Here is a 115,343-nt window from a genome sequence, read left to right as displayed (position 1 = left end):
CACCACGTCGCCGCTGTCGCGACCGGCCTCGATGACCGCGACGGCCGCATCCACACCGATGCGATGGTCGACCCCTCGGCGCGGGCACAACAGCGCGAGACCCGGGGCGGCGTGCGGCACGGCCGCGTGGAGGCTGTCGGCGAACACCGCGCCGCCGTCGAGGGTGAGATCGGGCCATCTGAGCCCGGCGGAATCCTCGACCCCGAAGATCAGGTCGATGCCGCCGCCGAGCTCGTCGAGGTCGAGCAGCAGCGCCGATCCGGACAGGTCATCGACCGCCCGCGTGGCGACCGCGGCCGCCAGCACCGAGGCACCGGCCCCGCCGTGGCCACCCAGGACCGCGACGGCCGCGCCCGCGCGACGTCGTGGCGCTCGATACCGGCTGAGCGCACCGACGACGGCGTGCTCGTCGGCCGGCAGGACCAGTCCGTCCTCGGCGCCGAGGGTGAGCGCGGCGCGCCAGAGCCCGGGATCGACCTCGGCGGGTCCCACGACCAGTACCGATCGCCGTCGTGGCCACCCCAGCGCGATCAGCTCGCGGGCCGCCGCCGCGTCGACGACCACGGCCGCCGACTCCGACCACGCACGACGCGCGGTCGCGGCAGTGGCGTCGACCACCTGGTAGCCGGCCGCCGCGGCGCAGCGCGCGACGTCGTCGCGCAGCTCCACGCCGACGAGCGCGAGGAGTTGATCGGTCCCGAGTCGTCGATCGGGGATGGGCGAGTGATCGGTCATGGCGACGATGATCGCTGTGCACACCCATGCACCGAGCCCGTCGACCCCGAGAACAGGGCGACTGTGTGGATGAGTCGACATCTGTGCACAACTGTGTCGAACAATCGGTACACCTGTGCACTGGACATCACGAGAAAACGCAGCATGACAGATGTTGAGAAAAAGAGATCTGCACCAGCGGCAATGCTCGAAAAAGGGCCGCAAATAGAGGACGACCCCGGCCAGGGGGGGAGGAGGCCAGGGTCGTCGCGTTTCAGCCCCGGGGGGTCGGGCTGAAAGCCCCGGATGAACCGGGTAAGAACAACTATACACACCGCCGCGCGGTGTAATGCAAGTTACCGACGGTTGTTACCCCCGGGTAGTTTTCGGCGCCTGACCAGACGAAACCTCGAGGTGTGCCCCACCAGCACCGCGCCGTGAGGCCGCCGGGGACGTACGCTCGGCTGGTGACCGTGACCCCGCCCGGCCGAGACGGTGTCCCGAGGTCGGCAGGCGCCGCCGACACCTCGGTCGCCGCATTTTTCGACCTCGACAAAACAATCATCGCGAAGTCGAGCACGCTCGCATTTTCTCGCCCATTCTTCGACGAAGGACTGATCAATCGTCGGGCGGTTCTGAAATCCAGTTATGCGCAGTTCTTGTTCCTGCTGACCGCCGCCGATCGTGACCAGGTGGAGCGGCTGCGCAGGCACGTCACCCAGATGTGCGCCGGGTGGGACGTCGATCAGGTGCGGGGCATCGTCGCCGAGACGCTGCACGACATCGTCGACCCGCTGGTGTTCGCCGAGGCCACCGACCTCATCGCCGGCCACCGCGCCCGCGGACACGACGTGGTGATCGTGTCGGCGTCGGGCAGCGAGATCGTGGAGCCCATCGGCGAGATGCTCGGCGTCGACACCACCGTGGCCAGTCGCATGGAGGTCGTCGACGGGCACTACTCCGGTGAGGTGGAGTTCTACTGCTACGGCGACGGCAAGGTGACAGCGATGGAGGAACTCGCCGCGCGACGCGGATACGACCTCGAGGCGTGTTTCGCGTACTCCGACTCCATCACCGACCTCCCGATGCTCGCCGCGGTCGGTCACCCCACCGCGGTCAACCCCGATCGCCAGTTGCGCAGGGCCGCAGCGACTCACGGCTGGCCCGTGCTCACGTTCTCCCGCCCGGTGTCGCTGCGCGAGCGCATCCCCGGCGCGCCGTCGCGCGGCACGCTCACGGGTGCCGCGGCCGTCGGTGTCGGCGCCGTCGTGGCCGGCGGACTCACCTACGCCGCGCTACACAAGGGCCGAAACCGCAAGTCCCGCTGACGATTCGGGCCTTCTGACCCCGACTGGGGTGACGACGGTGAAATCGCAACCATCGAACCCTTGATGTGACGGCCATCACGGTGTAGAACTGAGGCACGGGATCGACGAGCGGCAACGTCCACTTCGGAAGAGAAGGAGCGGACCCCCGAACGTCGTGACCCAGCACGGATATCGAGCACCCACGCGGAGCACGCCGCGACAGGCAGAAGTGTTGCGGGCCTGCGACATCGCGATCAGCGAGAACCACGACGACCCTTGGGTGGGCGTCGCGGATCCTCGCATCGCGGTCCATCGCCGAGGCCACCCACGCAACCCACCGCGCACGCTTGGTAACCCGGATCCGTGCTGACGGGCGGCCAGGATGATCCACCTCGGATCACCCCGGCCGCCCGTAATACTTTGTGGGACAGGATTCTCTGCATCGACGGCTTTCGCCGGGGATCGATCAGCGACGCGCCTCGGCGATCGACCTGGCCTCCACCGCACCGGCCGACAACGCCTCGCAGTGCAACAGCACCCATTCACGCACACCGTCACCGGTACCGGCGCCGAATGCCATTGCCGCCGAGCGGTACTGGTCGACGCGGCGCAGCCACGTCACCTCGGGGACGCCGAGACTGTGCGGATCGAGGCCGGTCGATGCCGCGACCAGACGGGCCGCTGCGCGTGCCACCACACCGTTCGCGACCGGGAACGGCGCAAGAGTCATCAGGTCGCCGTGCACCACAGCGGCGAGGACGGGGGCGGCGACCGTGGTGGCTCCGGTGACGAGTTGGGCGAGCATCTCGAGGCGCTCGGACACCTCGGCGTCGACACGGGGACGCCCCAGGGTGTCGGGGTCGGTCACGATGTCGGTCGCGGCCAGCAGGTGCAATCGGGCGAGTGCCTGCAACGGTGCCCGCGTCCACACCGACACCAGCGCGTCGAGGGAGTCGCCGGTGAGCGCGAGTGCCACCCGCAGCGCGCCGGCCAACACCGGATCGTCGACGTCGTCGGACCGATCGAACGATGCACTCACGCCGTCGATGGCGGCCGAGGAGTGCGCAGCCCGCCAGGACGCCTCGGTGGAGGTGTCGAGCCATCCCCGCAGGTTCACCGGGTGGCGGTGGACGGCACTGAGCGCCTCGCGCGCGGCATCGGCGGCCTCCGCGACGCCCGGGAGATCGAGGAGGGGCGCAAGCGGGTCGGTCACCACCCGAACTCTAGTGCGCGGGTTCGCGTCCCCCTTGCGGCCGGTCGGCAGACTCCGTCGTGAGGCGGCGTGACGAGCGCCACCGCGAGCGGTCCGACCAATGCGACAAATCGTCGATTTCGGGGGTCGAATGTTTCGTTCGTGTTGAAAGTGAATTCCCGGGTAATGCCGCCGGGGGTGTGTGTGGTTCGCTAACGTTCGGCCACGATTCGTCCACATTCAACGAACTCGTCGCAAGGCCGTCACCCGTTCACAAGCAAGAGGGAAACGATGAAGTCCAGAAGACTCATATCCGCGGTCGTCGGCATCGCCGTCGCCAGCATGGTCGCCACAGCGTGCACCAGTTCCGATGACGACACGGGTGACTCCGGTGGCGCATCCTCGAGCGCAGCGGGCAACCAGAACCAGATCAGCTACGCCTACGAGCAGGAGTTCTCGGCGTACAACAACGACAACGCCGCGGCCAACGCCGTCGCCAACGCGGTCGTCACCAACCAGACCTTCGGCTTCTTCTCGCACGTCGACCCCAAGGGCAACGTCGCGCGCGACACCGACTACGGCACCTTCGAGAAGGTCTCCGACAATCCGCTGACGGTCAAGTACACGATCAACGACAAGGCCGTCTGGTCCGACGGCGTGCCGGTCACCACGTCGGACTGGTACCTGTTCTGGCTGTCCCACAAGGGGCAGTACAGCGAGTTCCAGCCGGTCTCGACCACGGGTATCTCCGACATCAACAAGCCGACCGACGATCCGAACGGCAAGACCTTCACCGTCACCTACTCCAAGCCGTTCGGTGACTGGCAGACCGCTCTGGGCACCCAGAACCAGCCGCTCCTGCCCGCGCATGTGATCGAGAAGGCCACCGGCACCAACGTCGCCGAGGCCGTCAAGAACGACGACAAGGCGGCCATCGCGAAGATCGCCGACTACTGGAACAACAAGTGGGTCGGTTTCGCGCCCGGACAGCTGCCCTCGGCCGATCAGATCCCGTCGTCGGGTCCGTACAAGCTCGGCGAGTGGAAGGCCGGTCAGTCGATCACCGTCGTCCCCAACGACAAGTGGTGGGGCACCAAGCCGAAGAACGGCGGGATCACCATCAAGTTCATCCCGCAGGAGCAGCAGGTCCAGGCGCTGCAGAACGGTGACGCCGACGTCATCGAGCCGCAGCCGAACGTGGACCTCATCTCGTCGCTCAAGGGACTCGGCGACGCGGCCAAGATCAACACCGGCCCCGGCTTCTCGTATGACCACCTGGACTTCAACTTCCGCGGCAAGTTCGCCAACCCGCTGCTGCGCTCGGCGATCGCCAAGTGCCTTCCGCGCCAGGAGATCGTCAACAAGCTGATCAAGCCGGTGGAGCCGAGTGCGGATCTGATGCAGACCCGCATCATCTACCCGGTCCAGGACGGCTACTCCACCGTGGCCGACGCCGACGGCGGCAAGGCCTACGACTCGGTCGACATCGCCGGCGCCAAGGCCGACATCGCCAAGTCCGGAGTCACCGACCTCACGGTCAACGCGATCTACCTGGGCAACCCGAACCAGCGTCGTCAGCAGACCCAGCAGCTGATCGCCGACTCGTGCGGCCAGGCCGGGTTCAAGTACAACGTGAAGGCGCTCACCCCCAAGGAGTGGGGCGTGGCCACCACCAGCGGTGCCTACGACGTGGCCCAGTTCGCCTGGAGCGGCAGCGGTCTCGTGTCGGAGAACCCGCCTCTGTTCACCTCCACGAGTGATCAGAACTACGGCAAGTACAACAACCCGGAGGTCGACAAGCTGCTGGCCACGCTGGCCCAGACGAGCGACAAGTCGCAGCAGCTGGACCTGACCAAGCAGATCGAGACGATCCTGTGGAAGGACCTGGCGACCATCCCGGTGTTCGCCTGGCCGCTGTTGAACGCCTACAGCCCGAGGGTGTCCGGCGTGGTGCTCAACACCACCCAGACGCAGGCCACCTTCGACGCTGCGAGCTGGGTCAAGTCCTGACCTGACCTCTCACCCCGGGTGGTGCGGGCCGACACGGTCCGCGCCACCCGGTTCGGTGGCGTTCGCCCTCCGCCGGTCGATGACCGGCCCCATTCCTCGAGAGTTCACACACCATGTCGACAGCAACGTCGGATCCCGCAGACACCACCGCCGGGATCTCGCCCACATCGGCGCGTTGGTCGCCGAGGCGACTCCTTCGCAGTCCAGCGTTCTACTTCGTCGTCCGCCGACTCGTCACGAGCTTCTTCGTGCTGCTCGGCGCGACGTTCCTGATGTACATGCTCACCGTGTGGTCGGGCGACCCGCGTCAGAACTTCGAGAGCTTCCCCGCCGCCATCCGCGACAACAAGATCGCGGCGGTCACCCGGGCGTTGGATCTGGATCAGAACGTGATCCTGCGGTATCTCAATTGGTTACGCGGCGCGGGTGGCTGTTTCGTCCCCGGTGTGTCGTGTGACCTGGGCAAGACCATCGACGGCACGCAGGTGACCGCGGTGCTCGGCAACGCGATCAGCACCACGCTCCGCCTGGTGATCCTGGCGCTGTTCCTGGCCGTGGTGCTCGGTGTGATCGTCGGCATCCTCTCGGCGCTGCGTCAGTACAGCGGCTTCGACTACACGATCACCTTCGCCTCGTTCCTCTTCTACTCGCTGCCCATCTTCTGGGTCGCGGTGCTGCTCAAAGAGTTCGGCGCGATCAAGTTCAACAACTGGCTCGCCAGCCCCACCATCCCGATCTGGGTGAGCGTGGTGGCGGGCGTGCTGGTCGGGTTGGTGCTGTCCGGGGTGATCGGCGGCAACGGACGCAAACGCGCCATCGCCTTCGGCGGGTCGCTCGTGGTCGTCGTCGCGGTCCTGCAGTACTTCTCGGCTGTCGACTGGTTCGCGCGCCCCGCTCTCGGTGTCGGATTGATCCTGGTGCTGTCGCTGCTCATCGCGCTGGCGGCGACATCGCTGACGGCCGGCCTGGGCGCCCGTCCGGTCCTCTCGTCGGCGGTGATGACTGCCGTTCTCGGGACGATCATCGGGCTGGTCCTGCAACCGGTGCTGCGCAATCCCGCGATCAGTTTCCTGGTGGTCCTGCTGATCATCACCGTGATCGTCTCGGCGGCCGTCGGATGGTTCGTCGGTGGCGAGGAGTACCGCAGCCCCACGGTGCGCGCGGCGGTGTTCACCGGGATCGGTACGGGCCTGATGGTGCTTCTCGACCGGGTGCTCAGCAACTTCGCCCGGTTCTCCGACAAGAAGTTCGGTCGCCCCATCCCGACCGTGGGTGACTCCACCCCCAACTTCAGCGGCAACACCTGGCAGCACTTCCTCGACCTCACCACGTCGCTGCTGCTGCCGACCACGGCACTGATCCTCATCAGCTTCGCGAGCTACACCCGCTACACGCGCGCGTCGATGCTGGAGGTGATGAACCAGGACTACATCCGCACCGCACGCGCCAAGGGCCTCACCGAGCGAACCGTGGTGATGCGCCACGCCTTCCGCAACGCGCTCATCCCGCTGACGACCGTCGTCGCCTACGACTTCGCCGCCGTCCTCGGCGGCGCGGTCATCACCGAGAACGTCTTCGGGTGGAAAGGGATGGGCACGCTGTTCATCTCCGGGCTCAAGGACGTGAACCCGAACGTGGTCATGGCGTTCTTCCTCGTCACCGGCACCGCGGCCGTGGTCTTCAACCTGCTCGCCGACTTGCTGTACACCGCACTCGATCCGAGGATCCGGCTCCAATGACGACTCCGATCACCCCGTTCGACCCATCGGTGCCCGCCCACACCGGGCCGCCGACACCCGAGGCCGACGAACCGACCACCGCCGCACAATCGCAGAGCTCATTGGTCTACCGACGTTTCGTCCGCCACCGCGGTGCGATGGTGGGCGTCGCCATCCTCGTCCTGACGATCGTCCTGGTCTACAGCTCGATCGGGTGGGCAGGCATCCCCGGATGGTGGAAGTGGGACTACACGAGTCCGTCGCCGACGGTGAACGGCGGACACCCCACCTATCGCTTCCCGTTCCACTTCGGTTCGCATCCGTTCGGGCAGAACTCGATCGGCATCGACTACTTCGCGCTCACGATGCGCGGTGCCCAGCAGTCGATCGTGGTCGCCTTCGTGGCCGGTCTCACCTCGACCATCGTCGGCACCGTCATCGGTGCCGTCGCCGGCTACTTCCGCGGCTGGACCGAGGCGATCCTCATGCGCTCGACCGACGTCGTCATCACGATCCCCGTGATCGCGATCGCAGCGACCCTCGGCGCGAAGTTCGGTCAGTCCGGCGTCGTCATCATCGGACTGGTCATCGGACTCGTCGGGTGGACGTCTCTGGCACGTGTCGTGCGCGGCGAGTTCCTGCTGCTGCGCGAGCGCGAGTTCGTCGACGCCGCCCGCGTCGGCGGCGCGTCGTCGATGCGCATCATCTTCCGGCACATCCTGCCCAACACCGTGGGCGTCATCGTCGTCTCGGCGACCTTGATGACCGCCACGGCCATCCTGTTGGAGACGTCGCTGTCGTATCTCGGGGTCGGCGTCCGGAGTCCGGACACCTCCCTGGGGCTGCTCATCACCGAGAACCAGGCCGCGTTCACCACGCGGCCGTGGCTGTTCTGGTGGCCCGGTCTGTTCATCGTGATCATCGCGTTGACCGTCAACTTCATCGGTGACGGCCTGCGCGACGCCTACGACCCGCGTCAGCGCGACATCCCGAAGGTGCGCTGGTACGAACGCCTCCTCGGACGGACGGCCAAGCCGCGACTCGACGACCCGTCCGATGTCACGTCAGCAGAACAGAACCCACCGTTGTGACGATTCCCGCCACCACCAGGAGAATCGACGCGGCGTTCCAGTGCGCTCTCACCCCGGTGATCGGGAGATCGTCGAGAACGCCTGAGGCCCGGGCCGACTCCCATCTCCTCCGGAGGACCGCGGCGGCGTCGCCGGATCCCGAACCCGGCAGGTCACCGGGTGCCACCGTGCCGTCGGCACGGATCGCCGAGCGAGGGACGGCGCCCGCCTCGGGACGTCGACGGCCTTCCCTGGCCCCGAGAACGTGGTCACGCCCACCCGGCGCGGGGGCCGACCACGCCACGACGGTCTCGTTCGCCGTCTGGACGGTCAGCGCGAACTTGGTCGCGACATCGACGATCGACTGCAGGTCGACGACGAAGGTTCGTAGTGGGTTGACGACCGCGATCGCGGAATCATCAACGCGCACATGCGGATTGGCCAGCAGCAGCCACGCGGCCGTCGCCACGAGGACCATGGGTCCCGCCACCGACAGACCGGGCAGCACGCCGAGGGTGAACCCGTACACCGTCGAAGCCGCCGCGATGACCCACAACACGCACGCCGTCACCAGCGCACCGCGCGGCCGGATGGTCACCGTATCCATCCGACCATGCTCTCACCGGGCACGCCACCAGCACACCAGCGAGGATCTCCCATGTTCGATCTGACCACCCTGCTCCGCGGCAGACCCGCAGAATCCGCGGACATCCTCGCCGGCGGCGCGGGCGCCGACGGTCCGATCCTCGAGGTCAGCGGACTCACCGTCGACTTCTGGACGCAGAAGGACTGGTTCCGCGCCGTCGACACCATCGACTTCACCCTCGCCCGGCGCGAGGTGCTGGCGATCGTGGGCGAATCCGGCTCGGGGAAGTCGACCACCGCGATGGCGATGCTCGGCCTGCTCCCGGCGAACGCGCGCGTGGGCGGGAGCATCTCGCTGCGCGGACACGAGCTGGTGGGCGCCAAGCCGTCCACGGTCCGTTCCGTTCGCGGCAACGACATCGCCGTCATCTTCCAGGAGCCGATGACCGCGCTGAACCCGGTGTACACCATCGGTTTCCAGATCGCCGAGGTCATCCGCAGCCACCGGCAGATGACACCGAAGGCCGCGCGGGTCCGCGCGATCGAGCTGCTCGACATGGTGGACATCCCCGAACCCGGTCGACGGGTCGACTCCTTCCCGCACCAGCTCTCCGGTGGGCAGCGGCAGCGCGCGATGATCGCGATGGCCCTGGCGAACGAGCCGGGCCTGCTGATCGCCGACGAACCGACGACCGCGCTCGACGTGACCGTGCAGGCCGAGATCCTGGAGTTGATGCGCGATCTCCGCGACCGCATCGACGCGGGCATCCTGCTGATCACCCACGACATGGGTGTCGTCGCCGACATCGCCGACCGGATGCTGGTGATGAAGGACGGTGTGGTCGTCGAGTCGGGGACCGCGCTCGACATCTACCAGTCCGCGTCCGACCCGTACACGGTCTCGCTGCTCGAGGCCGTCCCCCACCTCGGCACCCACACCGACACCGATGGTGTCGCGACAGAGCCTGATCCATCGGTGACGGGGACGCCGGGCGCTGTGGGCGCCACCACCGAGACCGCCGCCACGGGCGCCGACCGTGTGCTCGACATGCGGGCCACCGTCATCGAGTACCCCGGCCGCGGCAGCGCCCCCGCGTTCCGCGCCGTCGACGAGGTCACGCTCCACATCGACCGATCCGAGGTGGTGGGTCTGGTCGGGGAATCCGGTTCGGGCAAGTCCACGATCGGCCGCGCCGTCGTCGGGTTGCTCGCACCGACCGGCGGGGAGATGGACGTCGTCGGGACGTCGATGATCGATCCCGACCGCCGTCGCCTGCAGGCCATCCGCGACGACGTCGCCATCGTCTTCCAGGACCCGGGTTCGTCGTTGAACCCACGATTCCCCGTGGGCGACTCCATCGGCGAGCCACTCCGACTCAAGCGCAAGATGCGGGGCGGGGCACTGGATCGGAAGGTCGAGGAACTCCTCGACCAGGTGCGGTTGTCCTCGACGATGCGCAACCGCTATCCCCACGAGCTGTCCGGCGGCCAGCGCCAGCGTGTCGGTATCGCACGGGCACTGGCGCTCGAGCCCACCCTGCTGGTGGCCGACGAACCGACCTCGGCACTCGACGTCTCGGTGCAGGCGACGGTCCTCGAACTCTTCGCCCAACTGCAGCGTGAACACGGTTTCGCGTGCCTGTTCATCAGCCACGACCTCGCCGTCGTCGAGCAGGTGTCCGACCGCATCGCGGTCATGCGCAACGGGCGGCTCGTGGAGGTCGGCACCACCGAGCAGGTGTTGACCTCGCCGCAGGCCGACTACACGAAAAAGTTGCTGGCCGCGGTGCCCGTACCGGATCCGGTCGCGCAGGCGCAACGCCGCGAGCGCTGGCTCGCCGACGGCGCCGGCGGGCGCTGACGCAGGTCATCACCACCGCCTGCAACGCGATCCCAACGTGACTACCCTCACCATGGAAGACGCGAGGAGCACCGACGACGGGGTCACCTCCCCTGCGCGGTGGAAGAGAAAGGTGATCGACACACCATGTCCAGCGCTACCGATCAGTCCACTGCAGCAGGCGAGCCCGAACATCAGGCCGCCTACCCGCCGCCCGCGGAGTTCGCCGCGAACGCGATCGCGCAGGCCGGTCTCTACGACGAGGCCGACGCCGATCGGCTGGCGTTCTGGGCCAAGCAGGCGCGTGAGCTGCAGTGGGAGACCGACTTCGCCGACACGCTCGACTGGTCGAACGCGCCGTTCGCGAAGTGGTTCGTCGGCGGCGAGCTGAACGTCGCCGCCAACTGCATCGACCGTCACGTCGACGCCGGCAACGGCGACCGCGTCGCGATCCACTGGATCGGTGAGCCCGGCGACAGCCGCGACATCACGTATTCCGACCTGCTCGCCGAGGTGAGCAAGGCCGCCAACTACTTCACCGAGATCGGCCTGGAGCCGGGCGACCGCGTCGCGGTGTACATGCCGATGGTCCCCGAGGCCATCGTCACGATCCTCGCCTGCGCACGCCTGGGCCTGCCGCACTCGGTGGTGTTCGCCGGGTTCTCCGCCGGCGCCCTGCGTTCCCGGGTCGACGACGCGTCGGCCAAGCTCGTCGTCACCACCGACGGCCAGTACCGCCGCGGCGAGCCTGCACCGCTGAAGTCCGCGGTCGACGAGGCACTCGGCACCGGCGACGACGCCGCGAAGTCGGTCGAGAAGGTGTTGGTGGTCAAGCGGACCGGCCACGACCCCGACCTCAACTGGGTCGACGGCCGCGACGTGTGGTGGCACGATACGGTCGCCGAGGCCGCAGACACGCACTCCTACAAGGCTTTCGACGCCGAGCATCCGCTGTTCCTGCTCTACACCTCGGGCACCACCGGCAAGCCCAAGGGCATCCTGCACACCTCCGGCGGCTACCTCACCCAGATCAACTACACGTTCCGCAACGTCTTCGACCATCGCCCCGAGAGCGATGTCTTCTGGTGTGGCGCCGACATCGGCTGGGTGACCGGGCACAGCTATCTCGTCTACGGCCCGCTGTCGAACGGCGCGACCGAGATCGTCTACGAGGGCACCCCGAACTCGCCGAACGAGCACCGGCACTTCGAGATCATCGAGAAGTACAAGGTCACAACGTATTACATCGCGCCGACGCTGATCCGTACGTTCATGAAGTGGGGTCGCGAGATCCCCGACGCGCACGATCTGACCTCGATCCGCCTGCTGGGCAGCGTCGGTGAGCCGATCAACCCCGAGGCGTGGCGCTGGTACCGCGACGTGATCGGCGCGAACCGCAGCCCCATCGTCGACACCTGGTGGCAGACCGAGACCGGCGCGATGATGATCTCGCCGCTGCCGGGTGTCACCGAGACCAAGCCGGGTTCGGCGATGCGTCCGTTGCCGGGCATCAGCGCCAAGATCGTCGACGACGACGGCAACGCGGTGGCCGACGGCGAGCAGGGGTACCTCGTGCTCGACGAGCCGTGGCCGGCGATGCTGCGCGGCATCTGGGGTGATGACGAGCGGTTCAAGGAGACCTACTGGTCCCGCTTCGCCAAGCAGGGGTGGTACTTCGCCGGTGACGGCGCGCGCTACGACTCCGACGGCGCCCTGTGGGTGCTCGGCCGCATCGACGACGTGATGAACGTGTCGGGGCACCGCATCTCGACCTCCGAGGTCGAGTCGGCATTGGTGAACCATCACGGTGTCGCCGAGGCCGCGGTGATCGGTGCCTCCGACGAGACCACCGGTCAGGGCATCGTCGCGTTCGTGATCCTGCGCGGCAGCACCACCGACACCGGTGACGAGCTGATCAAGGAGCTCAAGGCGCAGGTGTCGAAGGACATCTCGCCTATCGCCAAGCCCCGCGAGATCTACGTGGTGCCCGAGCTACCGAAGACCCGCAGCGGCAAGATCATGCGGCGGCTGCTCAAGGACGTGGCCGAGGGCCGCGAACTCGGCGACACCTCGACGCTGGTCGATCCGACGGTGTTCGAGAACATCCGCAAGAAGAAGTAGCTCAGCCGTCGTCCACGCCCCCGGGATCGGGTCAGGGGGCGTGTTCGGCGAGTTGAGCGGTGAGTTCGCGGGCGTAGTCGAGCTGGGTGGACAACTTCTCGCACGCCTGCGTGGCCCGGGCGTGACAGTCGGCGAGATACGTTCGCGCGACGCCCCTCTCGGCCTCGGTGGACGCCGGGTCGTCGAGGACGGCCAGCGACCGCAACAGCTCCCCCATCTCGTCGAGGGTGAACCCGAGGGGTTTCATGCGGCGGATCGCGAACAGTCGGTCGACGTCGACGTCGGTGTAGAGCCGGAAGCCACCGGCCGACCGCGCCGACGGTGCGACGAGACCCACCTCGTCGTAGTGGCGAATGGTCTTGATCGACAGTCCCGTACGGTCGGCGACCTCGCCGATCTGCAGGTGCGTCCCCGACATCAGTGGGCGCCGCTCAACGTGCCGGTGAGCCGCGAATGTCGCTGTGCGCTTGCGGCGTCGAGACCGACGATCGTCACATCGGTGCCCTTCGCCGCGTATCTGGTGGTGATGGCGTCGAGGGTCGCGACCGTGGACGCGTCCCAGATGTGGGCGTCGGCGAGATCGATCACGACGTTCGCGGGATCGCCGACGTAGTCGAACTGATAGATCAGGTCGTTGCTGGAGGCGAAGAACAGCTCGCCGCGCACCGCGTAGACGCGGGTGTCGGGGGCGGCGTCGGGGCCGGTCACGTCGACGACCTCGGTGAGGTGAGCGACACGGCGGGCGAAGAGCACCATGGCCGTGAGGGTCCCGGCGCCGACGCCGTAGGCGAGGTTGCCCGTCGGGACGGTGACGGCGACGGTCAGCAGCATCACCAGGGTCTCGCTCTTCGGCATCCGCTTCAGCGTCGACGGCGTGATGCTGTGCCAGTCGAAGGTGCCGACCGAGACCATCACCATCACCGCGACGAGCGCCGCCATGGGTATCAGGGCGACGATGTCGCCGAGCCCGACGACGAGGATCAGCAGGAAGACGCCGGCGAGGAACGTCGATATGCGGGTGCGGGCACCGGAGACCTTCACGTTGATCATCGTCTGGCCGATCATCGCGCAGCCGCCGAGCCCGCCGAAGAAGCCGGTGACGATGTTGGCCACACCCTGCCCGGTGCTCTCCCGCGTCTTGTCGGAGTGCGTGTCGGTGATGTCGTCGACGAACTTCGCCGTCATCAGCGATTCCAGCAGGCCGACGATCGCCATGGTCACCGCGTACGGCGCGATGATCGACAGCGTGTGCCAGGTGAAGGGCACGTCGGGGATCAGGAACGCGGGCAGGCTCGAGGGCAGGTCACCCTCGTCGCCGACGTTCGGCACCTGGTTCCATCCGAAGGCCACCGTCGCCGCGGTCAGCAGCACGATCGCCACCAGCGGAGCGGGGACGATCGCGTTCAGTCGCGGCAGGAACACCATGATCGCGAGCCCGACCGCGACCATCGGGTAGACCAGCCACGGCACCCCGAAAAGGTGCGTGAGCTGCGCGATGAAGATGAGGATCGCCAGGGCGTTCACGAACCCGACCATCACGCTGCGGGGGATGAAACGCATCAGCTTCGCCACACCGAGCAGCGCGAGGACGATCTGTACGACACCCGCGAGGATCACCGCGGCGATCAGGTAGTCCAGACCGTGGTCGGCGACCAGGGGTGCGACCACCAGGGCCACCGCGCCGGTCGCGGCGGAGATCATCGCGGGGCGGCCACCCACGATCGAGATGGTCACCGCCATGGTGAACGACGCGAACAGCCCGACGCGCGGATCGACGCCGGCGATGATCGAGAACGAGATGGCCTCGGGGATCAACGCGAGCGCGACGACGAGTCCGGCGAGGACCTCGGTGCGCAGTCGCGACGGCGAGCGCAGCGCGGCGAGCACCGACTGGTCGCGGGCGGGATCGGAGACGGTCGACGTGGGCATTGCGCGAACCCTACCCTCCCCGAAGGGGAGAGTGTGAATGCCCGGCTGTCGTCATGATCGCGTTAAGATCCTCGACAGGTGCGCCGGGAAGTCTGGTCGGCAACAGTGTCGTCGACCCCGCGAACGGTTAGGATTCCCGCCATCTCTGCGCCCCGCCTCTCCCCTCCCTCCCCGAGCGATTTCGCCCGCTACCTGCGCACCGAGACCTTCGGCGGCCTGATCCTGCTCGGCGCGGCGGCCGTCGCGTTGATCTGGGCGAACTCGCCCTGGGCCGATGCGTACCTGTCGTTACGCGACGCCCACGTCGGGACCGATGTCCTGGGGCTCGACCTCACCATCGGACACTGGGCGCAGGAGGGACTGCTCGCGGTGTTCTTCTTCGTCGCGGGCCTCGAACTGAAACGCGAGATCGTCCTCGGGGAGCTGTCGAGCCTCAAACAGGCGATCCTCCCGGTGCTCGCAGCAGTGGGTGGTGTGGTGGTCCCCATCGTGATCTGCATCGCGATCGGTTGGGGCACAGCGGGAATCGAGAAGGCCTGGGCGATCCCCGCGGCCACCGACATCGCGTTCGCCCTCGGCGTGCTGGCCTTGGTCGGGTCACGGATCCCGTCGAGCGCGCGGGTGTTCCTCCTCGCGCTCGCCGTGGTCGACGACCTCATCGCGATCGCGATCATCGCCGCGGTCTTCACCGACTCCCTCGACCTCGTCGCACTGGCGGTGGCCGCCGCGGCGATGGCGCTGTACTGGTGGTGCCAACGGCGCCGCATCACCACCCGGTTCGTCTACATCCCGTTGGCGATCATCACCTGGGTCGCGGTCTACAACGCCGGCATCCACGCGACCATCGCCGGCGTCGCGCTCGGTCTGCTGACCCGGGTGCGACCCGACCCGGGCGAGGACTGTGCGCCGGGGTCGCGGCTCGAGCACCGCATCCAACCGATCTCGGCGGCGATCTGCGTGCCGCTGTTCGCACTGTTCGCGGCCGGGGTGCCGATCAGCGCCCCGATCGTCGGCGACCTGTTCTCCGACCGCATCGCGATCGGGATCATGCTGGGCCTCGTGGTCGGCAAGACGATCGGGATCTTCGGCACGAGCTGGCTGTGCATCCGGCTGCGTCTGGCGGCCAAACCCGAGGGGTTCTTCGTCCGCGACCTTCTCGCGGTGGCCATCCTCGGTGGCATCGGGTTCACGGTGAGCCTGCTCATCGCCGACCTCGCGTTACCGCCCGCCGAGGCCGAACTGGCCAAGGCCGCAGTCCTTCTGAGCTCGATGGTCGCGTCGCTGCTCGGCGCCGCGGCACTCATCCGACGCGGACGGGTGCACAGTCGCCTGCTCGACGACGACTGAGCCGGCGCGGCTCCTCAGGCGAGCTTCGAGAAGTACTTCACCGTGTCGGCGCGGAAGGTGCCCAGCGCGGGCTTGCTCACGACCGACAGCCCCGGCAGCTTGGCCAGTGGGCCCGCCGGTTCGATGGCGAAGGCCCATGTGAGCCGCGATCCGAGTCCGGAGGGGACCACCTCGGTCAGCTCGCCGAAGCGGCGCAGTCCGGGGACGTTCGCCGAGACGACGGTGAACGCGTTGCGGTAGGTGCCCGCCTCGGCGTCGGCCTCCCAGACGAAGAAGCGCTCGTTGATCTTCACGAACCCGGGCGCGAGTTCCGCGGTGCGGGTGGCCCCCACACCGTGGGGCTCGGGCGAGGTGAACGTCACCTTCTTGATCATCCGACACCAGTCCAGGGTGTTCTGGCGCGTGAGCTCGGCCCACGCGACATCGGGCGTCACCGGGAGGTCGACGGTGAACCGGTAGGCCACCGGCGCCCGGTGGAAGAAGGAGACGTCGTCGATCGGTTCCAACTGATGCTCGGCCATCGGGCGAGCCTAACCTCAGCGGTGTGCCGAACAACCACTACCACCACCTCGTCTTCGGGCCCCGCACCCTCGCCCGACAGCGCGCGACGGGCAGCTACACCGCCTACGGCTCGGAGATGGAGCGTGGCGACGACGGGCCGCCGGAACTCTCCGGCCGCGAGATAGCGATGCTGACCGACGCGTTCCAGATCCACCTCGGAACGGTCGCCGAGACCGGGTGGCCCTATGTGCAGTACCGCAGCGGGCCCCGCGGTTTCATCCACCACCTGGGTGGCTCGCGTTTCGGTTTCGCCGATCACCACGGCAACTCGCAGTTCACGTCGTTGGCGAACATCGACACCGACGGCCGCGTGGCGATCTTCGTCGCCGACTTCCCGATGCGCACCCGGCTGAAGCTGTACGGGCGCGCCCAGGTGATCGACGCCGCCGCCGACCCGGATCTGCACGCCACGCTGATGACCGTGGCCGACGGCCGGATGACGGCGCGCAGCGAGCGGTCGATCGTCATCGACATCGAGGCCTTCGACTGGAACTGCTCCCGCAGCATCGTCCCGCAGTACGACCGCGAGTACGTCAAGGAGCTCAACGTCGCCCACGCCGAACAGCTTCGGGCGATGCAGGAGGAGATCGACTCCCTCAGGGCGCGTCTGGAGAGCTGACCTCTTCCCGCCGGTTCGCGTGTCGCGGCCGCAGCAGCAGGTGGACCCCGATGCCGACGAGCAGCGCCCAGAAGGCCGACCCGATACCGGCGAACGCCGTTCCCGATGCGGCGACGACGAACGTCGCCACGGCGGCGGTCCGTTGTCCCCCGTCACCCGGGGCACCGGCCGCCGCTGACAGAGCACCGGCCAGAGGTGCGAGCAACGCGACACCGGCGACCGCCTGGATGGTGCCCTCGGGGGCCAGCACCACCAGCGTCGCGACGGCCGCCGAGCCCGCACCGATCACCAGGTAGGCCACCCCGGCCGACACCGCGGCCACCCATCGACGGTTGCGGTCGGGATCGGCGTCGGGAGATGCGGCGAGCGCGGCGCTGATGGCCGCGAGGTTCAGCGCATGGACGCCGAAACCCGCACCGACCACGGTCGTGAGGCCGGTGACACCCATCGACGGCCGCCACGGCACCTCGTAGTCGAAGGTCCGCATCACCGCGACGCCGGGGATGTTCTGCGCCGCCATGGTCACGATGTAGAGCGGCAGCGCGATACCGGTCACCGCCGCGACCGTGAGGTGCGGTGTCGTCCACACCACCTGCGGCAGCAACTGGTCGCTGCCGATCGACGCCTCGGAGCGGACGAGGTCGACGACGATCACCACCACGGCGACGGCGAACGCGCCGGGCACCGCCCACCGGGGTGAGAACCGCACCAGCACCACCCACGCCAGCAGGATGGGCGCGATCGCCCACGGGTGGTGCGACAGGGCCGTCACCGGCGCGAGGCACAACGGGAGCAGCACCCCGGCCAGCATCGCCTGGGCCACCGCGGCCGGGATGAGTGCGATGAGTCGCGACAGCCCCGACCACAGACCGGTCGCGACGATGAGCACACCGGTGACCACGAATGCCCCGACCGCGGCGGGCCACCCTCCCTCGACGACGCCGGTCGAGGCGATCAGGGCCGCGCCGGGTGTCGACCACGCCAGCGTGATGGGCATCCGGAACCGGATCGCCAGGGCCAGCATCCCCAGGCCCTGCAGGACACAGGCCGCGAGGAGTCCCGACGCCGCCTGGGCCGGACTCGCGCCCACCGCGCGCAACCCCGTGAGCACCACCGCGAAGGAACTGGTGAACCCGACGACCGCACACACGACGCCCGCGCCGATCGGCACGGACAGACTCACCCGCTGCATCGATGCTCCCGTCGGGGCCTTCGTTCTGCAAAAAGAACGTTCTGTTGACGGAACGATAGCGCCACGGGCACCTAGAGTCGAGATCCATGGACCCGACATCGATCTCGGCCACGGTGGGTGAGCGCGTGCGCGAGCTCCGTGGACGCGCCGGGCTGAGTCTGTCGGAGCTGGCCCGACGGTCCGGGGTGGGAAAGAGCTCGCTGTCCGACCTCGAGGCGGGGCGGCGCAATCCGACCATCGAGACGCTGTACGCACTGTGCACACCACTCGGCGTACCGATGACCGCGTTGACGGCGGCGTCGATCCGCACCGCGAGCGGTGGCATGACGTCGGTGACCCTCGACGTCCGCGAACTCGTCGACGCGGCCGTCGAGGTGTTCCGGCTCGAGTTCGCCGCCGACGCCGACCACACCTCACCCGGCCACGTCACCGGAGTGACCGAACACCTCACCGTGGTCGCGGGAGATCTCCTGGTCGGCCCCCTCGAGAACACCACGCGCCTCGGCCCCGGCGAATCGCACTCCTGGCGCAGCGACACCCCGCACCGGTACGCCACCCGCGGCCCCGCCGAGGCCGTCGTCGTGATCCGCACGCCGCGACTGCCGGGGCGGAGCTGAACAGCACCCGACGGCGAGAGCCCGGGTCCGGACATGTCCGTACCGGACCTGACCACAGAATGAATGATCATTCGTTCTGTCTCCCGAATTCGATAGCGATGATTGGAATCCGACAGCGGTAGGGGCTTTCGGGAAGAAATCGGACACCATTTCAGAAGTTTATGTATCGCACATTTACTGTGGTGAATATCGGTCTCGCGTTCGCGTCTTACGCGCCTCTGATCTGGCGTTATGCCGAAACAACGATGGTTGATTCTGTACAAAATTCTTGTCATTTCACGCGGAATAACCTGCATGACACGCATGTAATTCGGCGGGACCACTTTCTTTTCGCCACAGCGATTTGTTTGACTTGAATTCTTCCGGGGGGTTCACCGGAATGGAGTCCAGAAATGCGAATCGCGCGACAAGTCTCTCTTCGCGACACTGTTCGATCATTGTCGATCGCACTGATCGCGGTACTCGGTCTCGGGGTGATGGCCTTCGGATCGGCGACCATTCATCCCCCGGCGGTCATCACGAACACCGCGACCGTCACCGCCGCGTCGACGACCCTCGGCATCGCCGACAGCGATCTCTACTTCTCCTACAACGACCCGACCGCGGTGGCCAAGCATCTCGACGAGACCGCCGCACTGGGGGTCCGCAACGTCCGACTCGTGGTCCCGTGGGCGTCTGTCGAGACCACCAAGGGCCAGTACACGTGGGGAGGCGTCGACAACATGATCAACGCCGCCGCGGCACGCGGGATGGGGGTGCTCGCCGTCGTCACCACGACGCCCACCTGGGCTCGCCCCGCGAACACCAGCGTCTATCAGCCGCCCACCGCCCCCGCCGATCTCGGCGCCTTCATGGGCACGCTCGCATCGCGCTACTCCTCGGCGATCTCCGCCTACGAGGTCTGGAACGAGCCGAACGGCGCCATCAGCTACGCCCCTGCGCCCGACCCCGTCGGGTACACCAAGCTCCTCGCCGCCGCCTACCCGAAGATCAAGGCGGCGAACCCCTCGGCCGTCGTCATCGGCGGAGTGCTGGGCTCGGTGGTCACCTGGGGCGGCTACACCCTGAACCCGGTCGACTTCGTCTCGCAGATGTACGCCGCGGGCGCCACGGGCACGTTCGACGCCCTGTCGTTCCACCCGTATCAGAACTCCACGAAGTTCTCCCAGGGCGCGACCCTCGCGAACTCACCGTTGAACCAGGTCAACGACATCCGCAGCCTGATGGTCTCCCACGGCGACTCGGCGAAGAAGATCTGGGCCACCGAATACGGACTGTCCACGATGCAGGTCAGCGCGGCCCAGCAGGCCGACTTCATCAACGACTTCGTGACCACCTGGCGCACCCTGTCGTATGCGGGGCCGGCGTTCATCTACACCCTCGTCGACCGCAACTCCGCCGACACCACCGATGCGGAGAGCACGTTCGGCGTCTACACCGACGCGTGGGTCGCCAAGCCCGCCGCCTCCGTCGTCCGCTCCTTCACGGGGGCGAACGCGTGAGGGCCGGCGGCGGGACGCCGTGAACGGTCCGCCGCCGCCGAACACCACAGCTGCATGACACGATGAGGGACATGGCACGATGAGGCCGTAGCCCGACCCGCAATGGAGGAACAGCTGTGAGCCTGGACGACCGTGCATCCGATCACGTCGGCAGAAACGTCTCCTCGATACCGCTGAGCGATCCGCACAACCCGGCCGAGCAGTCCATCGGCGGCCTGGTGAAGGACGCGACCTCGCACATGTCGACGCTGGTGCGCGCCGAGGTCGAGCTGGCCAAGACCGAGATCATCGGCGAGGTCAAGAAGGGCGCGATCGGCGCGGGGCTGTTCATCGTCGCCGCCGTCGTCGCGCTCTACTCCAGCTTCTTCTTTTTCTTCTTCCTCGCCGAACTCCTCGACGAGTGGCTCCCCCGCTGGGCCGCCTTCGGGATCGTGTTCCTGATCCTCCTGGTGGTCGCGATCGTGGTCGGCGTGGTCGGCTTCATCGTGTTCAAGCGGGTGCGGGCCCCGAAGAAGACCATCGACTCGGCCAAGGCGCTCCCGAGCGTGTTGCCCGGTGGCGACAAAGGTGCGCCGGTGGATCTCCCCGGCGGCATCGGCGCCGCCCCGCGCCGCTGATCTGACGATCCCGAGCCGACCGACCCCCAGCCGACCGATTCCGAGCCACCGGTGACCGCTCCCGACCCGTCGACCGCGCGGATCGACGGCCCATGGGTCGACCTGGACGTGCGGGCCAACGGCATCCGGTTCCACGCCGTCGAGTGTGGCCCCGGGCAGGCCGATCGGCCGCTGGTGCTCCTGCTGCACGGGTTCGGGGAGTTCTGGTGGAGCTGGCGACACCAGCTGACCGCCCTCGACGCCGCCGGGTTCCGGGCGGTCGCGCTCGATCTCCGCGGCTACGGCGACACCGACAAACCTCCGCGCGGCTACGACGGGTGGACCCTGGCCGGCGACACCAATGCCCTCGTGCGGGCGCTCGGCCACACCGAGGCCGCGCTGGTCGGCCACGCCGACGGCGGACTCGTCGCCTGGGCCACCGCGACCCTGCATCCGCGGGCCGTCACGTCGATCGCGGTGATCGGCTCGCCCCATCCGCGCGCCCTCCGGCATGCGGTGCTGCGCAACGGCCCTCAGCGGTCGGCGTTCATGGGCGAGTTCCTCGGCAACCAGTTGCCCCGCACCGCGGAGAAGACGTTGACCCGCGACGACGGGGCCTTCATCGAGACCATGTTCACCGAACGCACCACGCCCGCGTTCGCACGCACCGACGAGTTCGCCGAGATGATGCGCCGCAACCGATCCGCGGTGCAGATACCGGGTGTCGCGTTCTGCAGCCTGGAGTACCGCCGCTGGGCGTTCCGGTCGCAGTTCCGTCGCGACGGCGCCAAGTTCATGCGGCTCATGAACCGACGCCTCAACATCCCGGTGCTCGCCGCCCGCGGTCGCGACGACCGGTACATCCACGCCGAGACCCTATCGGCCAGCAGGTATTTCGCGTCGCGGATGACCTACGCCGAGATCGACGGCAGCGGGCACTACGCGCACGAGGAGAACCCCGACCGGGTGATCGAGCTGCTCGACCACCACCTGCGCCTCACGCTCTAGCCGTACCTACGAGTGCACGCACGACTGCGTGTCGACCGCCGCGGTGCGGTTCTCCGACGCACGCAGGTTGGCCTGCACCTGATCGGCCGTGAGCACGAACCCGGTCTCGCTCGCGGTGTCCTCGGCCGCACCGAAGACCACCCCGAGCACCCGGCCGTCGGTGTCGATCAGCGGACCACCGGAGTTGCCCTGACGGATCGATCCGCGCACGGTGTACACCTCGCGCTTGACCTCCCCGGCGCGGTAGATGTCGGGACCCGAGAGGTTCACCACCTCACGGATGCGTTCGGCGCTCGCGGTGAACGGACCGGCCTCGGGGTAGCCGAGCGCGATGGCGTCGGTGCCGGTGGAGGCGTTGCGGTCGGCGAAGCTGAGGGCCGGCGCGGTGAGGCCGGGGACGTCGAGGATGGCGATGTCGTTGTCGGGGTCGAACAGCACGACCTTCGCGTCGAGCGCACCGTCGTTCGACTGCACCCGCAGCGACCGCGTTCCCGCGACCACGTGGGCGTTGGTCATCACGCGCTCGGCCGAGACGACGAACCCGCTGCCCTCCAGCGCCTGGTTGCAGCTGGGGGCCACGCCCTCGATCTTCACCACGCTCGGACGGACCTGCGCGATGACCGGCAGCGTCAGCAGACCCGAATCGGGCGGGTCCACGCTGGTGACCGGCGTGCGGCCGAACGGTCCGATGACCTCGGGCAGCCCCGAGTCGTCGAGCAGGGAGCTGAAGTCACTGGGGAGCTGCCGGAGCCACGCGGGTGCGACGTCGTCGACGCCCCCGAGCACCTTCGACCCGCGCACGGCGTTGGCGATGGTGGGTTCGGCCGAACTGCTCACCGGGATCGCGAGCAACCACGCCGCGATGAGGACGGCGACGGCCTGCAGCAGCGACCCGATGACGCTGTCGGCGCGACGCACCATCAGCGATCGGATTCCACCGCGGGCGGCGCGGCCGAGGATCATCCCCGAGGCCTCACCGATGACGACCAGCACCACCAGCAGCCCGACGCCCACGACCAGACGCCACCGGCGATCGTCGATGTGGTCGATGAGGTGCGGCGCCAACAGGATTCCCGCGATCGCGCCGAGCACGACGCCGACGAACGCGAGCGCCGAGGCGACCGCGCCCTGCCGGAACCCCGAGGCGGCCGCGAGCAACGCGATCGCGATCACCACGAGATCGACCCAACCCGAACCGCTCATCGCTGTCCTGTCTTCTCGAGCATGTCCGCGAGGTCACGCACGTCGTCGGTGTCCCACGGGACGGTCCATCCCGCGGTGTCGAAGATGGCGTCGAGCAGACCGCCGGTGAAACCCCACACGAGCATGTCCGCGACCCAGAACGCCGGCCCCCGGTACACACGGCCACCCATCACCGAGCGCTGCACCTGGAAACGGTGGGCCGGGTCGATCATGTCGGCGATCGGTACGCGCACCACACGCGCGGTCTCGCCGGGATCGACCGCGCGCACCGCGCCGGGATCGGGCGACCACGCGATCACGGGGATCACGTCGAAACCCGAGGGCGGGACCGGAAACGACTGCAGGCGGGCGACGACACGGACCTCGTCCGGGTCGAGGGCGGTCTCCTCCTGCGCCTCGCGCAGCGCGGTGCCCACCGGGTAGTCGTCACCGGGATCACGAGCGCCACCGGGAAAGGCGACCTGCCCGGCGTGGTTGCGCAGGGTCGTCGCGCGCTGGGTGAGCAGCACGTCGGCGTCGGCGGGTGGGGCATGGCCGTCCCTGCTGTCGAAGGCTCCGCCGAACAGGACGAGCACCGACGCCGGCCTCGACCCGCGCCGGAATGCGGCCTGCACCAGTCGGGTCCGGTCGCCACCACGGTTGTTCACGCTGTCGGTGACGCCGTCGACGTTGTCGGTGAGGGGGCGCAGCCACGCCGGGATCTCGTCGGTGCCGACCAGCGGTCCGGCCGCGACGGTCGGGGCGTGGTCACGGTCTGCGGATCGAGGACTCACAGGGCGACACCCAGGTAGCGGTTCACCGCATCGGCGATCGACTTCTCGTCGGTGAACACCGTCGGGAGCACCTTCGCGACGCTGCCGTCGGCCCGCACCAGCACCGACACCGGGTAGGCACGCGGGATGCCCAGGGCCGCGGCGATCTTCGCCTGCGTGTCGACCACCGACGGCAGCCGCACGTCGATCTCGCTCAGCAGACCCAGCGCGAGCACCGGGTTCTCCGACCCCTCCTTGGCCTGCACGGCGAGGACGTCGACCTTGCCCGCCGCCGAGGCGGCGAACGCGGCGACGGTCGGCAGTTCGCGACGACACGGCAGGCACCACGGCGCCCAGAAGTTGACGAGGAGCGGTCGTCCGGCGGTGGCCGCGCCCATGTCGACATCGCCGGCGGCGCCCAGGCACGGCGCGGTCACTCCGGCGAGCACCGAGGTCGACGGCGCCGGACCGGTTCCCGCCGGACACGGTGCGAGCGCGGCACGGGCCCGGGCGGCGTCGAGGTCACCCGGGCTCACCGACGCACTCGCCCCGGGGATGGGACCGGCGGTGGTCTGTGTGCCGGCGCTCAGGGCACCGTCGGGCGACGAGGTGTCGCGAGGCCAGATGGCCACGATCAGCGCGATGACCACCACGAGGGCGGCGATCGACCATCGAGCGGACGCAGGGATACGTTGCAGACCGGATCTCATGGGTCGTCTCAGATCCCGGCCAGGGCGAGCAGATGCGCGGTCTCGGGTCCCTTGACCAGCGACGCGGCCTTCTCGGTCTCGGTCGGTCCCTCACCGAACGACGGGCAGTCCTTCGCCAGCACGCACACGCCGCAGGCCGGCTTCTTGGCGTGGCACACGCGTCGGCCGTGGAAGATCACTCGGTGGGACAGATCGGTCCAGTTCTTGCGCTCGATCAGCTCGCCGACGGCGTGCTCGACCTTCACCGGATCGGTCTCGGTGGTCCAGTTCCAGCGACGCACCAGCCGACCGAAGTGGGTGTCGACGGTGATGCCGGGGATCCCGAAAGCGTTGCCGAGCACCACGTTCGCGGTCTTGCGTCCGAAGCCCGGCAACGTCACCAGGTCCTCGAGACGGCCGGGGACCTCGCCATCGAACCGTTCGAGCAACGCCTGACCGAGACCGATGATCGATGTCGCCTTGTTCCGGTAGAAGCCGGTCGAGCGGATCATCTCCTCGAGTTCGGTGCGGTCGGCGCCGGCGTAGGCGGCGGCATCGGGGTAGCGGGCGAACAGCGCCGGGGTGGTGAGGTTGACGCGGACGTCGGTGCACTGCGCGGAGAGGATCGTCGCGACCGACAGCTCCAGCGGGGTGGTGAAGTCGAGTTCGCAGTACACGTGCGGGAACGCCGTCTGCAGGGTGCGATCCATCCGACGTGCACGACGGACCAGTCCGGTACGGGTCTCGGTACCCCGCGCCGCGGCGGTCGGACGGCGGCGACCGGTCGTGCCGGCCGGTGTCGTCGGGGTTTGATCGCTGCTCACCTGCAACAGACTACTGAGCGCCGATGGGCCCTCGACGGCATCCGCCGTGGTCGCCGATCAGATCTTCAGCCTCCGATCAGCTCCGGACCGAGACGGTCGGGGCGGCTCCGACACGCGCGAGGTAACACTTGTGTTCCACCCGCAGGTTTCGTTGCCCCACCGAGACCTCCGTCGTGTTCACTACTGCACATGCACGGACTCGCGGTACTGCTCTTCCCCGCAGTGCTCATGCTCTTCGCGCTGGCCATGGAGAAGATGGAACACCAGATCGACGACGACAGCGTGACCCGCGACGACGTCGAGGAGTTCCTCGCCGGCGCCGCCCCGGAGCAGGTGGGGACATTGGCCACCGACGGCTTCCCCGCGGCACTCGACGAGTTCCGCGCCCGCCGCGATCCCGTGGAGGACGAGGCACCCGTCGCCGCGGCCCCGACGGTCCGCGCGAGCTGACCTCATCCGGCACACCGTCGGCCCCGCGAACGACGCAGGTGACGGCGTAGTCGACGTTCTCCGGTCCCGTTCACACTCTTGGCCGTAGACTCAGCCGTGGCATGGTGACAAATCCAACACTGCCGAGCAATTTGTCGCGGGCACGACCCGCCGCAGCACCCTAGGAAGGGGCCGTACGTGGAGGAAGTACTGGCGAGGGCCGGCATCTTTCAAGGAGTCGAGCCGAGCGCGGTCGCCGCACTGACCAAGCAACTCCAGCCCGTCGATTTCCCGCGCGGACATGTCATCTTCAACGAGGGCGAACCGGGCGACCGGCTTTACATCATCCTCAGCGGCAAGGTGAAGGTCGGCCGCCGGTCGGGCGACGGACGCGAGAACCTGCTCACCATCATGGGTCCGTCGGACATGTTCGGTGAGCTGTCGATCTTCGATCCCGGCCCCCGCACCTCGTCGGCGACCACGGTCACCGAGGTCCGCGCGGTCTCGATGGACCGTGACGCGCTCAAGGCGTGGATCGCCGACCGCCCCGAGATCGCCGAGCAGCTGCTGCGCGTGCTGGCCCGCCGCCTGCGCCGCACCAACAACAACCTCGCCGACCTCATCTTCACCGACGTCCCCGGTCGTGTCGCCAAGCAGCTTCTCCAGCTCGCCCAGCGGTTCGGCACGCAGGAGGCCGGCGCCTTGCGCGTCACCCACGACCTCACGCAGGAGGAGATCGCCCAGCTCGTCGGCGCCTCCCGCGAGACCGTGAACAAGGCGCTCGCCGACTTCGCGCAGCGCGGCTGGCTGCGGCTCGAGGGCAAGAGCGTCCTCATCGCCGACTCCGAGCGTCTGGCGCGCCGCGCCCGCTGACCCTCCGAGGTCACCTGCTCAACACACCGACTCCCGCGACAGTGACCACTGTCGCAAGAGTCGTTTCATGTCGCGGGTGTCTCGATGACGTCGACGTCCTCGGCGCGGTAGTCGAACCCGTCCTGGCGGGCCGCCTCCCACGCGAACTCGACCCGCGCACCGACCTCCAGCACACGGAATCCGGTCATGCCACGGATCTCGCTGAAGTGGACCCACGCTCCGCCCGGCGCCTCGGGCGCATCCAGGACACCCCATCCCTCGTCGGCGTTCCAGGAGCGGACCGTGCCGACGGTCCGCGGGAGCGGAGCTCTCGGCGGTGGTGCCGGGAGGTCGGCCGGATCCTGCTGGACGAACACGGTGAACTCGCCCCGGCGGCCCGCCGACGACCACAGGCTGGTCTGGAACGCGCCGGACGGCAGTGTGGCGGGCGGCTCGCAGCGGGACGGCCAGACCGCGGTGGCCGCGACCGAGAACTCGTCGTCGTCCCACCGGATCGGACCCCACATGAACGAGACCGGCTCTCCCTCGAGCAGTCCCATGAACAGCATCCCGTCGTCAGTACGGACACCCTCGACCATCACCGCGCCGGCGTCGGCACGGCATCCACCCGGGGTGTCGGGCGAATCGATCACGCCCCACCCCTCGTCGTGATGCCACACGCGGATCACCCCTGAACTGGTCATTCGGCGACGGTAGGGGTTCACGACCGTCTACGCACCCGAATTTCGTCGTCGACGTTGATTGTCACCGTCGCCCCGTGCCGCGCCGGTGTGTCATGGTCAAGGTGTGACACACCCTCGTGCCAGACGCCCTGACACCTCCGCCGCCGTGGACGACGACTGGATCGGCACCGCGTCGGCGTTCGAGCTGGCCGAGGCGATCGCCGACGGTCGCACCACCTCGCGGCGTGTCGTGCAGTTCCACATCGACACGCTGCGTTCCCGCGCCGAGTTCGGCGCGATCGCGCGTGACCGCTTCGACGCCGCGCTCGCCGAGGCCGACGCCGTCGACGCCGCCGGCACGAAAGCCGATCCCGACCGTCCGCTGCTCGGCGTGCCCTGCACCATCAAGGAATCCATCCCGGTAACCGGGATGCCGCACACCGCGGGTCTGTCGAGTCGCGCTGGCATCATCGCCGACGTCGATGCGATTGCGGTGCAACGTCTTCGACGCGCCGGCGCCATCGTCGTCGGTGTCACCAACACCGCCGAACTGTGTCTGGGCATCGAGAGCACCAACAGCGTCTACGGCCGCACCTCCAACCCCTACGACGTGCGACGGGTGTCGGGCGGATCGTCCGGCGGTGAGGGGTCGGCCATCGGCGGCGGTGGCATCCCGTTCGGCGTCGGCGGCGACACCGGCGGATCCATCCGCATCCCGTCGTTCTACTGCGGCGTCTTCGGCCACAAGCCCTCGCCCGGCCTGGTGCCCGCGAACGAATCGATCCCCTCGCTCTCAGGCGAGGAGGAGGTCGATCTCCTCGAGACACTCGGCCCCATGTCCCGTCGCGCGTCCGACCTGATGCCGCTCCTGCGGATCCTCGCCGACGACGCCGACGGCCGGCGGTGCGGCTCTGTCGACTCCGTCGATCTCGACGGCCTGCGCGTGGTGATACCCACGAAGTCGAGCTATCTGCGCCCGATGGACCGCTCGGTGCGCGACGCCCGCGACGCCGCCGGCGCAGCGCTCGCCGAACGCGGCGCCGATGTCGTGTGGCAGCCGATGCCGGCCATGCGCCGCGTCATCGCGAGCTACCTCATGGAACTTCGGCGCCACGCGGGTACGTCGGTGATGAACCTCTTCGACTCCTTCGGCGAGACACCCCAACGCCATCTCACCCCGGCGGTGTTGCGCGCCAACAGCCTTCAGCTGCAGCTCGCGATGATCGGCGACCGGCTCCCCGAACTGCTGCCGCCCCCGGCGCGCAGGTTGCTCGACAAGTTCGCCCGCGACCTGGCCGATGAGGTCGCCTCCGCCATCGGTGACGGCGTGATGCTGCACCCGCCGTTGCCGCAACCCGCCCCGTTCCACCACGGCACCCTCGCCCGCCCGTGGTTGTTCGGCGGGGCCGCGATCTTCAACATGCTGGGCATGGCGGTCACCGAGGTGCCACTGGGTTTCAGTCCCCGCGATCTGCCCGTCGGCGTGCAGGTCGCCTCGCAGCCCGGCAACGACAACGTCACCATCGCCGTCGCGCTCGAACTCGAGAAGGCATTCGGCGGATGGGTTCCGCCGCATGCGGTCTCGGCACGATCGGCCGCACACTAGGAGACGCTCATGGGGAGGTTTCACCGACACGACGACGGTGTCGGGCACACGCACGGCCACGACCACGACCACGGTGACATGTCCGGATACGACACCGGTCGCGAGCGGGTCGACGTGCTCGACGCGATCTTCGGGGAGAACGACCACCGCGCCGAGATCAATCGTGCGGCGTTCGCCGCGGCCGGGGTGACCTCGGTGAATCTCATGAGCTCACCGGGATCGGGCAAGACGAGCCTGCTCGAGGCGACGCTCGACGCCATCGCCGACGAGATGCGCGTCGGGATCATCGAGGGCGACATCGCGACCGACCTCGACGCGGCGCGGCTGGCGGGCCGTGGGGCTCAGGTGTCGCTGCTGAACACCTCCGAGGGCTTCGGCGGCGAATGCCACCTCGACGCCCCGATGGTGAACCGGGCGCTGCAGGGCCTCGATCTCGACGAGCTCGACCTCGTGGTGATCGAGAACGTCGGGAACCTGGTGTGCCCGGCCGAGTTCGACGTCGGCGAACACCGCCGCGCGATGGTGTGGTCGGTGACCGAGGGCGACGACAAGCCGCAGAAGTACCCGGTGATGTTCCGCAGCGTCGACGTGGTGGTGATCAACAAGATCGACCTGGTCCCCCACCTCGACATCGAACTCGACGACTACATCCGCGCCGTCCGCGAGGCCAACCCCACCGCGGCGATCCTGCCGCTGAGCGCGAAGACCGGCGACGGCATGGGCGCCTGGCTCGACTGGCTGCGGCAGCGGGGTCCGGGCGCGGCGTAGGTTCTCGGCATGCGCATCGCTGTCGTCGGAGGCGGGCCCTGGGCTCGCGACACCCACATCCCCGCTCTCGCCGCACATCCCGGCGTGACGCTGACCGGCGTGTGGACGCGACGCCCCGAGGCGGCCGCCGACCTGCCCGTGCCGCGGTTCGACACCTTCGCCGAGTTGCTGGCGGCGAACGACGCGGTGTCGTTCGCCGTACCCCCGCAGGCCCAGGCGCCGCTGGCGATCGAGGCCGCACGCGCCGGGAAGCACGTCATCCTCGACAAGCCCATCGCCGGCACGCTCGCCGACGCGAGCGCGGTCGTCGACGCCGTCGCCGAGGCCGGGGTGCGGTCGATCGTGACGTTCACGCGACGGTTCGCCCCGGAGACCCGCGCGTTCCTCGACGCCGTCGACGCGGGGACCTTCACCGGCGGCCTCGGTGTGTGGCTGTCGGGCGCCCTGCTCGGGGGTCGCTACTCCTCGTCGCAGTGGCGGGTCGACGGTGGTGCACTGCTCGACGTCGGGCCCCACGTGGTCGACCTCATGGATCGCGCCCTGGGTCCGATCGTCGACGTCGAGGCCGCCTCGGTCGACCGCGGCTCCGACGTGTGGTCGGTGTCGCTGGTGCACGAGTCCGGCGCGCGCACCGCGATGCAGCTGTCGCTGCGCGTTCCGGCCCGGCCCACCATCAGTCAGTTCCGCGTCCACGGCCCCGACGGAGTCGTGGAGCTCACCGACCGCAGCACGCCCTCACCCGAGTGCTTCGCCGTCCTGGTCGACGAGTTCCTCGACGCGATCTCGTCGGAGACCGAGCACGAGCTCAACGCCCCGCGCGGCCTGCACATTCAGCGTGTCATCGACTCCGTGCGCTCACGCGTCGGCTGACCCCTTCAGAAAGGCCGCCACCGAGGCGAAGGCGTTCTCGATGCGGGCGATCGACTCCGCTCGCGCCCGGGCGTTGCGTTGCGACGGGTGCGGCGCGGCGACCACCCGGCGCAGGGGTTGACGCTTCGACGAAGTGTGGTTCATGAATCCGAGCATCGCCGGCCGGCCGAGGGTGATCACGACCTCGATACGGGATGCCACCTCGAGGAGTTCGTCGAGACACGCCGCGGCCGCGCGAAGGTCACCGGCCGACGGCGACGTCGGATGGCCGGCGGTGTCGAGCACCGCCCACGGCACGACATTCCACTTCAGGCAGGCCGACCGCGGCACGCCCGCCGCGGCGCGTAGACGCGAGAGCAACTCGTTGCTCCGATCCGGGTTGTCCTCCGAACAGAACCCGGTACCCCCTGCTCGCACCGTGCTCGGCGCCGGCGACTCCATCAGGATGAGCACCCGCGCATCGACGCCTCCGTCGTCGGGGTCGAACCACGGGACGAGCAGTTCCGGCGCTTGGCTGCGCCATGTGTCGACGAGCGCGTTGAGGGGTGCCACGTGAGCAGCGCGGATGCGCTCCGATTTCGCCGCGATGACCACTACGTTCTCCTTCGTCGACTCCCCTGGGGTCGACATCGTCGTCGGTCGTGTCCGAGGATGTGGCCATGACCATCGGGGGCGGGCGGTGACCGACCGCGAGCGCATCCCCACCCCGCTGCTGAAGAAGCGCCTTCCGTCGGGCCGCGGCGCGATGTTGCAACCCAACGCGACAGGTGACGGCGAGGCGCACCTCACCGTGAGATTCTGGGCTCTGGTCATCGTGACCGGAATCGTCACCGGCTTCTTCGGTGTACTACTCATGCTCATCCTGTTCACCGTCGAGCATGCCGCGTTCGGGGTGAGCAGCGACGGTCAGGGGTTCTCGGCCGCGGTCGCCGCCGCCGACGGGTGGCGCCGCGTGACCCCGTTGCTGATCGGTGGCGTGATCGCCGGCGTCGGGTGGTTCCTGTTGCGGCGCTTCACCCCCGGCCGGAAATCTGAGGCCGACGAGGTCCTGTGGACCGGCGAGGGCCGCCTGTCGTTCCGACGGAGTCTCGGTACGTCTGTGTTGTCGGAGATCGTGATCGGTCTCGGTGCGTCGCTCGGGCGCGAGGCCGCGCCGAAGTTGATGGGCGCGGTGTCGGGCAGCGTCGCGGCGGAGTGGGCCGGGATGTCGGCGGCGCAGCAGCGGCTGCTCGTCGCGTGTGGCGGCGGTGCCGGGCTGGCGGCGGTGTACAACGTGCCGCTCGGCGGTGCCCTGTTCGCCGCCGAGGTGCTGATGGGCGCGGTGGCGCTGCCACTGGTGTTGCCGGCCCTGGCGTGCGCCGCGACCGCAACGGCCGTCGCCTGGGTGTACCTCCCCGAACACGCCACGTACCTCGACATCCCCGAGTACCGGTTCGACCTCCGACTGCTGGTGTGGGCCGCAGTCCTCGGGCCGATCGTCGGGATCGTCGCGGCCGGATACATCCGCGTCATCGGATGGATCTCGCACCACCAGGCGCGGGGCCGCTGGGTTCTCATCGCGCCCATGATCGCGTTCGCTGTGCTCGCCGGTGTCGCCGTGGCCTTTCCACAGCTCTACGGCAACGGCAAAGGGATGGCCCACGACGCGTTTGTGGGCGTGGGCAGCATCGGGTTGTTGGCAGCGCTGGCGGTGCTCAAACCTCTCGTCACCGCACTCTGCCTGGGTGCGGGGACGTCCGGCGGTCTCTTCACCCCGGTGATGAGCACCGGAGCGGTCCTCGGCGCCGCGCTCGGCATCGCATGGAGTCAGGTGTGGCCGGGGAGCCCCATCGGCGCCTATGCGCTCATCGGTGCGGCCGCCATGATCGGCGCCGGGATGCAGGCCCCGCTGGCGGCACTCGTACTGGTGCTCGAACTCACCCACAGCGGTTTCGGGTTGATGGTGCCGATGATCGTCGCGACCGTGATCGCCACCGCCGTCACCCGGTGGATCGACGGCTACTCGATCTACACCGCTCGACTGTCCTCGGCCTGAGACAGACCACCGCGCCGCGTGCGATGTGCAACGCTGGACCACATCCCGAACTCGTGCAGACCACGCGGGTTCCTCGTGATCGCCGAGGAGAACCATGTGGAACAAGCGCGCCGACACCCGCGTACACGAGGTCGATCCCTACAACGCCGAACCGTCGCCGGCCGCGCTGGCCGCGCAGTCGCTGACGGCCCACGACACGTTTTACAGCCGCAATCACGGACCCATCCCGGACATCGATCCAGCTCATTGGCGGCTCACCGTGTCGAACGCTCGCGGAGCGACCCGCACCTTCTCGTTGGACGAGATCCGACGCGACTTCGACGAGGTCTCGACCGTCGCGACGTTGCAGTGCGCGGGTAACCGCCGAGCCGGGCTCATCGCGGTGCGAGACATCCCCGGCGAGGATCCGTGGACGCAGTGCGCGACATCGACCGCGCGGTGGAGCGGCGTGGCCCTCGCCGATCTACTCCGCGCCTGCGATGTCGCCTACAACAGCACAGATCACGTTGAATTCATCGGTCCCGATGTCTCCGATCTGGCAACACCACCGCAGCGGTACGGCAGCTCGATCGAGCTGAGCAAGGCGATGTCGCCGGGGACCATGCTCGCCTGGGGAATGAACGGGCAACCGCTCCCACGGCTGCATGGCGGTCCGATGCGCGTGGTCGTACCTGGCTACATCGGCGCCCGCTCGGTCAAGTGGGTCGACAGCATCACAGTTCGAGACAGGCCGTCGGACAACTGGTTTCAACGAGTCGCCTACCGGGTGCTACCCGTCGACGCCGACCCCGACACAGCCGGACCCGGCGACGGCATCTCACTCTCGTCAGTCGCCCTCAACTGCGACTTCCTCTACCCGGACCCGGCCACACCGATCGACGCCCCCGCGGTCCTGGTAGGCGGGTACGCCTTCGCCGGAGACGAACGGGGCGTCTCGCGGGTACAGGTGTCGACCGACGAGGGGGCGACCTGGATGGAAGCGGACCTGGCGCAGCCGGAGGGACCGTGGGCATGGCGGCACTGGTCGGCAGTCGTCCCCCTCGACGCTCCCTCCGTGGAGTTGTGTGTCCGCGCCTGGGACGACGCGGCCGCGACGCAGCCCGCCTCGGCCGCCGAGCTGTGGAACCCGAAGGGCTACGTGAACAACTCCTGGGGACGACTCACACTGTGCCGGGTTTGACACCGAGCCACAACGCTAGTTTGTAGCTCCACAAAGTTGCGCACTCTACCGCCGCTGAACGTTCGCGTCGAGACTCGACGCACGAGCACCGCAACTCGCCTCCACACCCTGCCGATTCGGCTTCGGCGTGCCGGGCGCGCCTGTTCGGGCACATCATCCCGAACTGGGGTACAAGGGCGGTTCCATCCCGCGCATCCTCGAATACTTATCAGTTTATCTGTGCAGCAACATCTTTCGGAATTTCGATGTAGTGTGGCGCCATGACCGTGGACAAGACGCATTCCGATTCCCGTCGCCAGGGTGGCTGGCTCCCTGCTGAGCAGGACGACCTCGAGCAGTGGTTGCGGGGGCACCGCGAGAAGGCCGAGTCGACCGATGACCGCGTGGTACACCCGGTCATCATCGAGTTTCAGGAGCTGATCGACGCGGACCCCGTGGTCCGTATGTACCTGGAGAAGATGATCGAGCAGGTCCCGACGGGCAGGACCTACCGCGACCGCCACGTGCAGGATCTCCCCCAGTTGTTGCGTCTGATCGATGAGGTCCTCACCGTCGCACCCGAATACGGCCCCAACGCCGTCGTCACACCTCTCGGCGCGATTCTCGATTGGTCGATGGGAACCGCCGCAGGACATTCCGCGTTCCGCGACCCCCGCGTGAACGCCATGCTGAAGAAGATCTTGACGGCCTGGTGCGAATTCCTGAGCAGCCCCGGTTCGCGGTACGTCCTCGACGACTCTCCCTCGGGCTGGCTCAGTCAGGAGGCTCGCGACAAGATCGGGTTCGACGAGTTCGAACACGACCCCGACGACGAGCACGCGGGCTTTGCCTCCTGGAACGATTTCTTCACCCGGACCTTCACGCCCGGAGCGCGTCCCGTCGCCGCCCCCGACGACGACTCCGTCATCGTCAGTGCGTGTGAATCCACGCCCTATCGCATCAGTACCGATGTCTCGCTGCGCGATTCCTTCTGGGTCAAGGGTCAGCCGTACTCGCTCGCCGACCTGCTCGACAACGACCCGTCCGTGGAAGTGTTCAAGGGCGGGACCGTGTATCAGGCGTTCCTCAGTGCTTTCAACTACCACCGCTGGCACAGCCCGGTCGCGGGCACCATCGTGAGCACACGACTCGTCGACGGCACCTACTTCTCGGAGGCCGACGGCCAAGGCGACGCGCTGCAGCCGACCTACTCCCAGTCGTACCTCGCGCACGTCTCGGCGCGCGCGATCATCGTCATCGACGCCGACAACCCGGTGATCGGGCGCATGGCGTTCGTGGCCATCGGGATGTCGGAGGTGTCCTCGTGTCTGATCTCCGACGACGTCCGCCCCGGGGCACACATCGGCAAGGGCGACGAGCTGGGCTACTTTCAGTTCGGCGGGTCGACACACTGCCTCGTTTTCCGGCCGGGCGCCATCAGCGAGTTCGCCCTGCGGTCCGTCCCACAGACCAACGACCCGCACGCACCGCTGGTCCGCGTGAACTCCCACCTCGCCACCGCCGCACCCCGCCCACAGTTGTCCTGACGTCCTGAATCGCGCGAATATCACCTTCACGGGCCACCCGCAGCCGTACGGCAACGGGTCGCGACGACAACCCGCGCGGGACACACCCGTACAGTTGTTGCGACACAAGCTGCTCTTGTGGTTTCGGGTATTCTCGCCGTGTGCCCCTGAGCCACCGTATGCCCGAGTTGTCAGCTTTCGAAGTCCTCGTCGCCGTGGCATCGGGCGGAAGTCTCACCGCCGCGTCGCATCAGCTCGGATTGACGCAGCAGGCAGTGTCTGCTCGCATCAGGTCGATGGAGGCGCAGACCGGAGTCCAGATGGTCATTCGGACGAGCCGCGGATCGACCCTCACCCCGGCAGGTCGCGTCGTCGCGGAATGGGCTGATGGGCTCCTGGACACCGCCCATCGCCTGGACTCGGGCTTGGCGTCGTTGCGCTCCGATGCCAGGGCCCACCTTCGCGTGATATCCAGTTTGACGATCGCAGAACAGCTCTTGCCCCGCTGGCTGATGTCGCATCGGGCCGAGTCGTTACGTCACAACACCACACCTCCAGAGGTGACACTGGTGGCGGCGAACAGCGAGCAGGCTGTCAGCGCTGTTCAAGACGGCGAGGCAGATCTCGGGTTCATCGAAAGTCCCGGAACGCCCACTGGAGTTCGGAGCCGGGTCGTCGCACACGACGATCTGGTCGTCGTGTGCGCTCGCACGCACCCGTGGGCGAAGCGATCTCGCCCGCTGACTGCGTCAGAATTGGGCCGCGCATCGCTCGTTGTGCGCGAGACGGGCTCGGGGACACGTGATTTCCTCGCCGACGCCCTCCACGCTGCGCTCGGCCAGAGCCACGTGCAGGCGGCCCCGGCCATGGAGATGACGACTGCGTCGGGGGTACGGTCCGCGGTCCTTGCACAGGCCGGACCCGCCGTGCTCAGCCGCCTCTCGGTGGCCGACGACCTCGCGCTCGGCCGGCTCGTCGCCGTCGCCACCGACGGGATCGACCTCCACCGTGAACTACGCGCAATCTGGATGGGCGGTCGCACTCCGCCCGCAGGAGCCGTCCGTGATCTCATCAGCCATGTCGCTGCATCGCGGCCCTGATTCCGCGTCATCGCGGTCACAGGTCACCGCCTCATACTGCGGAATGTCGTGTAGAAGTGCCGGCACCGGTCGACCACTCGACTGATACCCTATGGGGGTATACATTCGTGATATGCAGATCGGGACCGCCGCAACGGGCACAGGGGTATTGCCTCGTGGCACGCGGCGACCGATCGTCGCGACCTTCTACGTCATGGTCGTGCTCGCCGTACTCGCGACGATCCGACTGTGTTGCTGCGTCGACGGCACGTCAGCGCAGCAACCGGAGGGCGCGGTCGCCCTCGCCGCGTCCCATCAGGCGGAGTCCGCGGCCACTGCCGTACCGAGTGTGCGCCGCGCGCATCACGACACAGCTTCGGCACCCACCGCCCACTGCTCGAACCATTCGACGGTCGACCTGGCGATCCCCACGGGCGCGGCCGTCGACCACCACGACCCGGCCGTCCTCGCCACACGCGCACTTCCGGCCGATGAGGTGACGCCTCGTTCCTCGGGACGAACGGGCAGCTCGCGTAGCCCTCCGACGACCAGCGTGACAATTCTCCACGACAAGGGTGTTCTACAGATCTGAGTGACGCCTGCGGCACGTCGTCTGTTCGACGGCACCGCCCACCAGGCCGGCCTGCGCTGCGACATCAGCCGCTGCGCGCACTCATCATCTGGAGAGACTTCATGAACACCTCGAACATCACCACGCGTCCGGTCAGTCGGCGAACCTTTCTGGGAGCTGCGGCCATGGGCCTCACCGCCGCCGCCGCCGCGTGCGGCACACGTGCGGTCAGTCCGGTCGACGCACACCGGGTCAACAAGAGTGCGATCGATGCCGCCGAGGCTCGACGACCGCACACCGGACGGACGGTCTCGTACACCCTCGATCCGCGGCGAACCGACATCGATCTCGGCGGCCCCGTTGTGAACACCTACGCATACGGCGACACCATCCCGGGCTCGGTCATCCGCGCCAACGTCGGTGACGAATTGTCGATCACCACGCGCAACGCACTGACCGACGCGACATCGGTGCATTGGCACGGAATCGCATTGCGCAACGACATGGACGGTGCGGCACCCGCGACTCCGGACATCGCCGCCGGCGACACTTTCACCTACCGCTTCTCGGTACCGGACTCCGGAACATATTGGGCGCATCCGCACGTCGGATTGCAGAGTGACTTCGGCCTCTACGCTCCGATCATCATCGACGACCCTCGTGAGCCGCACGATTACGACACGGAATGGATTGTGGTTCTCGACGACTGGACCGACGGCGTCGGAAAGAGTCCCCGAGACATCCTCACGTCGCTTCAGAAGGGCGGCATGTCCATGGGCGGCATGTCGGGAGGCTCGACGAGTGGGGTCGGCACGAGCGCTCTCCTCGGTGGCGACGCCGGAGACGTCGCCTACCCGCTCTACCTGGTCAACGGGCGAATCGCGAACGCGCCGACGACATTCACTGCTGCGCCGGGACAACGAATTCGTATCCGCATCATCAACGCCGGTGCGGACACCGCCTTTCGCGTCGCACTGGGTGGGCACCGGATGACCGTGACCCACACCGACGGTTTCCCGGTGACACCGATCGACGTCGACGCGCTCCTGATCGGGATGTCCGAACGCTACGACGTGGTCGTCACGGTAAAAGACGGGGTATTCCCTCTGGTGGCGTCTCCAGAGGGGAAGACCGGCACCGCTCGCGCTCTGCTGCGCACCGGCGCGGGGGCCACACCCGCGGTGAACGTCCGTCCTGCCGAGTTGGACGGATTCGTCGGTACCGTCAACACCTTCGTCGCCACCGACGACGTCACATTGCCCCACGGCCGCGAGGACGCCGCACTGCAAGCGATGCTCGGGGGCACCATGAGCAAGTACCAGTGGACCATCAACGGGCGGGTCTACGAGCAGATGCAGCCCATCATGATCACCCAGGGCCAACGGGCCAGCCTCACTTTCACCAACACCACGACGATGTGGCACCCGATGCATCTGCACGGCCACACATTTCAGGTCCGACGACCCGACGGCACCCCTGGCCCGCGCAAGGACACCGTAGCCGTACGTCCGGGCGAACGCGTCGTCGTCGATCTCGTCGCCGACAACCCTGGACAATGGATGCTGCACTGCCACAACGCCTATCACCAGGACGCCGGAATGATGACCCGCCTGGACTACCGAGTCTGAGCACGAACAGGATCTGATATGAACGCCATAGAACATGCTCTACGCCTGACCGGCTCGATGACCTGGGAGATCCTCTGGGCGCTGGTTCTGGGATTCTTCCTCTCGGCCGTCGTGCAGGCGGTGGTGCGCCGCGGAACCGTGGTGCGGCTCCTCGGCGACGACAGCCCTCGATCCCTGGCCACCGCGACCGGTTTCGGCATCGCATCGTCGTCCTGTTCGTACGCGGCGGTGGCACTCGCACGCTCCCTCTTCCGCAAGGGGGCGAATTTCACCGCGGCCATGACGTTTCAGATCGCGTCGACCAACATGGTGATCGAGCTCGGGGTGATCCTTCTCCTGTTGATGGGGTGGCAGTTCACGGCGGCTGAATTCATCGGCGGGCCGGTGATCATCGTCATCGTCGCGTTGCTGTTCCGCAGGCTCCTGACGACGAAGCTGATCCGCGATGCGGCGGAGCAGGCCGACAAGGGCCTGGCCGGCTCGATGGAAGGTCATGCGGCCATGGACATGTCGGTACAGCGCAAGGGCGGGTTCCTAGGCCGGTTGGCGTCGCGCGAGGCCGCGACCTCGGTCAGTCACGTGTTCGTGATGGAATGGGCGGCCATCTGGAAAGACCTGGTGATCGGACTCCTCATCGCCGGCGCAGTCGGAGCCTGGGTCCCCGACAGCTTCTGGCAGGGATTGTTCCTGGAAGGACACCCCGTGCTCGCAGCGATCTGGGGACCCTTGATCGGTCCCATCGTCGCGGTGATCAGCTTTGTCTGCTCGGTCGGCAATGTGCCACTCGCCGTGGTCCTGTGGACGGGTGGGATCAGCTTCGGTGGGGTTATCGCGTTCGTCTTCGCCGATTTGCTGATCCTGCCCATCCTCAACATCTATCGGAAGTACTACGGCTGGCGCATGACCATGATGATCGCGGGGACCTTCTACGTCGCCATGGTCGTCGCGGGATACGTGGTCGAACTCCTCTTCACGCCGACGGGACTGGCGCCGAATCGTGCCGACGCCCATCTCCCCGACGCCGGGATCAGCTGGAACTACACCACATGGCTGAACATCGTCGCCCTCATCCTTGCCGCCGGCCTCGTCGTGAGATTCTTCCGCAGTGGCGGGCGTGGGATGTTGTCGATGATGGGCGGCGCTCCGAGTATGGAAGGCTCCCAGCATGGCCATTGATCCCCGCGGTGTCGACCTGAAGCGCTTTCTCGCCGAGGATCCCGGCGGTCCCGTCGTGATGCTCAACCTCTTGCGCTTCGCCGAGGGTGGCCGCGACGACTACGAGCGGTACGCCGCCGCGCTCGAGGACTCGTTCCTACCCCGTCACGGCGGTCAGGTCCTCTACGCCGGTGACGGTTCCACTGCGCTCGTCGCCGAGGACGGCCAGGCGTGGGACATGGTGCTGATCGTGCGATATCCCTCACGAAGGGCGTTCTCCGAGATGGTCGCCGACCCCGAGTATCAGACGGTGACCTCGCTACGCACCAAGGCATTGGTGGAAGCAGTTCTCCAGGCGACGACCCCACGGAACCCTCTCTCTGACACAGACTGATCACGTTCCCGTCTCTCGCGTGCGACAACGCCGATTTGTGAGGTCACAACCAGCTGCCCGTAGCTGAGGGGTCTGTCGTCACCTGAGACTGACCGTCAGGCCGTCGACTCGATGGCTCCCACCTGACGTCAGGAACACCCTTCATGAAATCCGGTCCTCTGCGCGCTGTGACCGCAACGGTCGCCACCGCGTCCCTTGTTCTTCTCGCCGCCTGCTCGACCTCGTCGACGAACACGGCCACGTCGTCGACGGCGGCGACGTCCGCGTCGACATCGGCCAACACCACCGCGCGCGACGCGGCCCCCCAGGAATCGGGACTCATCGTCTACGTCAGCAAACATTCCTTCAGTGACACGGTCAGCGCGCTGCGGCAGCGCATCTCAGACAAGGGAACCGTCACCGCCACGGTCGACTTCGCAGCGTTGGCGAGCAAGATCGGGAAGCAACTGCGGCCGACGACAGTCGTGATCGGAGGAAATCCAAGCGCGGTCGCCCCGGTGGTGGCGGCCGATCAACGGACGGCGATCGATCTGCCGCAGAAGTACCTCGTCTGGCAGGCAGCGGGTGGCACGGTGTTCGTCGCCTACAATTCGGCCGATTACATCGCGCAACGCGCCGGGTTGGCGGTCAGCTCGGGACAACTCGACGCACTGCGGACCGGATCGGCGGCCATCACCTCCGCGGCAACGGGTTCGACATCGGCCGCGGCGGGCGGCAGCGTCACATCGACGTCGGTTCCGTATCTGGTCGAGAAGACCAGCAACGCGTCGGTCACGGAGGCGATCGCGCGATACGCCGCCGCGTTCACAGCCAAGCAATTGCCCACGGTTGCCACCGTGGATCTCGCAGCGGCGGGGCAGAGCGTGGGGGTCGCGCTGCGGCCCACGATGACGATCCTCGTCGGAAATCCCACAGTGTCGACCGCTCTGCTGTCGCAGCAGCAGACCATGGGGATCGATCTCCCCGTCCGCTACTCGGCCTGGCAGGACGCCGCCGGCGTGGTCCATGTCGCGCACCCGGACTACCGCGGCCTGGCCGCTCGTCACTCCATACCGTCGACGAGCCCCGTGCTCGCCATGGTCGACACCGCCACGTCGACCTTCACGAATGCGGCAGCCGGAACGGGAAACTGACTGCACCGCCCTCCGTCACGAGTTCCCAACGACCAGTGCAGAAGCGTCCGGACGCTTCTGCACTGGTCGATTTTCGCGTGTGTGGGCACAAATGCAGTTTGTGGCCCTACAAGTCAGCACTCTCTGGTGTCGCACGTTCCATCCGCCGAGACTCGATGCATGACCACAACCGTGAACCTCACCTCGTCAACCGTCGCGCGCTCAGCGGACCGGTCGGAGTCGCATCGTCGCGCCCCGGTCGTGTTCGGGCACCTGGGTCGCCCCGGCCAGATGCTCGAGCACATCACCCCCAACTGGTACGCCTCGGTGATGGGAACGGGCATCGTGGCCAACGCAGCGGCCACCCTGCCCCTGCAGTTCACCGGACTGCACACCTTCGCGACGGTGGTGTGGCTCATCGCCTCGACCGCCCTGATAGCGCTGACAGTCGCGTTTGCTGCGCATTGGACGATGCATCGCGGTCACGCCCGCGCCCACGCCGCACACCCGGTGATGTCGCAGTTCTACGGCGCGCCGCCGATGGCGATGCTCACCGTCGGGGCCGGGGCCATCACCCTCGGCCCGTCGCTCATCGGCTCGAGCGCCGCGGTGTGGATCGACGCAGTCCTGTGGACCGCGGGCACACTCACCGGCCTGGCGACCAGCGTGTGGATCCCCTTCCGCATGATCACCGCCCACGATCACGACTCGGCCATGGCGTTGCCCGCGTGGTTGATGCCCATCGTGCCTCCGATGGTGTCTGCGTCGACCGGCGCACTGCTGCTCGATCACGTCTCGGCCGGGCAGTCGAGGCTCGCGCTCATCGCCGCCTGCTACGCCATGTTCGGACTCAGCCTGTTCCTCGGGATGATCACCATGACGATGATCTACTCGCGCCTGGTCCACGGTGGCATGCCCGCGGTGCAGGCCGCGCCCACCGTGTGGATCACCCTGGGCATGATCGGCCAGTCCATCACCGCCACGAACCTGCTCGGCACCCACGCCGCGACGGTGTTCGTCGGAAAGCAGGCCGTCATCGCGACCGGACTCCACATCTTCGGCATCGCCTACGGTTTCGCGATGGGCGGATTCGGCATCCTGATGTTCGCCCTCGCCACCATGCTGACCGTCCACGCCGCACGGCGCGGGCTGAGCTTCTCACTCACCTGGTGGAGCTTCACCTTCCCCGTCGGCACCTGCGTCACCGGTGCCACCGCACTCGGTACCGCCGCGGGCATCTCGGTCATCCACGCGATGGCCGTCGGGCTCTACGTCGTGCTGCTGACCGCCTGGGCCACGGTCGCCACCCACACCCTGCGCGGCACGATCTCCGGCAAGGTGTTCCTCCCCGCCTGATGGGCGAGCAGTGACGGAAGACCGATTTCTCTTCAAAGGAGATAACGATGAACGACATTCAACGACGACTGCGCCGCGAACGGCGAACGACACCGGCAATGTGGGCTGCAGTGACGATGGCGATGGCAGGCACAGCAACCGGCGGCGTCACCCTCGTGGCGCTTGCCGGCGGCGAAGTCATCTTCTGGATCGCGATGGCGGTGATCACCCTCGTGCTGTTCGGCTCGGCGTACGCGCTCCTGAGAATGGATCTGAGCGCGTCCCGCGATCCGGCGCTGCGTCGTGATGTCGGTCGCGCGCGACGAGCGAAGTACCTCAGCGCCTACGGCCCGGTTCGCCGATCGAGTCGCACACGCTAGGCTGATGAACACGGTGATGGATCCCGCCGGAGCATCTGCTCGAACCGCCGCACGGCTGATGGTTCCTACCCATGGCGATGATGGGTGGGCGCATGCGTACCGGTGACAGACGACGAGATCTCGACTCTCTGCCGATCGACCCCGACTCCGGCGGCGGCGCTGGAGTCCCGTTCCACCTCCATCCGGAGGCACTCAGCCTGGTTTTTCTCGGGGGAGCAGCGGGAACAGCGGCACGGTACGGCATCGAACACTTACTCCCCCACGAAGGCACCGGGTGGCCGACCGGCACATTCGTGATCAACCTCGTGGGAGCGGCCGTTCTGGGCGGCCTCCTCGAGGCCCTCGCTCGTCTGGGCCCCGACTCGGGATGGCGCAGACGGGCCCGGGTGCTCGTGGGCACCGGCGGATGCGGCGCGTTCACCACATACAGCACGCTGGCGCTCGAGGCGTCCCTCCTCGTCCGGGATGGTGCGGCGGGACTGGCAGCCGGATATGCCGCGGCGAGCGTGGTCGGCGGCATCATCGCCGCCTGGGCCGGCATCACCGCCGCCGCGTATCTGCGCCCTACAGCGGATGGCGACCGATGACACTGATGTTGACGATCATCGCTGGGGCGATCGGCGCGGTGTGTCGGTTCGTGGTCGATGCAGAGGTCAAGTCCCGATGGAAGAGCACTGTCCCGTGGGCGACCGTCGGGATCAACGTCTCGGGGTCCCTCCTCCTCGGGGTCCTGGCCGGTGCTGCGCTCTTCCACGGTGCAGCACCCGGGTGGCAAACGGTGCTCGGAACAGGATTCTGCGGCGGGTACACCACATTCAGCACAGCGAGTTTCGAAAGCGTGCGACTCATCCAGCAGCGAGCACACCTCGCTGCTGCCGTGAACATTCTCGGCACACTCGGAGCATCGGTCGCCGCATGCGCTCTGGGACTTTTCCTGGCTTCCGCACTCTGAACTGACAAAGACGCCACATCCCACGACAACGGCAGGACCATCTCATGGACAACGATCCCGAACTCGACATCGAACGTCACCGCACCATCTCGAGCTCGACCCGACCGCACACAGCGACAACCTCTCTCGTCGTCGGGTGGGATCACGAATCGGCGAGCGGGTCAGCGCTCACCTTCGCGGTCGATCTCGCGCGGCGCCTCGCCGCCCACCTACACGTCGTCCACATCGTCGACATCGATGACCTGCCGGTCGACCCGGATTCGCCGGATTGGGAGGACGAGATCCGACACACCCTCGATTCTCAAGCCCACGAGGCGGTCTCGGCACTCCACGATGTCGATGCCGGCTGGACCTATCACTGCGCGCACGGAGATCCTGCGCGCCTTCTCATCTCGGTCGCCCATGAGAACGACTCCCTGATGGTCGTCGTCGGTTCACCACACAGGGGTCTACGGTCGTTCCTCGAATCTCTCGGGACGCCATCGGTGGCACACGGATTGATCGGACGACACGACCTGCCCACGCTGGTCGTCCCGCGCGACACCGACGAGGCCCACCGATGAGACGGATCATCCTCGTCCGGCACGGTCGCACTGTGCTCAATGCCGAGGACCGGCTTCGCGGCCTCGCCGATCCCGAGCTCGACAGTGTCGGTATCGATCAGGCGGAGGCGGTGGCAGCCGACATCACTCGCCTGCGACCGCACGTGGTGTGGTCGAGTCCGCTGCGACGAGCGGTGCGGACAGCGACGATCATCGCCGACGCCTCCGCCGTCACTCATCACGTCGATGCTCGACTCAACGATCGTGATTACGGCGAATGGACCGGCGAGCTGCGCAGCGAGGTGGTCAGACGGTTCGGACGCGTTGATGCCGCCCCAGGAGTCGAGCCGCGATCCGACGTGTTCCAGCGTGTCTGGCCCGCCGTCGTCGATGCTGCGCAGATCGCGGCGGACGGGCCGGTGGTCCTCGTCAGTCATGACGCGGTGTTGCGACCCATCCTCGAATCGATCATCGGAGGCACGATTCACAAGATCATCGCCCCCGGGTCATGCCACATCGTCTCCGAGGATGACGATCGCTGGATGGTGGAAGCGATGAACTGGAAGGCCGATCTCTAGAGCTGCTCTGCCGGTCGGGATCTCATGGTCTCTCCGCCGTACACGGTCGGGAAGAGGTCGTGGCCGAAGCGATAGAGCAGCGGCTCACCGGTGCGCAGACGACGCGCCGACAATTCCGCCTGCGACAGATGCTCGATGACCACCAGGAGCGCCCTCAGCGAATTACCGTGGGCTACGACGAGCACCGTTGCGCCCGTTCCCAGTTGACTCGACAGCATCTCCTGCCAGAATCTGGAGACCCGAAGAACGACGTCACCGAGGGACTCCGTCACGATTCCGGTCAACGACAGACGGCTCGACGGCCACCTCGAATTCCTCAGGCGCGCCATATCGTCACCGGACAACGGTGGCGGGGACACGGTGAGTGAATTTCTTGCTTCGCCGAAGAATTCGGGGCCGACAGCATCTCGAACCTCGCTTTTGTCGCGCCCGGTGAACGCCCCGTAATGCCGCTCATCCAGCGACCGGTGCGCGGTGATGCGCGCATCGGATGATCGAGGCAATGCCTCGCAGATCAGGCGGGCCGACTCTCGCGATCGCGAGAGGGTCGATGTGTGGACGATGTGTGGGATGCAGTCGTTCCCGGCCAAGATCTCCCCGACACCGGTGGCCTCAGAACGACCCCGCATCGTCAGCTCGACATCGAGCCACCCGGTGAACACCCCCGCCGCGTTGGTGACGCTCTCACCGTGGCGCACGATCACCAAGCGGCCTTCTGTCACCGATCAACCCGCGGTTCGGCGAGACCATAGGGAACGTCGTCCTCTTGCGATGCGATCTCCAGCAGACGGTTGTACTTCGCGACTCTCTCGCCACGCGCTGGTGCACCGGATTTGATTTGGCCGCAACCGCTTCCGACGGCCAGGTCAGCGATGAAGGAATCCGGGGTCTCTCCCGAACGGTGGCTGATCATGGCCGCGTACCCGCGCTCGCGGCACACTGTCAATGCGTCGAGGGTCTCCGACACCGTCCCGATCTGGTTGACCTTGATGAGAGCGGCGTTCGCCAGATCGGCGTCGGCAGCGGCTCGGATCGTCGCCGGGTCGGTAACGAAGATGTCGTCGCCCACCAACTGGACCACCTCACCCAGCTCTCGGGTCAGCAGCTGCCACCCGTCGTCGTCACCTTCGGCGCATCCGTCTTCCAAGGACCACACCGGGAACTCGTCGATGAGGCCGCGATAGAACTCGACCAGTGCCGACGGACTCATCTCCTGCCCGTCCAGCGAATACGATGATCCGTCGAAGAACCCGTTCGCGGCGGGATCGATCGCAAGCGCAACGCCCTCAGAATCGGCGCTCAGTCCCGTGTCTCCGATCGCTGCGACGAGCAACTCACAGGCTCGTCGGGGGTCGGCGATGTCGGGTGCGAAGCCACCTTCGTCACCCAGTCCGCTCGTCAGACCGACCCGGCGCAGTTCGGACCGCAGTGACGCGTACACCTCTGCTCCCCAACGCATCGCCTCAGCGTAAGACGGTGCGCCGATGGGAGCGATCATGAACTCCTGAAAATCGAGTGCGTTGGCCGCATGCGCGCCGCCATTGAGCACGTTGAAATGCGGAACCGGAAGTCGGAGTCCGGTTCCCGCCGATGACGCGAGATAGCGGTAGAGCGGCTCACTCCTGTCCTGGGCGAATGCGCGGGCCGCAGCCATCGACACTCCGACGATCGCATTCGCCCCCAGCCGGGATTTGTCCGCCGTGCCGTCCAGCGACCGCAACGCGTCGTCCAGCTCGGCGAGGCTTGTCCACGCCTGTGCTGTGACCAGGTGGGCGATCTCGTTGTTCACGTGCTCCACGGCACGCGACACTCCCCTGCCTCCGTAGCGACCCGGATCACCGTCACGCAGCTCCTTTGCTTCGCGCGAGCCCGTGGAAGCACCGGCAGGTACGCCGGCGACGAATTCGCGGCCGCCATCATCGGTCAATCTCACCCGGACAGTGGGGTTCCCGCGTGAATCCAGAACCTGGATGGCCACAACTCCTCTGATCTGCATGGGGTCGCCGTTCACAGGTAACGAGGCTCGGGCGACCTGGGGGTCGGCGGCAGTCGTGAACCAGACAGATCGACACCCCCGCTTCGGTACTCGTGCTCGAAGCTGAGGCGCTCCTGGTCATGACGAATTGCCTCGTGCGCGGTCAACAGATCTGCGGGTAATCCGTGAGCGAGCAGACGCCCTTCGCGTTGCGGTTTCATGTACGCGACGGTGTAGAAGGTTCCCAGGATGAGTCCGAGCGCCAAGGTCGACAGCCGCAGAATCCACGGACCGGGAAGAAAGAGCGCTGCGATGAAGAACGGCGAGAAGACGAGCTCGTTGCGAAGAATGTGCCTCGCTGCAGCATGCCGCCCGGTGAGATCGTTTCTCACCCAATCGTTGTACTCGACCGGCAGTGTGCGGCCGACGACGTAGCCGAGCCATTTGACCAGACTGGGTCGGACCGGTTGTGCGCTCATGTTCTCGACTCCATTGTTTCGGGGCTCTATGGACAGAGCATGCTCCCGCGCGCCGAACCTGTACATGATCTGATGGTTGTGAAGGCACAAACCCGATTTGTGTCTTCACGGTTGAAGGTTCAACGAGAGACAACCCGGCAGACGGACGGGGTCTGCCGGGTTGTCCGGTGATCGGCGGTATCGGGTACGTCTGCGGGGGTGCGCACCCGACGCCGCCGAGTTCTGGTGTCGCCCGTCTGTGCGGGCGCGCGGTCAGCGGCGCGCGAGCACCACGTGCACGAAGGTGCGGTCGAACTGGAATCCCCACTGGTGGCGGGCGACGTCGTAGCGCGGGGTCACGTGCGCGCCGCGGTAGGTGAACGGACGGTAGTTCGGGCGGGTGATGGTCACCTCGCGCTGTTGCTGGGGCTGCTGCCGCTGCGGCTGCACCTGCTGCTGGTTGTGGGTGTTCGGCGCGATCGGGGCAGCGTTCGCGGTTCCGGCGGTCACGCCCAGACCGAGCATGGCGGCACCGACGAATCCCGCTGCGAGGGTGGATGTGGCTGCCTTCTTGATGTTCACGATCACTCCTGTTGTCCTGCACCGAACCCGGCACCTGGCTGCACGGACCATCTCCGCACAACTGGGAAAGTAGGGTCGCCGACTGGCAGGAACATTGCGCGCCACTGTCAGTGGGCTGTGAACGCGGACGTGCTCCCACGACCGGACCCGGTAGCGTTCGTCGCATGACCGATCTCGCGCCTCCCGCGTACGAAATCCGCCGTCCCGTCGCCGCGTTCGCCTCGGTGGTGCTGTGTGAGAACCCGGGGATGATGGAGCTCGAGGGGACCAACACGTGGGTCCTGCAGGCACCCGGGCACACCGACTGCGTCGTGGTCGACCCCGGTCCCCGCGCCCACCGCAAGCACCTGAAGCGGGTCGCCGAGACCGGCGATGTCGCACTGGTGCTCATCACCCACCGCCACGCCGATCACACCGACGCGATCAAGCGCTTCCACAAGATGACCGGCGCACCGGTCCGCGCCCGCACCGAGGCGCACTGCCGCGACGGCGCGGTCCTCACCGACCGTGAGGTGATCGAGGTCGCCGGACTGCGCATCACTGTGTTGCTGACCCCCGGCCACACCGCGGACTCCACGAGCTTCCTCGTCGAGCACCTCGCGAAGGGCGACCCCGCGAACACCGCCGCCACCGAACCCACCCGGGTCATCGGCCGGGCCATGGTCACCGGCGACACGATCCTCGGTTCGGGCACCACGGTCCTCGACCCCAGCGACGGCACCCTGCGCGACTACCTCAACTCACTGAACCGACTCATCGTCGAGGGCGAGGGATGCGCGCTTCTGCCCGGACACGGCCCCGACCACCCCGACCTCATCCCCGTCGCGCGGTTCTACAAGACCCACCGAGAGGAACGCCTCGACCAGATCCGGGCCGCACTCGCCGACCTCGGACTGACCCCGGCACAGGCGAAGCCGATGAAGGTGGTCCGCAAGGTCTACCGCGATGTCGACAAGAAGCTGTGGCCCGCCGCCCGCATGTCGGTCAAGGCCCAGCTCACCTATCTCCGCGAGGCCTGACCGGTCAGAAGAACTAGATGTCTCCGACCTCGACGATGATCTCGACCTCGACCGGCGCGCCGAGCGGCAGTTCGGCGACACCCACCGCCGAACGGGCATGGTGGCCGGCGGTGCCGAACACCTCACCCAGGAGGTCCGAGGCACCGTTGATCACACCGGGCTGACCGGTGAACCCGGGCGCCGAGGCGACAAAGCCGGTCACCTTCACCACCCGCACCACCGCGTCGAGTCCGACGAGGCCGTTGACCGCGGCGAGGGCGTTCAGCGCGCACAGACGCGCGGCGTCGCGGGCCTGCTCGGGCCGCACGACGCCCTCGGCACCCTCGGACACCTTGCCGTGCACGGCCAGCTCACCGTCGACCATCGGCAACTGTCCCGAGGTGTAGACCGTGTTCCCCGACCGCACCGCCGGGTAGTAGACACCGAGCGGCGCGACCACCTTCGGCAGCTCGATGCCGAGCTCGGCCAGGCGCGCGCTCCACGAACGCTGCGTGTCCGACATCGCGCTCAGCCCTTCGGGCGCTTGAGGTAGGCGACGTGCTGCTCGCCGGTCGGCCCGGGCAGCACGCTGACCAGCTCCCAGCCGTCGACACCCCAGGTGTCGAGGATCTGCTTGGTGGCGTGGGTCAGTAGCGGCACGGTGGCGTATTCCCAGGCGGTCAGTTCACTCATGGCACTCACCCTATCGGCCCTCGCCGGGTGGATATGGTTGCTACGTGTCAGTTGAATCCGCCCAGGGTGCGCACCACGACGGCCCCGACGCCTCCCCCGACCCCGCGGGCGGCTCCACGTGGCCCGCGTCGGCGCGCTCGGCTCGGTTGCACTTCGTCTCCGGCAAGGGCGGCACCGGCAAGACCACGGTCGCCGCATCCCTCGCCCTCGCGTTGGCCGCCGGCGGCAAGAAGGTGTTGCTCGTCGAGTGCGAGGGCCGTCAGGGCATCGCGCAGCTGTTCGACATCCCGCCGTTGCCGCCGACCGAGACCCGCGTCGCGACCGCCGAGGGCGGCGGCACGGTCACCGCGCTCGCCATCGACATCGAACACGCCCTGCTCGAGTACCTCGACATGTTCTACAACCTCGGTTTCGCCGGGCGGGCGATGCGCCGCATCGGCGCCATCGACTTCGTGACCACCGTCGCGCCGGGTCTGCGTGACGTGTTGCTGACCGGCAAGATCAAGGAGTGCGTGGTGCGCACCGACAAGTCCGGGGCGCAGGTCTTCGACGCCGTCGTGGTCGACGCGCCGCCCACGGGCCGCATCGGCAACTTCCTCGACGTCACCACCGCGATGGCCGATCTCACCAAGACCGGTCCCATCCGCAACCAGAGCGACGGTGTCGCGAACCTGCTGCACTCCGAGCTGACCGCGGTCCATCTGGTGACCCTGCTCGAGGCGATGCCGATCCAGGAGACGATCGAGGCGGTCAAGGAGTTGCGCGGCAAGAACCTGCCCGTCGGCGCGCTCATCATCAACCGCGTCGCACCGCCGCATCTGGCCGACGATCAGATCGACCCGGTCGCCGAGGGGGTCGTCGACGCCGAGACGATCGCCGCCGAACTCTCCGCCGCGGGCCTCACCGTCTCCGAGGCCGATCTGCAGGGGCTGCTCACCGAATCGATCGAACACGCCAGCCGGGTGCAGGCCCAGCAGGTGGCCAAGGCCGAACTCGACGAGGTGGACATCGCGACGGTCGAGATCCCCTCCTATGACGACGGTGTCGACCTCGGCGGGATCTACGAGATCTCCGCCCTGCTGGAACGGACGGGTGCCTGATGGTCGCCGAACTCGACATGGGAACAGTGCTCGGCTCCGCCGACACCAAGGTCGTCATCTGCTGCGGCGCCGGTGGTGTCGGCAAGACCACCACGGCCGCGGCGATGGCCGTGCATGCCGCCGAACAGGGCCGCCGGGTGGTCGTGTTGACCATCGACCCGGCGCGACGCCTCGCGCAGTCGCTGGGGATGTCGGAGCTGACCAACGAGCCGCAGCCGGTCGACATCGATGGACCGGGTTCGCTCGACGCGATGATGCTCGACATGCGTCGCACGTTCGACGAGATGGTGACGCAGTACTCGACGCCCGACCGCGCCGAGGCCATCATGAACAACTCCTTCTACCAAACCGTCGCGACCTCGTTCTCCGGCACGCAGGAGTACATGGCGATGGAGAAGCTCGGTCAGCTGCTCGCGCTCGACAAGTGGGATCTCGTCGTCGTCGACACCCCGCCGTCGCGCAACGCACTCGACTTCCTCGATGCGCCGGCCCGACTGGGCACGTTCATGAGCGGCCGCCTGATGAAGATCCTCATGGGCGGCGGACGCGGCGTGGGCCGTGTCGTCACCGGTGTCGTGGGGCTCGCGATGCGCGGCGTGTCGACCATCGTCGGCGGCGACACCCTGCGTGACGTGTCGGCGTTCGTGCAGTCACTCGACGCGATGTTCGGCGGCTTCCAAGAACGCGCCACCACCACCTACAACCTGCTCAAGCGACCGGGCACCCAGTTCGTGGTCGTCGCCTCCGCCGAACCCGATGCGCTGCGCGAGGCGGCGTTCTTCGTGGACCGGCTGTCGGAGGAGAAGATGCCGCTCGCCGGTCTCATCCTCAACCGCACGCATCCGAACCTGACGTCGATATCGGCCGACGCCGCGCGCACCGCGCTCGATCACGTGGACGACGGGCTGACCCGGGCGGTGCTGGCGATCCACGCCGAGCGCACCACCACCGGGCGGCGGGAGCTGAACCTGCTGCGGCGTTTCACCACGTCGCACCCGGGGGTGCCGATCGTCGGCGTGCCGTCGTTGCCGTTCGAGGTCGCCGACCGGCAGGCGTTGCGCGCGGTCGCCGAGCAGATTCTCGGCGGACCGGGCCGCGCGGCGTCGTCGTGACGCCGTAGAGAAAAAAGAAGAGTCAGACCGCGTCGGCGTGACGACGGCGCTGACTCTCGAAGAACTCGCCCCACGAGGTGACCTCGGGGTGCTGGCGCAGCAGTGCGCGCCGCTGACGCTCGGTCATGCCGCCCCACACGCCGAACTCGACGCGGTTGTCGAGGGCGTCGGCTCCGCATTCGAGCTGCACCGGGCAGTGGCGGCAGATGGTGGCGGCCTTGCGCTGCGCCGCCCCGCGGACGAAGAGCTCGTCGGGGTTGCCACCCCGACACCTGGCCTGCGATACCCACGCGAGTCGAGCTTCGGTCTCACCGGTGGTCACTGCCGCGTTCGCCATGGGGAACCCCTGTCCGCTTCTAGAAATCGTTCGCGGGGCAAGCCCCGCCACTTTAGGACTCGAATGTTACGTGAGTCACATTCGGTACATCAATCTAGGTATTAGCGAGACAGACAGTCAAGTCGGGGGGAACCGCGACAGTGGGACGCGCGTCCAAGCAGGGGTGTTGTGACGTCGACTCCCCGGAGCACGCCTGCGCACCCCGTATCCTGTGGTCGTGTCCGAAACAACCCGTCGCCCCGAGCGGTCGAAGGCCCTCTGGGTGCTCCTGGGCTGCTGCCTGCTCGCCGGAGTGCTCGTCGCCGCCCTGCTCTTCCCGTTCGCCGGCGGCTTCGGCCTGCTGACCAACAAGGCCGCGACCACCGTCGAGAACTCGTCGTCGGAGCTGCTCGACGGAACGGTCCCCGAGGTGACCACGATGACCGATTCGACCGGTCGTCCGATTGCATATCTCTACGATCAGCGCCGCGTGCAGGTCGGCTACGACGACATCTCGCCGGACATGATCCGCGCGATCATCTCGATCGAGGACCGCCGCTTCCTCGAACACGACGGTGTCGACTGGAAGGGCACCATCCGCGCGTTCCTCAAGAACTCGTCGTCGGGTGAGGTGCAGCAGGGCGCGTCGACGCTCGATCAGCAGTACATCAAGAACTACCAACTGCTGGTTCTCGCGCGCACCGAGGCCGACCGCCAGGCCGCCATCGCCACCACCCCGGCGCGCAAGCTCCGCGAGGTCCGCATGGCGTTGACCCTCGAGCAGACGCTGACCGATCAGGCCATGCGCGACAAGAACATCGACAAGGCCGCGGCCAAGCAGGAGGCGAAGAAGGAGATCGTCACCCGCTACCTGAACATCGTCCCGTTCGGCAACGGCGCGTACGGGATCGAGGCGGCGGCGCAGACGTACTTCGGCAAGTCGGCCAAGCAACTCGACGTCACCGAGTCGGCGATGCTCGCGGGCATGGTGCAGTCGAGTTCGGCGCTCAACCCGTACACCAACGAGTCGGGCGTCACCGATCGACGCAACACCGTGCTCGACACGATGAAGGAGAACTTCCCCGACCGCGCAGCGGAGTTCGAGGCCGACAAGGCCAAGCCGCTCGGCGTGCTGCCGCAGCCGCGGTCGCTGCCGCAGGGCTGCATCTCCTCCGGCGACAACGGGTTCTTCTGCGATTACGCGCTGCAGTTCCTCGCCGAGAACGGCATCACCCGCGACGCCGCCCTGCGCGGCGGATACACGATCACCACCACCCTCGACCCGCAGGTGCAGGCCGCGACGAAGGCGTCGGTGCAGGCGGTCGCCGCCCCCGATCTCACCGGTATCGCCAACGTGATGAACGTGATCCGACCGGGCACCACCTCCCACGATCTGCTGGCCATGACCTCGAGTCGCAACTATGGGCTCGACCAACGACGCGACCAGACCGTACAGCCGCAACCGTTCTCGATGGTCGGCGACGGCGCGGGATCGATCTTCAAGATCTTCACCGTCGCCGCGGCGATGGAGAAGGGACTCGGCTCGTCGGCGACCCTGGACGTCCCGACGACCTATCAGGCCAAGGGGATGGGTTCCTCCGGTGGCGTCAACGGTTGCCCCGTCAACACCTACTGCGTGAAGAACGACGGCCGGTACCCCCGGTCGATGTCCATCACCAACGCCCTCGCGCAGTCGCCGAACACCGCGTTCGTGAAGCTGCTCAACGAGGTCGGTGTGCCCTCGGCGGTCGACATGGCCGTGAAGCTCGGGATGCGTTCCTACGCGCAGGCGGGCACCTCCGGTCAGGGCGATCTGAGCCTCGCCGACTACACCAAGCAGGGCAACTTCGGTTCGTTCACGCTGGGTCCCAACGCCGTCAACCCGTTGGAGCTGTCCAACGTGGCCGCGACGCTGGCGTCGCACGGAATGTGGTGCCCGCCGAACCCGATCAAGTCGATCACGCAGAAGAAGCGGGATCGCAACGGCAACACCGTGATCGGCGCGAACGGCCAGCCGGAGATGACCGCGGTCGCGTTCACCCCGCCCGCATGTGAGCAGGTCGTCGATCGCGGCCTCGCCGACACTCTCGCCAACGCGTTGTCCGCCGACGACAAGGGCGGCGGCACCTCGGCCGGCGCCGCCCGGTCGGCCGGTTGGAACCTGCCCGTGTCGGCCAAGACCGGTACCACCGAGGCGCACCGCAGCTCGGCGTTCCTCGGGTTCACCAACAACTTCGCCGGCGCCAGCTACATCTACGGCGACACCACCAGCCCCGAGGACATCTGCTCCTCGCCGCTGCGCCAGTGCTACGGCGGCGACCTCTACGGCGGTTTCGAGCCGGCGCGCACCTGGTACAACGCGATCCTGCCGGTGGCGGGGAAGTTCGGGCCCACCGAGCTGCCGCCCACCGACCCGCAGTTCGTGAACGGCAGCGAGCGCGGGCGGGTCCCCAGCGTCGTCGGTCTCACCGCGAGCGCGGCGACGGAGCGTCTGCAGGAGAACGGCTTCAAGGTCGATCAGCAGACCACCACCAGCCCGGAATCGGCCGGCACGGTGACCGGTACCGCGCCCACGGGCACGGCCATCCCCGGCAGCACGGTGACGATCTACGTCAGCGACGGCCAGGGTCGGTCCTCGACGCCGGCGCCCGATCGCGGACCGCGGCTCCCCCCGACCACGATCGAGATCCCGGGTATCGGGCCGATCGTGATCCCGGGCGGCTGACCGGTCCCTCGGTCGGTCAGCCGAGCGCGGCGCGGACCGCGGTCGACAGGCGCTTGCCGTCGGCCCCGCCCGCGGCAGCGGCCTGCACCTTCTTCATGACCTGACCCATCTGCCGCATGGTGGGCGCCTCACCGGTCTCGGCGGTGACCGCGGCGACGGCGTCGGCGACGAGGGCGTCGATGCCGGCGTCGTCGAGTTGGGTGGGCAGGTAGCGCGAGATGATCTCCGCCTCGGCGCGTTCCTTCGCGGCCAGCTCGCCGCGGCCGTTCTCGTCGTAGATCGACGCCGACTCCGCGCGCTTCTTGTTCTCCCGCAGCAGCACACCGATGACCTGCTCGTCGGTGAGCGAGTGGGCCTCGGTACCCGAGACCTCTTCGGCGCCGATCGCGGAGATGATCATGCGCAGCGTCGCGGTGGTGTCGGTGTCGCGGGCCTTCATCGATGCGGTGAGGTCGGTGCGGAGCTTCTGCTTGAGCGGGGAATCGGTCATGGCGCCCACGGTAATCGCGATCGCGTGCGACCCCGGGGCTTTCTTGTGGCCAGCGGCTCGACACGATCGGTATCCTGGCCGGATGGTAGAGGTCGACTTCTCGCGGATCGGTGCCGGTACGTCGCGGCTCACGTCACTCCAGCAGGGCGCCGCACTGGCGGCCGGCGCGGCGACGGCGGGACTGGCGTACGCGACGCTCATCGAGCGCAACGCCTTCGCGCTGCGGCATCGCACCCTCAACGTGCTGGAGCCCGGCTCGGGCACCCTGCGCGTGCTGCACATCAGCGACCTGCACATGCTGCCCGGACAGCGCCTCAAGCAGGCGTGGGTCTCGGAGCTGGAGTCGCTCGAACCCGATCTCGTGATCAACACCGGCGACAACCTCGCCCACCCGCAGGCGGTGCCGTCGGTGATCCAGTCGCTCGGCGGGCTGTTGTCGCGTCCGGGGCTGTTCGTCTTCGGCTCCAACGACTACTTCGGGCCCACCCCGAAGAACCCGCTGAAGTACTTCAACAAGAACCACACGAAGTCGTTCGGCGACCCGCTGCCGTGGCAGGACCTGCGCGCAGCGTTCACCGAGCGTGGATGGCTGGATGCGACCCATACCGTTCGCGAGCTCGAGGTGGCCGGGGTCCGCGTAGCTGCCGCCGGTGTCGACGATCCGCATCTCCACCGCGACCGCTACGAGACCATCGCGGGCCGCCCCAATCCGCTGGCGCACCTGCGGCTCGGGCTCACACACTCCCCCGAGCCCCGCGTGCTCGACCAGTTCGCCGACGACGGTTACGACCTGGTGATGGCCGGGCACACCCACGGCGGGCAGCTCTGTGTGCCGTTCTTCGGCGCGCTGGTCACCAACTGCGAACTCGACCGGTCGCGTGTGAAGGGCCCGTCGAGCTGGGGTGCGTCGATGAAGCTGCACGTCAGCGCCGGACTCGGCACCTCGCCGTATGCGCCCTACCGCTTCTGCTGCCGGCCCGAGGCCACGCTGCTCACCCTCACCCCGGTCTCGCACGGCGACGCCGAGTACGACGAGGAGCAGTCGCTGCCGCCACTGACCGCGGGGATGCGCCAGGGCTAGCGCCACCCTGCTGACCAGGCGATTTAACTCGCTTTACGCGAGGCGCTAAGCTGGTCGAGGTTGTCCGCAAGGATGCCACGGGGTGTGGCGCAGCTTGGTAGCGTGCTTCGTTCGGGACGAAGAGGTCGTGGGTTCGAATCCCGCCACCCCGACGTGTTGGTTGAGACACAGATGAGGCCCTGACCAGGGGAAACCCGGTCGGGGCTTCCTCGTTTCTACAACTAGTCGACATTGGCTAGTTCCTTCCAGTCCGCACACAGTCCGCAGGAGAATTTCTCAGTGCGAGCAACGCGGAGTCCCGCGCCCTGTCGAGCGCCGCGGCGACCGCCTCGAGGTCGTCTGGAAACAGGTCTGCATAAGTGTCGAGAGTGAGTGCAGCGGATTTGTGTCCGAGCATGGTCTGAACCGCCTTCACGTTCGCCCCGGCTGAGATCGCGAGCGACGCTGCAGTGTGCCGGAGATCGTGCGGTGTCACGATCGGAAATTCAGCCGTCAGCTCGTCCAGACCCTGCAGCATCTGAGCGCTGCGCAACTCGTTTGCCTGGGCGATGGCGCGATCGACCGCCGGCTTGAAGACCCGGGGCCGCCACGTCGAGACCCGGAGGACCACCGACCCACCTCGGGTGAAGACCTGGTCGTCACGCCCCTTGTGCCGGACCAAAGCCACGAGCTCGTCAGCAAGGAAGGCGGGGTACGGGACTGACCGACGCTCGTGGTTCTTGGCCGTAGACCACACGAGTTCGCCTCTCACCTCGGCAACAGCCTGGCGGATGTTCAGCCTTCGGCGCGCGAGATCGAAGTTCTCGACGCGGAGCGCAGCCATCTCACCCCATCGCAATCCGGTGTAGGCGAGGAAGCGAACGACGCTGGAGTCAAGATCGGTAGGCATTGCTTCAGCAAGCAGCTCGACCTGCGGATGGTTCAGGTACCCGCGCGCTCGGTGCTCCCGACGTGGGGCTTTGACGCCATCACAGGGGTTCCGAGGTATCCGCCGGTCATCGACCGCCATTCGACAGATCATTCGGAACACGCCGAGAGCATTCTCGATCGTCTCCGGGCCGGCGCCGCCCTCCTTCAGCCCGTGAACCCAGGCGCGAACGTGACTCGGTTGCACGTCCTTCACGGCGATGTCTTCCCAATGCGGCCGGACGTAGGCCGACCATGTCACCGCCCGAGTCGCAGCCGTTGTCTGCTTGATGTGCCCCTGAGCCTTCGACCACTGGTCGTACAGCTCCCCGATCGAGATTTTGCCGGTCTGCGGAGACACATAGGTGCCGGCCCGGATCGCGGCGGCAATGTCGTCTAGCCACGATTGCGCGTCGACCTTCCGCGTGAAGGACTGAGTGCGCTCCTCACCTGACTCGTCGACATATCGCGCCAGCCATCGTCTTCCGATCCCGTCGCGAGAGCTCGCCGTGCCGTCCGCTTTACGCCAACGGTCCTCTACGCCAGCACGTCTACCTCGCCGCGTCCCCGTCACTGTTCATCCCCGCTCCCAGTGGGCGATTGGGCTTCCTCGGTGTCGTTCAAGGACCAGATCCAGGCCGAGTCCTTGCCGAAACCGACACGTTTGGTCCGAACGCCGGCCTTCCGTCTGGCCTTCTTCACCACGTTGTCGATCAGTCCCGCCGCGCGAGTGATGCGAAGGACCTCGGCCGCGGGCGCGCTACCCCCGACATCGCGTAGGTAGTCGACGATGACGGCCTGCACCTCATTGCGTTCCTCATGGTCTTCGCCCTCGGCCACGAGGAAGTCGCGGGCATCGTGATTGGTGTCGCCGAGCCATTCCACCCTGCCGACCTCAGTCGGACCACCTGCGGTCATGACGGAACGCGATTCGAGTCGGCATTCGACCGAACGGACGCGGGAAGCCAGGTTGCCTTTTGTGTTGGTGATGATCAGGTTCCCGGTCTCCGGATCGTCCGCGAGGGAGAGGACCGATCGCGCTACTTGACTCCAGGCGATCGACCCGAGAATGAGCTTTCCGCTGTCTACGCCCTCCCTCTTGCCGAAGTGAACGAGGCCCAGAACGACAACCCGCCGGGTGCCGGCCAGCCGTGCGAGCGGCTCCAGGAACCGTCTGACTTGGCGGTCATCGTTACCAGACAGGTCGGCGGACATGCTTGAGGTCGCGGCATCGAGGACGATCAGAGTCACGTCGTTGGCCGCGACGACTCGGTCGAGTGCGGGCACGTCGACGGGCAAGATCAGGTTTCCCGCGTCTGTCGTCTCGGTTTCGACGTCGATGAAGAGCACCTTCGTCAGGTCGGCGCCGGCCGCGACTAGTCTTGGAGTGACTGTGTGCTCGCGGGAGTCTTCCGAATGCAGGTAGAGCACGGAGTTTCCGGCGCGTGTTTCCCGGGCTGCCCAGTCGCAGGCAATAGTGCTCTTACCCTTGCCCTCTCGCCCCGCCAGCAGCGTGAGAGACGACATGGGGATCAGGTCGGGCTCCCACCACTCCAGCTTCTGCATCGTTACGTCACTGCCGCGAATGACGCGAAGGTGTCGGCCGGACCGGCGGCGCTCGACCAGCGCACTGACGTCCTCGCCTGCCATGAGGTGATCTGTTAGATCCTTGCAGTCCCCTACCGCCTCCACGATGCACACTGTCGCGGCTACCGACTCGACGAGTTCGACGACGGCGCGGGCGTGTTTGAGGCCGGGTTCATCCTTGTCGGCCACCACCACGACGGGACGATGCGCGAGCACGGTCCAATCGAAATGCCTCGCCTTCCCAGCACCCATGGCCCCACTCACGGCCACGAGCCCGTGTGACTCGGCCGTGAGCACGTCCTTCTCACCTTCGACTACATACACGGTCACCGACGTGTCAGCCGGGAGTCGGTCCGCATGGAACAGGGCTCGACCCAGCACGTTTCCCGATTGGCGGAACTTCTTGGCCGGCGATCGGTAGACAACCCGTCCGTCGGGGTAGTCGTAGCGCGCACCCGACGCGTCATCGTAGAGGTCAGCCAACGACAGCCCGACCGCCTCGAGAACGGCATCTTTATCGTCAGCGAAGCTGTTAACAAGGACGCAGCCCTCGATTTGCCGGAAAGTCACCGACCGATCGGCTGCACTGTGACCCGGAGCCTGTGCAGATGCGGTCAGATGAGAGCCTGCTGTCCACTGCAGACCCATCGCCTCGAAGGCATTTCGGCATCTGTCGATCGCGCGATCGTTCTGCAGATGCGTAGGAGCGGTCACCGAACGTCTCGCGGGAAGGTGAATCCGAGCCTGCCCGCGACATGGGTCAGCAGGCAGGCGAACTCGTCCCGGGACAAATGGTGCACGATCCCGCGGCCGGACACGTTGACGAAGACGAGTTCGACACCGCGGCTGTCGGAAGACAGCTGTATCGCTGTCTCGTTCTCGGTGGTGGACCCAATCGGGATCCATGCGTAAAAGGGCGTGCGCGCGCTATCGTCGGACATAGTCTCGGTTCCTCAGGAATGTGGGATGGGACTGTTCGCCCCTGGTCTTCGGTTGCCGCCGAGCCAGGGGCGCTTTGCTGCGCAGGTGCGATCAGGCAGCGCCGCCACCGCGTCGCGTCGAGGTCTCCTGCGCAGTGAGCCATCGCTCGATCTCGCTCTTGCGGTATAGGACTCGCGATCCCGCCCTGAAAGATGCAGGGCCCTCGTCCGCATGGCGCCAGTACCGAAGGGTGGCCGCCGGCAGAAACGGCCAACGCTCGCTGACCTGCTTGGTGGTGAGAAACTCGTCGTTCACGGGACACTCCCTCGTGGGTCGATTGATGCTGAATGACCATCTTGAGTCATTACTGAATCATCACGAGCGTGGCACTCGCCGTTGATGCTGTCAAGCACTAGCGTGTCGAATATGAATCACGACGAACCGACGGGCGAGACGTTCGGATCGACCATGCGCCGACGACGCCTGGATGCTGGACTGAGCCAGCGGGCACTGTCCCAGCGGCTGATCGAGCTTGGAGTAACGATCGACCAGGCCGCGATCACGCGCATGGAAAGCGGACAGCGCGAGCCACGCCTGTCGGAGGCGATTGCCATCGCCGAGTTCCTCCAATTCGACCTAATGCAAGTCGAATTGGACCAACCCAACGTCAGCTTCAGCGGAGCGATGCAGGTTGGCACCCAGAAGTTCTTCGCTGCACGAGCCGCGATCGACGAGTATCTGAAGGCCGCGCAGCAAGCCGCCCAGCAGTTCAAGACATGGGAGCGTGGCGACCCGGACGCAGAGGATGATGGGCCGTTCCTCGAACACGTTCGAACACTCCCCGGGTCCGAGCCAACCCACAACGCGACTGCTGTCGATTGGAGCGACCTCGATTGGTCATTCTGCGAGCCGTATGTGTCCGCAGTTTTGAACGGACTTCACCCAGAAAGCCCATAGGTGCCGTAGATGCCACTCTCGCCTGACGGCGCTCTGTTGGCACCAATGGCCTCGTCTACCCGCGTCAGCAGGGCACCCCGCCTCAGGCAAGCGCGGTACGCCGAGGGTCTCAGCCACAAGTTGAGGACGCAGTGCTCTGCGGAGGTCTGCACGGCGGGCATGGCGCGATCTGGACTCGGCAGTGTTGCGCGGCCCCCTGCCGTCGCGCCGATTTGCGGCACCGTTGGCCCGAACGGACTAGTCGCGGCATGGCTGCATCACCCTCTCGCGCCGCACCGATACCCTCGGATTACCTCGGGTGCGGACCGGAGTCCGACGGCCTCCGCGTAGCGACTCTCGGTGGGTCTTCTTTGTCACAACCGGCATAATGCGCGATCGGCTCGCGCTAGACTGTAACGAAATTGGTGACACCAGTTGGACGTGAAGTACCAGGATCGGAAGCTTGAGAAGCTGTGTACGGACGAGCGGGTGATGCGGAAGAAGCGTGGGGACATCGCAGACAAACTCCGCCGGCGGGTCAACGCGCTGCGCACAGCCGAGACAGTGGGTGACCTGTCCACCATCGACCCGCTGGGCTATTGGCACCAGCTTCATGAGGACCACGCCGGAGAGTGGGCCGGGAAGCTCAGCGACAACTACCGGCTGCTGATCCGGCCCGAAGGCGATTCAGATTCCTGGAACGCGGTCACAGTGACCGTGATCGACATCGACGACTACCACTGAGAGGAGAAGCCAATGACCAACACGAACTACGCCGTCGCCCCCGGGGAGTACCTGGAGGAGTGGATCGACGAACAGGGCTTCTCCCAGCAGCGAGTGGCCGACCTGGTGGGCTGCAGCCGCAAGCAGGTGAACGAGATCATTCATGGCCGCGCCCCGATCACCGCGGACACCGCCAGACGGTTGGAGCGCGTCGTCGGCATACCTGCCGACGCGTGGCTGCGGTACGAGGCTGCGTACCGCGCGGACCTCAGCCGCATCGCCGATGAGGAAGACCTCGCGCAGCACGCCGAGGCCATCGACTCGAACGCCGCTATGTATCTTAGGAGCCTCGGCGCCACCTCCGCGACGCGCGCCAATCCGGGTCGCCTGGTGTCCGATTTCCTCGCCTTTCATCGCTGCGGTACCTGGGAGGTCTACGAGCACCTCCACGAGACCGCTTCGCAGGGTGAGTACGCGCTCGCGGCGTTGAAGGAGTCCGGCGCCGACGTCGCGCCGACAGCTCTGACCACCTGGCTTCGCGCCGCGGAGTTCACTCCGTCGTTCGAGCGCGGCCGAAAGTACGACTACGAGGAAACGCACCTCCACGCGGCGCTCCCGGAGCTTCGTGCGCGGGCAGCCCGGCCGGACACGACGATGCTTCAGGACATCGCTGGCCAGCTCGCAAAGATCGGTGTCGTCTTCATGGTCGTCGAGCCGCCAAAAAACTTCCCGCTTTTGGGGATGACACGGTGGATCGACGGCAAGGTACCGGTCATCCAGCAGACGGGCCGGTGGGGCAAGGACGGCTTCGTAATCTGGGCCTTGTTCCATGAACTCGGACACGTACTCAACGACCCCCGTGGCGAAATGCACCTAGAGTTCAAAACGGAGAAGAAGCGCTCCAGCGCCGCCGAGAAGGGCGCGAACCAGTTCGCCTTCGAGACGCTGTTCGGGGCTGGCGGCATCGAGCCCTTCCAGGGACTTACGCGCGACGGTGACATTGTGCGCGCCGCGAGGCAGGTGGGGATCTCTCCGGGGGTAGCCGTGCACCAGATGCACCGCCGGCGCCTGCTGGACTACCGGTTCGGGAATAACCTCTGCGTGGACTTGAAGGGCACCTTCGAGTAGCAGCGGCGGGTCGCACCCGACCATCGAGAACTACAGTGGCCGAGTCCAGGCCGGTCCTTGCTCTTGTGACATGCGCCTCGGGCGATTATTCGTACTCCGATGTAACGTTTCCGATACATTCTGATGGGTGAGCGGGACCGATCGAGGGCACATTGGCTGACGCAGCGAACAATAGGACGACCGCACGCATCGTGTGGGACACCGCCGACAAGTACTTGCGCAACATCGTCGACGAGGAGGACTACGGCGACTACATTCTTCCGTTCACGGTGCTCCGTCGGCTGGAATGCATGCTCGCGGACACCAAACAGGAGGTGACTGCGTTCGTCGCCTCGCTCGCCACGATGCCGCCGCATCTGATCGACATCGCGGTGAAGGACAGGTTCGGGCTGAGCTTCTACAATGTCTCGCCACTCGACCTCGCAACGATCGCCTCAGTCGACGACAACGTACACAAGTCTCTACAGAGCTACGTTGACGGCTTCTCGAACAACATCGCCGACATCTGGACCTCTTTTGAGTTCAACCGCCGCGCGAAGGTCCTCGCCGATGCCAACCGTCTCCACTCGGTGGTGAAGCACTTCTCAAAGCTCGACCTGTCGCCGAAGGAACTCGCCAACACCGCCATGGGCGATGTCTTCGAGGACGTGATGTACCGGGCCTTCAACAAGAAGGGGAAAGCCGCGGGCAACTTCTACACCCCGCGCGATGCGATCAAGCTCATGGTCGACATCTTGATCACCAACGACGACGACGGTCTTGCTGGTGAGAGTGCCCTACGCTCCATCTACGATCCGACCGCCGGCTCCGGCGGCATGCTGCTCGTCGCGCACGACGCGCTCAAGCGGATGAACGAGAAGATCGACGTCACGCTCTACGGGCAGGAACTCATGCCGTCGGCCTTCGCCCTCGGCAAAGCTGACCTATTGATTCAGGGCGGCCGGCCGGACGCGATCAAGCGGGGTAACACCCTCGTAGAGGACCTTTATGGGGATCAGGCGTTTGACTACGTGCTCTCCAACCCTCCGTTCGGCAAGGACTGGGAGGCCGACGAGAAGGCCGTCAAGGAACAGGCAAAATCACACGGATCGCGCTTTAGCCACGGTCTGCCGGGTACCAGTGACGGTCAGATGTTGTTCCTGGCGCACTGCGCATCCAAGCTCAGCCCAGCGGCGAAGAACGGTCAGGGCGGCCGCGCCGCCGTCGTCTCGAACCAGTCGCCGCTGTTCAACAGTGACAATGGGCCAAACTCGATCCGTCAGTGGCTCCTCGAAGAAGACCTGATCGACGCGATCATCGGGCTGCCCACGAGCATGTTCTACGGCACGGGAATCGCTACATACGTCTGGATCCTCGACGCGAACAAGGACCCGGACCGAAAGGGAAAAATCCAGCTGATCGACGGATCGGGCCAGTGGGACTCCATGTGGAAACCGATGGGCGACAAGCGCCGCGAGATGGGGAAGACCCATCGGAAAACGCTGATGGAGGCGTACAAGGCGTTTGACCAGGCTGACCCTGCGATCTCTCGCGTGATGACTCCCGAGGACTTCAGATTCCGCGACGTGCCCGTGTACAAGCAGGCACGGTTCGGGGTCCATTTCACCCAGGAGTGCATCGATGCGCTCCGAAGCCGTCGAGACTTTGTCGATGGGTACGTGTCAGTACTGAAGTCGCTAGACGGAACTGCCTGGAACGACCTCCCGAAGACGCTCCCCGAGGCGGCGAAGGCAGAGGGGCTCAAGGCGCCGGTTGGTCTTGTCGACGCCGCGATGAAAGTCATGGCCGTGGCAGATGACTCCGAGCCGGCGGCCGTCGATCGCAAAGGCAAGCCCGTTATCGCGGACGGATGGAGGATCACCGAGCGCATCCCGCTGAGCGAGGACGTTGACGAACACATGGAGCGCGAAGTATTGCCGTACGCACCCGATGCAGTGTGGGATCTGACCAAAGCTAGGCACGGCACCGAAATCCCGTTCAACCGCATCTTTTATGTTCCTGAGGAACCGCGCCCACTCGCCGAGATCGACTCCGAGGTGCAGAGACTCATGGGCGAGCTGGCTGACATGTTCGGCGCGGTGAGCGCGGAATGAGCCGATCTCCATTACCGGCGACACCGCGTGACTGTGATTCGCGCTCACCGATATCGCTGATTCCTGGCCACTGGAAGGCCACCAAATTCGGCTACCATTTTAGAGAAAGCGATGAGAGAAACGGCGATAGTCCGCCCGGCCCGCTCCTTTCAATATCAGAGTATCGGGGTATCGAACTCAACACCCGAACCGACGGGCAGAAGGCTTCGCACGATGTCTCGAGTTACCGAGTCGTTCGACCAAATCAACTTGCCGCCAACATGATGTGGCTCAACCACGGGGGCATCGGTGTCTCGTCGCTCACCGGCTACGTCAGTCCTGACTACAAAGTGTTTTGGATCTCAGAGCATTTCGAGCCGCGCTACGTACATCACCTTTTTCGAAGCTCGCGGTACATCGGATACTTCGCAGCCGTTGCTACCGGCGTGCGCCCCAACGCGCAGCGGGTTACTAAGGCTGTGCTGGATGCAACACCGCTGCCGTTCCCGCCCTTCACAGAACAGGTCTATATCGCCGACTACCTCGACAGAGAAACCGGCCATATCGACGCGTTGCTCGGCAAGATGGATGAACTGGCAGCTTTGCTCGTCTCACGCCTTGCTGGCCTCAAGGAGAACGCTCTAGCCAAGATCCCCGAGCGTCGGGCGCTCAGGTGGATGGTGCCACAGATCAGCACCGGACCATTTGGCACGCAGGTGAAGCAGGGCGATTACATCAGCGATGGGGTTCCCCTGATCAACCCCTCCCATATTGTCGGTGGACGCCTCGCCCCTGACAGCAAAACGACTGTGTCGGAAGCAAAAGCGACCGAGCTTGACCGTTTCGCGCTTTCCGCCGAAGACGTGGTTGTAGCACGCAGAGGCGAATTCGGACGTTGCGCAGTGGTGAGAGAAGCGGATACTCCTGCTATCTGCGGTACCGGCAGTCTCCGTGTTCGGTCTGATCCTGCGGTTGCGCTGCCGGAGTTTGTCCAGTTGGTGGTCTCGTCGCCCGACGCTATTCGAGAGCTTGAACAGCTCTCGGTCGGCGCAACGATGGGGAATCTCAACGAACGTCTTCTCGGTGAGGTATCCGTACCGGTCACTTCAATTCATGAGCAGAAGGCAGTCCTGAAGTACATCGACGAAGTAACTGGTCGGATCGAAGCCATGTTGTCGAAAGTCGCGGAACTGAAGTCGTTGCTGTTGGAGCGACGGTCAGCGCTCATAACCGATGTTGTCACCGGCCGGAAACAGGTCTCGTGATGGGCGACGCGCAGCTGATGGAGTTGGAGTTCGAGCGCAACCTCTGCTCAGAGCTCTCGAAGCGCGGATGGCTATACGAGAACGAGGGCAAGCCGACGGGTTGGGACGTCGGCCTCGCGCTGGTCCCTGCCGACGTACTCTACTGGCTCGCAACGCAGTACCCCGACGAGTACGAGAAAGCCGTCCCCGCCGACCTCGTCGGGGAGCAGAAGGCCACAGCCGAGCGAAAACTGTTGCAGCACATTACAACCAAAGAGCTGGCCAAGCAGACGAAGATGGATGCCACCACGGGCCACCCCGTCGGCGGGCTGCTCGGCGTGCTGCGGAAGGGCTTTACCTACGCCCAGGTTGGTCGCCCTGCCGCGAAGTTCGGGCCAATGATGGAGTTCCCGCCTGCGAACCCCAACCTCAACGAGGTGGTGGAGGCTGCAGACTCCGTGCGTCTGCGCGTTCTGCGACAGGTGCGTTTCGACAACGCGACCAACGAGACTATCGACGTGGTACTCACGGCCAACGGTCTGCCGGTCGTGACAATGGAGCTGAAGACAGACAACACGCAGACGGTCAACCACGCGATCCGCCAGTACAAAGAGGACCGCCGGCCCGGGAAGAATCGCCCGCTGCTCGCGCCCGGCCGTGCCTTGGTGCACTTCGCAGTGTCGAACGACCTCGTCTACATGACTACGAAACTGGACGGCGAGGACACCGTGTTCTTGCCCTTCAACCAGGGCAACGAAGGTCATGAGGGCAATCCGCCTTCGGGTACTGGTTCGTCGACGGACTATTTGTGGCGCGAAATCCTCGCCCGCCCGATGGTCATGCGCATCCTGAAGGACTTCGCGCTGTTTGAGCCGAGCAAGTCCGGCAAGAGAGACGGCCGGCTCGTGTTCCCGCGCTTCCACCAGCTGCGCGCGGTTGAACGCGTCGTCGGCGCCATTGAGGCGAACGGAACGGGAGGGCGCTACTTGGTCTGGCACTCGGCCGGCTCCGGCAAGACAAAGACGATTGCGTGGTTGAGCCACCGGCTGATCCGGCACATGAGTGTGGACTCGCAGTCAACGTTCGACTCTGTCATCGTCGTCACCGACCGCAACGTGCTCGATGAGAACATTCGCCACGACATGCATCTGGTGCAGTCCAGCAAGGGCTTGGTCGTCAGCGTTGGCGAGAAGTCGGGGGCGAAGTCCCCCCAGCTGAAGAAGGCACTCGTCGAGGGTGACCACATCATCACCTGCACCCTGCAGACGTTCCCCGAAGTAATGAAGCTGATCGAGGACACAGAGGAACTGCGCGGCCGACACTGGGCGGTGATCGCTGACGAGGCGCACTCCTCGCAGTCAGGTTCCGCAGCGAAGAAGCTGAAGGAGCTCCTGGTCGACCTCGACCTCGAATCGGACGACGAGAACATCAGCGCTGATGACCTGCTGCTGGCGAAGGACTCGGCGATCGCCGCATCCAGCAACATCACCTTCGTGGCGCTCACCGCTACACCTAAGGCGAAGACCCTGCGGCTGTTCGGCACCCAGCGCGACGACCGCTGGGAAGCCTTCGACACGTACACCATGGCGCAGGCGATCGAGGAGGGCTTCATACTCGATGTGCTCACCAACTACTCGACGTACGACATGTTTCTTCGGGTGAAGAACGCGCTGGAGGACGAGCAAGAGATCCGCGTCAACACCGGCGAGGCTGTCACCAACATCGTGCGATTTGCCCGGCTACACCCGACCGCGATCGCGCAGAAGGTGCGTGTGGTCATCGAGCATTTTCGGCGGAACGTGATGGACATGCTCGGCGGTGAGGCACGTGCGATGGTCGTCACCAGCTCACGGCCCGAGGCATACAACTGGTCGAAGAAGATGAATGCTTACCTCGCCGATCAGGGCTACACCGACATGGAGACCTTGGTCGCGTTCTCCGGTTCACTCGTCGATGAGGACACCGGCGATTCGGTCACCGAAGTCTCGCTCAACAACCGAAGCGACGTCGGCCGCGCGTTCCGTGACGAGGACCAGTACCGGGTTCTGATTGTCGCCAACAAGTTCCAGACCGGCTTTGATGAGCCGCGCCTAATGGCGATGTACGTCGACAAGAAGCTCACCGGTGTCGCCACGGTTCAGACTCTTTCGCGGCTCAACCGCACCTACCCGGGCAAGACCGCCCCGATGGTCGTGGACTTCCGGAACTCACCGGCGAACATCCAGAAGGATTTCAAGCTCTACTACTCCGACGCCCACGTCGAAGGGGACGTCGACCCCAACTCCCTCTACACCATCGGCGAGCGCCTCGACACCGCAGACGTGTACTCGTATGACGAAATGAACGCCGTCGTCGACGCTTACCGCTTCGAGTTAGGCGGCGAGGCGATCGCCACGGCCCTCGCGCCCATCAAGAACCGCTGGAACGGTCAGATGCGGCAGGCCGTGCTCAGCAAGGACAAGCCGCAGCGGGAGGAACTCGAGCGGTTTCGCGCCGACGTAATCAGCTACCGCAACGCCTGGCAGTTCCTCAGCCAGATCGTTGACTACCAAGATCTGGATTTGGCTCGTCGCGCGATTCTCGCGACCTTGCTCGCGCGCAACCTTCACTCCGACGGCGAGGACTACGACGACAGCTACTTGGAGGGGGTGCAGCTCTCGGGCGTGAAACTCGTACCGGCTTTGATCAGCGGGGACCACTCGCTGAGCGAGGGTGGCAGTGAAGGCATCAAGCTGCCCACCTTCGAGGGAGAACACAAGGGCGGCGACGGGATACCGCAGCGGGGACCGCTCGACGAGGCCATCGACACGGTCAACGAGATGTTCCAGGCCAAGGGGGTCGACGTGAGCCCGGAGAGCGTGTCCGGGTTCATCACGACGTTCTGGGGTTTTCTCGACGCGAATGAGGAGGCTGTGGCGATGGCGAAGAACAACACCGTCGCGCAGCTCAAGGCATCCGAGGGATTCAGCGGCGCTGTCGGTCTCGCTGTGTTGAAGACGGTCAGTGAAGCGCGAGAGATTCAGTCGTATATGACGGACCCAGCGTTCCTGCAGGCGATCACTGACATCGCGGCGGACACCATCCACACGCAATACCGCAGACCTGTCGGCGTTCTGACTGACCCAGACCATGCCGAAGACGCGCGAACCGCACGCATGGCTATTGGCGCCTTGGCTTCTCTTGAGGAGGGCTGGGTTGACGGTGACTCCGGCCAAGCCATTTCAGCGGAGGTGATCAATAGAGGCGCCCATGTGATCGACGTGATGGAGGACCTCGGCAACGTCACGCGGTCGGTTTTCCCAACCGAAGAAGGTGGTGTGCGCTTTTACTGGCCGCGCGCCGAGAATCAGCTGACGATCGAAGTCGAGCCCTCTGGTGCGCTCTACATCCACACCGCTGACGTCGCGGCCGGGACGTTCCGAGACGAAGCGGTGCCGACAGGCGCCGACCTCACTGATCGACTCGCAGCGTGGCTCATCGAGGATGACGCCGGCCATGAGTGAAGACGCGACACGTGAGCGGGTGACACCGGGCGAGACCGAGCTTCTGCGCCCCATCATTAGCGCCTGGTGCGACGACAAGGGGGTTGTCGCGCCGCAGGCGTTCAATCTCAGTAGCGCGGACAAGCAGGACTCCAACCGTCTGTCCATCGTGCGCGGTGACGCAACGACTCCCGACCAGGCCTACGCCGACCGAGCGGCCCACATCAAGAAGCGGTGTGACGAAAAGGGAAAGGTGTATCTGCCTCCAACCGGAGTCTTGGCCGTGACGGTCGACGAGGTCGAGTCCGTGGAAATCAAGTCCTCCAATGGCAGTCGAACACCCCTCACCGCGTGGGATGACTCGATGAACGCCGATCGTCCGGATGACCACGGGCACGTCGACTTCAACGACGTGCCTCCCGATGACAGAGGTTCCTGTCTGTTCGTCGCGAAGGCAATGCTCGCTCAAGCTGAGGCAAGAGGCTGGAAGTTCCGCCCCGTTGAGCCCTCGGAGTAGAGATGACCGACCCAGCCGTGAGCCTGGCGTCCGTCGGTGATGCCGTCCGAGACGCCCGCCGTGAACGGGGGTGGTCTCAGACGCAGCTGGGTGACGAAGCCGGGGTGTCGCGGCCGACCATCGCGCGCATCGAACGCGGCGACGATGTCTCGGTAGCGACGCTGGCCAAGGTGACCTCGGCGGTCGGGCTAGCGGTCACGATTGTGTCCAGGCCACAATCGTGAATTCGCCCCGATACGTAAGAACCTGCACGCTCCAGACGACAGTTGTATGCCCTCTCCTCCACGGCTACTCAGCGTCCGACCTGGAGCGCTTTGGTAGCCGCGTCTTACCCACGCAGCACCGGCCAGAACCGCGAAGATGCGGTAAAAGTTCACCTGACTGCGGCCATCGCAATTCCTTCGCCCCGAGCAAGACGGCGCTTGAGCGCCCGCGGGTCCGGCTCGTCCGCGCCGACGAAAAATGTTGTACCGGCCGAGGACGCGCGACCTTGCGCCTATCGCCGCGGTCGAATTTTCCCCGAACCAACCACTTGGACTGCTCTGCGCAACACCCCGGCCTTCGGTGGCGTCAGGAGACCGCCACAACGAGCGCGCGGCTCGGTCGCTTCGCAACTAATTGCTTCAGGCCAGCTCCTCCGTTGCCCGCTCGTCTTCCTCGCGGATCGCGCAGGCGCTGCCCTCGGACCCTCTACCGCTCTCTAGCCGTTCTTTGGCTGGCGCGATGGCCGAGTTCTGCGTCTCGGCGATCGCAGCGTCAGGACGATCGGTGCCATTCGCCCTCACAAGCGTCGAGACCCTGCTGGCCCGGATGCCTAGCATCTGACCGGCGGCGCGGACACTTCCTTCGCGCGCGGCGATTGCCCGGGCCGCGTCCGCCATCGCGATCATGCCAGCGCGCTTCGCAGTAGCAAGCTGTTCCTCGGCGTTGGCGATTGAGGCCTCCGCGCTGAAATAGGCGGCAAGGTCATCCTCGTTTGCCTTGGCCTGGGCACGCTGCTTCGCTCTAAGTTCATCGAAAAGCTCTCGTGCGGAGCGTTCTCGACTCGCGGCCACCGCCACTGCACGCTCTCGTGCCCGCTTTCTGATTTCTTGAGCAGTTTGTCTCGAAGGCATGCCGGAAGGTTACGTCCACAGACAGTCGAACTCTCCCAACGTGAGTCACTTGTATCGCTCGCACATCGACTTCAGTACGAATCGAACCATTGACGCCATCCTCAAGCGACATACAACCCTCGGTCACCAGGTCAACGCCTCCCCAAACAAATTCAAGCCATTCACCACACACCTCTTGCACTAAGGTAAAGACGTTGTAACGCAACGGTTGTGAGCCCATCGATAGCGCGGTAGGTTCGCGCCGTGATGTCGCTGCACAAACTCACCGCGGGTGACGGGTACACGTACCTCACCAAGCAGGTTGCAGCGATGGACGCGACCGACAAGGGCCAGGTATCTCTGGCCGACTACTACTCGGCCAAAGGCGAGTCGCCGGGCGTGTGGATGGGGTCGGGACTCGCTGGCCTGGCAGAGCCGGCCATCTCCCCCGCCGGAGCTCGCCCCGGTTACCAGCCGCCCGCTCGACCTGACGCGGATGCTCGCGTCGTCGCGTACGGAAGCCAGGTCACCGAGGCGCAGATGAAGGCGTTGTTCGGTGAAGGCCGTCACCCGAATGCCGACGCGATCGAGCGGGCGTTCGTCGAGGCGTCCGGGTCGGCTGCTGCCGCCCTCAATGCGTCGAAGCTGGGTCGGGAATTTGCGATCCACGACAACACCGCACCGGAGTTCGTGCAGCGGCTCGCAGTGCGGTTCCGAGAACACAACCGCGCAGAAGGCAACAAGTGGAACACCCCGATCCCCGCCGAGGTCCGGGCCGAACTGCGCTCCGTGCTGGCCACGGAAATGTTCACCGAACGCTACGGGCGCGCCCCTGCCGACGACCGTGAGGCAACCAGCTTCATCACCACCGAGACCCGCCGCAAGGCGTCCTCGGTCGCCGGGTACGACTTAACGTTCTCGCCGGTGAAATCGGTGTCAGCGGTGTGGGCGATCGTTCCGCGCGAGATGGCGCAGGCCATCGAGAAGGCCCACGCAGACGCCGTCGCCGACGCTGTGGCGTTCATCGAGAAGGAAGCCACGTTCTCCCGACTTGGCACCGGCGGTGTCGCCCAGGTCGACTCCGACGGCCTTATCGCGGCGGCGTTCACCCACCGCGACTCGCGCGCCGGCGACCCCGACCTCCACACCCACGTCACGGTGTCGAACAAGGTCCGCGTCACCGACGCCGCAGGCATCAAACGATGGATGGCGCTCGACGGCCGACCGCTCCACAAGGCCGCTGTCTCGGCCTCGGAGGTCTACAACTCGCGCCTCGAAGCGCACTGCCGTGAGCGCCTGGGCTTCGCATTCGACGACGTCGCTGTGGCCGACCGCAACAAGCGCACTGTCCGCGAGGTCGTCGGTGTGCCGACCACCCTGATCGAAGCATGGTCGAGTCGCCGGGCCGCGATCACCGACCGCACCGCCGAGCTGTCGCAGGAGTTCCAGGCCGCACACGGTCGTGAACCGACCACCACCGAGGCGTTCGATCTGGCTCAACGGGCCACCTTGGAGACACGTGCCGCCAAGCACGAGCCACGGTCGCTGGCCGAGCAGCGCAGCGAGTGGCGCAGCCAGGCCGAGCACGTCCTCGGGGGCGCACCGGGCGTGGCAGCGATGCTGGCCGAGACCACCGGAGTGGCCGCGGGAACACCCCGCCCGGTCCTCTCCGATCACCTCGACCAGGAGGCGATCGCCCGCTACGCGAACGACGTGACCGCCACCGTGTCGGCGACCCGCGCACGATGGTCGCGCCCACATCTGCGCGCCGAAGCCGAGCGAGTCCTACGCGGCAACGAGACGCTGACCGCGGACGCCATCAGCCCCGCCGTGGAGGCGATCGTGGCCACCGCGTGCGGGCCCGACACGGCGATCGCGTGCGCATCATCACGCCTCGACGGCGACCTCAACGAACCAGCGGTACTGCGGCGCGCCGACGGTGCGAGCATCTACACCACCCACGACACCGACCTATTCACCACAGAGGCCATCGTCTCCGCCGAACGGCGCATTATCGCCGCCGCCCGCCGCACCGACGGCCGCACCATTGATCCGCACACCGTCGAAATCGCGCTCCTCGAGCAGGCCGCCAACGACCGCGAACTCAACGCCGGACAGTCGGCGATGGTCCGTGAACTCGCCACCTCCGGGCGGCGCGTCCAGGTCGCCCTCGCCCCCGCCGGCACCGGCAAGACCACCGCCATGCGCACCCTGGCCTCCGCGTGGACCGACAGCGGCGGCACCGTGTTGGGTCTAGCACCGACCGCCGCCGCCGCGGCGATCCTGCGCGACGAGCTCGGCACCCAAACCGACACCGTCGCCAAGCTCGTCAGCCTCGTCACCGACGACCGCGACCGGGTCGCCAACGGACGCCCCCAGAACCCCGAGCCCGACTGGTACCGCAGCATCGACCACACCACCCTGCTGGTGATCGACGAAGCGGGCATGTCCGGGACCGCCGACCTCGACACCGTCGTGGGCCACGTCCTCGCCGCCGGAGGCAGCGTCCGCCTCGTCGGCGACGACCAACAGCTCGCCTCGATCTCCGCCGGCGGTGTGTTGCGCGACGTCGCCCACGAGACCGGCGCACTAACGCTGTCCGACGTCGTGCGGTTCCGCGATCCCGCCGAGGGCGCGGCGTCGCTGGCGCTGCGATCCGGCGACCCGGCAGGCCTGGGTTTCTACGCAGACGCCCACCGCATCCACATCGGCGCCGACGCCGTGGCCGCCGACCAGGCGTACACCGCGTGGTCCACCGACCGGGCCGAGGGCCGCGACGCGGTGATGCTCGCGCCCACCCGCGACACCGTCAACGCTCTCAACGAACGTGCCCGCGCCGACCGCCTCGCAGCCACCCCCACCGCGCACCGGGAACGGTCCGTGCGCCTGGCCGACGGCCTGACCGGATCGGCCGGCGACATCATCTGCACCCGCCGCAACAAACGAGACCTGCGCCTGTCGGCGACGGACTGGGTCCGCAACGGCGACCGCTGGGAAATCACCAGCGTCTCCGCCGGCGGGGCGCTCACCGCACGCCACCTCGACCTCGGCCGCACCATCGCCCTGCCCGCCGACTACGTCACCGACAACGTCACCCTCGGCTACGCCTCGACCATCCACGCCGCCCAGGGCATGACCGCTGACACCTGCCACGTCGTCGGCTCCGACAGCCTGTCCAAGCAACTGCTCTACGTCGCGATGACCCGCGGCCGCGCGGCCAACCACATCTACCTCTCGACCGCCGAAACCGATCCCCACAAGGTCACCACCCCCAAAGCCCGCACCCCCGACACCGGCCTGGAAATCCTGACCGCGGTCCTCGCACGCGACGAGTCGCAGACCTCGGCCACCTCCACCGCCCGTGACGCCCTCGACCCCTTCACCCGCCTCGCCGGGGCGACCGCCGCCTACGCCGACGCCGTCGGCGCTGCCTGCGAACAACGCGTCGGCGCCGACGAACTCACCCGCATCGACACCGCCGCCAACACCCTGCACCCGCAGCTCACCGACGCCCCAGCATGGCCGGTACTGCGCAAGCACCTGGCAACCCTCGCCGTCGACGGCACCGACCCCGTCGAAGCACTGACCGCGGCGTACACCGCCCGCGAAATCGGCACCGCCGCCGACGTCGCCGCCGTCCTGGACTGGCGCCTCGACGCCGTGACCCGCCCGCACCCGAGTCGGCCGCCACTGGCATGGCTACCGACCATCCCCGCCGCCCTGGCCACCGACCAGACCTGGGACCGCTACCTGTCGGCGCGGGCGGCACGAATCACTGAGCTGTCCGCGGCGATCACCGACACCGTCGGACAATGGGACGCCACCACCGCACCCCGCTGGGCACGCCCCTTCCTCAGCGGCGACACCGACCGGACACTGCTCGCCGAGATCGCCGTGTTCCGCGCCGCAACCGGTGTCGACGACACCGACCGCCGCCCCACCGGTCCCGACCACTACGCCGCCGCAACACGACGCACCCAACAACGCCTCAACATCGCCGCGGCCGCGCACATCGACACCCACACCGACCTCGCCCGCTGGAACACCCTCGCCGACTCCATCGACCCACACCTGCGCCGCGACCCGTTCTGGCCCGACCTCGCCGAACACCTCGACACCGCCGCCCGCACCGGAAACGACCCCACCACCGCATTCCGCGAGGCAGCCGAGACCGCGCCGCTGCCCACCGAGATGCCCGCCTCCGCCCTGTGGTGGCGGGTATCGGCAACCCTGGGCACCGACCCGACCGGCCCCCACGAGCTGCGCCCGGACTGGGTTGCCGACCTCGAGGCCATCGTCGGCGACCAGAGCGCCGCGACCATCACCACCAGCGCCGCCTGGCCCGACCTCGTCTCGGCCATCACCACCGCCACGGCAGCCACGCCGTGGACGCCGCACGAGCTGCTGGCCACCGCCGACGAACTGCTCCACGCCGGCGGCGCGAGCGACCCCGCCCACACCGTCCGCCCCGGCGACTACGCACACCTGTTGGCTATCCGCGTCGACCTGCTCACCGCCGCCGCTACCGCACCGGCCATCCCGCTACCGGTCCAGACGCCGCTGACTGCCGAGGAAGAAGAACGCGCACTCGTCGCCTACCCCGACACCCATCAGGCCCAGGGCATCGACGTCATCGACGAACTCGACGCCCTGGGTTTGGCCGACGACGCCTACCTTGACGCCGTCGTCGCCGAAGACCCCAGCGACACCGTCGGCGACACCGGCTCCGATACCGATGTCGACCACTACGACGACCTCGGGTTCACCGACTTCACCATCGCCGCGCCCCTGCCCGGCCCGCAGGTCGCCACCGACGTCGCGACCCTCATCGCCGATCGCTACGAGATCGCCGCCCAGCACGCCGACGCCGCAGCAGCAGCCTCGGCCGCCTGGGAACAACAAGCCGAAACCGGTGGATTCGGTGGCCGCCACGAGAAGGCGACTATCCCGATGGTCCTGGCGCTGCGCGAACGCCAAGACACCCAACGCGACACCCGAGTCGCCGTGGAAACCGCCCACGCCGAATGGGTCGACGCCGACCTCGCCGCGGAACAACTCACCACCCCCGCGCCCACCGTCGATGACGACGCCGGCGACGAGCTCGCCGAACTACGGCGAGCCGCCGACGCCGACCTGACCGCAATGCGCATCGCCGCTGCAACCGCATGGCTCGACGACTGCCGGGCACGCCTCGACGCCGCCGTCACCGCCCACACCGAGGTGTGCACGGCCACCGGCGGACCCGTCACCGACGACGACATCAACCTCATCACCCACACCGCACGGTCGATCGACATCGACGAACTCACCGAACTGCGCGACACCCGCGACCAACTCGCCAACCAGCTCTGGCGCATCGACAACGCCCTGGCCCGCCGCCACGCCACCACCGACCGTCACCTCACCGACATTCCCGTCGCCGACACCACCGCAGAGCCGGCCGCGGTGGAACTGCAGATCACCACCGCGGCGCCCGCCGATCCGCTCAGGGCGCTCACCGACAGCGAACTGTCGGCCGAGATCACCACGGCCCGCACTCGCCTGGCCCGCGTGGAATCCGACATGGCCCTCTACCGTCGTCGCGGCGCAACCAGCCGAGTCGCCGACGTCCGGGCCGACCACGACCAACTCCACCGCACCGCGGCCGCCATCGCTGAGGCCACAGCTGCTGCCCGCGATCACGACACCGCCCGCGACGACCACGACGCCCTGCGCCGCCAGCTCGTCGCCGCGCAGAACACTTTGGCTGCCGCCCGCCGCCGCGAGCGGCCTGCGGCCCACACACGGGTCAATGACCTGACCCGCGAGGTCCAGACCAGCGCACAGCGCCTCGCCACTGTGCGCGCCCACGCCGAGGTCACCGCCGCCGCTACCGGGCTCCCTGAGAACGCTTGGGCCGCAGCGACGAGCCGGGCAGCCGACACCACCGCCCTTGCCGCCGAGGTAGCCACCGCCCGCCACACTGAGGACACCGCACGCTCGCGTGATGAGCGTCTTGCCGCCGAACGAGCACAGCTGATCGAACGCGCCGAGTTCGCTCGCGCAGAACGTACGCGCCGCCGGAACATCTCTATTCGTCAAGTGAACCCCGGGAGAACTCCGCGACAGCCGCTCACTAAGGCGTCCGCGACTTACGTCGTCGGCCCGATCTACGACATCGACAACGCGACTGGACCTGAGCCTTGACCGTAAAGGTGACGTCGGGCGAGTTGTTTGCTCCTTCTGATGGGAAGCGCTTCGTAGACGGCGACCGCCTGGACGAACTGCGCGGTAGGCAACGACGCCCTGCCGCGCCCGCGGGGAACGACTGCGGGGCCGAGGAACGCTCACGAACGGCTGACACTGAATCGGCACCCGATCGGACGCAAGCAGCTGTACCCGCTCGAAGCGCAAACGCCCGAGTTAGCCCGCGCCTGGAGCCCAAGACCGGAGACGGGCTTCGGAGCGGATGCCGCAGGTCGGCATGAATTCACTCAGTCGTTTCCGTAGTCCGGTTCCCGCAAGTCATCCAGCTCTCCCTCTGTCGTGAAGGGTTCTTCGAGGCCGACCTGCTCAAGGAGTTCGAAGCTGTCGAGGACGAGGCCACAGTCCCAACAGCTGAAATAATCGGGGAACACGGTCAGCTCAACGACGGATTCGTAGTCGTATTTGCTGACTTGGTACGTGTCTACCCGGCTTTCGTTCACGTCGTCGCCCTCGACCACACCCCGCCCCTCGCACGCTGGGCACGTACAGGCGTCCTGGTATTGCAGCCCTGCTGTCCGGTCACGGCCCGGAGCCCACTGCTTGGCGACGCGCGCCGGAAGAACGCCCGCTCTATGTTGAGCTAGGCGTGTCTTGGCGTTTTCTAGCAGCATCTCGGCCTGGTGTTCGATCCGTTTTTTGTTCCGCTCTAAGTGAGTATTGACCGTCGTCAACCGATCGTCGCCAACTAGCTCTTCCAGGTCGTGATCCGTTGCGGTGTTGAGGATAAGCGCCAGCCGCCAGAATTTGGGCCACCAACCGTCCTCCGGAATATTCGTAAACTGCGCAGTCCCGGAGTGGATGTAGCTGTTCCTCGCCGCCGTGAATTGCCCCGCCTCGTCAGCATTGAACGGACGAAACGCTTTCTGGCAGCGGCTGTAAATCGTCTTGGCCCGTACGGTGATGAACTGCGCCTCGCCGCTGAGGAGGCCGGTGGCGACGAGCAGATTGCTCCCGTCTTCGGTGGGTTCAGCGATTAGGACTGGAGATGTCCGAGACAACGCCGACTTGGCGAGAAGTTCCAGCGCGAACGTCGCCATCAGCGCACGCTCATCGAACGACCGAGTGGTGTCGTCGGGGTCCATCGCGCGGTTGAGAAACATCTTGGCCTTCAGCCACAGAGCTTCGTAGTCGTAGGGAACGGTCACGAAGCTGAACCCTGTTGTGCGGTTGGGGTGTCGGGCCAAGTGTGCACGCGGACAGCCATTCGCTTTAGGACTCGGTCGGTCTCGCTGCTGGCATCACCCCTCGCGTGCAGGACGGTGCGGTTGTTGATGGCGAGAACACGGCCCGGCGTATCCCACGTAAATGGTGTCGGGGAGCCGTCGACCAGCCTCAACTCCATGAACTTGGACACTCGAGATGCCCGATCATCGGCCGCCGTCATGCAACCGGGGTCGTAGCGCACCTTGCCCGCCTGGGTCCAGGCCGGCGCAAGGAACCCACCCTTGCCTGATGCGACAGTGAACAGACCATGACGGAAATCGAAGCCGAGGGGCCCCGATGCGGGCCTCGCCATCGGCAGCAGAAGGGTCGGTACTGCGCTGACTTCATCACACGAGAAAAAGAGCACATCTGGCGGGTCCTCGTGGTGCGCACCATCGGTGTGCAGCGGCTGCGGTCCGACGCCGTAGACAGCGCTCAGGGACCGCGCCGCGGCCTTATCCTGCGGCGTCGGCGTCAACACATCAATCTCAGGGCTTACGGGACCTGTACGCACCTTGTGGACGTGGAAGCGTAGGCGGCCAGCATCGGACCGGAGTTGCGCCAGCGACACACCGTCGGCTGTGGCCCATCCGTTGTCGCGCGCACCTATAAGTAGCTCGTCAAGCACATCCCCGGCCAGCTTCATTGCGCCCCTCCATTACATCCGTCGCGCTTGTAGAGCGCTCACGGACACGAATACAGACAAGCAAACCTAGCCTGCATCAACGGTGGCGGCGAGTGACTAGTGCCCACGCAGGGAAGAGCTTCAGGGTGAACGTGCCCGGTCGGCGACACTTCGCTGGGTGACGTTTGGGGCGGGGTCCTACTCCGCTCGGATCTTCGCGCGATCTACGCCGACTCGGGAAGGAAATGCACTGGTCTTAGGTGGTGGTCGCTGTCGCTAATGAATCACCACGGGTCTGGTGCGGCGTCGCGGCCACGCTCTGGCCCGTCGGTTTCGGGGCCGTGGCCCCGCATGGCCGGGAGTGTCTTACGCGACCGCGTGTTGATCGATCGGGTGTCACCGAGTAGCGACCCTAGGCCGGGGGTACCTGGCTCCGGATGGTCGGCCCGATAGATCTCCGCTTCCCTACGGTGTGCCCGCGTCACGGCCATGACGTAATCGGCGGTGGTCTCGACGCCGGCTTCCTCCACCATCGCCGTCGTCGGGTTGAGTTCGAGGCTCCAGCCCGGTCCACGACCGGCGCGACGCATCCGGTCTTGAGCGGCCTGCCGGGCGGCCACGGCCTCCTCGGACTGCTGGGCCTGCTCGATCTCCATGCGCAGTCGTCTTAGCCGCACCTGTTTGGTCTGCAATTCCTCGGCGCGGCCGAACACGGCGTCGATACGGGGTGCGTTGACGTCGACTTCGCGCTGATAGTGGGCGATGTCGGCGAGTAGCTCGGCGCGGGTCTCGGGAAGGCCCGCGTACAGGTTCTCGAGCCTGGTCGCGAGCCCGGACGCCGTCGCGGCCCGCCGCTCCACGCTGGTGAACAGCTGATCAGCGGTCATGGAGAACCCCGGCTTACCTGGGCAGTCGAGCCACACGTGCAGTCGGTCGTGGGCGAACTCCCGTGAGGCGTGCGCAGTGACCCCGGAGAGGAAGGCCGCGATCGGCATCGACTGCTGAAAACCTTTGCCTTTCAACTCGTGGTAGGTCGCGGTCGCCCGAGACAGCAGTGCCTCGGACCGACCGGGCCGCTCGGCACGGAACTGATAGCCGGTGATCACGAACCGCTTCCCGGCGGCCTCCCACGCATCGTGGTTGACCAGCAGCTCATCGAGCTTCTCCACGTCACGTTCGAGTGCCGGTATCGCCTTGTCGGCGGCCGCCACGACGCGGCGGGCGTGGGTGCGGGCATCGGAATGCGCCGCCGACAACGCCGCGAGGTTTTTCACCTCGTCGTCGAGGTTGGCCATCTCGATGAACCGTTCATCGCCGGTCGCAGCGGCTTTCGTGGCCGCGGCCGCCCCCGACAGGGACTCATCAGCGATGTCGTCGACCTCGGCGACGTCGTCGAGCTGGCCGCGTTTGGCCTGTTCGATGAACGCCGCCTTCGACTCCACCTTCGACCACATGACGGTGTCGGTCGTGCCTGCGGTGACGTAGTTGCAGATCTCGATGTGGGAGTTCTGGTTTCCCTGCCGGATGATGCGGCCCTCACGCTGCTCCAGATCAGCTGGTCGCCAGGGAACGTCCATGTGGTGCAACCCGATCAACCGGGCCTGGACGTTCATTCCGGTGCCCATCTTCGAGGTCGACCCGACCAGGACCGCGATCCGACCGGCCCGGCAGTCGGCCTGCAACGCCAACTTTTGCGACGGCGATTTCGCGTCGTGGATGAACGCGATCTTCTCCGCAGGCACCCCGTGCTCTTCGACAAGGAGGTCCTTGAGCCGGGAGTACACCGACGGCCCGTCCGGACGGGGTGTGCCGCGGTCGCAGAACACCAGCTGCAACGCACCCCGGGTCGGTGAGCGTTCGCCTTCCTCGGTGACGTACTCACGCTCGGCCGAGGCGTGGTAGATCCGGGCGACTTCGCCGGCGACTGCATCGGCGCGGGTGTTGCCCGGGTCGGGGTCGAGGTTGGCCAGCACCGGGTCGAGGGCGACGTTGCGTCCGTCGCTGAGGATCTTCAGCACGTTGTCGAGGTCGGCGCGTTTCGGGTCGAGGTGATCGGCCCGGTAGTCGAGGTCGGCGATAAAATCCCGGCGCTCCTGGCCCGGGTTGCTGGTGATGATCTGCCGTCCGTCGAACGCGGGTAGGTTCGCCGGGACCTGTTCACGGACAACGACGTCGGTGTACTGCGCCGCCATCGCGAACATCTCTTTGGGGTTGGAGAACGCCGACACCTTCGACACGACCTTCAACTTGGTGCCGGTGGCGTTGGGGATCGTCTCGGACTTCGTCGCGGTGAACGACGCCGCCCAGTCGGTGATCGACCGCACCCCCGCCGCCTCGAGTACATCGGGCCGCAGGTACTGCTGCATCACCCACGACTCGGCCAACGAGTTCGCGATCGGGGTTCCGGTGGCGAACGTCGCGACGCGCTCCGCGCCTGGCGTCACGATCCGGCCGGACGCGACCGCCTGGTCCTGGCGTCGTTCCCGCAGGTACGCCAACTTCATCGACAGGTCCTCGGCCTTGTTCGACCCGGCCAGCGACAATGAGTCCACCGCGCACTGGCGGCCCTTGTTCTTGTATTCGTGGGCCTCGTCGACGAACAGATAGTCAGCGCCGGTGTCCTCGAACAGCACCCCGAGGTCCTTCTTCGTCTGGTCGGTGGCGGTCTCGAGTCGCGTCTGGAGCTGCTTTTTCGCGCGTTCGATCTTCTTGACTGTCTGTTGGGTCCGCTCAACTGACGTGTCGGCCAACTCGACGTCGATCTCGTCTATTTGGGCGGTGATGTAGTCGACGCGACGCTGCGGATGCACCCGGATCGCCTCGAACACCGACGACGGGATGATTACCATGTCCCAGTCCGACGTCGCGGTCTGTGCGGCGAACAACCGCCGGTCATCGGCGCTCATACCCTTGCGGCCGACAAGCACATTCGCCGCCGGGTACCAGATCTTCACCTCGCGCCCGAACTGCTCAATGAGGTGGGTTGGCACCACAATCCACGGCTGCGACACCAGGCCGCGGCGTTTGAGTTCCATCGCCGAGATGAACATCGTGCCGGTCTTACCGGCACCGACGACGTGATCGAGCAACACCGTCGGCTCGGCGAGAATCCGGGCCGCGGCATCGAGCTGATACGGGTGTGGATCGAACACCGGGGACAGGCCGGGCAGCACCAGCTTCGACCCGTCGTGCTCCGGGCGCACCCACGTGTTGAACCGTCGGTTCCACTCGGCGACGAGCCGGTCCCGGCGGTCATCATCGGACCACAGCCAGGACCGGAACTCGGTCGTGATCTTCTCGGCCTGAACCTGGGCGAGAATCGTGGCCTGCGGATCGACCTCCGGCGCACCCTCATCGCGGGCGGACTGCGGGTTCTTGACCACGATCGACCGCTGGTTCATCAGCGCATCGGTCAGGTCGACGGCATCCATCGCCTTCGCCGACGACTGGTTGTCGGCACCGTATTCGGTGCGCATCACCGTCGTCTGGCGCTGCCACGACGGGACGTCGATCACCCACGTGCCCGCCGCGCGGGACACCGTCGCTTCCTCGGCGCCGAACACCTCGCGGATGAATGCCTCGTAGTCGGACGGTTCGATCCAGTTCGGTCCGAGCTTGACCGCCCCGATCTGCGAGGGCTGCTTGTCGGCCGGGATTACCTCTGCCAGGGCCGCTTCGAGTTCCACCCAATCGGTGTTTCCGGGGTCGGCGCGGACCGCTTCGGCGGCGCGGGCATATTTGGCGCGGACGTTGCCCGACAGCGCTGTCGCCGCGGGCACCAGCTCGTCGGGCATGTCTGGGTCGGCGTAGACCAGACCCCGGATCTGTTCGCGCGCATCATCTCGCTCGACACTGAGCAGCGACGCGACCCGGTCGAGGTCAATCGCCCCGGTCTCACCGAGGCTGATCGCGACCGCCTCGGCCGGGGTGTCGGCTGAGGTGACCGGGATCGGGGCGATGACGACGTCGCGGGAGAACACCGCGTTCTTGCTCACGGCCCCGGTTTCCTCGTCGTAGCGTTCTAACGCCAGAACCCCGGCCATGCCCGGATCGGTGCGCGTTGCCTCGAGGTGGGTTTGCCGCCGGGACGGGGCCGAGACCTGCCAGGCCTGTTCTTCCAGCTCGGCCAGGACGTCAGCGGGCAGCGGACCGGAGTAGACGCCGTCGGCGTCACGGTTGGCGTAGCGCCATTTTGCTTCCAGATCGTCGAGACGGGCCTGGGCCTGTTCGGGGGTACGTTCACGCCCACCGACCAGCTTGGAGCGGTTCACCGGACCGTAGGTGTTCAAGTACGCGTCGTAGGTGGAGTTCAACTCCGCGCGCAACGCATCCCGCTCAGCGCGGGTGCCCTCGCCGGTGCGCTGGGCGGCGATGACCGCGCCGAACAGATCCCGCAGCCGCAGCAGGTGCCGCGTCTCGGTGGCGCGGCTGGCCGGAACCTTGATCGGCTCGTCGCCGTCGAGACCACGCCGGATGAACCCGCCGCTCGCCTCGTCGTAGCTGACGTGCCCGATCGGGATCTCCGCGGCATACAGCGCAGCGGGATCAATCGCCCCGGCAGTGAACTCGACCCCGGGCCCGGCGTCGGTGACCGCGAGGCCGTGGCCCCGCTCGATCGCAATGTCGACGATGCCCGTCAACGCCGCGTCCACGACGCCGGCGACATCGACGCCCGAGTCGGCGGCCACGACGAGCATCCCGTCGCGGTACAACCCGCGATCCAGACGCATCTGCCCGACGACGTGGTCGGGGTTGTTCGAGAAGTACCGGTTCACCGCCATCTCTCCCACCCCGCCCTCACGGTCGGGCAACTCGACGACGTCGGTGTGCAGCCAGTCGGCATCGGTCGGGACCGCGGTGTTCTCGTCGCGGCGACGGAACACGAGGACGTCGGTGACGACCTGGGTGCCGGCGACCCGCTCGAACGCGGTCGAGGGCAACCGCACGGCCCCGACGAGGTCGGCGCGGGCGTGCATGTCGCGGCGCGCCTTGTCTGAGACGGCGTCGAGGGTGCCCGCGGTGGTGATGGCCATGACGTAGCCACCCGGTGCGGTCAGATCGAGCGACTTGATCAGGAAGTGGTTATGGATGCGGTGCCGCGACGGGTTGTGGATCGGGTCGTGCACGGTGAACCCGCCGAACGGGACGTTGCCGATCGTCGCGGTGAAGCTGCCGTCGGGGACGCGGGTCGACTCGAACCCTTCGGGCCGGATCTGGGCGTCGGGATAGAGCAGGTGCGCGATCTGCACGGTCGTGGGATCGAGTTCGACCCCCACCATCTGCGCGGACTCCGGGGCCAGACCGATGAACGTCCCCGATCCGCAGCCCGGTTCGAGAACCATGCCACCGTCGAACCCGGCTCGCTGCAACGCTTTCCACATGGCTCGCCCGATCGCCGGGTCGGTGTAGTGGGCGTTGAGCGTTGAGGCACGGGCTTGGCGCCACTGCTCGGTGTCGAGCAGTTCGCGCAGCCGGTCACGGTCAGCGGCCCAGTCGGGTTTCGACTCGTCGAAGATGTCGGCCGCAGCACCCCACCCTGACCACTGCGCCAACACGTCTTGTTCGACCGGTGTGGCGGGACGATTGTCGGCGGTGCACTCAGCGATGACCTCGAGTGCGGCGATGTTCGCTCGGGCGCGCGCTTTCGCCCCGGACGGCACTAGGACCTCGCCGGGATGAGTGAACTGGGTCGCTGCCGCCGCGGCGACAGTGGACGGCTCGTCGTCGACGGCGAGGTCGGCGCCGGCCATCGGGCAGTCCGGGGAATGCGGCTCGGAGACGTGTGCGCCGCAGATGCCGCACCCATCGCCCACCGCGGGGGAATCATCGGGCTCCAGGCCGTCGACGACGTGGTCTGCCTTGACGTAGACGATCGACCCGTCGGGGCGACGGGCCGGTGCGACGCGGGTCGTGGTCCACTCAGACAGCGGTAGACCCTGCTCGGTGGACGGAACCTCTGGCAGCTCGGCGTCACGCGAGGGTGGCAGCGGGGTGCCCCCGGGGTCGATGACCGCCGGGTCGGTCGGGATCCGCAGATCCTCGACCGACTCGAACAGCAGCCCTTGGGCGTCGTCGACTACCGCCGGGCGTGGCGTGCGGCGTCGGCGCGAGCCTGCCTGGCCAGCGCCGCGTTCACCAGCTCCGTCAGTTCCGCGGTCAGCGGATGGGCCGGGCCGTCCGGGATCGGCAGACGGTCCTCGGCTCGCGCCTGGAGCAGCTGCTCGCCCCACACCTGGAACTGTGCCGTCTGGCCCGGCCACACCCGTTCGGCGAGAGTCACCATCTCCGGTGTCGCCTCGATCGCCCACTCGGTCAGCCAGCGATCCATCCCCGACATCGAGTCCGGATCCACCGTCGACTCCGGTGTCGGCTCGTCCTCCGGGCTGCGGTAGCCCTCCCACAGCTCGCCGGTCAGCACCGTCTCCTCGGCCGACATCCGCGCCTGGTTGTACAGCCCGGTCAGTGTCATCACGTCCGGGTCGGCTCCCCCGTTCCTCGTCCGCCAGTCCGCGATCACTCCCAGCTCGGTCTGCGACTGCATCTGGGCGATCACCGTCAGCAACCGGTCGGTCTCGCTGGTCACGAACTCCTCGAACTGCGTCCGATCCAGGTCGGTCATCTCCCGGGCGTACCTCTCGGTCACTGCTGCTCTCACGTCGATCATCGTGTTCCTCCTTGGTGGGGATTGTCGCTCGCCGGCCCGAGTCAGTGGGACTCCCGGCCCCGGATTCGTCGAGAAAGTCGAACAGATTTGGTTCTGCGTTGTCATCAGCCTGGACGCCACCGGCCATGTGAAAGGACTCCTGAATGTGTGTCTGCGCAGACCACAGGGTGTGGCCGGGCAGGAAACGGTCGTTATCGTGCTCAGTGGCCCCGGGAGTCCAAGTACGGGGCCACCAGTGCCCTGGCAGGTGGTGACACACCTGTCAGGGCCTGGGTTGGGTTAGGCGGGGTCGAACCAGGTCGGCGGCGGTGGAGTCGTCGCGATCGGTTTGGTCGCCCGATGCTCATCGGGGGTGCACTGGTGTAGCGGACCCGACGTCGCGGTGATCGCCCGCCAGTGCGGATCGGCGTGCTGCACCCACCACGCCGAGACCGCCGCACCATCGCCGGTCAGCCGGGTTGCCTCCCACGCCTGGTGCAGCGCGTCGAGGCGGGCAACGACGGCGTCGTGGCGCCACCACTGCTTGCACCAGCGATGCTCGCGGTCGAACCGGTCGGCCATCACGTGGCGGAACCAGTTCTCCACCCACTCCCCCACATTCGGGAACATCAGCGGCGCCCCGGCGTCCTCGGCGGCGTCGTCGAGCGGTTGTGCGCTACTCATCAGTGCGGTCCTTTCGTCGTAGCGGCGTTACGGGTGGCGATGCAGGCATCGCGGGAGGCGGTGATCAGATCCGCATACGGGCTGTCCCACCAGAACTTCTTGGATGTGAGCACCGACCGGTTACCCGACGTCGCGAGGATCGCTCGCTGCATCGGCATGGCCTTGAGGTCGTCGATCCCGAGAATGGGTTCGTTGGACCACGATTCGCTGGTGCTGGTGTTGCCCCAGCCGCTCCCGGGGTTCGAGCGGCTGCGCCGTCGCACGTCGCGGGTGCCGATCATCCGGCTCAGCCCTTCGAGATAGGTCTGGCTATTCGACGACCCGGCGTAGATGTAGGCGTTCGACGAGTCGAGCAGCATGTCGAGTTTGTCTTTCGACCACACCTTCGACGCCTGCGCCAACGACTGGAGCAGCGTCAAGATGACGATGCCCTGGCCACCGAAATGGGAGTACCAGTCCGGAAGGTCCGGCAGGGCACACACATTGGCGGCCTCGTCGAGGACCGCGACCACCGGGACCGCGATGCGGCCACCGTCACGGCGGGCCTGGATCACCGCCGCCTTGAAGATCGTGTCGGCCAGGGCCGTGGTCAGCGACGTCGCCGCCCCCGCACCCTCCATCGACAACGCGTACATCGTGTCGGTGGAGGTAACGAACTCTGCCGGGTGGAACTGCGGCAGGCTGTGGGTCAGCTCGTTGCCGCTGGTGTCGGTGGGGTCGTCGTCGAAGCGGGCTCGAGTCGGTGGCACGACCGTGCGGGCATACGCCGGCACCGTCATTACGTTGAGGAACCGGCGTGCCATGTCGTAGAGGCCGTCCTGCTGGCGCGGGTTGAGGTTCGCCGCGGTCTCCAACCGTGCCGCGGCACCGGACTGGCCGTTGGCGCGCAACAACGTCCGCGCCACCGGCACCTTCGGATCGGTCAACCAGGCATCGACATGTTTCAGGTCCCCGCCTCCGACCGCGGCCGCGAGAATGTGCAGCGCGAGGAGTTCCTTGGCGCCGCCGTCGAAGTACGCGTCGACCCGGGCATCAGCCGCGGTCGATGATCCGGCGAAGATCGACGCGAGATCGCGGGCGTCGTTGAGTTCAGCGACCGACCACAGCGGGTTCCACCACCACTGCTGGCCTTCCACTCCGGTGATGTTCTGGAGATCCGACACCCAGATCCGGCCACGGGCCCGTGGCGGCCCACCGACACCCTTCTTCACCGCCGACACTCCCCGCACCACGCCGTCCTCGGCAGTGCCGGGGATGTCCTCGGCGGAGCGGACCCAGCGGGTCGCGTCGTAGATGTCGGCCTTGTTCGACGTCGCGAACACCGGTCCCGGCGCCTGGCAGATCATCGGGATGGCGTAGCCGGTGGTCTTCCCCGACCGGGGGCCACCAACGATGAGCCCGACCCACTCCCACGGCATGAACAGCGGCGCCCCACCGATCAGGTTGCCCAACAAAAGCCCGTAGTCGAGTGGATGCCGCACAGCGCGCGATCCGCGCAACCGGTTCGCCGACGGTTTGGCGTCGCGGGCGGTGATCGACGTCAGCTCCCGTGGTTGCGGCATGAACGATGCCGCCTGGTCGAACTCGCGCAAACCCCGCCCTTTCACCCGGGAGCGGGCGATGAGGACAGCGGGGACCGCGACCGCCGCGAGGAGCAGCACCAGGATCACCGTCGATGCGATCGGCCACTGCTGCTTACCGGTGGCGACCTCGATACCGGCCTGGAACGGGTTGGCCGGGGCCGCACCGTCGACACCGGAGACCCACCGGCCTGCCAACCATGCGAGATACGCGATCGCCACCAGCGCGACAACCGCCAGGACCGCGACCGGGCCCAGCATCGAATCGCGTTGGCCTGCATCACGGCGTTGCGTTGACGTGCTCACAACTCTGGACCCTGCGATGTCGAGCTGGCCAGCTCCAGATGCGGCCCCGCAGCCGAGGTGTCGTTACCGGCCCACTGGCCCGGGTCGGTAGCCGCCGCGTTTGGATCCGGACGAGTGTCGGCGAGTAGATCGCCGGTACTCCGTGCTGGTTGATCCTGGTTGAGGACTTCGTCCCATGTCCCCGCGTACTCCAGTGCCGCTGCACCATGCCCGGTGTCGGCGACCCTGTAGGCGTATTTTTCGGGATCGTAAACGTGCGTGTCCGGGTCAAAGGGCTCTCGGCTCGACTGAGCCTTCTCCACGTCTGCGAGGGCACCACTGGTGATGTCAGCGCCGACACCGGCGTCATGGGCACGGTCATCCCATGCCTCCGCCCACATCTCCGCTGTGTCCGCTGCGCCTTCTGCGCGTGACGCGTCGACGTCGGCGGCCCGGTACTCGGCGTGGGTCTCGCCGTGGGTCTCGCGGGCGGCGTCGGCGTCGGCGCGCGCCTGCTCGGCATCAGCGCGGGCAGCGGTGGCCACGGCGTGGGCCGCGGCCCACCGCGCCTGGAGGTCGCCCGTTCCGAGATCGCGATGCACGAGGGGTTTCTGCTCTGCGCGCAGAGCAGCGAGTTCGGCGCGGCGGCGCTGCTCGGCGAGCTGCATCCGGCGTTGGAGGGCCTGTACCAGTTGGGTGGCAATCGACGTCACCGTCGAGATCCCCTTCTGCATCCCGGTGACAAGCTCCCGGTCTTCGTGTTCGTGCGGGTGACTCATGTGGAGCTCCTTGGCTATTGAGTGGTGATGGACGACAGTTGCCACCCGGCCGGACCGCCGGCGGAAGCAACGACCCACACAGTCATCGGGGCGAGTTTTTCTCCGCCCGGGGTGACCGTCTGGGTGATGGTGACCACCCGCGATGCGGTGGTCGCGGAGTCTGGCGGGTGTTCGTCGGACTGCACGTCGGCGGCCGCAGTCACTCGTGCCTTATCGGCTTTCCACTGCGCCCACTGGGCACCAGTGATCGGCGCGAGCAACGACCACGTCCCGTCGACGGAGGTCCGGTACTGCGAGGACAGCAAATCCCCGGCACGAGCGGCTGCCGAATCTGCGGGACTGGTGTCGGTGCCGCGGTAGGAGAACACCGCCTCGAGCGCGGAGACGATCACTTGATCCGGCGAACAGATCCGGCCGTCACCGCACGCCCCGGGCTGGGCCGTCGGTCCGGGTTGCATCGTCAGCGGAGGATCCGACGATGCAGCGGCACTGGGACTGGGCACTGATGGCGCCTGTGTCATGGTCGTGGCGTCGTCACCGCATCCGGCCAGTACCGCGCACACCGCGGCCGCGGCGAGCACTCCCATCACCCGCCTGGTCATGCCGACCTGCGGTGGTCGTGGTCGACCAGGCGGACGTTGACCGCCTCGTTGGCCGCGCGGGCGGTGGTGATTGAGTCGCCGATTACCTCGCTGCGGGCGCGGCGCAGGAGCACTCGCACCCCGGCCGAGACGCATTCCTCCATTGCGGCGTCGATCGCCGGGACGATCTGTGCCGGGGATAGGTCCGCTCCCAGCAATGTCGCCAACACTGTTGCTGCGGCGTCGTGCTCACTGTCGGCTTCGGTGATCGCGACCTGGTGGTAGTCGGAGATCACGGCCCGTAACCGGACCCGGTAGGAGGTGCCGGTCATCACGCGGCCGCCTGTTCTGTGTCGCCGGCCTCGAGGAGGATGTCGAGGCGGATGTCGCGCCACCCGTGCGAGCCGGGTGCCCGGCACAACGCCACCGCCGGGGACTGGTCATCGACGTCGATACTCAGCGCCACCCGATGCCGTGACGCCGTCGCCGCGAGGTCGGCCGGGTCGAGGTCCGGGTGGCAGGTGTGCAGCAGCAGCCGGATCGTGGAGAGTTCGGCGTGCTCGCGGGCCTTGCCGGCGATGAACACCGCTTTGTCGGCCGCAGACAGCTCGGCCGAGAGGTCGTCGAAGGCGTAGATCCGATCATCAGAACGGAACTCGCCGTACCAGGATTGCTCGCCGGTGGCGTCGCAGACGGCGAACGAGGCGACCTCGGCGTCACCGGCGGACCACAGCTCAATCTCCGGGGCGTCGGTGGCGGCCGCGGCCACCTCAGCGGCACGTTCGGCGGTGACGCGCTCACGGATCGCGTTGTAGTCGATGCCGAGCCGTTGGCGCATTACCGTTTTCGCTTTCGGCCACAGCGCCCGACTGTCGAGCTTGTTGTCTTTGGCCCACCCGTAGAGCTCGGTGTGGGTCGTCATGGCCTTCAACTTGTCGGCGGCGGTGTCGACGGCCTTCTCGGCGGTCTCCCACTCGGTCTTGCTACTCATCGGTGTTCTCCTTCATCGGTTGTGCCGGGTTGGTCAGTCGCGGCCGGTGTTGGGGCCGGGTGCGGGTCGTGGGGGTTGGTCGTCGCCGGGGTAGGAGAATCGGCGGACGTATTGCCCTTCGCCGGCCCACCCCGACAGCGGCATGATGGCGATTTTCTGCCCGGACTGGGGAGCGTTGAGCAGCATGTCTTTTCCGTCTTTTTTGCCCCAGTAGATGCCGACGTGATGCGACCCGGATGCGGAGCCGCCGAAGTAGATGAGGTCGCCGGGTTGCTTCTGGTCGTTGGGGATGGGGTGGGCGTGGACGTCGCCCTGCTGCGATCCGGTGAAGTGATCGGTGCGCACGGTGCCGCCGGAGGCTTGGTAGAGCGCGTACATGGTGAGCCCGGAGCAGTCGAACCCGACGCGGGCGTAGTCGCCGAAGCTGTCGGCGGTCCCGCCGTCGTGGATGCCGACGGTGGGTCCGTACCAGTTGCCGCCGCCCCAGGAGTACTGCATCCCGATGTATCGCGATGCCGCAGCGATGATTCGCTGCCCGAACGGACCGGCCAGCGGCGAGTTCGGATCACCCTGCGCCCCTGCGGAGCACGCCGCGCTGCCGTCGGTCGAGGAACTGACGCCACCGCCGGTGGCGGCCGCGAGTTCACCGAGTTTCGGTGTGACCGCGGCGATGACCTTCTCAGCCAGCGTGCGGGTGGTGGCGTAAGCGTCGGGCCCGGAGATCTCGACCTTCTGCGCCAGCGCCGCGGCGTCCAGTGTTGCTTTGCCGGGGACCTTGTCGGCGGTGTCATAGAACCAGTTGATCTGCCAGACCGGGTCCATCAGCTTCTTGAGATCGCCGCCGGCGTGGACCGAGGCGCGGATCTGGTGTGGACCTACGGAGTCGTGATCGGAGCCGTCGCCGTCGTTCGGAAACTTCTCCGAGCCGGGGACGTTCGTCTTGTTCGACAGGTTGCGGTAGGTCGACTCGGTGGCCATGGCCATCGACTGGGCCAGGATCACCGAGTCGGGTTCGTTGCGCTGTTTGCCGATCGCAACACCGTTGGCCGCGAGTGCAGTCTGTTTGGGGTTGAGCCCGGCCACGGTTGCGCCGTTGGCACCCTGAACGCCCATTCCGTAGCCGCTAGTCGCCGCGGCGGTCTGGCAATCGTCGGTCGCACCCGATCCGGTGAGGACCGCCACCAGGAAGATCGAGGCAAGCACGATCGCGGCGACCGCCCCACCGATCGCCTTGCCCGCTCCCCCACCGTCGGAATCCATCAGCGCATCAACTCATCGCCCGACGGCCCAGAGCCGAGAGACGTTCGTTGAGACGGGTCAGGGCAGCGACTTTCGCCTCCAATGCGACCAGGGCAGCCCGGTCCTCGGTGGTCAGCAGAAGCTCCGGGTGCGCCGCACGCCACCAGTTGCGCACGGTGTGCGGATGCACGGCGACGTTCTGGGCGACCAGGGCGAACGCCTGATGCCGGGTGATCTCCCCGCCGCCGAGCAGGTCGTCGACCGCATCGACCGCGGCGGCTTTGAACTCGTCGGTCGCTGCTTCGCCCTTCTTCATGTGTTGGCCTCGAGTCCGAATCGCTGGTTGGTGTTGTGGACGCCGGACCCGGCCTCGGTCGGGGTGAACGAGAGCCGAAGCGGGATGCCAGGGCGGTCGTCCTCACCGGACTTGAGCATGAAACAGCCAGTGCCCGGCGGTCGTTGGCGGTGACCGGTGGTGATCTGCTTGATCGTCGCCGCCGTCGGTGGCGGGGTCGTCGACCACGACGTGATCAACCGCTTTTCGGTGTTGGTGAACGACATGACGCCGCCGAGGCGTTCGATCTCATCCGGTCCGACGGGGCCAATGATCTTCGCTCGTGCACGCTCGATGAACCCCAGCGCCTTGTTGACGTCGGCCTGGGACTCGAACGAGGCGAGGTCCTTGATGGTGTGAGTGATCAGCACCAGACCGGTACCGATCTGCCGGTTGAGGCGGGTCAAGGAGTTGACCTTGTCGACCATCCCCGGCTCAGCGAGAACCTGCCACAGCTCGTCCATGATCACGAGGAACTGCCGTTTGTTCGACAGCCCGGCATCGGCAAGGGTGTGGGCGGCCTCGACCGCGCCGAACCCATCCGACCAGCAGGTCAGCAGGATCGCCGCTTTGAGCTTGGAGTGCCCGTCAGGGATCTTGGAGACGTCGACACACACCGCGGGGGCGTCGACGTCGATCGGGACCGTCGACTGGTGGTTGAACACCTCACCGAGGGGCCCGTCGACGATCGCACGCAACGCCTGGCGGAGTTTGCGGGTGATGTCGCGGAACTGGTGGCGGTCATCAGCGCCGGCGGCCCCCCACAACGCCTCGGGAGACTCATCGAGCGCGGCGTCCATGTGCCGCAACAGCGGTGGGCGGGAGAAGGTGAACCCTTCACCGCCCTCCTCGACCGGTCGGTACAGGTGATACAGGATCGCCGAGATCAGCGTTTCCTCGAAATCGGCGACCGACGAGCCGCGGCCGAGCTGCACCAGGGCGGTGACGGCCTGGACCTGGCGGGCATGGACCTGATCGGCGACGTACTCGGCGAGATCCCCACGTCCGGCGTCAACGAGACGCGGGATGATCGACCCCAACGCCCCGACAGCAAGGGGGTTGATCTTCGCCGCACCGGGGCCGGCGTCGATGACCTGGCCCTCGACGGCGTTGGTGAGGCCGACGTAGTCGGGTTTCACATCGCCCATGAACAGCACCGTGTGGCCCTGGGCCATCGTGCCGATCGCGATGCGGCGGACCAGCGACGATTTGCCGAACCCGTTGAGGGCGAGGACGAACAGGATCGGGGCGGTGATCAGACCGGCGTTCATCCACGACAGCGGATCGAACCCGACATCCTCCCCGGTGAACAGGTGCGACCCGATCGGTGTCCCCAGCATCGGCGCGGCGGCGCCGAGGCAGTACGGCGACAGCCCCGCGGTCTGGGTGGTCGTGGCGCGCCACTCCGGAAGACGTGCCGTGGTGGCCATCCGGCCGCCACCGGCGCCGAGGAACCCACGCATCGACTTACCGGGCATCGGCTTGTCCCAGCCCTCGGACTCGATCAACCGGTCGATCGCGATCGCCCGACGACGCTTCTCGCGACCCAGCTCGCGTCGGGCCTTCTTCCCTGCACGCCCGCTGAGTTCGGCCGTCTCGGTCAGCTCCGCCATCCCGAGTGCGGTGCGAATCTTCACCCCGGCAACGCGGACATGGGTCTTGGTCGACGCCTCCTCAACCGACGGCATGTCCTCGAGCGGGGTGGAGCGGTGCCGGGCACCGATCGGGGCGCTCACGCGCCAAACTTTCCGGAAATGGTGGCGTACTCCGGGAGCACCACACCGATCCCGAGACTGCCGGCGAACGCGGCGGCCTGATAGCCCCAGCACCGACGCAACCCGATACGCGCCGAGTCACCCATCGCCTCGATCTCCGAGCGCAGCGTCGGGATGTCATCACCGGCCGCGACGGTGGCGGTGACGATCATCCCGAACCGCGTCAACCCGGCACCGCGGGCCTGCTCGGAGCGGGCAGCATTGGTGTTCTGCACACGCAGCGACGCCGATGCCGAGACCACACCGCGCTTGGACTGCTCAGCCGCGAGTGCTTCGCGGAAGTCGTTGTCGACGAGCTTGACCGCGTCCGCGGTCGAGTGGATGCGGTAGATGATGGTGACCCGTTTACGGGGCACATCCATCCGCGGCGCCAACAGCGGCAACAGCGTGTCGGAGGGGACCTGACCGGCCGGGGGCGCGGCCATCTCCCACGACACCGAGGTGAACCCGTTGTGGCGGTACTCGCCCCACCCTTCCTCGGCGGTGATTGGCCCGGTACCGGTCCAGCGCAGATCATCGGACTCGGTGGTCCCGGCGATCTTCTCCAGATCGGTCACAAGCTCCGGGTTGTAGGCGCGCGTGGGGTAGATGCACAACTCCCCCGCCGACAGCGGTGCGGCGGCGATGCCCGCCTGGGCGGCGGCAACGATCAGCGTCGAGACCCGACGACCGATCTCGGCGGCCTGATCGGCCACCTCGCGGGATGACGCTTCGCGCAGCGGTGCGAACGTCAGCGTCAACCGCACATCTGAGCGCACCCGCGCCGATCCACGATCGAGCACGGTTTCGGCCATGACCTGCTTGGCATAGGCCGGGGCGTTGGGGTCGGTCATCCGGCGGACCTCAGCCCCGACGCGGGCACCGGCATCGGGAACCGACTCGACGACGACCTCCGCGCCGACCGCACCGCGGGATGCACCCAGGCGGGCGAGGAAATCGCCCTGGCCGGCGACCCACTCGTTGATCTGCCACTGATCGACGCGCTCCTGGCCCTGCGGTTGGACCGCCAACGAGATCGCGAAGTGGTTCTTCGACGGGTAGTGGATCAACCCGAACCGGCGACCGTCGCGCAGCTCGTAGGAGTACATGTGCGACCCGGCGGCGATACCGGGCATCCGGGCGGAGCCGGGGACCTGACCGAACACCCCGCCGCGATAGATCGTCTGCTTACGCAGCTTGGCCCACGAGAATTGAAGCCTCAAGATCGTCATCTCCCAACCTGTTCGCCCGCCGCGTGAATACACCAGCGGGGCCATACCAATAACCGACAACAGCGCCAACACACCTGTCACAGGCAGGGATTGGGTAAACACGAACGTCATGATCACCGCGATGACCAGGAAGCCGGCCATCACCGTCACGCCCCAGTTCATTCCGAACAGGCCGGTCGATCGGGGTCGCTCCCACCGGCCGTAGAGCAGCAGTGCGTCTCTGTCGGCGGCCATCAGCGCATCCCTCCCTCGGCACCCATGCCGTCGTCGCCGCTGTCGAAGAACGCTTGGGCTGACTGCGACATGACGTTCGTCGCGGCCATCGCGTCACCCGCTGCGGAGAACCGGTTTCCGCCACCACCACCGGATGACGAACCACCCCCGCCGCCACCGGATGACGAATCCGGGGGCGGCATCGCCGACGACGACGGCACGTTCGATGACGCACCACTCATCTCCGCGCCACCACCGCCCGAGGTCGGGCCGCGGCCGCCACCAGACGATCCGCCCGAGGCCATCGCGCCCGCGCCCTCGGAGCTACCCGCCCCCGACATCCGCGACACCCCGCCGCCGCCACCGCCGCCGTCGCCGCCACCAGAGCCACCGCCACTGCTCAGACCGCTTGTGGCGGCGCCGGACTGACCTGCGGTCGATGCCGCACCGCCACCAGCGGCCGATGCACCACCGGACGCGGCAAGGGTTCCACCCGCCGCGACAGCGCCGGCGACCATCGCGCCCGCAGCCAGACCGGAGCCCCCCGACATCGACAGCCCGGCCGAGACGAGTTTCATCAGCATCGGCAACACCAACGCCGAGAGGAACAGCAGAATGAACCCGTAGAGGACCTGGGCCTGATCGTTGGCGCCACTGGCACCGGCCAGGGTGAACGCGGCGACGAAGCAGCTCGCCGCGACGAGTTTCCACAGCAACAGGGCGATGACCCAGCGCACCGTCTTGGAGTACGCGGCCTTGCCGAGTTCGGTTCCCGAGGCGGCACCCATGATCGGGATGTAGGCGGTCACCAGGATCAACATCGCCTGGCGGACAACGAGAACGACGGCCTGGAAGATCGCCCCCAGTACACCGAGGATGGCGATGATCAACACCAGGCCCGATCCCATGCCCATCAGAACGTTGACGTTGACGATCCGTTCGATGACCTTCGACGGCGCTTCACCTTTGGTCACCGAGTTCAGCCACGCGATCGACAGTGCGTCGGTGCCCTGACTCAGCGCGGTCAAGAACCCGCCGAACATCCACGCCCCGATGACCGCGCGGCCCATCGCCTGGAACTGCTCCTCGCCGGCGGCATAGACCGCGTGGCGTTTGGCCAGCATCAACCGGATCGCACCGACCACGATCGACAACGCCATGAAGATCAACTGCAACCGCAGCGTCAGTTCCTTGACCTTCTGGATCGCCGAATACTGCGCCGCCTGCGGGGTCGGTATCCGCACGAACCAAGTCAGCACCGTCACCATCGCGGTCCCCGCGCCCTGCAGGATCGACTTCACAATCCCCTTGAAGCCGTCGGAAGCAACGTCTTTCACGGCATCTTTGGCCGCCCCGCCCACGGCCTTTGCCGCAGTGCAGGACCCGGGGGCTATGGCTTGCCCGGCGGCGCAGACCGCGTCGGTGATCGGGTTCGCCTGGGCCACCGGAGCTGCGCTCGGCACGATGGCCGCGCCGCCGAACGCCACGAGCGCAGTGACGAGAAAAGCTGTGAGTGTGCGGCGCAGTGCCGTTCTCAGTCGGTCCATGGGCTCATCCCCGCGATCGCGAACCGAATCTCCGGGCGGCCGGGACTGGTCGGGGTGACGATGAGCTTCCAGGTGCCATCGGACCACGTCATTGCCAGCGTCGAGACGCTGTATCCGCCGGAGGGGTTGTCGTCGGGGTAGACCGGCCCCGATGCGATCTCCACTGATGCGAAGGTGCTGGAGTAGTTCGTGACGCTGACACCTTGCATCGTGCCGGCGGCGAGATCTGGATTGGTCAGGGCGACCTTGCGCACCGGCCGCGAGGTTTTCGCCACCTGTTCGATAGCTGCGGTCTCCCCCGATAGCAGAGTCCGTTGCACCGTCGCGGCGACGTCGTCGGGGGCACTCAACCACAGCGCGAGGATGGAGACCCCGGCCAGAGCTGCGCCCTGCGGGGTACGCGCCCACCCCTGCGCGACACCATCTTTGACCTCGGTAGGTCCGTCGGAGGTGGAGAACGGGACGATGGGCAGGTCGTAGAGCTTCTGCCACATCAGTCCAGCGGGGACGCCGTTCTCATCGGCGGGGGTTCTCCCGGTCTGCGGCAGGATCTCCCCGGCTGGATTGGCGGGGAGCTGTACAGGTTTGTTGAACTTGTCGACGGTGGTGCCGGTGAACCCAGACCCACCGGTCGCCGTGGACGTCGGCGGGGCCGTGGTGGGGGCGGTCGTGGTCGCGGGTGCCGTCGCGGGGTTGGTGGTGCTGTGGTTCAGGACGACCACGAGCACACCGGCGATCGCCAGGACGACGATGATCGCGATGACGCTGAGCCACACCCCTTTGCGGGAGGTCGGCTTGGGTGCGGTGGTCGGGAACACCGACCGCGGCGCGTTCATCAGCATTGGCCTTTCAGTGCGATCGTCGACGGCGGGATGCCGTCCACCGCGGTAACCGTCGAGGCAGTCGACGACGAAACGGGCAGTTGGAGCTGCCAGTCGCCCTCGGCGCCCCACACCACTGACGCGGCGTTGGAGGTGTAGGAGCCGTCCTTCTGGCGGGCGATGATCGCGACGTCGGCGCGCTGCGGGGTGTACTTGCGCATCTGGTATCCGCAGATCTTCGGCGGATCGGTGGCCGGTGCGGTGATCGACACCCGAACCCGCTCGATGGTCCAGGCGTCCCGGGACGGGCCAGGGGCGAGGAGCTGGTTGCCGACGTCGGACCACTGGTCGTCGGCGGCCACGCTCATCCGGACCGTCGCGTTGATTGCGGCCAGCCCGGCGCCGGGCCCGTTGTGGTCGAAACCGTGGGGGGCGACGATCGGGATCGAGGCGTGCGGCCCCTGGTCGGCCGTCGGCACTTTCATGCCCTGGAACGACGCCCAGTCCAGACCGGTGGGTGGTGCATCGGGGGCGACCTGTGCGACGGAGCTGGCCGGGTCGGTACCGGCAGGCTTGTCGCTGCCGCACCCGGCCAGCAGGGCGGTCGCGGCCAGGAGCCCGGTCAGGACAGCAGCGCCCCGGCGATTGCCCCGGATGCGCCGACCACGATCGCCGCCATCAAGTTCGCGACGATGTTCTCCACCCCGTCGGCTCCGTGGCCGTCCTGTTTGGCCTGATAGAACAGGCCCCCGATCCAGATCAACCGGGCCACGGCCAGCAGACATGCAAGCCAGGCGACCCAGCCCAAGACCTGCTCGAGTCGGGCGTAGGCGGCGTCCATTCCGTCGTTCATGTTGTGTCCCTGTCTGGTTCATGGGGTGTGCCTGTTCTGTGGGGGTGCGGGCTCTGCGGAAGCTCGTGGTCAGACGAGTGCGCCGACGAGACCGCCGGCGGTGGCGATGACGACGCAACCGACCAGCGTCCAGGCGACCTTGGTGGCCGCGGCGTTGTCGGCGGTGCCGTGGGACTTCTCGAATCCGAACTTGGCGCCGGCGGCGACGAGGGCGACGACGGCGGCGATCATGGCCAGCCATCCGGCCCAGGAGACGACGGTCAGCAGCTTGTCGGAACCGGGAGGGGCGGTGGGGTTGACGGTGATCGAGTCGGCGATGTTGGTGATCGTGGAGCGCATGGTCATGTCTGTTCCTTCTGGTGGGGGTTGGTTATCCGCGGTACCGGGCGGTGACCGTGGAGACGATGTCGGCGCCGACGGTGCACACCGACAGCGGAGGTCCGACAGCGAGATCGGTGGATTTCTTGTCGGGCAGCGGGGTTCCGGGGAGCCACGCCGCCAGCGCGTCGCGGCGGGCGAGGACCAGTTCGTCGATCCAGGGCAACGTCCAGGTGTGATCGACGTTCTCCCCGACGGTGGCGGCGTAGCGGGCGACCTCTTTGGGGATGCGGCCCGGACGAGGAGGGGTCCAGATGATGCCGAACACATCGACGGGCTCGGGGACGATGTCGTTGCGTAGCCGGTTGGCGGCGTCGTCGACCCCGGCCATCGACAGCCGCGCGACGAGGACGCACCACTGGGTGGAGCCGCGGTTGGCGGGCCACAGCTGTCCGGAATCGGCCGCCGGTGCCCACATTTTGGCGAGGGTGGTGGTGCCCACTCCCCCGGCCGCGCCGACGAGGGCGAACAGCGGCGGCAGGTTGTGCCCGGAGGTCAGTTCGTCGGTGCGCCAGGACGTTGGTTGCGCAACGGCGGCTTCGGCGTCGGGGTGGGTGTTGGTGTACGCCTCGTCGTGATCGGTCATCACGGTTGGCTCCCTTCATCGGAGACGATCGCGTCGATGACCCACGCCGTCGGAGTGGTCGCGGACAGATAGAAGGTCATGCGGTGCCCGACCTGTAGTGGGTCGGCCCCGGAGTGCAACCGGAGGTCGACGAGCACTCGAGAAGCGGAATCGGTGGTCGTGATCTGCGCGCACCACCCGTTCGCCGGCGGCAGTGCGGTGATCCACCCTTGAAGCTGGTCAAGTGTCGGGGCGAGCGCGGTCTGGGCCATCGTTGCCCGAGCCGCAGCCGCCGAACGGGCGTCGATGAGGGCGGAGACAAACGACGCGATCACACCGACCGGGGTCTTCTGATCCCCACCGGTGGCCACGGTGGTGGTGTCCCCGTTAGTGCCGCTGGCGCACCATCCCTGCGGTGCCGGTCCGGCAGACTTCGCGGCTGGGGCTGACGAGTCGTCGCCGGGGAGAACCACGACCACGCCGATGGCGATGACCGCGGCCAGGACTGCGACGAACGCAGCGACAATCCCGATTCGCCGTAGCGATCGACTGCGGGCCTTGCGGGCGCGGCCGTCGACCACGAGACGGTCCAGGCGATCGTCAGTGGGTGCTGCCCACTGCTCGGCCCAGTCCTGCTGTGCTGGTGTCGGTGTCACCGCTGCCCACTGCGCGGTCGGGGCGTCATCGCCGGGACCGTGGCCGCCGACAGCGATATCGCCGCGGTGCGCGGAGTCGTCGACCGCCGAGTAGGCCAGGTCGTCTCCCGGCGCCGGGTAGGAATCGCCCGGCGGTGTCGCGGGCGCGGCGGGCGCCCAGAGGTCCAATGCGTCGTGCCCGGCGCCGGGGACCGGGGAGTTGGTGAAGTGTTGCTTCTCCTCGATGCCGTCAGCGGGCGGTTGCGGGGTTGTCGATGCGGGGGCGGTGACCCAGCCCCACCGGTCGTCGCTCACTGCTCGACCTCCCCGGCCACTCGGACCGCGCCAGGAGCGCCGGTGACGGTGGCGCGCATCTTGTACTCCGCATCCGCCCCACTCGGGGGTTTGTAGTCGAGGGTGAACAGCACTGTGGACGGGTCGGTTTGGCGCAACCGCAGGCAGTAGGTGGTGCCGGGTGGGAACCCGGCCAGGGCATCGGAGAGGTTCTGGGGGCGGCCCATCGCGGCGCCCTGGGCGACAGCGTCGGCGGCGCGGGTGGAGTCGCGGGCGGTGATGACCGACCAGTGGTAGTTGGCGACAGCGCCGATCCCGGAGTCGTGGTCCCCGCGGCCGCGGGTCACCGTCTCCCCCGGCGCGGCAGAGGACGGGTCGCACGCAATCGGGGTGATCGCAGGAATTGGAGGTATTTGGCTGACCTGGCTGCGGTCGGGGGCGAAGTCGGCCAGTGAGGGGGCCGAGTCATCGCCGCACCCGGTGGCCACGGCGAGGACAGCGAGGGTGCCGCACACCACCAACACACGGCGGAAAGCCGGGTGGTGGTGTGCGCTGGTGGTGTGCGACAGGTTCATTGCAGGTCAACTACTTTCGGTGCTTGCCCGCTGCGGGAGCGGGGGCGAGCTGCGGGTAGGTGATCTTCAAGCCGGGAAACGCCTTCTGTGCCTGGCGGCCGAAGTCGGCGACACCCTGGGCGACGGCGTCGCGGGCGGTCTGGGCGAGAGCCCCGGCGGCCTGGAACGGAGCGTCGGCCTGCTGATGCGAGATCGCGATCGGGGCCTTGATCGGGCCGACGTTGATCTCGCCGGAGACATCGCCGGACTTGTTAACGACGTAGTCGACCTTCCCGTTGCCGGGCAGGTTCGCCCGATCCAGGTGCAACTCGTACTGGTTGGCCTCGGGGTTGGGCGGCGCAGGCTTCGACAGGATCGGAGCCTCGTTCGTCGCTCCACCCAACGGAGCGTTGGGGTTTCCGCCGGGATCGCCTGCGCCGACGGCGTAGCCGATGATCCCGCCCAGGGCCGCGCCACCGAGCGCACCCAGGGCCGCGCCACCGGCGCCGCCGGCGAGGGCACCGACGACGGGGCCCGCGGCCAGACCGATCAATGCGCCCGGTCCTGCGAGAGCAGCAGCACCAGCCGCGCTACCCACCGGCGAGAGCGGCGTGCCGCCGACGGCACCGACGATCGCACCGGTCGCGGCGCCGACCCCGGCGCCGACGGGGAGGCCCACGATGGCCCCGGCAACTGCTGCCGGGATGCCCAGTGCCACAGCACCGGCGGCACCGCCGGCGAGGATGCCGACGGTCGTCGAGGCGGCGGTGCGGGCGGCCTGATCCTTCGGGAAGCCGATCGACTCGTAGTAGGTGGCGGTGCGGGCCTCGATGGTCGCGGCCTGGCCGTTGATGTTGTGGGCATCTGCATCAGAGATGACGCCCTGGGCGAAGTGCAGGTTGCCGAGCTTGATGACGCCGGGGTGACGGAGCTGGTTGGGCAACACCGGGGCGACGGGGGCAACCCGCCGCGGTGCGCGCAGCGCCGGGGGCACCGGGTTGTAAGAGCCGCGGTAGGTCGGTTCGACGTAGCCCGGTGAGTTCTCGTAGACCACCGGGGCGTCGTAGGTCGGCGCCGGGATGATCGACGGTCCCGGCGGGATCGGAGCGGGCGCGGGCGCGGGGGCGGAACCGGGCGCGGTGTCTGTCGTGGGGGGCGCCGAACCGGGAGGTGCGGCGAGGGCCTGCCCGGCGGTGGCGGCGGTGATCGCGGCGGCGAGCACCACTCCTGCTGTCGTGCGGGTCATCCGGTGCTGGGACACGGTCATTCTCCTTCTGGGTGGGTCTGCGTCGACGGGACCGTCGACGTGGTGGTGGTTGGGGTTCCGGCGACGATGTCTCCGCCGCCGGGGTTGTAGGACGAGCCGTCACCGATCGAGGCATCCGAGCCCGAGGTCGACGAGGACGACGTGGTGGTGGTCGACGGCATCTCCACCGACGGTGTGAACACCGAGGAGGTGCTGTTGCCCGAGGAGGTGTCGTAGTTGAGGACACCGTCAGATCGGTACGGGGAGAACGAGTGCTGACCGGCCGCGTCGTGGGCCAAGGCGGCGAACCACTGCGCGATATACATCGCTGCACTCGGCACCGAGGCGGTCGTCGCCTTGGCGTAGGAGGTGTGGGTCTGCCCGGCGTTCCAGTACGACACCAGGTTGGTGAGGTTGAACAGATCGCTGTTTGCGGTCACCTCGGTCTGCACCGCCTGGAACGCTTCGTCGGTCCACCGCGACACCGTCGACGGCGGCACCAGCTCGACCAACGCGGCCGGAACCTTCGCCGCCAGAACCCCGAGCGCAGCAAGCGGGTTGGCCAAACCGACGGCGGCGACCTGGGCGATCGTGTCAGGGGTGAACACCGACTTCACCACGGTCTTCACCGCGTTGAAGCCGATGGTGCCGACCTTGACCAGCGCATTGATCGAGTCGTTGACATTCGGCATCGGCGACCGCGGATCAGAGGCAGCAGCGAGGCGGGTCGAGAGCGGCTGCGACGGCGTGTACGACAGGTCCTCGAGGGAATCACCGGAAACGTCCTGGTTGATGACATCGACACCGGTCTTGATCGCGGTCGACCCCAACGCCGTCGCCAAGGTGGCCAGGGTGCCGACGGGGTCCTTCTGGTCGAGCTTCGACGAACCGGCGATGTTGGTGACCACATGCATCAGAGGCGAGTTCGCCGGAGCGTCGCACGCGAGATCGCCAGTGGCGCAGAAGTCCCCGACCCGGCCTGCGAGCTGGCCGTAGTCACCGGAGATGTCAGCGGTCGGCCCGATCCCGGCGCCGGTCGGGGTGGGCGCGGTGTAGGCCGGGAGCTTGGCGAGCGAACCCGAGTCATCACCGGACGGGGACTGCGGCTTGTCCCCTCCCCCATCGAACGTCGGGGCACCCGCCTGACGGACCGGGTTACCCAACAGCGCAACACCCGCGACACGGGAGGCATCGACCGGGCCCGAGCCCTGCCCGATCGCCTTGGCGACCATCGACACGACCTGCGCACCCTGCGAATAGCCGAGGATCCCGAACTGGGCGTCCGAGCACTTCTGCGCGGTCTGCTTGATCGTGTTCGTCAGCCGCGTCGCGCCCTGGGTGACCGACTGCGAGTACGGCTCATCGCCGCCCTTCACAGCGCCACCGAACCCCGCGTCATACGGCACGGCGACATCAGTGGTCAGCGACCCCGCCAACGACGACAACGGCCGGGTGATCGCACCGAGCATCCCCGAATCGAGCTTGGTCGACCCCGTCGAGCTCGTCTCCCCCGTACCCGGGACACCAAGCACATACAGCGGCGCGCACGCGCCGCCACCTGACGCCGGGGCGGCAGTTGCCTGCGCCCCCGACAGGGCCGCACCCGAAAGTGCGAGGACCGACGCGCACGTCGCGGTCCACATCCGAAAGTGGGTCATAACCAGCCATTTCTATGAAGGGGTGACCGGTCGACGCAGCTACAATCGAAGCTGTTCGAAACAGTCAAAGAGGAACTTCCGAACACACGCCGACTGGGTGCGAGAGACGGCACATCACCCCACCCAGTCGGCTGCAGGTCATGCCAAGCCGGACGACTATCCGGCCCCGCCGACCTGCGTTGCGCTACTGGGTGTAGGGGTTGGTCGACCAGCCCCATCCCGGCCCGTAGTGCTTGCACGGAGCCGACGGCCTCGGTGTTGAGAACCGCTTCTGCGTGCACTTCTCGATCGGCGTGATGGCTCGAGCGCTCGCTGTGCCCGCACCCGCCGCAACTCCCGAGAGAGTCAGGGCCGCAAAGAGACTGACCGCAACGGCCGATGTCTTTATCCGCATCTGCAATTCCTTTCGTCAAACCGCCGACCCGCTTACGGGCCGCGGTCCTCGCGCCGTCCTGGCGCGGGGTCCTCGGGTTTGGCGTCCGGTCCATGTTTGATGGCGGGTAGCCGTCGGGAGATGCTCGATGCGAATTCAGCAGTGCACATCGCCAGATCGGTGCTGTCACAGGCCGGCCCTCAGACGATCAGCGGACCACCAGAGCCATACCGAACTGGGATGGATACCGAACTGCGACGCGGCCTGCACGCACGCGGTCCACTCGGAGATCTGTCCCTGCGAGAGCAGTTCTCGGACGCACTGCTCGGCACTTACCTTCACCGCCTCGGGAATGCTGCGGCTACTGCGTAGTGCCGTTTCGGTGACCGGTCGTCGCACGACCTGGGCCGCCGACCATGGGTCGACATCGCGCACAATCCGTCCTCGACGTATCGACGGGCCGCTACGATGAGCGCAGTCGCGGCCCTATGGGTTGCTGGCTGTTCGATCGGTTCGGACGCGCTAGGGACGCCAATCACTGCCGCGTCCGAACCGGTTCTTTCGAGCCAGGTGGGCGGTCCCTGGCACGTCTACTTCCTGTTTCCTACCCTTGCACTGCAAGCGTATTACCTTCATACGTCGGTCACAAGTGCGTCATTTGCTGTCTGCGTTGGTTGTGTTAGTGGTTTATGATGCCATCAGGTTCGGCTTATGAGAGGAGGTGTGCATCCAGTGGCTCGCAATAAGGTGCTGGCGACCGAAACAGCACTTCACCAACTACGAGCCGCTACGCTCTATGGCGTGTCTGACGAGATTCCTCCGCCTCTTGCGCACCTCGCGGATGCCGTGAAATCCCGACGAAGGGGCCTCGGTCTCACAAGAGAAGCGCTTCGTCTCGCGGGCGGGCCTTCTGATTCGACGTTGGCCCGAATTGAGAACCCCGAGCCCACCACCGCCTTTCCGCGGCCGAGTACTTTGGCCCGATTGGACGTCGCGTTGACGTGGGAACCCGGCTCTGCAGCAAGCTGTCTCGACCTGAAGCCCCCGCGCCCGATCTCGCGGGGTGAAGCGCCTGATGAGAAGGCGGTCAAAGGTCCACCAACAGTCGATCCACTCGACTTCGCTCATGTCGCCGTGCCCGCCGAGGTAATCCGCGAAGGACTCGATCTTGTGCAGCGACTCTCTCGTAGCGAGAGGGTCGAGCCGGCACTTTCACGCGAGCTGAGCGTATTCGCACACCATCTTGGCGCAGCACACGCGACCGAGGTGCTGGAACGATTCGTCGCCGCCGGCAAGACGGTTCCCGGATTCCTACTGACGACGTTCGGTCCCTATCTGACAGAGGGTGTTTCAGACGACGAAGTCGACACCAGAAAGCAGCCTGACCAGGAATATCGACGCTGGTTGGCCGGTCTGGCGGTCGACGACGACGGCCGGTTCCACGACCGGCTACAGCAGAAGATTCGTGCAATTGGTTACTTCGCCGACTAAAATAAAAGGATGACGTGCGTGGAGGATGACGACCTTACGACGGCTAGAAGCGAGACCCTCGCGCTGCGGCTGCGAATCATGATGCAGCTCGCGCCCGGGATCGACAAGGACTCGCCTGAGTCGCTCGCCAAACGAGTCAAGGGACTGGGTTGGCCGATCACGGTCGAGCAAGTCAGACGGCACGTCGACGGTTTGGAGACTCCATCCGTGGCCGAACGGGCTGCCTACGCACGAGCCTGCCAGTGGCACGACGACACGTCACTGCTGTCAGACGACCCGTCACAGTACCTACTTCCGCTCGTGCAGGCCGAGATTCTCTTGTCGCTGCGTCTCATCGGGATGCCGCATTCGAGGGGCGGGCGGGAGTTCCAGGCGCTCGGGCACATGTCCATGGACGAACTCCGCAACTACCGCGCTCATCTCTTCTTCCGAGAGCGGCCGCGTCTCCTGGCCGGATGAGGTTGGTTGCGCGGCCGCGGAAAGCTGAGCGGACCCGTCAAGAATCTCCACGCTCCACTGCTGAGCAGCTGGTCCGTTCCCTCAACCCGGGGCCAATGTGGACCGTCGACAGCTTCGTCGTCGAACAGTCATTCCTTCGCAACCGGCCGATCCGCATAGTTAGTGCTTCCGGCGATTCCGATCAGCCCCACGGAATCACGGGCCAGTTGTGGCCCTACGAAAGCCACGATGAAATCGTGGTCAGTGCAGGTCTTTCGGAGACAGAACGCCGATACGTGATCGCCCATGAGATGGGACATCTTCTGCTGGACCATCCGCGACGCGCATCCTCGCACCAGTGGACGCAGTGGCTCAACGCGCTGCCACCGTCGCTCGTGACGGCACAGGTCGGCTCCTTTGTGTGCCATGTCGGTCACGCCTCCGAGCTGAATCTTGCACCGCTGAACGATGGCGAGCGCGCTGAGCAGGAGGCTGAATGGTTCGCCTCGATCCTGTTGGCTCACGTCGACGAGAAGCGGTCGAGAATCGCGGCCCACAGGGGACATGAGCGCGGGGCAGTGATGATCGACCGCATAGCTCGATCCTTCGGCTACTACTGAATGCGATAGGAGTCTGCAGTGTGGCTGCTCGATCTCGTGACTACCGCCGGTTCGTTCGTATTACTCGGCATCGGAGCCGTGTTGCTCAGCCGTTCCGGACCCATCACAGCTCCAACGTCTGGGGCACATTGGATCGGGATGGCGATCGTCCTCTTCGTCAGTGCACGCCTGTTACACCTACCGCCTATCGAAAACAGCTTTGACGCAGTTGCTTTGGGATCAAACCTCCTTGGCAAGTGGTACAACGTGCCGTACTTTCTCACAATTTCGAGCACGACGCTCGCGTTGGTCTACTGCGTTCCAGCGACCGCATGGGTGGTCGGGTATCGATTCAATCCTGCCGCTCCACACTGTATGGCGGCCTTCTCGGTGGCCGTGCTGACGTTGTCATTTGCGACGAGTGATCTGCGGACCAGGCCCATCGGGTACCTACCGGATGCGTTCGAGTGGAGCGCCTCGCAGGTGGTGTTCTGGGCCTACGTGGCGGCCACAATCGCGATCGTTGGTGTTGCCGCTCTCGCGCTTATCGGGCGCACCTTGTCGGAGTTCGCGGGCGCAATTCGCACGATGATGATCCTGATCGGACTTGCAGCGCTCACCGCGATCACCTTTTCCGGCCACATCGTCCTGCGAGTCTTCGTAGTGCACGCTGCTCCGAAGCTGTTTCCTGCGCAGTACGTTCGGAACAGTTCACTCATCGCTGTCGGCTTGACGACCGCTGTCACCGTTCTTCTTGTAGCAGCTCTGCTGGTGCCCCAGTTCGTCAAACTACGTGACCGCCTGCGCAGGTATCAGCTGCTCATCAATCGAAGCGACGAATGGCTACGGTCGCGACGCGTCTTTCACCGAAATCTGTTTGGAGACATCGACGTACCAGTGACTCGGGCTGAATGTTGGAGGGCTTCAGCCACCCCGGTGGTTACCCACCGGATGATGTTCGAGATTGCGGAGCGTTGATCTCGGCCGTGATCATCCATGCGACTTCGGCTCCGATAGCAGCCTCGTCGTACGGAATAGTACGGCCGACAGACGGCGCATATTGCGCTATCGACTGCGCCTCCGTGACGCTCCAGTCTGCGCCCAGCCATTCGGCCGGCGACGTTTCGATGGCCGACTCGAACGCGTAACCGTTGCTGCCGGCGGCCGCCGACATGGCTTTCGTCTCCGCGTCGAGTAGAGCTCCCCGCCCAAAATGGACTGCGAACAGGTGACTTCCAGGTGCGCTCAACCCCACGATGCTGGCCACGATCTCGCGGCTGTCGATGTCGTGAAGATACATAAACAGTCCCTCAGCTATAAAGAGCGCGGGACGCGCTGGGTCGAACCCAGCCGCCAAAAGTTCTTCGGTCCACGACGGCGACGTCAGATCTGCAGCGAGACCTCGCCAATTCGGGCTGTCGATACCGAGCCCTCTCGACTTCAGTTCAGCGACGTCTGACCGGTCGATCTCAAAGACAGTGATCCCGTTTTCGAGCCAGTCGAGTCTGACAGCACGGGTATCGAGACCCGCGCCCAGGATGACGACCTGGCTGATGTCGCTCCCTGCGAGAAGTTCCCGGCATCGGACGTCGAGGAAGTGGGTTCGCACGGATAGCGACACGTACACGCGTTGACCGTCGACTTGATCGAGGGTGATGTTCTCTATTCCCAGGCCAGCCTGTCGGACCAGTTCCGAAGCGAGGTCGTCTCGGAACAGGCGGTCCTCACGAGCCGACTCGAGAGCGCGCATTTGGGCAGTGATCACAGCAGTCGTTCCGACGCTGGAGATGTCGACTGTCATAGTTAGCTACCTTATCGCTGCCGCGCGCCGTGGTTAAGAGCGTGGCACCCACAAGCTACCGAACCATAGGTGCCCTCATAGGCGCCCACGCTTCGGGAGGTGACAGCTAAGGCGTCTATGTCGGACCCAAACCAGAAGCAGCCGACAATTGACGCTACTTCGACGTCGAGAAGCATCCCCGATCGACCGGTGGCTGCGCAGGTGACCAATTCCTGGGGTGTAAACGGATGAGTCCCCGTCACGGCGGTACCTAGAATGATCTAGATAATCGCCCTTTGTCCAGGTTCTTCTAGGTCAATGCATCGGTTGCGGGCCCACCGGGGGGCGGAGCCGGCCGGCATGAGAAAGAACCCGCGTCCCCGGTGCGGGAACTTGACGTGACCTAGACGGCGTGCGGCCAGGTCGTGTTGGTCACGTCACGTCGCCCGCCGGATGCCCGATTACTACTATTTTACATAGTATTTCGGGAAACATGATCAGTAAAGAAGATGCGACCGGTCCTGATGCCCGCCTGTCCTGGTTACTCGCTGCGGTTGCCGGAATGATCGGCGCTGCAGCGTTCCTCGATTCGCAGGGCTACTTCGTCACCTTCATGACCGGCAACACCGAACGCGCTGTGCTGCAGGGATTCGACACAACCCGATCCCGTGGAGTGATCGGCCCGTCCGCGCTCAACGCCGGGATCCTGATCGTGGCGTTCGTCTCCGGGGTGGCCATCGCCATGTACCTGCGGCGCCGGTTCTGGAAGAACCATCCACACGGGGCGACGGTGCTCACCACCATCGGATTGTTCACCGCGGGCATGACCGACCTCATTCTCAACGGGTTCGACGGCAACGAAGTCACCTACGTCCCCATCGTCATCGTCGCGTTCTCCGTCGGCGCACTCAACGCTGCATTCGTCAAGAACGGCGAGGTGTCCATACCGCTGAGCTACGTCACCGGCACCCTCGTCAAACTCGGGCAGGGCATCGAACGACACGCCCGCGGCGGCGGCACCATGTACGACTGGCTCGGCTACACCCTGCTCTACGCGGGTTTCATCGCCGGCGCCACGTTCGGCGGCATCGTCGGCACCATCATCAACGACGGCTACATCCTGTTCGGCGCCGGCGCGCTGTGCGCCGCGGCCACCGCCGTGACGTTCTTTCATACCGACCGCAGGACCATCCTGGGCTAACTCGGCAGACAGGATCCGAACGGGCGCCCACGGTTTGATGATCGTCTGCCGCTACCCCCGTTTCGTGACGGTCTTCACCTCCTTCAGCCATGCGACTGACACCACTGCGGAAGTCAACCGCAGAACGCCATCTCCGCGCCGACGTCGGGGGCCGTCGTCTCTGAGGAAGGACCGCCAACACTCGCTGTGTCGGAGCAAGGCACCAGAGGTGTCAGGCCGCGCGCGGTGTCCGATGCTGCCTTCGGAACGAAGGTGTCGACGCGTTCGACGTTGCGTCTACCACCGAGCGTCTAAGCATGGGGGCGGTGGGGGCCAACCGAGACATTGGCGCGCGAATTCTCGAACATCGATGAGTTACTAGGGGTCTGGTGTCGAGTCGCGCCAGAGCGCGCCCAGGAGCAGCACAAGCCCGAAGATGATGTAAACATCAGCGAGGTTGAACGTCGGCCACCATCCGGTGTGAAAGTAGTCGGTGACCTTGCCGTCGGCCGCCCGATCGATCACGTTGGCACCGGCGCCGGCAAAGACCACCGACAAGGCCACCACCAAAGCGGGCGAACTCGTGGCAGCGGCGCACCAGGTGTAAGCGCCGACGACGAGAGTGATCGTGGCGGTGACCGCCAGAATTACCCACGCCGGCAACCGGTCGCCGAAGCTGAACGCAACCCCGCTGTTATAGGCCAGCTTGAGTTGCAGCGGCCCCAGGTCGAACGTGCCACCACCCCCGAGTCGTCGGCGGGCAAGTGGTTCGACAAGCAGCGGAACGGCGACGAGGGTTGCGCTGAGGACCACGAACACCCAACGCAGATGCTGGGTGCGTGTCAGACGGTCAGTCGCCACGCCTCTCATGCGCGGCCACCCCCAAGATGCCGCGCTGAACTCGGTGGTCGGTGTCGAAGTCGCCAGGCGACACGCTCATTGCATTGCCAAGTGTTGTCAGCACTTTTCCAGTGTGCATGTCCCTTCGAGGAGGTGCGTATCAATCCGCTCGTGCGCACCGCCCCTGCGGCTCCGAGAGCTCGCGGCTGTTAGCGCCGGCGGCTTCTCCAGCTCGCCTGACATGACGCACGCGACTGAATCGACATCCGGCGGAAGCCGCACAGTGCGCTGCTGTGTCACAACGCGACCGTTGACAACGGTCCGCCAGCGGGCACTATCCGGCTCATACCAATATGCGTTAGTATGTTGATATGACAATCGAGCCTTTCGACTCCTGCGACCTTCTATGTCTCGATCTGCCTCGGGCCGAGGAGATTCGGGGTTCGTTGCCGGGTCTCGTGCGCGTTGAACCAGTTGCAGCCGCTGCCCGGGCACTCGGAGATCCCACCCGAATGACCATCGCGACCGCCCTCTTTACCGGGGGTGAGTTATGCGTGTGCGATGTTGCCTGGATCGTCGGCCAAGCACAGAACCTCGTGTCGCATCATCTCCGTCAGCTAAAGAGCGCAGAACTAGTCATCGCACGCAGGCAGGGACGACTGGTCATGTACTCGCTGACCGACCGGTCACGTGCACTGGTACAAGCCCTGTACGCCGACTCCCTCACTGCTGAATTCCAGAACACCACCGACTCGGAGGTCGGCCATGTCTGACGCGTGCTGCACCCCGGAGACCACGCCCGCCCAAAACAGCGCAGCAGGTGCCCCTGACGAGGGGCCTGCGCGTCTGTGGCAGGTTCGCGAGCTCCAATACGCCTCTATCGCGGCGCTGTCACTCGTCGTTGGTTGGACGATCGGCCGCACCGGGATGGACGGCGTCGCGACAGCACTCGAGATCATCGCCGCCATTGTCGCCGCTGCCACGTTCGTGCCGTCCACAGTTCGCAACCTGCGGTACGGCCGCATCGGAGTTGGCACTCTGATGACCATCGCCATAGTCGGGGCTGTTGCGCTCGGCAAGATCCCCGAGGCCGCAATGCTCGGCATCCTGTTCTCCGTCGCCGAAGGCCTCGAACACTACGCCGTCACGCGAACTCGTCGTGGACTTCGTTCGTTGTTGTCGCTTGTGCCACCACAGGCCTCAGTACGACGTGATGGCACCGAAATAGTGCTCAGCCCAGGCGAACTCGTTCTCGGCGACATCATGATCATCCGTCCGGGTGAACGCGCCGCCACCGATGGCATCATCCGCGCCGGCACCACGAGTCTCGACCTGTCCGCGATCACCGGCGAATCTGTTCCTGTTGAGGCCGGACCGGGCGACGATCTCCACGCTGGTGCGATCAACGGTGGAGGCGCCATCGAGGTCGAGGTGACAGCGGCAGCCTCCGACAGCTCACTGGCACGGATTGTGCACATCGTCGAGCAGGCCCAGAACCGCAAGGGTGCCGGGCAACGACTGGCAGACAGGGTCGCGCGACCCCTCGTGCCTGCGATCATGATTCTCGCCGCCTTGGTCGCGGGCATCGGATCGCTTCTCGGTGATCCGATGCTATGGATCGAACGTGCACTCGTTGTACTTGTCGCAGCATCACCATGTGCGCTCGCGATCGCGGTGCCACTCACTGTGGTGGCTGCGATCGGTGCCTCGAGCCGTCAGGGCGCGCTGGTCAAGGGCGGCGCGGCTCTCGAAGAACTCGGCCGCATCAAATCGATAGCACTGGACAAAACCGGAACACTGACCCAGAACAAGCCGCAGATCATCGATGTGATCGTCCGGGCGGACGTTTCGCAAGTACGTGTGCTCAATCTGGCAGCTTCACTCGAAGCACGCAGCGAACATCCCCTCGCCCAAGCGATCCTGACCGCCGTCGACCAAGTGACTCCGGCCGAGGATGTGGTGGCCCACGCAGGCCGCGGACTGTCAGGCAGCATCGACGGCGTGACAGTACGGCTAGGCAAGCCCGGATGGATCTCATCCGACGGAGTCGACAAAGCAGTCGCTGAACTACAGAGTGCGGGGGCCACAGTCGTTCTCGTCGAAGAAGACGGCATTGTGCTCGGCGCGATAGCTGTCCGCGACGAATTGCGTGCCGAGGCACCCGAGGCGATCAGCAGACTCGGCGATCTGGGCATCGAGGTCGCGATGTTGACCGGCGACAACAAGCGCACCGCCGATGCGCTCGCCGCTCAGTCCGGCATCACGACCGTGCACTCAGAACTGCTCCCCGAGGGCAAGGCCGCGCTGTTGAGCCAGATTGCACGAGGCCGAAAGATTGCCATGGTCGGCGACGGCGTCAACGACGCACCAGCGCTGGCAACTGCCGACATCGGAATTGCCATGGGCGCTATGGGAACTGACGTCGCGATCGAGACCGCTGACGTCGCCTTGATGGGAGAGGATCTCCGTCACCTCCCGCAACTGCTCGCGCACGCTCGTCGTGCGCGTCGAATCATGCTGCAAAACATCGGACTGTCACTAGCGATCATCGTCATCCTCATCCCGCTCGCGGCCACCGGTGTACTGGGACTCGCGACCGTGGTGTTCATTCATGAATTCGCCGAAGTCCTGGTAATCGGGAACGCCATCAGGGCCGCGCGAACAAAGTCGCTACCCGGTTTGCGCACCACACCGGCGACGGCCACGACTCACCACGTCACAATCGCTGCGACGGCAGACGTAGCCGAAGACCTCTGCTGCCCCCCAGCACCCCCGGCAGCCCAGGTCTCGTCGCTGGAGATTGTGGCGGCGACAAGCCCAACTGGACCGCGATCGATCCCGACCGAAGTGTCCACAAAATCCGACTGCACCTGCTGTGGTGGGGAACAAGCAACCAAGGCGGACACGGCCCAATCGGGTAGCGCAGCCAATTGACTCAATACCTCTAGGGCAGCTTCCCCCGCGTACGGTGGCGGCACGCCGCACCCGCGAGGAACGCAACGACCACGCTGACGGCCAGCCACTCGGGCACGGTTCCAATGCGTGTGGCAACGGTGAGATCGGAGCTCAAAGCCACACGAGCCATCAGGACATCCGCAGTGAACAGTCCAGAGCGTTGCACCACCGTTCCGTCACGGTCCACAACGGCACTGACACCACTGGTCGCCGCGATCAGCACCGCTCTGTTGTGTTCGACCGCGCGAACTCGCGACATCGCCAACTGTTGGTAAGTCATCTCGGTCCGTCCAAAAGTTGCGTTGTTCGTCGGGACTGTAATTAGTTGCGCGCCTGCACGAACCGATTGGGTCACCAACCCGTCGAACGCTACCTCGTAGCAGGTGGTGACAGCGATGGGAACGTCACCGATTTCTACAACGCCGTTGCCCGATCCGGCCACGAAATTTCCGACCTGTTCGGCATAGGATGAGAGCCTGATCATGAGATCACGCATGGGCAGATACTCCCCGAACGGCACCAGTTTGCGCTTGTCATGGGTCTGTCCTGGACCGGTTTTTGGATCCCAGACGATAGACGAGTTTCGTGTGGTCCCATCGGCACTACGGATCACCGCGCCTACGACAATCGGCACACCGATGACTCGCGCGGCGGTGGAGATCTGGTCGAACGCGTCATCGTTACGGTAGGGGTCGATATCCGACGAGTTCTCCGGCCACAGAACGAAATCAGGCCTCGCGCTCTTACCAAGAGCAATCATGTTGGCTAGTTCCAAGGTTTTACGAACATGGTTGTCGAGCACAGCCCGCCGTTGAGCATTGAAATCGAGTCCCAATCTCGGCACGTTGCCCTGTATCAGGGCGACGCTGATCTGCCGGTCGCCGCCACCGCTACTCAACGGCACGACACTGACAACGGCCACACTGATCCCGATCGCAGCTGGAAGCGCCAACGCATGCCACTGTTTAGTTCGGACTGCCACAGCCGCTAGAGCTATTGCTGAACCCATAGCGACGACCACAAACGACAAGCCTGGCGCACCACCGAGCGACGCAATCGACAGAAGCGGGCCATCGGCTTGGCCGAAACCAATCCGCCCCCACGGAAACCCTCCAAACGGCAGCCGCGATCGCGCCGCCTCAACAGCAACCCAGGCGCTGGCAATCCATATCGGTGCACCACGACAGCTGTGCAGCAACGGAACACACGCAGCGAAGACCGCAAATGCCACTGCCTGGGCTGCGGCCAACGCCAGCCACGGAACGGGGCCAACGTACTCGCCCACCCACGGCAACAACGGAACGAAAAAGCCGAGCCCTCCCAAGTAGCCCAGTACGACAGCAGCGCGGATCGATCGGCCTCGGAGCGTGATGAGCAGCGCTGCGATCGCGAGTGGGGCAAGAAACCACCACTCCCGCGGCGGAAAACTCAGATACAGCGAATAGCCCGCCGCGACCGCCGCACCCGCACGGGCGGCGAAGGGCGCCAGCGTACGCCTGAGCGTGACGATCACTCAGGTCGCCGACGGTCGCGGGCGGTCGATTGCACCCATCGGCC

General features: G+C 66.6%; 107 protein-coding genes, 1 tRNA gene and 1 riboswitch (2 of these 109 cut by a window edge). Of the genes, 54 read left to right on the top strand and 54 right to left on the bottom strand.

The window, feature by feature from the left end:
* Nucleotides 1–735: the 5' portion of a septum site-determining protein Ssd gene (gene ssd, locus TU34_RS03845; protein WP_045821580.1), read on the bottom strand. The gene continues 366 nt to the left of window position 1, outside the view; only the first 735 of its 1,101 coding nucleotides appear in the window; its start codon is at nucleotides 733–735; the stop codon falls past the left edge of the window.
* A gap of 452 nt (nucleotides 736–1,187) precedes the next feature.
* Between ssd and TU34_RS03840 the strand changes: the two genes are divergently transcribed.
* Nucleotides 1,188–2,042: an HAD family hydrolase gene (locus TU34_RS03840; RefSeq protein WP_045821579.1), complete on the top strand. Its 855-nt coding sequence runs from the start codon at nucleotides 1,188–1,190 to the stop codon at nucleotides 2,040–2,042.
* Between the two features lie 445 nt (nucleotides 2,043–2,487).
* Here TU34_RS03840 and TU34_RS03835 read toward each other — a convergent pair whose 3' ends face one another.
* Nucleotides 2,488–3,237: a hypothetical protein gene (locus TU34_RS03835; RefSeq protein ID WP_045821504.1), complete on the bottom strand. Its 750-nt coding sequence runs from the start codon at nucleotides 3,235–3,237 to the stop codon at nucleotides 2,488–2,490.
* A 267-nt stretch (nucleotides 3,238–3,504) separates the two neighbouring features.
* On the opposite strand from TU34_RS03835, the gene TU34_RS03830 reads away from it, so the two are divergent.
* From TU34_RS03830 to TU34_RS03820, 3 genes are all read left to right on the top strand, one after another.
* Nucleotides 3,505–5,223, top strand: a complete 1,719-nt coding sequence (locus TU34_RS03830) for an ABC transporter family substrate-binding protein (protein ID WP_045821503.1) — start codon at nucleotides 3,505–3,507, stop codon at nucleotides 5,221–5,223.
* A 113-nt stretch (nucleotides 5,224–5,336) separates the two neighbouring features.
* Nucleotides 5,337–6,962, top strand: coding sequence for an ABC transporter permease (locus tag TU34_RS03825; protein WP_082079810.1), 1,626 nt, complete (start codon nucleotides 5,337–5,339; stop codon nucleotides 6,960–6,962).
* Nucleotides 6,959–8,032 (top strand): ABC transporter permease, encoded by a 1,074-nt coding sequence (locus tag TU34_RS03820; RefSeq protein WP_065973477.1) that lies wholly within the window; start codon nucleotides 6,959–6,961, stop codon nucleotides 8,030–8,032. The genes TU34_RS03825 and TU34_RS03820 overlap by 4 nt, the downstream gene beginning before the upstream one ends.
* Here TU34_RS03820 and TU34_RS03815 read toward each other — a convergent pair.
* Nucleotides 8,001–8,618, bottom strand: coding sequence for a hypothetical protein (locus TU34_RS03815; protein WP_150116386.1), 618 nt, complete (start codon nucleotides 8,616–8,618; stop codon nucleotides 8,001–8,003). The genes TU34_RS03820 and TU34_RS03815 overlap by 32 nt on opposite strands.
* A gap of 135 nt (nucleotides 8,619–8,753) precedes the next feature.
* On the opposite strand from TU34_RS03815, the gene TU34_RS03810 reads away from it, so the two are divergent.
* Together TU34_RS03810 and acs are read left to right on the top strand one after the other, a co-directional pair.
* Nucleotides 8,754–10,457: a dipeptide ABC transporter ATP-binding protein gene (locus TU34_RS03810; RefSeq protein WP_045821576.1), complete on the top strand. Its 1,704-nt coding sequence runs from the start codon at nucleotides 8,754–8,756 to the stop codon at nucleotides 10,455–10,457.
* Between the two features lie 126 nt (nucleotides 10,458–10,583).
* Entirely contained in the window at nucleotides 10,584–12,557 is a 1,974-nt protein-coding gene (acs, locus tag TU34_RS03805) for an acetate--CoA ligase (protein ID WP_045821501.1), read from the top strand.
* 31 nt (nucleotides 12,558–12,588) lie between these two features.
* On the opposite strand, the gene TU34_RS03800 is transcribed toward acs, so the two are convergent.
* Nucleotides 12,589–12,975, bottom strand: coding sequence for a MerR family transcriptional regulator (locus TU34_RS03800; RefSeq protein ID WP_045821500.1), 387 nt, complete (start codon nucleotides 12,973–12,975; stop codon nucleotides 12,589–12,591).
* On the bottom strand, nucleotides 12,975–14,486 hold the full coding sequence (locus tag TU34_RS03795; RefSeq protein ID WP_045821499.1) for a SulP family inorganic anion transporter: 1,512 nt from the start codon (nucleotides 14,484–14,486) through the stop codon (nucleotides 12,975–12,977). Before TU34_RS03795 ends, TU34_RS03800 begins: the two co-directional genes overlap by 1 nt.
* A gap of 141 nt (nucleotides 14,487–14,627) precedes the next feature.
* Here TU34_RS03795 and nhaA point away from each other — a divergent pair, with 141 nt between their 5' ends.
* Nucleotides 14,628–15,833 carry a Na+/H+ antiporter NhaA gene (gene nhaA / locus TU34_RS03790; protein WP_052688714.1) on the top strand — a complete coding sequence of 402 codons (1,206 nt, stop codon included), beginning with the start codon at nucleotides 14,628–14,630 and terminating at the stop codon, nucleotides 15,831–15,833.
* 14 nt (nucleotides 15,834–15,847) lie between these two features.
* Here the strand turns inward: nhaA and TU34_RS03785 are convergent, their stop codons facing one another.
* Complete coding sequence (locus TU34_RS03785) at nucleotides 15,848–16,354, bottom strand: SRPBCC family protein (RefSeq protein WP_045821498.1); 507 nt, start codon at nucleotides 16,352–16,354, stop codon at nucleotides 15,848–15,850.
* A 23-nt stretch (nucleotides 16,355–16,377) separates the two neighbouring features.
* On the opposite strand from TU34_RS03785, the gene TU34_RS03780 reads away from it, so the two are divergent.
* Entirely contained in the window at nucleotides 16,378–17,013 is a 636-nt protein-coding gene (locus TU34_RS03780; protein ID WP_045821497.1) for a pyridoxamine 5'-phosphate oxidase family protein, read from the top strand.
* Here TU34_RS03780 and TU34_RS03775 read toward each other — a convergent pair.
* Complete coding sequence (locus TU34_RS03775; protein WP_045821496.1) at nucleotides 16,991–18,205, bottom strand: benzoate/H(+) symporter BenE family transporter; 1,215 nt, start codon at nucleotides 18,203–18,205, stop codon at nucleotides 16,991–16,993. The genes TU34_RS03780 and TU34_RS03775 overlap by 23 nt on opposite strands.
* 86 nt (nucleotides 18,206–18,291) lie before the next feature.
* On the opposite strand from TU34_RS03775, the gene TU34_RS03770 reads away from it, so the two are divergent.
* The 4 genes from TU34_RS03770 (at nucleotide 18,292) to TU34_RS03755 (ending at nucleotide 21,928) form a co-directional block, all read left to right on the top strand.
* Nucleotides 18,292–18,822 (top strand): helix-turn-helix domain-containing protein, encoded by a 531-nt coding sequence (locus TU34_RS03770; protein WP_045821495.1) that lies wholly within the window; start codon nucleotides 18,292–18,294, stop codon nucleotides 18,820–18,822.
* 437 nt (nucleotides 18,823–19,259) lie between these two features.
* On the top strand, nucleotides 19,260–20,324 hold the full coding sequence (locus tag TU34_RS03765; protein ID WP_052688698.1) for a cellulase family glycosylhydrolase: 1,065 nt from the start codon (nucleotides 19,260–19,262) through the stop codon (nucleotides 20,322–20,324).
* Nucleotides 20,325–20,440: 116 nt separating this feature from the next.
* Nucleotides 20,441–20,941, top strand: coding sequence for a phage holin family protein (locus TU34_RS03760; RefSeq protein ID WP_045821494.1), 501 nt, complete (start codon nucleotides 20,441–20,443; stop codon nucleotides 20,939–20,941).
* A gap of 51 nt (nucleotides 20,942–20,992) precedes the next feature.
* On the top strand, nucleotides 20,993–21,928 hold the full coding sequence (locus TU34_RS03755) for an alpha/beta fold hydrolase (RefSeq protein WP_045821493.1): 936 nt from the start codon (nucleotides 20,993–20,995) through the stop codon (nucleotides 21,926–21,928).
* A gap of 6 nt (nucleotides 21,929–21,934) precedes the next feature.
* Here the strand turns inward: TU34_RS03755 and TU34_RS03750 are convergent, their stop codons facing one another.
* From TU34_RS03750 to nth, 4 genes are read right to left on the bottom strand one after another with little or no spacing between them, the layout of a single operon-like run.
* A complete protein-coding gene (locus TU34_RS03750) occupies nucleotides 21,935–23,131 on the bottom strand; it encodes a MarP family serine protease (RefSeq protein ID WP_045821492.1) in 1,197 nt (398 codons plus the stop codon).
* Complete coding sequence (locus TU34_RS03745) at nucleotides 23,128–23,904, bottom strand: NUDIX hydrolase (protein WP_045821491.1); 777 nt, start codon at nucleotides 23,902–23,904, stop codon at nucleotides 23,128–23,130. The genes TU34_RS03750 and TU34_RS03745 overlap by 4 nt, the downstream gene beginning before the upstream one ends.
* Entirely contained in the window at nucleotides 23,901–24,593 is a 693-nt protein-coding gene (locus TU34_RS03740) for a TlpA family protein disulfide reductase (RefSeq protein WP_045821490.1), read from the bottom strand. Before TU34_RS03740 ends, TU34_RS03745 begins: the two co-directional genes overlap by 4 nt.
* Before the next feature lie 8 nt (nucleotides 24,594–24,601).
* Entirely contained in the window at nucleotides 24,602–25,282 is a 681-nt protein-coding gene (gene nth, locus TU34_RS03735) for an endonuclease III (RefSeq protein WP_045821573.1), read from the bottom strand.
* Between the two features lie 303 nt (nucleotides 25,283–25,585).
* On the opposite strand from nth, the gene TU34_RS03730 reads away from it, so the two are divergent.
* Nucleotides 25,586–25,846 (top strand): hypothetical protein, encoded by a 261-nt coding sequence (locus TU34_RS03730; protein WP_045821489.1) that lies wholly within the window; start codon nucleotides 25,586–25,588, stop codon nucleotides 25,844–25,846.
* A gap of 177 nt (nucleotides 25,847–26,023) precedes the next feature.
* The gene (locus TU34_RS03725; protein ID WP_045821488.1) at nucleotides 26,024–26,698 is read left to right on the top strand and encodes a Crp/Fnr family transcriptional regulator; all 675 of its coding nucleotides are present in this window, start codon (nucleotides 26,024–26,026) and stop codon (nucleotides 26,696–26,698) included.
* 65 nt (nucleotides 26,699–26,763) lie between these two features.
* Here the strand turns inward: TU34_RS03725 and TU34_RS23475 are convergent, their stop codons facing one another.
* On the bottom strand, nucleotides 26,764–27,381 hold the full coding sequence (locus TU34_RS23475; protein WP_045821572.1) for a cold-shock protein: 618 nt from the start codon (nucleotides 27,379–27,381) through the stop codon (nucleotides 26,764–26,766).
* A 145-nt stretch (nucleotides 27,382–27,526) separates the two neighbouring features.
* Between TU34_RS23475 and TU34_RS03715 the strand changes: the two genes are divergently transcribed.
* From TU34_RS03715 to TU34_RS03705, 3 genes are read left to right on the top strand one after another with little or no spacing between them, the layout of a single operon-like run.
* Nucleotides 27,527–28,966 carry an amidase gene (locus tag TU34_RS03715; protein WP_052688697.1) on the top strand — a complete coding sequence of 480 codons (1,440 nt, stop codon included), beginning with the start codon at nucleotides 27,527–27,529 and terminating at the stop codon, nucleotides 28,964–28,966.
* Nucleotides 28,967–28,975: 9 nt separating this feature from the next.
* Nucleotides 28,976–29,734 carry a hydrogenase nickel incorporation protein HypB gene (gene hypB, locus TU34_RS03710; RefSeq protein WP_045821487.1) on the top strand — a complete coding sequence of 253 codons (759 nt, stop codon included), beginning with the start codon at nucleotides 28,976–28,978 and terminating at the stop codon, nucleotides 29,732–29,734.
* 9 nt (nucleotides 29,735–29,743) lie between these two features.
* Nucleotides 29,744–30,604 (top strand): Gfo/Idh/MocA family protein, encoded by an 861-nt coding sequence (locus tag TU34_RS03705; RefSeq protein WP_045821486.1) that lies wholly within the window; start codon nucleotides 29,744–29,746, stop codon nucleotides 30,602–30,604.
* Here the strand turns inward: TU34_RS03705 and TU34_RS03700 are convergent.
* Entirely contained in the window at nucleotides 30,590–31,234 is a 645-nt protein-coding gene (locus TU34_RS03700; RefSeq protein WP_203225407.1) for a uracil-DNA glycosylase, read from the bottom strand. The genes TU34_RS03705 and TU34_RS03700 overlap by 15 nt on opposite strands.
* Nucleotides 31,235–31,283: 49 nt before the next feature.
* Between TU34_RS03700 and TU34_RS03695 the strand changes: the two genes are divergently transcribed.
* The 15 genes from TU34_RS03695 to TU34_RS03625 all read left to right on the top strand — a co-directional run bounded on the left by TU34_RS03695 (nucleotide 31,284) and on the right by TU34_RS03625 (nucleotide 45,050).
* On the top strand, nucleotides 31,284–32,639 hold the full coding sequence (locus TU34_RS03695; RefSeq protein ID WP_052688710.1) for a chloride channel protein: 1,356 nt from the start codon (nucleotides 31,284–31,286) through the stop codon (nucleotides 32,637–32,639).
* Between the two features lie 94 nt (nucleotides 32,640–32,733).
* Entirely contained in the window at nucleotides 32,734–33,819 is a 1,086-nt protein-coding gene (locus TU34_RS03690; protein ID WP_045821485.1) for a sulfite oxidase, read from the top strand.
* Between the two features lie 260 nt (nucleotides 33,820–34,079).
* Nucleotides 34,080–35,345 carry a phosphatidylserine decarboxylase family protein gene (locus tag TU34_RS03685; RefSeq protein ID WP_045821484.1) on the top strand — a complete coding sequence of 422 codons (1,266 nt, stop codon included), beginning with the start codon at nucleotides 34,080–34,082 and terminating at the stop codon, nucleotides 35,343–35,345.
* 140 nt (nucleotides 35,346–35,485) lie between these two features.
* A complete protein-coding gene (locus tag TU34_RS03680; protein ID WP_045821483.1) occupies nucleotides 35,486–36,424 on the top strand; it encodes a LysR family transcriptional regulator in 939 nt (312 codons plus the stop codon).
* Nucleotides 36,425–36,536: 112 nt separating this feature from the next.
* Nucleotides 36,537–36,995: a hypothetical protein gene (locus tag TU34_RS03675; protein WP_045821482.1), complete on the top strand. Its 459-nt coding sequence runs from the start codon at nucleotides 36,537–36,539 to the stop codon at nucleotides 36,993–36,995.
* Between the two features lie 101 nt (nucleotides 36,996–37,096).
* On the top strand, nucleotides 37,097–38,602 hold the full coding sequence (locus tag TU34_RS23470) for a multicopper oxidase family protein (RefSeq protein ID WP_045821481.1): 1,506 nt from the start codon (nucleotides 37,097–37,099) through the stop codon (nucleotides 38,600–38,602).
* 18 nt (nucleotides 38,603–38,620) lie between these two features.
* Nucleotides 38,621–39,778 (top strand): permease, encoded by a 1,158-nt coding sequence (locus tag TU34_RS23465; protein WP_045821480.1) that lies wholly within the window; start codon nucleotides 38,621–38,623, stop codon nucleotides 39,776–39,778.
* Nucleotides 39,768–40,151, top strand: coding sequence for a DUF1330 domain-containing protein (locus tag TU34_RS03660; protein ID WP_045821479.1), 384 nt, complete (start codon nucleotides 39,768–39,770; stop codon nucleotides 40,149–40,151). Before TU34_RS23465 ends, TU34_RS03660 begins: the two co-directional genes overlap by 11 nt.
* 167 nt (nucleotides 40,152–40,318) lie before the next feature.
* The gene (locus TU34_RS03655) at nucleotides 40,319–41,284 is read left to right on the top strand and encodes a DUF302 domain-containing protein (RefSeq protein ID WP_150116384.1); all 966 of its coding nucleotides are present in this window, start codon (nucleotides 40,319–40,321) and stop codon (nucleotides 41,282–41,284) included.
* Between the two features lie 159 nt (nucleotides 41,285–41,443).
* Nucleotides 41,444–42,619, top strand: a complete 1,176-nt coding sequence (locus TU34_RS03650; protein WP_052688694.1) for a TDT family transporter — start codon at nucleotides 41,444–41,446, stop codon at nucleotides 42,617–42,619.
* 122 nt (nucleotides 42,620–42,741) lie between these two features.
* Nucleotides 42,742–42,978, top strand: a complete 237-nt coding sequence (locus TU34_RS03645; RefSeq protein WP_150116383.1) for a hypothetical protein — start codon at nucleotides 42,742–42,744, stop codon at nucleotides 42,976–42,978.
* A 3-nt stretch (nucleotides 42,979–42,981) separates the two neighbouring features.
* Nucleotides 42,982–43,053, top strand: a riboswitch (Fluoride riboswitch).
* Nucleotides 43,054–43,070: 17 nt separating this feature from the next.
* On the top strand, nucleotides 43,071–43,565 hold the full coding sequence (locus TU34_RS03640; protein WP_203225406.1) for a FluC/FEX family fluoride channel: 495 nt from the start codon (nucleotides 43,071–43,073) through the stop codon (nucleotides 43,563–43,565).
* Nucleotides 43,562–43,930: a fluoride efflux transporter CrcB gene (crcB, locus tag TU34_RS03635; RefSeq protein ID WP_045821476.1), complete on the top strand. Its 369-nt coding sequence runs from the start codon at nucleotides 43,562–43,564 to the stop codon at nucleotides 43,928–43,930. Before TU34_RS03640 ends, crcB begins: the two co-directional genes overlap by 4 nt.
* 44 nt (nucleotides 43,931–43,974) lie before the next feature.
* A complete protein-coding gene (locus TU34_RS03630; RefSeq protein ID WP_052688692.1) occupies nucleotides 43,975–44,493 on the top strand; it encodes a universal stress protein in 519 nt (172 codons plus the stop codon).
* Entirely contained in the window at nucleotides 44,490–45,050 is a 561-nt protein-coding gene (locus TU34_RS03625) for a histidine phosphatase family protein (RefSeq protein ID WP_045821475.1), read from the top strand. Before TU34_RS03630 ends, TU34_RS03625 begins: the two co-directional genes overlap by 4 nt.
* Here the strand turns inward: TU34_RS03625 and TU34_RS03620 are convergent.
* The 4 genes from TU34_RS03620 to TU34_RS03605 form a co-directional block, all read right to left on the bottom strand.
* Entirely contained in the window at nucleotides 45,047–45,772 is a 726-nt protein-coding gene (locus TU34_RS03620; RefSeq protein WP_045821474.1) for a 2,3-bisphosphoglycerate-dependent phosphoglycerate mutase, read from the bottom strand. The two genes, TU34_RS03625 and TU34_RS03620, sit on opposite strands and share 4 nt — an antisense overlap.
* Nucleotides 45,769–47,046, bottom strand: coding sequence for a phosphopyruvate hydratase (eno, locus tag TU34_RS03615; protein WP_045821565.1), 1,278 nt, complete (start codon nucleotides 47,044–47,046; stop codon nucleotides 45,769–45,771). The genes TU34_RS03620 and eno overlap by 4 nt, the downstream gene beginning before the upstream one ends.
* 11 nt (nucleotides 47,047–47,057) lie before the next feature.
* A complete protein-coding gene (locus TU34_RS03610; RefSeq protein ID WP_065973476.1) occupies nucleotides 47,058–47,504 on the bottom strand; it encodes a DUF5313 family protein in 447 nt (148 codons plus the stop codon).
* A 252-nt stretch (nucleotides 47,505–47,756) separates the two neighbouring features.
* The gene (locus TU34_RS03605) at nucleotides 47,757–48,065 is read right to left on the bottom strand and encodes a hypothetical protein (RefSeq protein WP_150116382.1); all 309 of its coding nucleotides are present in this window, start codon (nucleotides 48,063–48,065) and stop codon (nucleotides 47,757–47,759) included.
* Between the two features lie 164 nt (nucleotides 48,066–48,229).
* Between TU34_RS03605 and TU34_RS03600 the strand changes: the two genes are divergently transcribed.
* On the top strand, nucleotides 48,230–49,084 hold the full coding sequence (locus TU34_RS03600; protein WP_045821472.1) for an MBL fold metallo-hydrolase: 855 nt from the start codon (nucleotides 48,230–48,232) through the stop codon (nucleotides 49,082–49,084).
* A 13-nt stretch (nucleotides 49,085–49,097) separates the two neighbouring features.
* On the opposite strand, the gene TU34_RS03595 is transcribed toward TU34_RS03600, so the two are convergent.
* Nucleotides 49,098–49,586 (bottom strand): RidA family protein, encoded by a 489-nt coding sequence (locus TU34_RS03595; protein ID WP_045821471.1) that lies wholly within the window; start codon nucleotides 49,584–49,586, stop codon nucleotides 49,098–49,100.
* 5 nt (nucleotides 49,587–49,591) lie between these two features.
* Entirely contained in the window at nucleotides 49,592–49,756 is a 165-nt protein-coding gene (locus tag TU34_RS24080; RefSeq protein ID WP_188486393.1) for a Sp36 family protein, read from the bottom strand.
* A gap of 44 nt (nucleotides 49,757–49,800) precedes the next feature.
* On the opposite strand from TU34_RS24080, the gene bagA reads away from it, so the two are divergent.
* Both bagA and bagB read left to right on the top strand, forming a co-directional pair.
* Complete coding sequence (gene bagA, locus TU34_RS03590) at nucleotides 49,801–50,856, top strand: ATPase BagA (protein ID WP_045821470.1); 1,056 nt, start codon at nucleotides 49,801–49,803, stop codon at nucleotides 50,854–50,856.
* Nucleotides 50,856–51,968 (top strand): ArsA family ATPase, encoded by a 1,113-nt coding sequence (bagB, locus tag TU34_RS03585; RefSeq protein ID WP_045821469.1) that lies wholly within the window; start codon nucleotides 50,856–50,858, stop codon nucleotides 51,966–51,968. The genes bagA and bagB overlap by 1 nt, the downstream gene beginning before the upstream one ends.
* A gap of 22 nt (nucleotides 51,969–51,990) precedes the next feature.
* On the opposite strand, the gene TU34_RS03580 is transcribed toward bagB, so the two are convergent.
* The gene (locus TU34_RS03580) at nucleotides 51,991–52,305 is read right to left on the bottom strand and encodes a WhiB family transcriptional regulator (protein ID WP_045821468.1); all 315 of its coding nucleotides are present in this window, start codon (nucleotides 52,303–52,305) and stop codon (nucleotides 51,991–51,993) included.
* A gap of 217 nt (nucleotides 52,306–52,522) precedes the next feature.
* Between TU34_RS03580 and TU34_RS03575 the strand changes: the two genes are divergently transcribed.
* Nucleotides 52,523–55,009: a penicillin-binding protein gene (locus TU34_RS03575; protein WP_045821563.1), complete on the top strand. Its 2,487-nt coding sequence runs from the start codon at nucleotides 52,523–52,525 to the stop codon at nucleotides 55,007–55,009.
* A gap of 16 nt (nucleotides 55,010–55,025) precedes the next feature.
* On the opposite strand, the gene TU34_RS03570 is transcribed toward TU34_RS03575, so the two are convergent.
* The gene (locus TU34_RS03570) at nucleotides 55,026–55,499 is read right to left on the bottom strand and encodes a GatB/YqeY domain-containing protein (RefSeq protein ID WP_045821467.1); all 474 of its coding nucleotides are present in this window, start codon (nucleotides 55,497–55,499) and stop codon (nucleotides 55,026–55,028) included.
* A gap of 82 nt (nucleotides 55,500–55,581) precedes the next feature.
* Here TU34_RS03570 and TU34_RS03565 point away from each other — a divergent pair, with 82 nt between their 5' ends.
* Together TU34_RS03565 and TU34_RS03560 are read left to right on the top strand one after the other, a co-directional pair.
* Complete coding sequence (locus TU34_RS03565) at nucleotides 55,582–56,580, top strand: metallophosphoesterase (RefSeq protein ID WP_045821466.1); 999 nt, start codon at nucleotides 55,582–55,584, stop codon at nucleotides 56,578–56,580.
* Between the two features lie 78 nt (nucleotides 56,581–56,658).
* Nucleotides 56,659–56,732, top strand: a tRNA-Pro gene (locus TU34_RS03560).
* An 83-nt stretch (nucleotides 56,733–56,815) separates the two neighbouring features.
* Here the strand turns inward: TU34_RS03560 and TU34_RS03555 are convergent.
* The 4 genes from TU34_RS03555 to TU34_RS03540 form a co-directional block, all read right to left on the bottom strand.
* Nucleotides 56,816–58,060, bottom strand: coding sequence for a tyrosine-type recombinase/integrase (locus TU34_RS03555; RefSeq protein ID WP_045821465.1), 1,245 nt, complete (start codon nucleotides 58,058–58,060; stop codon nucleotides 56,816–56,818).
* Complete coding sequence (locus TU34_RS03550) at nucleotides 58,057–59,787, bottom strand: AAA family ATPase (protein WP_238981155.1); 1,731 nt, start codon at nucleotides 59,785–59,787, stop codon at nucleotides 58,057–58,059. Before TU34_RS03550 ends, TU34_RS03555 begins: the two co-directional genes overlap by 4 nt.
* Nucleotides 59,784–60,014 (bottom strand): hypothetical protein, encoded by a 231-nt coding sequence (locus TU34_RS03545; RefSeq protein ID WP_045821463.1) that lies wholly within the window; start codon nucleotides 60,012–60,014, stop codon nucleotides 59,784–59,786. The genes TU34_RS03550 and TU34_RS03545 overlap by 4 nt, the downstream gene beginning before the upstream one ends.
* Before the next feature lie 91 nt (nucleotides 60,015–60,105).
* Complete coding sequence (locus tag TU34_RS03540) at nucleotides 60,106–60,309, bottom strand: helix-turn-helix transcriptional regulator (RefSeq protein ID WP_045821462.1); 204 nt, start codon at nucleotides 60,307–60,309, stop codon at nucleotides 60,106–60,108.
* A gap of 111 nt (nucleotides 60,310–60,420) precedes the next feature.
* Here TU34_RS03540 and TU34_RS03535 point away from each other — a divergent pair, with 111 nt between their 5' ends.
* The 8 genes from TU34_RS03535 (at nucleotide 60,421) to TU34_RS03500 (ending at nucleotide 70,320) form a co-directional block, all read left to right on the top strand.
* Nucleotides 60,421–60,951: a helix-turn-helix domain-containing protein gene (locus tag TU34_RS03535; protein WP_045821461.1), complete on the top strand. Its 531-nt coding sequence runs from the start codon at nucleotides 60,421–60,423 to the stop codon at nucleotides 60,949–60,951.
* 420 nt (nucleotides 60,952–61,371) lie between these two features.
* The gene (locus tag TU34_RS03530) at nucleotides 61,372–61,674 is read left to right on the top strand and encodes a type II toxin-antitoxin system RelE/ParE family toxin (protein ID WP_238981154.1); all 303 of its coding nucleotides are present in this window, start codon (nucleotides 61,372–61,374) and stop codon (nucleotides 61,672–61,674) included.
* Between the two features lie 12 nt (nucleotides 61,675–61,686).
* On the top strand, nucleotides 61,687–62,781 hold the full coding sequence (locus TU34_RS03525) for a HigA family addiction module antitoxin (RefSeq protein WP_045821459.1): 1,095 nt from the start codon (nucleotides 61,687–61,689) through the stop codon (nucleotides 62,779–62,781).
* 152 nt (nucleotides 62,782–62,933) lie between these two features.
* Nucleotides 62,934–64,874 carry a type I restriction-modification system subunit M gene (locus TU34_RS03520; protein WP_045821458.1) on the top strand — a complete coding sequence of 647 codons (1,941 nt, stop codon included), beginning with the start codon at nucleotides 62,934–62,936 and terminating at the stop codon, nucleotides 64,872–64,874.
* Nucleotides 64,871–66,118: a restriction endonuclease subunit S domain-containing protein gene (locus tag TU34_RS22855; RefSeq protein WP_082079803.1), complete on the top strand. Its 1,248-nt coding sequence runs from the start codon at nucleotides 64,871–64,873 to the stop codon at nucleotides 66,116–66,118. The genes TU34_RS03520 and TU34_RS22855 overlap by 4 nt, the downstream gene beginning before the upstream one ends.
* On the top strand, nucleotides 66,118–69,600 hold the full coding sequence (locus TU34_RS03510) for a type I restriction endonuclease subunit R (protein ID WP_045821561.1): 3,483 nt from the start codon (nucleotides 66,118–66,120) through the stop codon (nucleotides 69,598–69,600). The genes TU34_RS22855 and TU34_RS03510 overlap by 1 nt, the downstream gene beginning before the upstream one ends.
* Nucleotides 69,593–70,096, top strand: coding sequence for a hypothetical protein (locus tag TU34_RS03505; RefSeq protein ID WP_045821560.1), 504 nt, complete (start codon nucleotides 69,593–69,595; stop codon nucleotides 70,094–70,096). The genes TU34_RS03510 and TU34_RS03505 overlap by 8 nt, the downstream gene beginning before the upstream one ends.
* 2 nt (nucleotides 70,097–70,098) lie before the next feature.
* Entirely contained in the window at nucleotides 70,099–70,320 is a 222-nt protein-coding gene (locus TU34_RS03500; protein ID WP_045821457.1) for a helix-turn-helix transcriptional regulator, read from the top strand.
* Nucleotides 70,321–70,719: 399 nt separating this feature from the next.
* Here TU34_RS03500 and TU34_RS03495 read toward each other — a convergent pair whose 3' ends face one another.
* Entirely contained in the window at nucleotides 70,720–71,157 is a 438-nt protein-coding gene (locus TU34_RS03495) for a hypothetical protein (RefSeq protein WP_045821456.1), read from the bottom strand.
* A gap of 300 nt (nucleotides 71,158–71,457) precedes the next feature.
* On the opposite strand from TU34_RS03495, the gene mobF reads away from it, so the two are divergent.
* On the top strand, nucleotides 71,458–77,376 hold the full coding sequence (gene mobF, locus TU34_RS24470) for a MobF family relaxase (protein WP_052688690.1): 5,919 nt from the start codon (nucleotides 71,458–71,460) through the stop codon (nucleotides 77,374–77,376).
* A gap of 287 nt (nucleotides 77,377–77,663) precedes the next feature.
* Here the strand turns inward: mobF and TU34_RS03485 are convergent, their stop codons facing one another.
* The 24 genes from TU34_RS03485 to TU34_RS03370 all read right to left on the bottom strand — a co-directional run bounded on the left by TU34_RS03485 (nucleotide 77,664) and on the right by TU34_RS03370 (nucleotide 104,115).
* Nucleotides 77,664–78,581 carry a hypothetical protein gene (locus TU34_RS03485; protein ID WP_045821455.1) on the bottom strand — a complete coding sequence of 306 codons (918 nt, stop codon included), beginning with the start codon at nucleotides 78,579–78,581 and terminating at the stop codon, nucleotides 77,664–77,666.
* Nucleotides 78,578–79,285: a Fe(II)-2OG oxygenase family protein gene (locus TU34_RS03480; protein ID WP_150116380.1), complete on the bottom strand. Its 708-nt coding sequence runs from the start codon at nucleotides 79,283–79,285 to the stop codon at nucleotides 78,578–78,580. The genes TU34_RS03485 and TU34_RS03480 overlap by 4 nt, the downstream gene beginning before the upstream one ends.
* Before the next feature lie 263 nt (nucleotides 79,286–79,548).
* Nucleotides 79,549–85,191, bottom strand: a complete 5,643-nt coding sequence (locus tag TU34_RS03475; protein ID WP_420835155.1) for a helicase-related protein — start codon at nucleotides 85,189–85,191, stop codon at nucleotides 79,549–79,551.
* A gap of 149 nt (nucleotides 85,192–85,340) precedes the next feature.
* Entirely contained in the window at nucleotides 85,341–85,928 is a 588-nt protein-coding gene (locus tag TU34_RS23860; RefSeq protein WP_160298502.1) for a hypothetical protein, read from the bottom strand.
* A gap of 279 nt (nucleotides 85,929–86,207) precedes the next feature.
* Nucleotides 86,208–86,591 (bottom strand): DUF4913 domain-containing protein, encoded by a 384-nt coding sequence (locus TU34_RS03465; RefSeq protein ID WP_045821452.1) that lies wholly within the window; start codon nucleotides 86,589–86,591, stop codon nucleotides 86,208–86,210.
* On the bottom strand, nucleotides 86,591–88,432 hold the full coding sequence (locus TU34_RS03460) for a type IV secretory system conjugative DNA transfer family protein (RefSeq protein WP_045821451.1): 1,842 nt from the start codon (nucleotides 88,430–88,432) through the stop codon (nucleotides 86,591–86,593). The genes TU34_RS03465 and TU34_RS03460 overlap by 1 nt, the downstream gene beginning before the upstream one ends.
* Nucleotides 88,433–88,473: 41 nt before the next feature.
* The gene (locus TU34_RS03455; protein ID WP_045821450.1) at nucleotides 88,474–89,235 is read right to left on the bottom strand and encodes a hypothetical protein; all 762 of its coding nucleotides are present in this window, start codon (nucleotides 89,233–89,235) and stop codon (nucleotides 88,474–88,476) included.
* A 14-nt stretch (nucleotides 89,236–89,249) separates the two neighbouring features.
* Nucleotides 89,250–89,837, bottom strand: a complete 588-nt coding sequence (locus TU34_RS22210) for a hypothetical protein (RefSeq protein ID WP_150116378.1) — start codon at nucleotides 89,835–89,837, stop codon at nucleotides 89,250–89,252.
* On the bottom strand, nucleotides 89,834–90,148 hold the full coding sequence (locus tag TU34_RS03445) for a hypothetical protein (protein WP_150116377.1): 315 nt from the start codon (nucleotides 90,146–90,148) through the stop codon (nucleotides 89,834–89,836). The genes TU34_RS22210 and TU34_RS03445 overlap by 4 nt, the downstream gene beginning before the upstream one ends.
* Nucleotides 90,148–90,807 (bottom strand): hypothetical protein, encoded by a 660-nt coding sequence (locus TU34_RS03440; RefSeq protein WP_045821448.1) that lies wholly within the window; start codon nucleotides 90,805–90,807, stop codon nucleotides 90,148–90,150. The genes TU34_RS03445 and TU34_RS03440 overlap by 1 nt, the downstream gene beginning before the upstream one ends.
* A 33-nt stretch (nucleotides 90,808–90,840) precedes the next feature.
* The gene (locus TU34_RS03435) at nucleotides 90,841–92,067 is read right to left on the bottom strand and encodes a C40 family peptidase (RefSeq protein WP_045821447.1); all 1,227 of its coding nucleotides are present in this window, start codon (nucleotides 92,065–92,067) and stop codon (nucleotides 90,841–90,843) included.
* A 7-nt stretch (nucleotides 92,068–92,074) separates the two neighbouring features.
* The gene (locus tag TU34_RS03430; protein WP_045821446.1) at nucleotides 92,075–92,362 is read right to left on the bottom strand and encodes a transposase; all 288 of its coding nucleotides are present in this window, start codon (nucleotides 92,360–92,362) and stop codon (nucleotides 92,075–92,077) included.
* The gene (locus TU34_RS03425; protein WP_238981153.1) at nucleotides 92,359–94,116 is read right to left on the bottom strand and encodes a hypothetical protein; all 1,758 of its coding nucleotides are present in this window, start codon (nucleotides 94,114–94,116) and stop codon (nucleotides 92,359–92,361) included. The genes TU34_RS03430 and TU34_RS03425 overlap by 4 nt, the downstream gene beginning before the upstream one ends.
* The gene (locus TU34_RS03420) at nucleotides 94,113–95,600 is read right to left on the bottom strand and encodes an SCO6880 family protein (RefSeq protein ID WP_045821445.1); all 1,488 of its coding nucleotides are present in this window, start codon (nucleotides 95,598–95,600) and stop codon (nucleotides 94,113–94,115) included. The genes TU34_RS03425 and TU34_RS03420 overlap by 4 nt, the downstream gene beginning before the upstream one ends.
* Entirely contained in the window at nucleotides 95,600–97,126 is a 1,527-nt protein-coding gene (locus tag TU34_RS24465) for a TrbL/VirB6 family protein (protein WP_045821444.1), read from the bottom strand. The genes TU34_RS03420 and TU34_RS24465 overlap by 1 nt, the downstream gene beginning before the upstream one ends.
* Nucleotides 97,114–97,968, bottom strand: a complete 855-nt coding sequence (locus tag TU34_RS22205) for a DUF8175 domain-containg protein (protein ID WP_052688686.1) — start codon at nucleotides 97,966–97,968, stop codon at nucleotides 97,114–97,116. Before TU34_RS22205 ends, TU34_RS24465 begins: the two co-directional genes overlap by 13 nt.
* Nucleotides 97,962–98,543, bottom strand: coding sequence for a DUF8175 domain-containg protein (locus TU34_RS03405; RefSeq protein WP_476756164.1), 582 nt, complete (start codon nucleotides 98,541–98,543; stop codon nucleotides 97,962–97,964). The genes TU34_RS22205 and TU34_RS03405 overlap by 7 nt, the downstream gene beginning before the upstream one ends.
* A 26-nt stretch (nucleotides 98,544–98,569) precedes the next feature.
* Nucleotides 98,570–98,800 (bottom strand): hypothetical protein, encoded by a 231-nt coding sequence (locus tag TU34_RS23855; protein ID WP_045821443.1) that lies wholly within the window; start codon nucleotides 98,798–98,800, stop codon nucleotides 98,570–98,572.
* Nucleotides 98,801–98,869: 69 nt separating this feature from the next.
* Nucleotides 98,870–99,145 (bottom strand): hypothetical protein, encoded by a 276-nt coding sequence (locus TU34_RS03395; protein WP_045821442.1) that lies wholly within the window; start codon nucleotides 99,143–99,145, stop codon nucleotides 98,870–98,872.
* Nucleotides 99,146–99,170: 25 nt separating this feature from the next.
* A complete protein-coding gene (locus TU34_RS03390) occupies nucleotides 99,171–99,764 on the bottom strand; it encodes a hypothetical protein (RefSeq protein WP_052688685.1) in 594 nt (197 codons plus the stop codon).
* Entirely contained in the window at nucleotides 99,764–100,693 is a 930-nt protein-coding gene (locus TU34_RS22200; RefSeq protein WP_052688684.1) for a DUF8176 domain-containing protein, read from the bottom strand. The genes TU34_RS03390 and TU34_RS22200 overlap by 1 nt, the downstream gene beginning before the upstream one ends.
* Nucleotides 100,690–101,247, bottom strand: a complete 558-nt coding sequence (locus TU34_RS03380; protein WP_045821441.1) for a DUF8176 domain-containing protein — start codon at nucleotides 101,245–101,247, stop codon at nucleotides 100,690–100,692. The genes TU34_RS22200 and TU34_RS03380 overlap by 4 nt, the downstream gene beginning before the upstream one ends.
* A 10-nt stretch (nucleotides 101,248–101,257) precedes the next feature.
* On the bottom strand, nucleotides 101,258–102,487 hold the full coding sequence (locus TU34_RS03375) for a hypothetical protein (protein WP_150116374.1): 1,230 nt from the start codon (nucleotides 102,485–102,487) through the stop codon (nucleotides 101,258–101,260).
* Between the two features lie 2 nt (nucleotides 102,488–102,489).
* Nucleotides 102,490–104,115 carry a cutinase family protein gene (locus TU34_RS03370; protein ID WP_238981152.1) on the bottom strand — a complete coding sequence of 542 codons (1,626 nt, stop codon included), beginning with the start codon at nucleotides 104,113–104,115 and terminating at the stop codon, nucleotides 102,490–102,492.
* Between the two features lie 1,189 nt (nucleotides 104,116–105,304).
* On the opposite strand from TU34_RS03370, the gene TU34_RS23455 reads away from it, so the two are divergent.
* The 4 genes from TU34_RS23455 (at nucleotide 105,305) to TU34_RS03345 (ending at nucleotide 108,009) form a co-directional block, all read left to right on the top strand.
* On the top strand, nucleotides 105,305–105,994 hold the full coding sequence (locus tag TU34_RS23455) for a helix-turn-helix domain-containing protein (RefSeq protein WP_150116373.1): 690 nt from the start codon (nucleotides 105,305–105,307) through the stop codon (nucleotides 105,992–105,994).
* A gap of 18 nt (nucleotides 105,995–106,012) precedes the next feature.
* Nucleotides 106,013–106,453 carry a hypothetical protein gene (locus TU34_RS03355; protein WP_150116372.1) on the top strand — a complete coding sequence of 147 codons (441 nt, stop codon included), beginning with the start codon at nucleotides 106,013–106,015 and terminating at the stop codon, nucleotides 106,451–106,453.
* Nucleotides 106,454–106,548: 95 nt separating this feature from the next.
* The gene (locus TU34_RS03350; protein ID WP_045821435.1) at nucleotides 106,549–107,052 is read left to right on the top strand and encodes an ImmA/IrrE family metallo-endopeptidase; all 504 of its coding nucleotides are present in this window, start codon (nucleotides 106,549–106,551) and stop codon (nucleotides 107,050–107,052) included.
* A gap of 138 nt (nucleotides 107,053–107,190) precedes the next feature.
* Complete coding sequence (locus tag TU34_RS03345; RefSeq protein ID WP_150116371.1) at nucleotides 107,191–108,009, top strand: hypothetical protein; 819 nt, start codon at nucleotides 107,191–107,193, stop codon at nucleotides 108,007–108,009.
* Here the strand turns inward: TU34_RS03345 and TU34_RS03340 are convergent.
* The gene (locus TU34_RS03340) at nucleotides 107,972–108,832 is read right to left on the bottom strand and encodes a class I SAM-dependent methyltransferase (RefSeq protein WP_082079801.1); all 861 of its coding nucleotides are present in this window, start codon (nucleotides 108,830–108,832) and stop codon (nucleotides 107,972–107,974) included. The genes TU34_RS03345 and TU34_RS03340 overlap by 38 nt on opposite strands.
* Nucleotides 108,833–109,304: 472 nt before the next feature.
* On the opposite strand from TU34_RS03340, the gene TU34_RS03335 reads away from it, so the two are divergent.
* Nucleotides 109,305–110,012 carry a YoaK family protein gene (locus tag TU34_RS03335; protein ID WP_045821433.1) on the top strand — a complete coding sequence of 236 codons (708 nt, stop codon included), beginning with the start codon at nucleotides 109,305–109,307 and terminating at the stop codon, nucleotides 110,010–110,012.
* 357 nt (nucleotides 110,013–110,369) lie between these two features.
* Here TU34_RS03335 and TU34_RS03330 read toward each other — a convergent pair whose 3' ends face one another.
* The gene (locus TU34_RS03330) at nucleotides 110,370–110,861 is read right to left on the bottom strand and encodes a signal peptidase II (RefSeq protein ID WP_045821432.1); all 492 of its coding nucleotides are present in this window, start codon (nucleotides 110,859–110,861) and stop codon (nucleotides 110,370–110,372) included.
* Nucleotides 110,862–111,202: 341 nt separating this feature from the next.
* Here TU34_RS03330 and TU34_RS22850 point away from each other — a divergent pair, with 341 nt between their 5' ends.
* Together TU34_RS22850 and TU34_RS03325 are read left to right on the top strand one after the other, a co-directional pair.
* Nucleotides 111,203–111,604: an ArsR/SmtB family transcription factor gene (locus tag TU34_RS22850; RefSeq protein ID WP_082079800.1), complete on the top strand. Its 402-nt coding sequence runs from the start codon at nucleotides 111,203–111,205 to the stop codon at nucleotides 111,602–111,604.
* Complete coding sequence (locus tag TU34_RS03325) at nucleotides 111,597–113,765, top strand: heavy metal translocating P-type ATPase (RefSeq protein WP_082079799.1); 2,169 nt, start codon at nucleotides 111,597–111,599, stop codon at nucleotides 113,763–113,765. The genes TU34_RS22850 and TU34_RS03325 overlap by 8 nt, the downstream gene beginning before the upstream one ends.
* A gap of 10 nt (nucleotides 113,766–113,775) precedes the next feature.
* Here the strand turns inward: TU34_RS03325 and lnt are convergent, their stop codons facing one another.
* Nucleotides 113,776–115,299 carry an apolipoprotein N-acyltransferase gene (lnt, locus tag TU34_RS03320; RefSeq protein WP_238981151.1) on the bottom strand — a complete coding sequence of 508 codons (1,524 nt, stop codon included), beginning with the start codon at nucleotides 115,297–115,299 and terminating at the stop codon, nucleotides 113,776–113,778.
* Nucleotides 115,300–115,343 carry the 3' end of a cytochrome c biogenesis protein ResB gene (gene resB / locus TU34_RS03315; protein WP_045821431.1) on the bottom strand. The gene runs 1,606 nt beyond the window's last position, so only the last 44 of its 1,650 coding nucleotides appear in the window; its start codon lies off the right edge, out of view — the gene reads right to left on this strand; its stop codon occupies nucleotides 115,300–115,302. It lies immediately after the preceding gene.

The organism is Williamsia herbipolensis, assembly GCF_000964005.1.
Classification (GTDB): Bacteria; Actinomycetota; Actinomycetes; order Mycobacteriales; family Mycobacteriaceae; genus Williamsia_A; species Williamsia_A herbipolensis.
This window is presented reverse-complemented; position numbering and strand designations above follow the sequence as displayed.

Excerpts from the sequence above, each read along its gene's own strand:
- TU34_RS03785 (WP_045821498.1), bottom strand. The coding sequence starts at position 16,354 with ATGGCCGAGCATCAGTTGGAACCGATCGACGACGTCTCCTTCTTCCAC.
- TU34_RS03345 (WP_150116371.1), top strand. The coding sequence starts at position 107,191 with ATGGCGATCGTCCTCTTCGTCAGTGCACGCCTGTTACACCTACCGCCT.
- TU34_RS22850 (WP_082079800.1), top strand. The coding sequence starts at position 111,203 with ATGACAATCGAGCCTTTCGACTCCTGCGACCTTCTATGTCTCGATCTG.
- TU34_RS03330 (WP_045821432.1), bottom strand. The coding sequence starts at position 110,861 with ATGAGAGGCGTGGCGACTGACCGTCTGACACGCACCCAGCATCTGCGT.
- TU34_RS03675 (WP_045821482.1), top strand. The coding sequence starts at position 36,537 with ATGCAGATCGGGACCGCCGCAACGGGCACAGGGGTATTGCCTCGTGGC.
- TU34_RS03380 (WP_045821441.1), bottom strand. The coding sequence starts at position 101,247 with ATGAACCTGTCGCACACCACCAGCGCACACCACCACCCGGCTTTCCGC.
- TU34_RS23470 (WP_045821481.1), top strand. The coding sequence starts at position 37,097 with ATGAACACCTCGAACATCACCACGCGTCCGGTCAGTCGGCGAACCTTT.
- nth (WP_045821573.1), bottom strand. The coding sequence starts at position 25,282 with ATGGATCGCACCCTGCAGACGGCGTTCCCGCACGTGTACTGCGAACTC.
- TU34_RS03500 (WP_045821457.1), top strand. The coding sequence starts at position 70,099 with ATGACCGACCCAGCCGTGAGCCTGGCGTCCGTCGGTGATGCCGTCCGA.
- mobF (WP_052688690.1), top strand. The coding sequence starts at position 71,458 with ATGTCGCTGCACAAACTCACCGCGGGTGACGGGTACACGTACCTCACC.
- TU34_RS03770 (WP_045821495.1), top strand. The coding sequence starts at position 18,292 with ATGGACCCGACATCGATCTCGGCCACGGTGGGTGAGCGCGTGCGCGAG.
- TU34_RS03640 (WP_203225406.1), top strand. The coding sequence starts at position 43,071 with ATGCGTACCGGTGACAGACGACGAGATCTCGACTCTCTGCCGATCGAC.
- TU34_RS23855 (WP_045821443.1), bottom strand. The coding sequence starts at position 98,800 with ATGAACGACGGAATGGACGCCGCCTACGCCCGACTCGAGCAGGTCTTG.
- TU34_RS03630 (WP_052688692.1), top strand. The coding sequence starts at position 43,975 with ATGGACAACGATCCCGAACTCGACATCGAACGTCACCGCACCATCTCG.
- TU34_RS03440 (WP_045821448.1), bottom strand. The coding sequence starts at position 90,807 with ATGAGTAGCAAGACCGAGTGGGAGACCGCCGAGAAGGCCGTCGACACC.
- TU34_RS03335 (WP_045821433.1), top strand. The coding sequence starts at position 109,305 with ATGATCAGTAAAGAAGATGCGACCGGTCCTGATGCCCGCCTGTCCTGG.
- TU34_RS03325 (WP_082079799.1), top strand. The coding sequence starts at position 111,597 with ATGTCTGACGCGTGCTGCACCCCGGAGACCACGCCCGCCCAAAACAGC.
- TU34_RS03705 (WP_045821486.1), top strand. The coding sequence starts at position 29,744 with ATGCGCATCGCTGTCGTCGGAGGCGGGCCCTGGGCTCGCGACACCCAC.
- TU34_RS03395 (WP_045821442.1), bottom strand. The coding sequence starts at position 99,145 with ATGACCATGCGCTCCACGATCACCAACATCGCCGACTCGATCACCGTC.
- TU34_RS03570 (WP_045821467.1), bottom strand. The coding sequence starts at position 55,499 with ATGACCGATTCCCCGCTCAAGCAGAAGCTCCGCACCGACCTCACCGCA.
- TU34_RS03420 (WP_045821445.1), bottom strand. The coding sequence starts at position 95,600 with ATGGCCGCCGACAGAGACGCACTGCTGCTCTACGGCCGGTGGGAGCGA.
- TU34_RS03690 (WP_045821485.1), top strand. The coding sequence starts at position 32,734 with ATGTGGAACAAGCGCGCCGACACCCGCGTACACGAGGTCGATCCCTAC.
- TU34_RS03465 (WP_045821452.1), bottom strand. The coding sequence starts at position 86,591 with ATGAGTAGCGCACAACCGCTCGACGACGCCGCCGAGGACGCCGGGGCG.
- TU34_RS03595 (WP_045821471.1), bottom strand. The coding sequence starts at position 49,586 with ATGTCGGACACGCAGCGTTCGTGGAGCGCGCGCCTGGCCGAGCTCGGC.
- TU34_RS22855 (WP_082079803.1), top strand. The coding sequence starts at position 64,871 with ATGAGCCGATCTCCATTACCGGCGACACCGCGTGACTGTGATTCGCGC.
- TU34_RS03435 (WP_045821447.1), bottom strand. The coding sequence starts at position 92,067 with ATGGATTCCGACGGTGGGGGAGCGGGCAAGGCGATCGGTGGGGCGGTC.
- TU34_RS03455 (WP_045821450.1), bottom strand. The coding sequence starts at position 89,235 with ATGAGTCACCCGCACGAACACGAAGACCGGGAGCTTGTCACCGGGATG.
- TU34_RS03645 (WP_150116383.1), top strand. The coding sequence starts at position 42,742 with ATGGCAGGCACAGCAACCGGCGGCGTCACCCTCGTGGCGCTTGCCGGC.
- TU34_RS03535 (WP_045821461.1), top strand. The coding sequence starts at position 60,421 with ATGAATCACGACGAACCGACGGGCGAGACGTTCGGATCGACCATGCGC.
- TU34_RS03580 (WP_045821468.1), bottom strand. The coding sequence starts at position 52,305 with ATGGCGAACGCGGCAGTGACCACCGGTGAGACCGAAGCTCGACTCGCG.
- TU34_RS03650 (WP_052688694.1), top strand. The coding sequence starts at position 41,444 with ATGACCACAACCGTGAACCTCACCTCGTCAACCGTCGCGCGCTCAGCG.
- TU34_RS03820 (WP_065973477.1), top strand. The coding sequence starts at position 6,959 with ATGACGACTCCGATCACCCCGTTCGACCCATCGGTGCCCGCCCACACC.
- TU34_RS23465 (WP_045821480.1), top strand. The coding sequence starts at position 38,621 with ATGAACGCCATAGAACATGCTCTACGCCTGACCGGCTCGATGACCTGG.
- bagB (WP_045821469.1), top strand. The coding sequence starts at position 50,856 with ATGGTCGCCGAACTCGACATGGGAACAGTGCTCGGCTCCGCCGACACC.
- TU34_RS03610 (WP_065973476.1), bottom strand. The coding sequence starts at position 47,504 with ATGAGCGCACAACCGGTCCGACCCAGTCTGGTCAAATGGCTCGGCTAC.
- TU34_RS24080 (WP_188486393.1), bottom strand. The coding sequence starts at position 49,756 with ATGAGTGAACTGACCGCCTGGGAATACGCCACCGTGCCGCTACTGACC.
- TU34_RS03800 (WP_045821500.1), bottom strand. The coding sequence starts at position 12,975 with ATGTCGGGGACGCACCTGCAGATCGGCGAGGTCGCCGACCGTACGGGA.
- TU34_RS03430 (WP_045821446.1), bottom strand. The coding sequence starts at position 92,362 with ATGAAGAAGGGCGAAGCAGCGACCGACGAGTTCAAAGCCGCCGCGGTC.
- TU34_RS03390 (WP_052688685.1), bottom strand. The coding sequence starts at position 99,764 with ATGACCGATCACGACGAGGCGTACACCAACACCCACCCCGACGCCGAA.
- TU34_RS23475 (WP_045821572.1), bottom strand. The coding sequence starts at position 27,381 with ATGACCAGTTCAGGGGTGATCCGCGTGTGGCATCACGACGAGGGGTGG.
- TU34_RS03370 (WP_238981152.1), bottom strand. The coding sequence starts at position 104,115 with ATGTGGACCGCGACGTGCGCGTCGGTCCTCGCACTTTCGGGTGCGGCC.
- TU34_RS03505 (WP_045821560.1), top strand. The coding sequence starts at position 69,593 with ATGAGTGAAGACGCGACACGTGAGCGGGTGACACCGGGCGAGACCGAG.
- TU34_RS03830 (WP_045821503.1), top strand. The coding sequence starts at position 3,505 with ATGAAGTCCAGAAGACTCATATCCGCGGTCGTCGGCATCGCCGTCGCC.
- hypB (WP_045821487.1), top strand. The coding sequence starts at position 28,976 with ATGGGGAGGTTTCACCGACACGACGACGGTGTCGGGCACACGCACGGC.
- TU34_RS03660 (WP_045821479.1), top strand. The coding sequence starts at position 39,768 with ATGGCCATTGATCCCCGCGGTGTCGACCTGAAGCGCTTTCTCGCCGAG.
- TU34_RS03525 (WP_045821459.1), top strand. The coding sequence starts at position 61,687 with ATGACCAACACGAACTACGCCGTCGCCCCCGGGGAGTACCTGGAGGAG.
- TU34_RS03600 (WP_045821472.1), top strand. The coding sequence starts at position 48,230 with ATGACCGATCTCGCGCCTCCCGCGTACGAAATCCGCCGTCCCGTCGCC.
- TU34_RS03815 (WP_150116386.1), bottom strand. The coding sequence starts at position 8,618 with ATGGATACGGTGACCATCCGGCCGCGCGGTGCGCTGGTGACGGCGTGC.
- TU34_RS03445 (WP_150116377.1), bottom strand. The coding sequence starts at position 90,148 with ATGACCGGCACCTCCTACCGGGTCCGGTTACGGGCCGTGATCTCCGAC.
- TU34_RS03480 (WP_150116380.1), bottom strand. The coding sequence starts at position 79,285 with ATGAAGCTGGCCGGGGATGTGCTTGACGAGCTACTTATAGGTGCGCGC.
- TU34_RS22205 (WP_052688686.1), bottom strand. The coding sequence starts at position 97,968 with ATGCTGATGAACGCGCCGCGGTCGGTGTTCCCGACCACCGCACCCAAG.
- TU34_RS03350 (WP_045821435.1), top strand. The coding sequence starts at position 106,549 with ATGTGGACCGTCGACAGCTTCGTCGTCGAACAGTCATTCCTTCGCAAC.
- TU34_RS24465 (WP_045821444.1), bottom strand. The coding sequence starts at position 97,126 with ATGGACCGACTGAGAACGGCACTGCGCCGCACACTCACAGCTTTTCTC.
- TU34_RS23860 (WP_160298502.1), bottom strand. The coding sequence starts at position 85,928 with ATGATCGACGTGAGAGCAGCAGTGACCGAGAGGTACGCCCGGGAGATG.
- TU34_RS03795 (WP_045821499.1), bottom strand. The coding sequence starts at position 14,486 with ATGCCCACGTCGACCGTCTCCGATCCCGCCCGCGACCAGTCGGTGCTC.
- TU34_RS03510 (WP_045821561.1), top strand. The coding sequence starts at position 66,118 with ATGGGCGACGCGCAGCTGATGGAGTTGGAGTTCGAGCGCAACCTCTGC.
- TU34_RS03565 (WP_045821466.1), top strand. The coding sequence starts at position 55,582 with ATGGTAGAGGTCGACTTCTCGCGGATCGGTGCCGGTACGTCGCGGCTC.
- TU34_RS03730 (WP_045821489.1), top strand. The coding sequence starts at position 25,586 with ATGCACGGACTCGCGGTACTGCTCTTCCCCGCAGTGCTCATGCTCTTC.
- eno (WP_045821565.1), bottom strand. The coding sequence starts at position 47,046 with ATGCAGATCAGAGGAGTTGTGGCCATCCAGGTTCTGGATTCACGCGGG.
- TU34_RS03775 (WP_045821496.1), bottom strand. The coding sequence starts at position 18,205 with ATGCAGCGGGTGAGTCTGTCCGTGCCGATCGGCGCGGGCGTCGTGTGT.
- acs (WP_045821501.1), top strand. The coding sequence starts at position 10,584 with ATGTCCAGCGCTACCGATCAGTCCACTGCAGCAGGCGAGCCCGAACAT.
- TU34_RS03625 (WP_045821475.1), top strand. The coding sequence starts at position 44,490 with ATGAGACGGATCATCCTCGTCCGGCACGGTCGCACTGTGCTCAATGCC.
- TU34_RS03750 (WP_045821492.1), bottom strand. The coding sequence starts at position 23,131 with ATGAGCGGTTCGGGTTGGGTCGATCTCGTGGTGATCGCGATCGCGTTG.
- TU34_RS03685 (WP_045821484.1), top strand. The coding sequence starts at position 34,080 with ATGACCGTGGACAAGACGCATTCCGATTCCCGTCGCCAGGGTGGCTGG.
- TU34_RS03460 (WP_045821451.1), bottom strand. The coding sequence starts at position 88,432 with ATGCTGGGCCCGGTCGCGGTCCTGGCGGTTGTCGCGCTGGTGGCGATC.
- TU34_RS03825 (WP_082079810.1), top strand. The coding sequence starts at position 5,337 with ATGTCGACAGCAACGTCGGATCCCGCAGACACCACCGCCGGGATCTCG.
- TU34_RS03740 (WP_045821490.1), bottom strand. The coding sequence starts at position 24,593 with ATGAGATCCGGTCTGCAACGTATCCCTGCGTCCGCTCGATGGTCGATC.
- TU34_RS03700 (WP_203225407.1), bottom strand. The coding sequence starts at position 31,234 with ATGTCGACCCCAGGGGAGTCGACGAAGGAGAACGTAGTGGTCATCGCG.
- TU34_RS03545 (WP_045821463.1), bottom strand. The coding sequence starts at position 60,014 with ATGTCCGACGATAGCGCGCGCACGCCCTTTTACGCATGGATCCCGATT.
- crcB (WP_045821476.1), top strand. The coding sequence starts at position 43,562 with ATGACACTGATGTTGACGATCATCGCTGGGGCGATCGGCGCGGTGTGT.
- TU34_RS22210 (WP_150116378.1), bottom strand. The coding sequence starts at position 89,837 with ATGACCAGGCGGGTGATGGGAGTGCTCGCCGCGGCCGCGGTGTGCGCG.
- TU34_RS03340 (WP_082079801.1), bottom strand. The coding sequence starts at position 108,832 with ATGACAGTCGACATCTCCAGCGTCGGAACGACTGCTGTGATCACTGCC.